Source organism: Citrobacter sp. Cf118 (assembly GCF_030334095.1).
GTDB lineage: Bacteria > Pseudomonadota > Gammaproteobacteria > Enterobacterales > Enterobacteriaceae > Citrobacter > Citrobacter freundii.
Window position 1 is genome coordinate 1 of record NZ_JAOWES010000056.1, and the last position, 115,343, is coordinate 115,343.

At 52.2% G+C, this 115,343-nt stretch carries 112 protein-coding genes, 1 tRNA gene and 1 other annotated feature (1 of these 114 running past the window's edge); of the genes, 72 read left to right on the forward strand and 41 right to left on the reverse strand.

Annotated elements, in window-relative coordinates:
* The first annotated feature begins 215 nt into the window (after positions 1 to 215).
* Both OGX67_RS02055 and mdtD read left to right on the forward strand, forming a co-directional pair.
* Complete coding sequence (locus OGX67_RS02055; RefSeq protein ID WP_003023753.1) at positions 216 to 920, forward strand: FadR/GntR family transcriptional regulator; 705 nt, start codon at positions 216 to 218, stop codon at positions 918 to 920.
* A 1-nt stretch (position 921) separates the two neighbouring features.
* Complete coding sequence (gene mdtD / locus OGX67_RS02060) at positions 922 to 2,349, forward strand: multidrug transporter subunit MdtD (RefSeq protein ID WP_003840564.1); 1,428 nt, start codon at positions 922 to 924, stop codon at positions 2,347 to 2,349.
* Here mdtD and rbsR read toward each other — a convergent pair.
* The 7 genes from rbsR to kup all read right to left on the reverse strand — a co-directional run bounded on the left by rbsR (position 2,315) and on the right by kup (position 10,261).
* Positions 2,315 to 3,307, reverse strand: a complete 993-nt coding sequence (gene rbsR / locus OGX67_RS02065; RefSeq protein ID WP_003023757.1) for a ribose operon transcriptional repressor RbsR — start codon at positions 3,305 to 3,307, stop codon at positions 2,315 to 2,317. The two genes, mdtD and rbsR, sit on opposite strands and share 35 nt — an antisense overlap.
* A gap of 3 nt (positions 3,308 to 3,310) precedes the next feature.
* Positions 3,311 to 4,240: a ribokinase gene (rbsK, locus tag OGX67_RS02070; protein ID WP_003023758.1), complete on the reverse strand. Its 930-nt coding sequence runs from the start codon at positions 4,238 to 4,240 to the stop codon at positions 3,311 to 3,313.
* Between the two features lie 141 nt (positions 4,241 to 4,381).
* Positions 4,382 to 5,272, reverse strand: coding sequence for a ribose ABC transporter substrate-binding protein RbsB (gene rbsB, locus OGX67_RS02075; RefSeq protein ID WP_003023760.1), 891 nt, complete (start codon positions 5,270 to 5,272; stop codon positions 4,382 to 4,384).
* Between the two features lie 24 nt (positions 5,273 to 5,296).
* Positions 5,297 to 6,262 carry a ribose ABC transporter permease gene (gene rbsC, locus OGX67_RS02080; protein WP_003023762.1) on the reverse strand — a complete coding sequence of 322 codons (966 nt, stop codon included), beginning with the start codon at positions 6,260 to 6,262 and terminating at the stop codon, positions 5,297 to 5,299.
* A 5-nt stretch (positions 6,263 to 6,267) separates the two neighbouring features.
* Positions 6,268 to 7,773 carry a ribose ABC transporter ATP-binding protein RbsA gene (rbsA, locus tag OGX67_RS02085; RefSeq protein WP_169330478.1) on the reverse strand — a complete coding sequence of 502 codons (1,506 nt, stop codon included), beginning with the start codon at positions 7,771 to 7,773 and terminating at the stop codon, positions 6,268 to 6,270.
* Between the two features lie 7 nt (positions 7,774 to 7,780).
* Complete coding sequence (rbsD, locus tag OGX67_RS02090) at positions 7,781 to 8,200, reverse strand: D-ribose pyranase (RefSeq protein WP_003023766.1); 420 nt, start codon at positions 8,198 to 8,200, stop codon at positions 7,781 to 7,783.
* A gap of 192 nt (positions 8,201 to 8,392) precedes the next feature.
* On the reverse strand, positions 8,393 to 10,261 hold the full coding sequence (kup, locus tag OGX67_RS02095; protein WP_003023768.1) for a low affinity potassium transporter Kup: 1,869 nt from the start codon (positions 10,259 to 10,261) through the stop codon (positions 8,393 to 8,395).
* A gap of 329 nt (positions 10,262 to 10,590) precedes the next feature.
* Here kup and ravA point away from each other — a divergent pair, with 329 nt between their 5' ends.
* A complete protein-coding gene (ravA, locus tag OGX67_RS02100; protein WP_048217015.1) occupies positions 10,591 to 12,087 on the forward strand; it encodes an ATPase RavA in 1,497 nt (498 codons plus the stop codon).
* Positions 12,081 to 13,532 (forward strand): ATPase RavA stimulator ViaA, encoded by a 1,452-nt coding sequence (viaA, locus tag OGX67_RS02105; RefSeq protein ID WP_003023773.1) that lies wholly within the window; start codon positions 12,081 to 12,083, stop codon positions 13,530 to 13,532. Before ravA ends, viaA begins: the two co-directional genes overlap by 7 nt.
* A gap of 3 nt (positions 13,533 to 13,535) precedes the next feature.
* On the opposite strand, the gene asnA is transcribed toward viaA, so the two are convergent.
* Positions 13,536 to 14,528 carry an aspartate--ammonia ligase gene (asnA, locus tag OGX67_RS02110; protein WP_003827009.1) on the reverse strand — a complete coding sequence of 331 codons (993 nt, stop codon included), beginning with the start codon at positions 14,526 to 14,528 and terminating at the stop codon, positions 13,536 to 13,538.
* Between the two features lie 151 nt (positions 14,529 to 14,679).
* Here asnA and asnC point away from each other — a divergent pair, with 151 nt between their 5' ends.
* The 20 genes from asnC to phoU all read left to right on the forward strand — a co-directional run bounded on the left by asnC (position 14,680) and on the right by phoU (position 35,165).
* Entirely contained in the window at positions 14,680 to 15,138 is a 459-nt protein-coding gene (gene asnC, locus OGX67_RS02115; protein WP_003023780.1) for a transcriptional regulator AsnC, read from the forward strand.
* Positions 15,139 to 15,226: 88 nt separating this feature from the next.
* On the forward strand, positions 15,227 to 15,676 hold the full coding sequence (mioC, locus tag OGX67_RS02120) for an FMN-binding protein MioC (protein WP_003023782.1): 450 nt from the start codon (positions 15,227 to 15,229) through the stop codon (positions 15,674 to 15,676).
* Between the two features lie 373 nt (positions 15,677 to 16,049).
* On the forward strand, positions 16,050 to 17,939 hold the full coding sequence (gene mnmG, locus OGX67_RS02125; RefSeq protein WP_003023784.1) for a tRNA uridine-5-carboxymethylaminomethyl(34) synthesis enzyme MnmG: 1,890 nt from the start codon (positions 16,050 to 16,052) through the stop codon (positions 17,937 to 17,939).
* A 101-nt stretch (positions 17,940 to 18,040) separates the two neighbouring features.
* Positions 18,041 to 18,664, forward strand: coding sequence for a 16S rRNA (guanine(527)-N(7))-methyltransferase RsmG (rsmG, locus tag OGX67_RS02130; protein WP_003023788.1), 624 nt, complete (start codon positions 18,041 to 18,043; stop codon positions 18,662 to 18,664).
* Positions 18,665 to 19,278: 614 nt separating this feature from the next.
* Positions 19,279 to 19,659 (forward strand): F0F1 ATP synthase subunit I, encoded by a 381-nt coding sequence (gene atpI, locus OGX67_RS02135; protein ID WP_003023790.1) that lies wholly within the window; start codon positions 19,279 to 19,281, stop codon positions 19,657 to 19,659.
* Between the two features lie 7 nt (positions 19,660 to 19,666).
* Complete coding sequence (gene atpB, locus OGX67_RS02140) at positions 19,667 to 20,482, forward strand: F0F1 ATP synthase subunit A (RefSeq protein WP_003023792.1); 816 nt, start codon at positions 19,667 to 19,669, stop codon at positions 20,480 to 20,482.
* Positions 20,483 to 20,528: 46 nt separating this feature from the next.
* Positions 20,529 to 20,768 (forward strand): F0F1 ATP synthase subunit C, encoded by a 240-nt coding sequence (atpE, locus tag OGX67_RS02145; protein ID WP_003023794.1) that lies wholly within the window; start codon positions 20,529 to 20,531, stop codon positions 20,766 to 20,768.
* 59 nt (positions 20,769 to 20,827) lie between these two features.
* Positions 20,828 to 21,298 (forward strand): F0F1 ATP synthase subunit B, encoded by a 471-nt coding sequence (gene atpF / locus OGX67_RS02150; RefSeq protein ID WP_003023796.1) that lies wholly within the window; start codon positions 20,828 to 20,830, stop codon positions 21,296 to 21,298.
* A gap of 14 nt (positions 21,299 to 21,312) precedes the next feature.
* Positions 21,313 to 21,846: a F0F1 ATP synthase subunit delta gene (atpH, locus tag OGX67_RS02155; protein ID WP_003023799.1), complete on the forward strand. Its 534-nt coding sequence runs from the start codon at positions 21,313 to 21,315 to the stop codon at positions 21,844 to 21,846.
* A gap of 12 nt (positions 21,847 to 21,858) precedes the next feature.
* Positions 21,859 to 23,400 (forward strand): F0F1 ATP synthase subunit alpha, encoded by a 1,542-nt coding sequence (gene atpA / locus OGX67_RS02160; protein ID WP_003023802.1) that lies wholly within the window; start codon positions 21,859 to 21,861, stop codon positions 23,398 to 23,400.
* Positions 23,401 to 23,450: 50 nt separating this feature from the next.
* Positions 23,451 to 24,314 (forward strand): F0F1 ATP synthase subunit gamma, encoded by an 864-nt coding sequence (atpG, locus tag OGX67_RS02165; protein WP_003023804.1) that lies wholly within the window; start codon positions 23,451 to 23,453, stop codon positions 24,312 to 24,314.
* A gap of 26 nt (positions 24,315 to 24,340) precedes the next feature.
* Complete coding sequence (gene atpD / locus OGX67_RS02170) at positions 24,341 to 25,723, forward strand: F0F1 ATP synthase subunit beta (protein ID WP_003023806.1); 1,383 nt, start codon at positions 24,341 to 24,343, stop codon at positions 25,721 to 25,723.
* Between the two features lie 20 nt (positions 25,724 to 25,743).
* Entirely contained in the window at positions 25,744 to 26,163 is a 420-nt protein-coding gene (locus OGX67_RS02175; RefSeq protein ID WP_003023809.1) for a F0F1 ATP synthase subunit epsilon, read from the forward strand.
* Positions 26,164 to 26,811: 648 nt separating this feature from the next.
* Positions 26,812 to 28,182 carry a bifunctional UDP-N-acetylglucosamine diphosphorylase/glucosamine-1-phosphate N-acetyltransferase GlmU gene (gene glmU / locus OGX67_RS02180; RefSeq protein WP_257651378.1) on the forward strand — a complete coding sequence of 457 codons (1,371 nt, stop codon included), beginning with the start codon at positions 26,812 to 26,814 and terminating at the stop codon, positions 28,180 to 28,182.
* Positions 28,183 to 28,406: 224 nt separating this feature from the next.
* On the forward strand, positions 28,407 to 30,236 hold the full coding sequence (gene glmS, locus OGX67_RS02185) for a glutamine--fructose-6-phosphate transaminase (isomerizing) (RefSeq protein ID WP_257651377.1): 1,830 nt from the start codon (positions 28,407 to 28,409) through the stop codon (positions 30,234 to 30,236).
* A gap of 334 nt (positions 30,237 to 30,570) precedes the next feature.
* On the forward strand, positions 30,571 to 31,611 hold the full coding sequence (pstS, locus tag OGX67_RS02190; protein WP_003023814.1) for a phosphate ABC transporter substrate-binding protein PstS: 1,041 nt from the start codon (positions 30,571 to 30,573) through the stop codon (positions 31,609 to 31,611).
* 144 nt (positions 31,612 to 31,755) lie between these two features.
* On the forward strand, positions 31,756 to 32,715 hold the full coding sequence (gene pstC, locus OGX67_RS02195) for a phosphate ABC transporter permease PstC (RefSeq protein WP_003023817.1): 960 nt from the start codon (positions 31,756 to 31,758) through the stop codon (positions 32,713 to 32,715).
* A complete protein-coding gene (gene pstA, locus OGX67_RS02200) occupies positions 32,715 to 33,605 on the forward strand; it encodes a phosphate ABC transporter permease PstA (RefSeq protein WP_003023819.1) in 891 nt (296 codons plus the stop codon). The genes pstC and pstA overlap by 1 nt, the downstream gene beginning before the upstream one ends.
* 46 nt (positions 33,606 to 33,651) lie before the next feature.
* Entirely contained in the window at positions 33,652 to 34,425 is a 774-nt protein-coding gene (gene pstB, locus OGX67_RS02205; protein WP_003023821.1) for a phosphate ABC transporter ATP-binding protein PstB, read from the forward strand.
* A 14-nt stretch (positions 34,426 to 34,439) separates the two neighbouring features.
* Complete coding sequence (phoU, locus tag OGX67_RS02210; RefSeq protein ID WP_003023824.1) at positions 34,440 to 35,165, forward strand: phosphate signaling complex protein PhoU; 726 nt, start codon at positions 34,440 to 34,442, stop codon at positions 35,163 to 35,165.
* Between the two features lie 84 nt (positions 35,166 to 35,249).
* Here the strand turns inward: phoU and yieH are convergent, their stop codons facing one another.
* Positions 35,250 to 35,915 (reverse strand): 6-phosphogluconate phosphatase, encoded by a 666-nt coding sequence (gene yieH / locus OGX67_RS02215; protein ID WP_032950596.1) that lies wholly within the window; start codon positions 35,913 to 35,915, stop codon positions 35,250 to 35,252.
* A gap of 167 nt (positions 35,916 to 36,082) precedes the next feature.
* Here yieH and adeP point away from each other — a divergent pair, with 167 nt between their 5' ends.
* Positions 36,083 to 37,420: an adenine permease AdeP gene (gene adeP, locus OGX67_RS02220; protein ID WP_003023830.1), complete on the forward strand. Its 1,338-nt coding sequence runs from the start codon at positions 36,083 to 36,085 to the stop codon at positions 37,418 to 37,420.
* A gap of 54 nt (positions 37,421 to 37,474) precedes the next feature.
* On the opposite strand, the gene OGX67_RS02225 is transcribed toward adeP, so the two are convergent.
* The 10 genes from OGX67_RS02225 to OGX67_RS26930 form a co-directional block, all read right to left on the reverse strand.
* A complete protein-coding gene (locus tag OGX67_RS02225) occupies positions 37,475 to 38,041 on the reverse strand; it encodes an NADPH-dependent FMN reductase (protein WP_003023832.1) in 567 nt (188 codons plus the stop codon).
* 30 nt (positions 38,042 to 38,071) lie between these two features.
* Entirely contained in the window at positions 38,072 to 38,818 is a 747-nt protein-coding gene (locus tag OGX67_RS02230; protein WP_071696244.1) for a 4'-phosphopantetheinyl transferase family protein, read from the reverse strand.
* Positions 38,819 to 38,998: 180 nt separating this feature from the next.
* Positions 38,999 to 39,958, reverse strand: a complete 960-nt coding sequence (gene yidZ, locus OGX67_RS02235) for an HTH-type transcriptional regulator YidZ (protein WP_003023837.1) — start codon at positions 39,956 to 39,958, stop codon at positions 38,999 to 39,001.
* Positions 39,927 to 41,108, reverse strand: a complete 1,182-nt coding sequence (locus tag OGX67_RS02240) for an MFS transporter (RefSeq protein WP_071696245.1) — start codon at positions 41,106 to 41,108, stop codon at positions 39,927 to 39,929. The genes yidZ and OGX67_RS02240 overlap by 32 nt, the downstream gene beginning before the upstream one ends.
* Before the next feature lie 182 nt (positions 41,109 to 41,290).
* Entirely contained in the window at positions 41,291 to 42,655 is a 1,365-nt protein-coding gene (gene mnmE / locus OGX67_RS02245) for a tRNA uridine-5-carboxymethylaminomethyl(34) synthesis GTPase MnmE (RefSeq protein ID WP_003844431.1), read from the reverse strand.
* A gap of 105 nt (positions 42,656 to 42,760) precedes the next feature.
* Positions 42,761 to 44,407, reverse strand: coding sequence for a membrane protein insertase YidC (gene yidC, locus OGX67_RS02250; protein WP_003023844.1), 1,647 nt, complete (start codon positions 44,405 to 44,407; stop codon positions 42,761 to 42,763).
* A gap of 2 nt (positions 44,408 to 44,409) precedes the next feature.
* A complete protein-coding gene (yidD, locus tag OGX67_RS02255; protein WP_003023846.1) occupies positions 44,410 to 44,667 on the reverse strand; it encodes a membrane protein insertion efficiency factor YidD in 258 nt (85 codons plus the stop codon).
* Positions 44,631 to 44,990, reverse strand: a complete 360-nt coding sequence (rnpA, locus tag OGX67_RS02260) for a ribonuclease P protein component (protein ID WP_003844432.1) — start codon at positions 44,988 to 44,990, stop codon at positions 44,631 to 44,633. Before rnpA ends, yidD begins: the two co-directional genes overlap by 37 nt.
* Positions 44,991 to 45,007: 17 nt before the next feature.
* Positions 45,008 to 45,148, reverse strand: a complete 141-nt coding sequence (gene rpmH, locus OGX67_RS02265; RefSeq protein ID WP_003023858.1) for a 50S ribosomal protein L34 — start codon at positions 45,146 to 45,148, stop codon at positions 45,008 to 45,010.
* A gap of 228 nt (positions 45,149 to 45,376) precedes the next feature.
* On the reverse strand, positions 45,377 to 45,532 hold the full coding sequence (locus OGX67_RS26930) for a hypothetical protein (protein ID WP_418219453.1): 156 nt from the start codon (positions 45,530 to 45,532) through the stop codon (positions 45,377 to 45,379).
* A 222-nt stretch (positions 45,533 to 45,754) separates the two neighbouring features.
* Between OGX67_RS26930 and dnaA the strand changes: the two genes are divergently transcribed.
* From dnaA to yidA, 5 genes are all read left to right on the forward strand, one after another.
* Positions 45,755 to 47,158 (forward strand): chromosomal replication initiator protein DnaA, encoded by a 1,404-nt coding sequence (gene dnaA / locus OGX67_RS02270; RefSeq protein WP_003023861.1) that lies wholly within the window; start codon positions 45,755 to 45,757, stop codon positions 47,156 to 47,158.
* Positions 47,159 to 47,162: 4 nt separating this feature from the next.
* Positions 47,163 to 48,263, forward strand: coding sequence for a DNA polymerase III subunit beta (gene dnaN / locus OGX67_RS02275; protein ID WP_003023863.1), 1,101 nt, complete (start codon positions 47,163 to 47,165; stop codon positions 48,261 to 48,263).
* The gene (gene recF, locus OGX67_RS02280) at positions 48,263 to 49,336 is read left to right on the forward strand and encodes a DNA replication/repair protein RecF (RefSeq protein ID WP_003023865.1); all 1,074 of its coding nucleotides are present in this window, start codon (positions 48,263 to 48,265) and stop codon (positions 49,334 to 49,336) included. Before dnaN ends, recF begins: the two co-directional genes overlap by 1 nt.
* 28 nt (positions 49,337 to 49,364) lie before the next feature.
* On the forward strand, positions 49,365 to 51,779 hold the full coding sequence (gene gyrB, locus OGX67_RS02285) for a DNA topoisomerase (ATP-hydrolyzing) subunit B (RefSeq protein ID WP_192464863.1): 2,415 nt from the start codon (positions 49,365 to 49,367) through the stop codon (positions 51,777 to 51,779).
* A 158-nt stretch (positions 51,780 to 51,937) separates the two neighbouring features.
* Positions 51,938 to 52,750 (forward strand): sugar-phosphatase, encoded by an 813-nt coding sequence (gene yidA, locus OGX67_RS02290; protein WP_003840602.1) that lies wholly within the window; start codon positions 51,938 to 51,940, stop codon positions 52,748 to 52,750.
* Positions 52,751 to 52,754: 4 nt separating this feature from the next.
* On the opposite strand, the gene cbrA is transcribed toward yidA, so the two are convergent.
* Positions 52,755 to 53,873, reverse strand: a complete 1,119-nt coding sequence (cbrA, locus tag OGX67_RS02295) for a colicin M resistance lipid reductase CbrA (RefSeq protein ID WP_286525789.1) — start codon at positions 53,871 to 53,873, stop codon at positions 52,755 to 52,757.
* Positions 53,874 to 53,972: 99 nt separating this feature from the next.
* On the opposite strand from cbrA, the gene OGX67_RS02300 reads away from it, so the two are divergent.
* Entirely contained in the window at positions 53,973 to 55,199 is a 1,227-nt protein-coding gene (locus tag OGX67_RS02300) for a YidR family protein (protein WP_257651375.1), read from the forward strand.
* A 1-nt stretch (position 55,200) separates the two neighbouring features.
* On the opposite strand, the gene OGX67_RS02305 is transcribed toward OGX67_RS02300, so the two are convergent.
* Positions 55,201 to 55,533, reverse strand: a complete 333-nt coding sequence (locus tag OGX67_RS02305) for a YceK/YidQ family lipoprotein (protein WP_003840607.1) — start codon at positions 55,531 to 55,533, stop codon at positions 55,201 to 55,203.
* A 238-nt stretch (positions 55,534 to 55,771) separates the two neighbouring features.
* Positions 55,772 to 55,844 (forward strand) — a sequence feature (ROSE (Repression Of Heat Shock gene Expression) occurs in the 5'-region of heat shock genes and acts as an RNA thermometer to modulate expression.).
* Between OGX67_RS02305 and ibpA the strand changes: the two genes are divergently transcribed.
* From ibpA to OGX67_RS02335, 6 genes are all read left to right on the forward strand, one after another.
* On the forward strand, positions 55,838 to 56,251 hold the full coding sequence (gene ibpA, locus OGX67_RS02310; protein ID WP_003023882.1) for a small heat shock chaperone IbpA: 414 nt from the start codon (positions 55,838 to 55,840) through the stop codon (positions 56,249 to 56,251). (Overlaps the previous feature by 7 nt.)
* Positions 56,252 to 56,343: 92 nt before the next feature.
* A complete protein-coding gene (gene ibpB / locus OGX67_RS02315; RefSeq protein WP_003840609.1) occupies positions 56,344 to 56,772 on the forward strand; it encodes a small heat shock chaperone IbpB in 429 nt (142 codons plus the stop codon).
* A 124-nt stretch (positions 56,773 to 56,896) separates the two neighbouring features.
* Positions 56,897 to 58,558: a putative transporter gene (locus tag OGX67_RS02320; RefSeq protein WP_003023886.1), complete on the forward strand. Its 1,662-nt coding sequence runs from the start codon at positions 56,897 to 56,899 to the stop codon at positions 58,556 to 58,558.
* A 185-nt stretch (positions 58,559 to 58,743) separates the two neighbouring features.
* Entirely contained in the window at positions 58,744 to 59,091 is a 348-nt protein-coding gene (locus OGX67_RS02325) for a YidH family protein (RefSeq protein WP_003023888.1), read from the forward strand.
* Positions 59,081 to 59,443: a DUF202 domain-containing protein gene (locus OGX67_RS02330; RefSeq protein ID WP_003023890.1), complete on the forward strand. Its 363-nt coding sequence runs from the start codon at positions 59,081 to 59,083 to the stop codon at positions 59,441 to 59,443. Before OGX67_RS02325 ends, OGX67_RS02330 begins: the two co-directional genes overlap by 11 nt.
* Positions 59,444 to 59,457: 14 nt before the next feature.
* Positions 59,458 to 59,970 carry a radical SAM protein gene (locus tag OGX67_RS02335; protein ID WP_050593568.1) on the forward strand — a complete coding sequence of 171 codons (513 nt, stop codon included), beginning with the start codon at positions 59,458 to 59,460 and terminating at the stop codon, positions 59,968 to 59,970.
* Positions 59,971 to 59,972: 2 nt separating this feature from the next.
* On the opposite strand, the gene dsdA is transcribed toward OGX67_RS02335, so the two are convergent.
* Both dsdA and dsdX read right to left on the reverse strand, forming a co-directional pair.
* Positions 59,973 to 61,295, reverse strand: coding sequence for a D-serine ammonia-lyase (dsdA, locus tag OGX67_RS02340; protein ID WP_257651374.1), 1,323 nt, complete (start codon positions 61,293 to 61,295; stop codon positions 59,973 to 59,975).
* Between the two features lie 17 nt (positions 61,296 to 61,312).
* Positions 61,313 to 62,650: a D-serine transporter DsdX gene (gene dsdX / locus OGX67_RS02345; protein WP_003844455.1), complete on the reverse strand. Its 1,338-nt coding sequence runs from the start codon at positions 62,648 to 62,650 to the stop codon at positions 61,313 to 61,315.
* 229 nt (positions 62,651 to 62,879) lie between these two features.
* On the opposite strand from dsdX, the gene dsdC reads away from it, so the two are divergent.
* Both dsdC and OGX67_RS02355 read left to right on the forward strand, forming a co-directional pair.
* The gene (gene dsdC, locus OGX67_RS02350) at positions 62,880 to 63,806 is read left to right on the forward strand and encodes a DNA-binding transcriptional regulator DsdC (RefSeq protein ID WP_003840637.1); all 927 of its coding nucleotides are present in this window, start codon (positions 62,880 to 62,882) and stop codon (positions 63,804 to 63,806) included.
* A 78-nt stretch (positions 63,807 to 63,884) separates the two neighbouring features.
* Positions 63,885 to 64,967, forward strand: coding sequence for a cellulase family glycosylhydrolase (locus tag OGX67_RS02355; protein WP_257651382.1), 1,083 nt, complete (start codon positions 63,885 to 63,887; stop codon positions 64,965 to 64,967).
* Here the strand turns inward: OGX67_RS02355 and emrD are convergent.
* The 3 genes from emrD to tisB all read right to left on the reverse strand — a co-directional run bounded on the left by emrD (position 64,894) and on the right by tisB (position 67,318).
* A complete protein-coding gene (emrD, locus tag OGX67_RS02360) occupies positions 64,894 to 66,078 on the reverse strand; it encodes a multidrug efflux MFS transporter EmrD (protein WP_003023905.1) in 1,185 nt (394 codons plus the stop codon). The genes OGX67_RS02355 and emrD overlap by 74 nt on opposite strands.
* Positions 66,079 to 66,271: 193 nt before the next feature.
* Entirely contained in the window at positions 66,272 to 67,105 is an 834-nt protein-coding gene (locus OGX67_RS02365; RefSeq protein WP_071696249.1) for an EamA family transporter, read from the reverse strand.
* A gap of 123 nt (positions 67,106 to 67,228) precedes the next feature.
* A complete protein-coding gene (gene tisB / locus OGX67_RS02370; RefSeq protein WP_003840643.1) occupies positions 67,229 to 67,318 on the reverse strand; it encodes a type I toxin-antitoxin system toxin TisB in 90 nt (29 codons plus the stop codon).
* A 521-nt stretch (positions 67,319 to 67,839) separates the two neighbouring features.
* On the opposite strand from tisB, the gene ivbL reads away from it, so the two are divergent.
* The 3 genes from ivbL to ilvN all read left to right on the forward strand — a co-directional run bounded on the left by ivbL (position 67,840) and on the right by ilvN (position 70,028).
* On the forward strand, positions 67,840 to 67,938 hold the full coding sequence (ivbL, locus tag OGX67_RS02375) for an ilvB operon leader peptide IvbL (RefSeq protein WP_071696250.1): 99 nt from the start codon (positions 67,840 to 67,842) through the stop codon (positions 67,936 to 67,938).
* A gap of 107 nt (positions 67,939 to 68,045) precedes the next feature.
* Positions 68,046 to 69,734, forward strand: a complete 1,689-nt coding sequence (gene ilvB, locus OGX67_RS02380) for an acetolactate synthase large subunit (protein ID WP_071696251.1) — start codon at positions 68,046 to 68,048, stop codon at positions 69,732 to 69,734.
* Positions 69,735 to 69,737: 3 nt separating this feature from the next.
* Positions 69,738 to 70,028, forward strand: coding sequence for an acetolactate synthase small subunit (ilvN, locus tag OGX67_RS02385; protein WP_048218864.1), 291 nt, complete (start codon positions 69,738 to 69,740; stop codon positions 70,026 to 70,028).
* 1 nt (position 70,029) lies between these two features.
* On the opposite strand, the gene OGX67_RS02390 is transcribed toward ilvN, so the two are convergent.
* Positions 70,030 to 70,815 carry a DeoR family transcriptional regulator gene (locus tag OGX67_RS02390; protein WP_003023916.1) on the reverse strand — a complete coding sequence of 262 codons (786 nt, stop codon included), beginning with the start codon at positions 70,813 to 70,815 and terminating at the stop codon, positions 70,030 to 70,032.
* A 323-nt stretch (positions 70,816 to 71,138) separates the two neighbouring features.
* Here OGX67_RS02390 and rbsK (OGX67_RS02395) point away from each other — a divergent pair, with 323 nt between their 5' ends.
* The 8 genes from rbsK (OGX67_RS02395) to OGX67_RS02430 all read left to right on the forward strand — a co-directional run bounded on the left by rbsK (OGX67_RS02395) (position 71,139) and on the right by OGX67_RS02430 (position 80,124).
* Complete coding sequence (gene rbsK / locus OGX67_RS02395; protein ID WP_003844463.1) at positions 71,139 to 72,059, forward strand: ribokinase; 921 nt, start codon at positions 71,139 to 71,141, stop codon at positions 72,057 to 72,059.
* A 27-nt stretch (positions 72,060 to 72,086) separates the two neighbouring features.
* Positions 72,087 to 73,403 carry an L-fucose:H+ symporter permease gene (gene fucP / locus OGX67_RS02400; protein WP_003023919.1) on the forward strand — a complete coding sequence of 439 codons (1,317 nt, stop codon included), beginning with the start codon at positions 72,087 to 72,089 and terminating at the stop codon, positions 73,401 to 73,403.
* A gap of 11 nt (positions 73,404 to 73,414) precedes the next feature.
* A complete protein-coding gene (locus OGX67_RS02405; RefSeq protein WP_192474432.1) occupies positions 73,415 to 74,428 on the forward strand; it encodes an aldose 1-epimerase family protein in 1,014 nt (337 codons plus the stop codon).
* 153 nt (positions 74,429 to 74,581) lie between these two features.
* Positions 74,582 to 75,175, forward strand: a complete 594-nt coding sequence (gene uhpA / locus OGX67_RS02410) for a response regulator transcription factor UhpA (RefSeq protein ID WP_003023923.1) — start codon at positions 74,582 to 74,584, stop codon at positions 75,173 to 75,175.
* A complete protein-coding gene (gene uhpB / locus OGX67_RS02415; protein WP_257651373.1) occupies positions 75,172 to 76,674 on the forward strand; it encodes a signal transduction histidine-protein kinase/phosphatase UhpB in 1,503 nt (500 codons plus the stop codon). The genes uhpA and uhpB overlap by 4 nt, the downstream gene beginning before the upstream one ends.
* A gap of 9 nt (positions 76,675 to 76,683) precedes the next feature.
* Positions 76,684 to 78,012 carry an MFS transporter gene (locus OGX67_RS02420; RefSeq protein WP_061549943.1) on the forward strand — a complete coding sequence of 443 codons (1,329 nt, stop codon included), beginning with the start codon at positions 76,684 to 76,686 and terminating at the stop codon, positions 78,010 to 78,012.
* A gap of 142 nt (positions 78,013 to 78,154) precedes the next feature.
* The gene (gene uhpT, locus OGX67_RS02425; protein ID WP_003023929.1) at positions 78,155 to 79,546 is read left to right on the forward strand and encodes a hexose-6-phosphate:phosphate antiporter UhpT; all 1,392 of its coding nucleotides are present in this window, start codon (positions 78,155 to 78,157) and stop codon (positions 79,544 to 79,546) included.
* Between the two features lie 125 nt (positions 79,547 to 79,671).
* Positions 79,672 to 80,124, forward strand: a complete 453-nt coding sequence (locus tag OGX67_RS02430; protein WP_172741851.1) for a DUF1198 family protein — start codon at positions 79,672 to 79,674, stop codon at positions 80,122 to 80,124.
* A gap of 66 nt (positions 80,125 to 80,190) precedes the next feature.
* On the opposite strand, the gene OGX67_RS02435 is transcribed toward OGX67_RS02430, so the two are convergent.
* Both OGX67_RS02435 and OGX67_RS02440 read right to left on the reverse strand, forming a co-directional pair.
* A complete protein-coding gene (locus OGX67_RS02435; RefSeq protein ID WP_003023937.1) occupies positions 80,191 to 80,514 on the reverse strand; it encodes a helix-turn-helix domain-containing protein in 324 nt (107 codons plus the stop codon).
* Positions 80,498 to 80,857, reverse strand: coding sequence for a type II toxin-antitoxin system RelE/ParE family toxin (locus tag OGX67_RS02440; protein WP_003023938.1), 360 nt, complete (start codon positions 80,855 to 80,857; stop codon positions 80,498 to 80,500). Before OGX67_RS02440 ends, OGX67_RS02435 begins: the two co-directional genes overlap by 17 nt.
* A gap of 214 nt (positions 80,858 to 81,071) precedes the next feature.
* Between OGX67_RS02440 and nepI the strand changes: the two genes are divergently transcribed.
* A complete protein-coding gene (gene nepI, locus OGX67_RS02445) occupies positions 81,072 to 82,265 on the forward strand; it encodes a purine ribonucleoside efflux pump NepI (protein WP_003840662.1) in 1,194 nt (397 codons plus the stop codon).
* A 49-nt stretch (positions 82,266 to 82,314) separates the two neighbouring features.
* Here the strand turns inward: nepI and gmuD are convergent, their stop codons facing one another.
* The gene (gene gmuD, locus OGX67_RS02450; protein ID WP_257651371.1) at positions 82,315 to 83,697 is read right to left on the reverse strand and encodes a 6-phospho-beta-glucosidase GmuD; all 1,383 of its coding nucleotides are present in this window, start codon (positions 83,695 to 83,697) and stop codon (positions 82,315 to 82,317) included.
* Positions 83,698 to 83,791: 94 nt separating this feature from the next.
* Complete coding sequence (locus OGX67_RS02455; protein ID WP_008323809.1) at positions 83,792 to 84,085, reverse strand: YicS family protein; 294 nt, start codon at positions 84,083 to 84,085, stop codon at positions 83,792 to 83,794.
* A 130-nt stretch (positions 84,086 to 84,215) separates the two neighbouring features.
* On the opposite strand from OGX67_RS02455, the gene OGX67_RS02460 reads away from it, so the two are divergent.
* The 10 genes from OGX67_RS02460 (at position 84,216) to nlpA (ending at position 94,107) form a co-directional block, all read left to right on the forward strand.
* Positions 84,216 to 84,632, forward strand: coding sequence for a GNAT family N-acetyltransferase (locus tag OGX67_RS02460; protein ID WP_003023951.1), 417 nt, complete (start codon positions 84,216 to 84,218; stop codon positions 84,630 to 84,632).
* Between the two features lie 90 nt (positions 84,633 to 84,722).
* Positions 84,723 to 87,521 (forward strand): transcriptional regulator DagR, encoded by a 2,799-nt coding sequence (gene dagR / locus OGX67_RS02465; protein WP_257651370.1) that lies wholly within the window; start codon positions 84,723 to 84,725, stop codon positions 87,519 to 87,521.
* 120 nt (positions 87,522 to 87,641) lie between these two features.
* Positions 87,642 to 88,067 (forward strand): PTS sugar transporter subunit IIA, encoded by a 426-nt coding sequence (locus tag OGX67_RS02470; protein ID WP_003023957.1) that lies wholly within the window; start codon positions 87,642 to 87,644, stop codon positions 88,065 to 88,067.
* A 12-nt stretch (positions 88,068 to 88,079) separates the two neighbouring features.
* Positions 88,080 to 88,565: a PTS sugar transporter subunit IIB gene (locus OGX67_RS02475; RefSeq protein WP_126317202.1), complete on the forward strand. Its 486-nt coding sequence runs from the start codon at positions 88,080 to 88,082 to the stop codon at positions 88,563 to 88,565.
* A gap of 25 nt (positions 88,566 to 88,590) precedes the next feature.
* Positions 88,591 to 89,340, forward strand: coding sequence for a PTS mannose/fructose/sorbose/N-acetylgalactosamine transporter subunit IIC (locus OGX67_RS02480; RefSeq protein ID WP_003023960.1), 750 nt, complete (start codon positions 88,591 to 88,593; stop codon positions 89,338 to 89,340).
* Positions 89,337 to 90,197: a PTS system mannose/fructose/sorbose family transporter subunit IID gene (locus OGX67_RS02485; protein WP_005121522.1), complete on the forward strand. Its 861-nt coding sequence runs from the start codon at positions 89,337 to 89,339 to the stop codon at positions 90,195 to 90,197. The genes OGX67_RS02480 and OGX67_RS02485 overlap by 4 nt, the downstream gene beginning before the upstream one ends.
* Positions 90,198 to 90,200: 3 nt before the next feature.
* Complete coding sequence (gene dgaE, locus OGX67_RS02490) at positions 90,201 to 91,310, forward strand: D-glucosaminate-6-phosphate ammonia lyase (protein ID WP_257651369.1); 1,110 nt, start codon at positions 90,201 to 90,203, stop codon at positions 91,308 to 91,310.
* Positions 91,297 to 92,040 carry a 2-dehydro-3-deoxy-phosphogluconate aldolase gene (gene dagF, locus OGX67_RS02495; RefSeq protein WP_057063287.1) on the forward strand — a complete coding sequence of 248 codons (744 nt, stop codon included), beginning with the start codon at positions 91,297 to 91,299 and terminating at the stop codon, positions 92,038 to 92,040. Before dgaE ends, dagF begins: the two co-directional genes overlap by 14 nt.
* A 210-nt stretch (positions 92,041 to 92,250) precedes the next feature.
* Positions 92,251 to 93,165 carry an Rpn family recombination-promoting nuclease/putative transposase gene (locus tag OGX67_RS02500; RefSeq protein ID WP_257651368.1) on the forward strand — a complete coding sequence of 305 codons (915 nt, stop codon included), beginning with the start codon at positions 92,251 to 92,253 and terminating at the stop codon, positions 93,163 to 93,165.
* A 123-nt stretch (positions 93,166 to 93,288) separates the two neighbouring features.
* Complete coding sequence (gene nlpA / locus OGX67_RS02505) at positions 93,289 to 94,107, forward strand: lipoprotein NlpA (RefSeq protein WP_257651367.1); 819 nt, start codon at positions 93,289 to 93,291, stop codon at positions 94,105 to 94,107.
* A gap of 28 nt (positions 94,108 to 94,135) precedes the next feature.
* Here the strand turns inward: nlpA and OGX67_RS02510 are convergent, their stop codons facing one another.
* The 3 genes from OGX67_RS02510 to OGX67_RS02520 form a co-directional block, all read right to left on the reverse strand.
* Complete coding sequence (locus tag OGX67_RS02510) at positions 94,136 to 95,038, reverse strand: carboxylate/amino acid/amine transporter (protein ID WP_003023973.1); 903 nt, start codon at positions 95,036 to 95,038, stop codon at positions 94,136 to 94,138.
* Between the two features lie 118 nt (positions 95,039 to 95,156).
* Positions 95,157 to 95,462 carry a putative quinol monooxygenase gene (locus OGX67_RS02515; protein ID WP_048218854.1) on the reverse strand — a complete coding sequence of 102 codons (306 nt, stop codon included), beginning with the start codon at positions 95,460 to 95,462 and terminating at the stop codon, positions 95,157 to 95,159.
* Position 95,463: 1 nt separating this feature from the next.
* Positions 95,464 to 96,471 (reverse strand): zinc-binding alcohol dehydrogenase family protein, encoded by a 1,008-nt coding sequence (locus tag OGX67_RS02520; RefSeq protein ID WP_032937145.1) that lies wholly within the window; start codon positions 96,469 to 96,471, stop codon positions 95,464 to 95,466.
* Positions 96,472 to 96,575: 104 nt separating this feature from the next.
* Here OGX67_RS02520 and OGX67_RS02525 point away from each other — a divergent pair, with 104 nt between their 5' ends.
* Positions 96,576 to 97,478, forward strand: a complete 903-nt coding sequence (locus OGX67_RS02525; RefSeq protein ID WP_071696259.1) for a LysR family transcriptional regulator — start codon at positions 96,576 to 96,578, stop codon at positions 97,476 to 97,478.
* 36 nt (positions 97,479 to 97,514) lie between these two features.
* Here the strand turns inward: OGX67_RS02525 and OGX67_RS02530 are convergent, their stop codons facing one another.
* From OGX67_RS02530 to OGX67_RS02540, 3 genes are all read right to left on the reverse strand, one after another.
* Entirely contained in the window at positions 97,515 to 99,011 is a 1,497-nt protein-coding gene (locus OGX67_RS02530) for a C69 family dipeptidase (RefSeq protein WP_204583167.1), read from the reverse strand.
* A gap of 342 nt (positions 99,012 to 99,353) precedes the next feature.
* A complete protein-coding gene (locus tag OGX67_RS02535; RefSeq protein WP_192464885.1) occupies positions 99,354 to 99,818 on the reverse strand; it encodes a hypothetical protein in 465 nt (154 codons plus the stop codon).
* The gene (locus tag OGX67_RS02540; RefSeq protein ID WP_164880749.1) at positions 99,818 to 100,588 is read right to left on the reverse strand and encodes a winged helix-turn-helix domain-containing protein; all 771 of its coding nucleotides are present in this window, start codon (positions 100,586 to 100,588) and stop codon (positions 99,818 to 99,820) included. Before OGX67_RS02540 ends, OGX67_RS02535 begins: the two co-directional genes overlap by 1 nt.
* Positions 100,589 to 101,164: 576 nt before the next feature.
* Between OGX67_RS02540 and OGX67_RS02545 the strand changes: the two genes are divergently transcribed.
* Positions 101,165 to 101,782 (forward strand): helix-turn-helix transcriptional regulator, encoded by a 618-nt coding sequence (locus OGX67_RS02545; protein ID WP_003023988.1) that lies wholly within the window; start codon positions 101,165 to 101,167, stop codon positions 101,780 to 101,782.
* A 74-nt stretch (positions 101,783 to 101,856) separates the two neighbouring features.
* Complete coding sequence (gene misL, locus OGX67_RS02550; RefSeq protein ID WP_257651364.1) at positions 101,857 to 104,667, forward strand: intestinal colonization autotransporter adhesin MisL; 2,811 nt, start codon at positions 101,857 to 101,859, stop codon at positions 104,665 to 104,667.
* Positions 104,668 to 104,782: 115 nt separating this feature from the next.
* On the opposite strand, the gene OGX67_RS02555 is transcribed toward misL, so the two are convergent.
* The 3 genes from OGX67_RS02555 to OGX67_RS02565 form a co-directional block, all read right to left on the reverse strand.
* Positions 104,783 to 105,157 (reverse strand): Rap1a/Tai family immunity protein, encoded by a 375-nt coding sequence (locus OGX67_RS02555; RefSeq protein WP_086504689.1) that lies wholly within the window; start codon positions 105,155 to 105,157, stop codon positions 104,783 to 104,785.
* A gap of 369 nt (positions 105,158 to 105,526) precedes the next feature.
* On the reverse strand, positions 105,527 to 105,739 hold the full coding sequence (locus tag OGX67_RS02560) for a prevent-host-death protein (RefSeq protein ID WP_257651363.1): 213 nt from the start codon (positions 105,737 to 105,739) through the stop codon (positions 105,527 to 105,529).
* 117 nt (positions 105,740 to 105,856) lie between these two features.
* The gene (locus tag OGX67_RS02565) at positions 105,857 to 106,147 is read right to left on the reverse strand and encodes a SymE family type I addiction module toxin (RefSeq protein ID WP_057064909.1); all 291 of its coding nucleotides are present in this window, start codon (positions 106,145 to 106,147) and stop codon (positions 105,857 to 105,859) included.
* A gap of 126 nt (positions 106,148 to 106,273) precedes the next feature.
* Between OGX67_RS02565 and OGX67_RS02570 the strand changes: the two genes are divergently transcribed.
* Both OGX67_RS02570 and OGX67_RS02575 read left to right on the forward strand, forming a co-directional pair.
* Entirely contained in the window at positions 106,274 to 106,465 is a 192-nt protein-coding gene (locus OGX67_RS02570) for a toxin-antitoxin system HicB family antitoxin (RefSeq protein ID WP_257651362.1), read from the forward strand.
* Between the two features lie 35 nt (positions 106,466 to 106,500).
* The gene (locus tag OGX67_RS02575; protein ID WP_257651361.1) at positions 106,501 to 107,709 is read left to right on the forward strand and encodes a DUF3644 domain-containing protein; all 1,209 of its coding nucleotides are present in this window, start codon (positions 106,501 to 106,503) and stop codon (positions 107,707 to 107,709) included.
* 6 nt (positions 107,710 to 107,715) lie between these two features.
* Here OGX67_RS02575 and OGX67_RS02580 read toward each other — a convergent pair.
* Positions 107,716 to 107,810: transfer RNA gene (locus OGX67_RS02580), tRNA-Sec, on the reverse strand.
* Between the two features lie 290 nt (positions 107,811 to 108,100).
* Between OGX67_RS02580 and OGX67_RS02585 the strand changes: the two genes are divergently transcribed.
* The 6 genes from OGX67_RS02585 to OGX67_RS02610 all read left to right on the forward strand — a co-directional run.
* Entirely contained in the window at positions 108,101 to 109,483 is a 1,383-nt protein-coding gene (locus OGX67_RS02585; RefSeq protein ID WP_016151182.1) for a glycoside-pentoside-hexuronide family transporter, read from the forward strand.
* A 10-nt stretch (positions 109,484 to 109,493) separates the two neighbouring features.
* Entirely contained in the window at positions 109,494 to 111,812 is a 2,319-nt protein-coding gene (gene yicI / locus OGX67_RS02590) for an alpha-xylosidase (RefSeq protein WP_257651381.1), read from the forward strand.
* Between the two features lie 322 nt (positions 111,813 to 112,134).
* Positions 112,135 to 113,688: a BglG family transcription antiterminator gene (locus tag OGX67_RS02595; protein WP_003024005.1), complete on the forward strand. Its 1,554-nt coding sequence runs from the start codon at positions 112,135 to 112,137 to the stop codon at positions 113,686 to 113,688.
* Positions 113,689 to 113,714: 26 nt separating this feature from the next.
* Positions 113,715 to 114,185: a PTS sugar transporter subunit IIA gene (locus OGX67_RS02600; protein WP_003024008.1), complete on the forward strand. Its 471-nt coding sequence runs from the start codon at positions 113,715 to 113,717 to the stop codon at positions 114,183 to 114,185.
* Between the two features lie 19 nt (positions 114,186 to 114,204).
* Positions 114,205 to 114,525, forward strand: a complete 321-nt coding sequence (locus OGX67_RS02605) for a PTS fructose transporter subunit IIB (RefSeq protein ID WP_003844521.1) — start codon at positions 114,205 to 114,207, stop codon at positions 114,523 to 114,525.
* Positions 114,526 to 114,551: 26 nt separating this feature from the next.
* On the forward strand, positions 114,552 to 115,343 hold the 5' portion of the coding sequence (locus OGX67_RS02610) for a PTS fructose transporter subunit IIC (protein WP_181509930.1). The gene runs 300 nt beyond the window's last position; only the first 792 of its 1,092 coding nucleotides appear in the window; its start codon is at positions 114,552 to 114,554; the stop codon falls past the right edge of the window.

A 115,343-nucleotide genomic window follows, 5' to 3' on the forward strand; every position in this document is an offset into this window, starting at 1 on the left:
GCTTGTAATCCGTTGTTCCGTGTCAGTGGAGGCGCATTATAGGGAGTTATTTCAGGCTGACAAGGGGAAATTTAAAATAACTTTCTGAGTGCGTGTTTTTTCACCAAAACAACCATTAACATGCCATAAAATAAGCAAATTGCCGTTTTTGCAGCCGCAATCACACTTCCAGGTGGCATACTAATGAATAAGAAAAAGAGTAAGGAAGAACATTCATGCCATTAAATGCCCAACAGCTAGCCGCACAGAAAAACTTGTCCTACGTTCTGGCCGAAAAGCTGGCTCAGCGAATATTAAAAGGTGAATACGCGCCGGGCGCTATATTGCCTGGCGAAATAGAGCTGGGCGATCAGTTTGGTGTGAGTCGCACCGCGGTAAGAGAGGCGGTAAAAACTTTAACGGCAAAAGGTATGGTATTACCACGCCCACGTATCGGCACACGCGTCATGCCGCAAGCAAACTGGAACTTCCTCGACCAGGAGCTGCTCACCTGGTGGATGACGGAAGATAATTTCCCGCAGGTCATTAAACATTTTCTGGTGATGCGTATCAGCCTGGAGCCTCAGGCGTGTTTACTGGCGGCGACTATTGGTACGGCTGAACAGAAAGCGCACCTCAACACGCTGATGGAAGAGATGGTCGAGCTGAAAAGAAACTTCAGACGCGAACGCTGGATTGAGGTTGATATCGCCTGGCATGAACACATCTATGAAATGAGTGCGAATCCGTTCCTTATTTCCTTTGCATCTCTGTTCCATTCGGTTTACCAGACCTACTTTACCTCTATTACCTATAACGATGTGGTGAAACTGGATTTGCACCAGGCCATTGTCGATGCAATAGATGATAACGATGGCGATCGCGCCTTTGCTGCTTGTCAGGCATTGCTGATAGCACCGAACGTGCTACCGGATAAATAATATGTCAGAAAAGAAATCACGCAGTATGGCCGGGCTACCGTGGATAGCAGCCATGGCCTTTTTTATGCAGGCACTAGACGCCACTATCCTCAATACCGCCCTACCAGCAATAGCACATAGTCTTAACCGCTCTCCGCTCGCCATGCAGTCGGCCATAATCAGCTATACCCTGACGGTCGCGATGCTGATCCCGGTAAGTGGTTGGTTGGCAGACCGATTTGGTACCCGACGCGTCTTTATGATTGCTGTTAGCCTGTTTACGTTGGGATCGCTGGCCTGTGCGCTGTCCAGCTCCCTAAGCGAGCTGGTGATTTTCCGTGTCATTCAGGGGATCGGTGGCGCCATGATGATGCCCGTTGCCCGTCTGGCGTTATTGCGTGCCTACCCTCGCAGTGAACTGCTTCCCGTGCTTAACTTCGTCACCATGCCTGGACTTGTGGGGCCGATTTTAGGTCCGGTATTGGGCGGTGTACTGGTTACATGGGCCAGTTGGCACTGGATCTTCCTGATTAATATTCCAATTGGCATTGCCGGTATCTTCTATGCTCGCAAATATATGCCGAACTTCACCACCCCACGCCGCGGTTTTGATATGACCGGTTTCTTTCTGTTTGGTTTGAGCCTGGTGTTGTTTTCCAGCGGCGTTGAATTGTTCGGTGAGAAGCTTGTCGCTACCTGGGTCGCACTCGGTATTATTCTTGCCAGTGTGTTGTTACTACTCGCCTATATTCGCCATGCTCGTCGTCACCCAACGCCACTTATATCTCTTCCAATATTTAAGACTCGAACCTTTTCTGTTGGGATCGCCGGCAACCTCGCCACTCGCCTGGGCACAGGCTGCGTGCCCTTCTTAATGCCGCTGATGTTGCAGGTAGGCTTTGGATATCCGGCTCTGATAGCCGGTTGTATGATGGCGCCAACGGCGTTGGGTTCAATTCTGGCAAAATCCATGGTGACGCAGGTTCTGCGCAAACTCGGCTACAGGACCACATTGGTGGGTGTTACGGTTTTTATCGGCCTGATGATTGCGCAGTTCGCTTTGCAATCTCCTGCCATGCCGGTCTGGATGCTGATCCTGCCGCTGTTCATTTTAGGTATGGCGATGTCCACCCAGTTTACCTCAATGAATACTATCACTCTGGCGGATCTGACCGATGAAAACGCCAGCAGCGGCAACAGCGTATTGGCCGTTACTCAGCAGTTATCAATCAGTTTAGGGGTTGCCATCAGCGCCGCCGTTCTGCGTATCTATGAAGGTATGGAAGGAACCAATACGGTCGAGCAGTTCCACTACACCTTTATGACGATGGGCGCTATCACGGTAATATCCGCGCTGATGTTCATGCTGCTAAAAGCCAAAGATGGACGTAACCTGATCAAAGATCGGCACAAACCTAAACCGACCCCCGCTCCATCAAAACAGGAGTAAGCTGCAAACGCTGTTGTTGTAATGCGGGCTGGGCCATCCGATGGATTAATACATCGATGGCCAGTTCGCCCAATTCATCTTTTGGTTGATGTATGGTCGTCAGCGGAGGCGTCATATAGCGCGCCAGCTCGATATCATCATAACCCACCACCGCCATATCCTGCGGAATGCGCAATCCCGACTGGTACAGAGCCTGATACGCGCCAACAGCCATTGCATCATTGCCGGTAAAAACGGCCTGCGGTCGCTGTTTATGCGACAGCAACGTTTGCATAGCTTCAAAGCCGCCACCAAACTCAAAGTCACCGGTAATCTCGTAGCCTTCCGGGACAGGCAAGCCCGCCCGCTTCATTGCCGCTCGATATCCTTCCAGACGCAAACGCGCCGGGGTTTTATCCAGCGGCCCGGTGATGCAGGCAATGCGCGTAAAACCTTTTTCGATAAGATGTTGCGTGGCTAAATCCCCGCCCAGCAGGGAGTTATCCTGAATCAGATCGCTTTCACCATCAAAGGGCGACCAGTCCATCATCACGGTCGGTATAGAAGGGTAACGCTGCATTATCTCTCTGGAAGGCTGATGTGTTTCCGTGCAGAGCAGCAGCAAACCATCCACGCGTTTTTGCATTAGCGTTTCCAGATTACGGTTCATGCGCTGTTCATCGCCTTCGGTATTGCACAGCACCAGGCTGTAGCCGCGCTCAAAACAGCTACGTTCAACGCCGCGCACCAGCTCAGAATAGAAGGGATTGGTACTGGCAGTGATTAACATGCCAATCGTGCGGGTCTGGTTTAACTTGAGGCTACGCGCCAGCGCGGAGGGAGCGTAGTTAAGCGCTTTAATCGCAGCTTCTACTTTGTCAGTGACAGACTCACTGACAAAGCGATCTTTATTAATGACGTGAGAAACCGTCGACGTGGAAACACCCGCCAGGCGGGCGACGTCCTTCATTGTAGCCAAGCGTTACCTCTGTTGACTTAAAAACGCTTCTATTTCTTCGCGCCACGGAACGGAAGGCTGTGCGCCTTTACGGGTAACCGCAATCGCCGCAGCGGCATGCGCAAAACGGATCGCTTCAGGCAGTGGAGTCTCTTCCAGTAACGCTGTAATTAACGCGCCATTAAAGGTGTCTCCGGCGGCAATAGTATCAACGGCTTCCACTTTAAAACCGGGTACTCGCTGACCTTCGCCATTCACGCTGGCCCACACACCGCGACTCCCTAAGGTAATCAGTACAGTATGGATTCCTTTAGCATGCAATGCCTGCGCCGCTTTGGCCGCGTCTTCATCATTTTCAACCCGGATCCCCGTCAGCTTTTCAGCCTCGGTTTCATTCGGGGTAATAATATCTACCAGCGCCAACAGCTCGTCAGAAAGTTCACGTGCCGGAGCCGGATTTAGGGCGACCATGGTCTTATTTTGATGTGCAATCTTTGCCGCAGCCAGAACGCTTTCGATCGGCGACTCTAGCTGCATCAGTAAAGCGGACGCCTGCGCAATACGCTCATGCTGTGCTTCCACCAGCGCTGGCGAAAGAGCTGCGTTAGCTCCAGCATGAATGCCGATAACGTTCTCACCTTCACCATTCACAAAAATCAACGCAACACCGGTCGATTCCCCCGAAATTACGCTAATCGGCGCAATATCAATGTTGTCTTTGGCTAACTGTTTACGCACACTTTCGCCAATATCATCATCGCCCGTACAGGCAATGAATGCGATATTCGCGCCACTACGACCCGCAGCAACAGCCTGATTCGCGCCTTTACCGCCAAATGCGACCTGATAATGACTACCGGTTACGGTTTCACCAGGTGTCGGGAAAGAGTTAAGGTTAAGGATGTGATCGGCATTGATACTGCCAAGAACAACGAGGTTGCCTGCGGTTTTCATATTTGGTGTTCCAAGTCAAAGTGCGCCACCGGGTTAGGGTGGCGCGTGCCCTGCTTTTCTTTTTACGCTTTCATCCCCAAAACCAGATACGGGGATGGCGTATTTATGTCTCCATCAGGCCGCGAGCGACCTGAATCGGTATTACTGCTTGATGACCAGCTTCAGGTCAACCGGATATTTAGCCTGAACCTTCTCGCCTTTCAGGACTTTATCCGCAGTCTCAACGCCTTTCGCGCCGATCTGATCCGGCAACTGAGCAATGGTCGCAGCCAGTTTGCCATCATTTACTGCTTTTTCGCCATCTGGAGTGCCGTCAAATCCAACCACCATCACATCAGATTTACCCGCGGTTTGCAGTGCGCGCAGCGCACCCAGCGCCATTTCATCGTTCTGAGCAAATACGGCCTGCACATCAGGATGCGCAGTCAGCAGGTTCTGCATGACGTTCAAACCTTTAGTGCGGTCGAAGTCTGCCGGCTGGCTGGCCAGTACGTTAAATTTGTGTGCCGCAACGGCCTGCTGGAAACCTTCGCCACGCTCACGCGCCGCTGAAGTTCCGGCAATCCCCTGCAGTTCGATAACTTTTGCGCCTTCACCAGCTTTCTTCGCGATGTAATCACCCGCAATTTTGCCGCCCAACACGTTATCAGACGCAATGTGGCTTACCACTTCGCCTTTGGAGGCAACACGGTCAAGGGTAATAACCGGAATTTTTGCCTGGTTAGCCATCTTCACAGCATTACCAACGGCATCAGAGTCGGTTGGGTTGATCAGCAGAATTTTAGTTCCACGAACCGTTAAGTCCTGAACGTTAGCCAGCTCTTTCGCCGGGTTGTTCTGCGAGTCCAGAATCACCAGGTTGTAACCCAGCTTATCCGCCTCTTTTTGCGCCCCATCCTTCAGAGAAACAAAGAACGGGTTATTGAGGGTGGAGACCACCAGCGCAATGGTATCTTTCGCCATCGCATTCGCACTCACGGTGGCGCTCAGCGCAACAGCAGAAACTAGGGTAGCCAGTTTTTTCATGTTCATATTTAAGATGTCCTGTAATCGTTGTTACTGCTTTTTGTTGTCTACCAGTACCGCCAGCAAAATCACCACCGCTTTGACGATCATCTGGTAATAGGAGGATACACCTAACAAATTCAACCCATTATTGAGGAAACCAAGAATCAATGCGCCGATCAGCGTCCCAACAATTCGTCCTTTACCACCCGCCAGGCTAGTTCCGCCTAATACCACCGCAGCGATAGCATCCAACTCATAGCCAGTACCTGCCGTCGGTTGCGCAGAGGAGAGGCGCGCAACTTCAATGATGCCCGCCAGTGATGCCAGCAGGCCGCACAGTGAGTAAACGATAATTTTGATTTTACTGACGCTGATACCGGACAGACGCGTTGCCGCTTCGTTACCGCCCAGCGCATAGATATAACGCCCCAGACGCGTGTGGTGCAGCATGTACCACGCCGCGAGGAAGACAATCCCCATGATCCACACCGGCGTAGGGACGCCTAACGGACGACCAATCCCGAACCAGCCAAACAGATCGGCATTGTCAGTAAACCCGGTGTTTACCGGACTGCCGTTGGTGTAGACCATGGTCACACCGCGCAGCAGCAGCATCATAACCAGAGTCGCGATAAACGCCTGCACGCGACCTTTCGCTACAATCACCCCGGTTACCGCGCCAATGGCAGCGCCGAGCGCCAGGGCCGCAGCAACAGCCACCAGCGCATTGACTTCAATCCCTACAATCGAAGCCGCAACCGCACCGGTCAGCGCCAGCAAGGAACCGACGGACAGATCGATACCCGACGTCAGGATAACCAGCGTCATGCCAACCGCCATGATGGCGTTCACCGACGTTTGCTGAAGAATGTTGAACAGGTTATTAACGGTAAAAAAGTTAGGGCTCATGGTGGAAACAATCGCGATCAGCACTAACAGAGCGATGAGCGACTTTTGCTCCAGAAGCCATGCTTTAGTGAAATAACGGCGACCAGAAACAGCCTGGGTAGTCATCTTTTTTACTCCTGATTCACGCGATTAAGCTTGCCCACAGCGGCAGCCATTAATACTTCCTGAGTGGCCTGCTCGCGAGTGAATTCACCGCCGAGATGCCCTTCATGCATAACGATAATTCGATCGCTCATGCCCAATACTTCTGGCATCTCAGAAGAGACCAGAATGATACTCAGCCCATCGGACTTAAACTGGTTGATAAGCTGATAGATTTCTTTCTTGGCCCCAACGTCAACGCCGCGCGTTGGTTCATCAAGGATCAGCACTTTTGGCCGGGTCATCAGACCGCGCGCAATCGCCACTTTCTGCTGGTTACCACCGGAAAGAAGGCCGATAGCCTGTTCCATCGATGGGGTTTTAACATTGAACAGACGAATAAAATCACCCACCGCCTGCTGCTCATCTTTATGTTTAAGGCTTCCACCTGCACGGCTGAAATAGCGCAGCGCGGTCAGTGACATATTCTCTTTCACCGACATGCCGAGCACTAAACCATCGCGTTTACGGTCTTCAGAAATATAGACGATGCCGTTAGCCAGTCCATCCTGCGGCGAACGGGTAACCACTTCATGGCCATCAAGCGTGACGTAGCCGCTGGTGCGTGGCAATGCGCCGTACAACACTTTCATCAGCTCGGTACGTCCGGCCCCCATCAGCCCCGATACGCCAAGGATCTCGCCTTTACGCAGCGTGAATGACACATCGTTTACGCCAGGACCGCACAGATTATCGACCTTCAGACGAATATCACCCGGCGCTTTTTCCAGGCGCGGGTACTGATCTTCCAGCTTACGTCCCACCATCATTTCAATCAGCGAGTCTTCGGTAAGCGATGCGACTTCACGCTCGGCAATAAACTGCCCATCGCGGAAGACGGTTACGTCGTCGCAAATCTCGAAGATCTCTTTCATGCGGTGAGAAATATAGACAATGCCGCGTCCCTGGGATTTCAGTTCGCGAATGACGCGGAACAGGGATTCGGTTTCAGTATCGGTGAGGGCATCCGTCGGTTCATCCATAATGATGACCTTCGATTCAAAGCTCAGCACTTTAGCAATTTCGACCATCTGCTGATCGCCAATCGACAACTCACCGACCAGCCTGTCGCTTTTAAAGCGCAGATTGAGTTTGGCGAGCAGCAGATCGGCTTCGGCGTACATCTTCTTCCAGTCAATTTTGCCAAAGCGATTCACAAACTCACGACCGAGAAAAATGTTTTCAGCGATAGTGAGTTGCGGGATCAGGTTCAGCTCCTGGTGGATGATACCGATTCCGGCTTCCTGGGAGGATTTCGGGCCGTTAAAGGTGGTCTCTTTCCCCAGCCACAATAAGGAACCGGCATCACGGGTGTAGATTCCGGTCAGCACCTTCATCATGGTGGATTTACCCGCGCCGTTTTCGCCCACCAGCGCCATTACGCGGCCTGGGTAGACATTCAGCGCGGCGCCGGATAGCGCTTTTACGCCCGGGAACGCTTTATCGATCCCTTTGAGTTGCAGTAATGCGTTCATGATGGCCTCAGAACGTGACGCCAGCACAGAGAATAATATTCGCATACGGAGAACACTCTCCGCTGCGAATTACCGCCTGACTGTCTGCGGTTTGTTTTTTGAATTGTTCATGCGTGGTGTAACGAATTTCTATGGTGTTTCCCTGGTGTTGTTGCAGTTGCTCAATGTGGCTGAGCAACGTTTCGTGGAGTTGCGGATTATGTTGTTTAATTTCCGACGCGAGAATGGCCGCCTCGACCTGCATTTCACGTGTGACCACATCCAGTACCTGCATAAAAGAAGGTACGCCCTGGGTTAATGCCATATCGATACGCGTTGTGCTGTTCGGGATGGGTAAACCTGCATCACACACCACCAGCGTATCGGTATGCCCCAGACGGGAGATCACCGATGAAATTTCAGAGTTGAGAACCGTGCCTTTCTTCATTTTCTTTCCCCACTAGCGAAACGTTTCGCTGGAGATAAGTGTAGTGCGAAGAGTGGACAGAAAACCACCGCGACGTTACGAAAATGTGATCGCCATCGAAACGTTTCGCAAGGATTATCATTAGATGAAATGAAAACTGGGAGGGGCAAAACAAAACGCCCCCTTTCACGATGAAAGAGGGCGTCGATGAGATTAAATCTCGACCTGAGTACCGAGCTCAATAACCCGGTTCGGTGGGATTTCAAACTGGTCCGGCGCACGCAGCGCATTGCGCTGTAACAGCAGATACAGCTTACCGCGCAGACGCAAGTACCATGGTCGTTTGCCGACAATCAGCGACTCGTGCGACATGAAGAAGGAGGTTTCCATCATCCGGCAGCTTAAGCCTTCCAGACCGCAGCGATGGAACACTTCCTCCACGTTCGGCGTTTCGCGCCAACCGTAGCTGGCAACCACGCGCCAGAAGGTGGGCGATAACTGCTCAATCTGCACCCTACGCACGTTGTGAACATAGGGCGCATCTTCCGTGCGCAGCGTCAGCAGAATAACGCGCTCATGCAGCACCTTGTTATGTTTGAGGTTATGCAGAAGCGCAAACGGGATGACGTTCAGTGCGCGGGACATATATACAGCCGTTCCCGGCACGCGTACCGGTGGCGATTTCTCCAGAGAAGCAATCATCGCCTCCAGAGAGTTACCGTGCTCATGCATGCGACGCAGCAGACGGAAGCGCTCACTTTTCCAGGTGGTCATGATGGTGAACATCACCAGACCCAGCGTCAGAGGCAGCCAACCGCCGGAAATCAGTTTATCGAGGTTCGCGGAGAACAGCGGAACATCGACGCACAAGAATGCCACCAGGATCAGGAAGACGAAGTATTTATTCCAGTGCCAGTTTTTGCGCGCCACGGTGGTCGACAAAATAGAGGTCAGCACCATCGTCCCCGTTACCGCAATCCCGTACGCCGCGGCCAGATTACTGGAGTGTTCAAAACTCACAATCACGATAACCACCGCAAAATAGAGCATCCAGTTAACGAAAGGAATGTAGATCTGGCCCGACTCCATTTCCGAGGTATGGATAATGCGCATTGGCGATAAATATCCCAAACGCACGGCCTGACGCGTCAGCGAGAAGACACCGGAGATAACCGCCTGCGAAGCGATTACCGTCGCCAGCGCGGCGAGGATCAGTAGCGGGATCAACGCCCAGTCTGGCGCCAACAGGAAGAACGGGTTTTTGATCGCTTCAGGATGCTTTAACAGTAGCGCCCCCTGACCAAAATAGTTCAGTACCAGTGAAGGCAACACCACAGAGAACCATGCCAGGCGAATCGGCAACTTACCGAAGTGGCCCATATCCGCATACAGCGCTTCAACACCGGTAATCGACAGCACCACCGCACCCAGCGCAATAAAAGACAACGTTTTGAATTCGAGGAAGAAATGCACCGCCCAATACGGATTTAGCGCCTGCAGTACTTCCGGATTGCCAATAATACTGCGCACGCCTAAAACCGCCAGCGTCAGGAACCACAGCAGCATAATCGGCGCAAACAGCTTACCGACCATGCCGGTACCGTGTTTTTGAATCAAAAACAGCAGGGTCAGTACGATTATCGAGAGCGGAACAATCCAGGTATCCAGTTGCGGGGCAATAATCTCCAGACCTTCAATCGCAGACATCACCGAAATGGCTGGCGTAATCACCACTTCACCATAGAAGAAGCTGCCGCCTATCAATCCCATAATGACCAGCATGGAGGTTGTTCGCGCCGAGGTATTGCGCCCGGCCAATGACATCAGCGTCAGGATCCCGCCTTCTCCGGCGTTATCTGCGCGCATGACAAACGTCAGGTATTTAATGGAGACAACAAAGATCAGCAGCCAGAAAATCAGCGAGAGAAAACCAAATACGGCATCACGTTCAACGCCAAAACCAAACTGGCCGGACAAACATTCACGAAGCGTATAAAGTGGGCTGGTACCAATATCACCGTAGACAACCCCAATGGCTGCAAGGGTAATCGCAGACAATGATTGTTTATTATCAGTGCTCATAGACTCGTCTTTCGTTTATACACATCATCTTTCAAGCCACTCCGTGTGGGCTGCATTCGTTATTCCCCCCATCCCAGGAGAAAACTCCATTGCCGCCTTGGTGCAGCTTGATTGATTTGGTGTATATATAAGAAATGTGTGCGTCGTCCCTTGGCCCACAAAAAGGCGCACAGTATGCACGATTAATCACAAAATCGTACCCCTAAATGAGACCAGATTAATCTGGCTCAAAGAAAAATAAGCGCACCTTCAGTCTATTACTGCAATGGTGTGAAGCATCTATACTCGCAGTTTATGCAGTACATTTGGCGAAAGGACGCCACTTCATTATGGCTCACCCACATTTATTAGCGGAAAGAATTTCCCGTCTGAGCAATGCGCTGGAAAAGGGACTTTTTGAACGTAGCCACGCCATTCGTCTGTGTCTGCTGGCAGCACTCAGCGGCGAGAGCGTTTTCTTATTAGGGCCCCCGGGGATCGCAAAGAGCTTAATTGCCCGCCGACTGAAGTTTGCCTTCCAAAATGCACGCGCTTTTGAATACCTGATGACGCGCTTCTCTACGCCGGAAGAAGTTTTCGGCCCGCTGTCCATTCAGGCCCTTAAAGACGAAGGTCGCTATGAACGCTTAACGGCGGGCTATCTTCCTGAAGCTGAAATCGTTTTTCTCGATGAAATCTGGAAAGCAGGCCCGGCAATTCTTAACACCCTGCTGACCGCCATTAACGAACGTCACTTTCGCAACGGCGCGTATGAAGAAAAAATTCCGATGCGTCTGCTGGTGGCCGCTTCCAACGAACTGCCTGAAGCCGACAGCAGCCTGGAAGCGCTGTACGACCGTATGCTGATTCGTCTGTGGCTGGATAAAGTTCAGGACAAGGCCAATTTCCGCTCCATGCTGCTAAGTCAGCAGGATGAAAGCGACAACCCGGTCCCCGCATCATTGCAGGTGACGGATGAAGAGTATCACCAGTGGCAAAAAGACATTGGCGCCATCAAGCTTCCCGATCGCGTGTTTGAGCTTATTTTCACCCTACGCCAGCAGTTGGACACGCTACCGAATGCCCCCTACGTGTCCGATCGTCGCTGGAAAAAAGCGATCCGCTTACTCCAGGCCAGCGCTTTCTTTAGCGGACGTGATGCGGTAGTACCTATCGACCTGATCCTGCTGAAAGATTGTCTGTGGTACGACGCGCAAAGCCTGAATCTGATGCAACAGCAGCTTGAAATATTGATGACCGGACACGCCTGGCAGCAGCAAGCCATGCTGACGCGCCTGGGCAGTATTGTGCAGCGCCGCATTCAACTCCAGCAGCAACAAAGCGACAAAACGGCGTTCACGGTAATCCGTCAGGGTGGCATGTTCAGTCGTCGTCCTCATTATGATTTACCACCGGAAGCTACGTCCTCAGTCGTGACATTACTGCTACAAAAGCCATTAAAGCTGCATGATATGGAAGTTATCCATATTGCTTTCGAACGCAGTGCGCTGGAACTGTGGCTAACAAAAGGCGGTGAAATCCGCGGAAAATTAAACGGGATCGGCTTTGCCCAAACGCTGAATATGGAAGTCGATAGTGCACAGCATCTGGTTGTGCGCGATGTCAGTTTACAGGGTTCTCGCCTGGCGATGCCGGGGGCTTCGCAAGAGAGTATGCCCGCAGAGATAAAACAGGAGCTTGAAGCCCTCGATAACGAGTGGCATCAGCAGCACAGCGCATTCAGCGAACAGCAAAAATGCCTGTTTATTCATAGCGACTGGTTAGGCCGCATTGAGGCCAGCCTGCAGGATGTCGGGGCGCAAATCCGCCAGGCGCAACAATGCTGACCCTTGATACACTCAACATAATGCTGGCAGTCAGCGAAGAGGCGATGATCGAAGAGATGATCGTCGCCCTGTTGGCTTCCCCAAAGATGGTGGTATTTTTTAAAAAATTTCCTCGCCTTAAAAAAGCGATCACTGACGATATTCCCCGCTGGCGCGAATCTTTGCGTAGCCGCCTCAAAGATACCCATGTGCCGCCAGAGTTGGCAGAAGAGGTCATTTGTTATCAACAAAGCCAGCTCCTCTCTCATGCGCAGTTTATCGTTCAACTACCGCAAATATTATCGCTATTGCACCGACTCCATTCGCCCTGGGCTGGGCAAGCGCAGCAACTGGTCAATGACAACAGCACCTTTACGCCCGCCCTGCATACGCTTTTTCTCCAGCGCTGGCGCCTGAGCCTGGTGGTGCAAACCACAACGCTGAATCAGCAACTGCTGGAAGAAGAGCGCGAGCATTTGCTCAGTGAAGTACAGGAACGGATGACCCTTAGCGGACAACTGGAACCCGTTCTGGCGGAAAATGACAACGCTGCAGGCCGGTTGTGGGATATGAGCGCGGGCCAAATCAAGCGAGGTGATTATCAGTTGATGGTGAAATACGGTGAATTTCTGACGCAACAACCCGAACTCCAGCGCCTGGCCGAGCAGTTAGGTCGTTCCAGAGAGGCGAAATCCGTGCCGCGTAAAGATGCGCCAATGGAAACCTTCCGTACCCTGGTGCGCGAACCGGCAACCGTCCCGGAGCAGGTGGATGGCATCCAGCAAAGTGACGATATCCTGCGCCTGCTACCGCCAGAACTGGCCACGTTGGGCATTACCGAACTGGAATACGAGTTCTACCGACGGCTGGTGGAAAAGCAACTGCTGACCTACCGCCTGCACGGCGAAGCATGGCGTGAGAAAGTAACAGAACGTCCGGTGGTGCATCAGGATTTTGACGAGCAGCCGCGCGGACCTTTTATCGTCTGCGTTGATACATCAGGATCGATGGGCGGGTTTAATGAGCAGTGTGCGAAAGCCTTTTGCCTGGCGCTAATGCGCGTCGCCCTTGCCGATAACCGGCGTTGTTTCATTATGCTGTTTTCAACAGAAGTGGTGCGCTATGAGCTTTCCGGCCCGGAGGGCATCGAACAGGCGATCCGCTTTTTAAGTCAGCGCTTTCGTGGCGGCACTGATATTGCCAGCTGTTTTCGCGCCATTATTGAACGCATGCAGGGTCGGGAATGGTTTGATGCCGATGCGGTGGTTATCTCAGATTTTATCGCTCAGCGATTACCCGATGAAGTCGTCAGCAAAGTGGGGGAATTACAGCGGGTGCACCAGCACCGTTTTCATGCGGTAGCGATGTCAGCACATGGCAAACCCGGCATCATGCGCATTTTCGATCATATCTGGCGCTTTGATACCGGGATGCGAAGCCGCCTGCTCAGACGCTGGCGGCGTTAATTGTTACAGCAGAGAAGCGACGCTTTCACGTACCTGGGCCGGCCATACGCCACACTGAACCTGGCCAATGTGCGGTAATTGCAGCAACAGCATGGTCAGACGCGACTGCCCAATCCCCCCACCAATCGTCTGCGGCATTTCACCACGCAGCAGCGCCTGGTGCCATTCCAGACTCAGGCGATCTTCATCACCGGTCAAAGACAGCTGGTGTTTCAGAGCGTCAGCATCCACACGGATCCCCATAGAAGACAGCTCAAACGCATCTTCCAGAACCGGGTTCCAGACCAGAATATCACCGTTCAGACCGGCATGACCCAGCTCAGACGCTGAACTCCAGTCATCATAATCCGGCGCGCGTACATCATGACGGTGACCGTCACTGAGTTTACCGCCGATCCCCACCAGGAATACCGCGCCCAGCTCTTTAGCAATCGCACGTTCACGACCTTTTGCGTCAAGATCCGGATAACGAGATAACAGCTCCTGGCTATGAACAAAGTGGATCTGCTCTGGCAGGAACGGTGCCAGACCAAACTCTTTGCTAACCGCAGCTTCGGTGGCCTTAATTCCCGCCCAGATAGCCTCTACCGTGCTTTTCAGAGTGGAGAATTGACGCTCACCGTCGCCCATCACGCGCTCCCAGTCCCACTGGTCAACGTACACTGAGTGCAGCGGGGAGAGGCGATCTTCATCGGGACGCAGGGCTTTCATATGCGTGTACAGCCCCTCGCCTGCGCTAAAGTCGTGTTGTCCTAACGTTTGACGCTTCCACTTCGCCAGTGAATGAACCACTTCGAATTGAGCGTCTGGCAATGCTTTAACCTTCACCTGCACCGCTTTTTCACAGCCCGACAAGTTATCCTGCGTGCCATCTCCAACGCGGCTGAGGATCGGAGCCTGAACTTCGATCAGACCTAAACGCTCTTCCAGCTGGCGAGAAAAATGAGATTTTACGAAGCTAATTTGACGTTGTTTGGCAATGTAAGCGGTTTTCATTATGTGTACTCCTGTGTCCTGTTGCCTATGATTAAGCAACAGAATGGAGGTAATATTCAATAATCAACAAACAAAAAGCCGACTTCGATTTTGATTCGTTAAAATTAACGTCTAAAATAGAGGGAATCATTAATCTACATAAGAAAAACCTATGGAAAATTATCAGATCGACAATCTGGACCGCGGCATTCTTGATGCCCTGATGGAAAATGCCCGTACTGCCTACGCAGAATTAGCCAAACAGTTCGGCGTCAGCCCAGGAACAATTCACGTTCGCGTAGAAAAGATGAAGCAGGCCGGGATTATTACTGGCGCGCGGATTGATGTTAGTCCCAAACAATTGGGTTACGACGTCGGCTGCTTTATCGGCATCATTCTGAAAAGCGCGAAAGACTATCCGTCAGCACTTGCAAGACTGGAAAGCCTCGATGAAGTGACCGAAGCGTATTACACCACCGGGCACTACAGCATCTTTATTAAGGTAATGTGCAAATCGATCGACGCGTTGCAGCAGGTACTTATCAACAAGATCCAAACAATTGACGAAATTCAGTCCACTGAAACCCTGATCGTCTTGCAGAACCCGATTATGCGTACCATCAAGCCATGATCGGTTTTTTTAATCCCCTATTTTTCCACAGGTAGATCCCAGCTCGCACACAGCGTACAATACGCCCTCTTTATAAAGGTGGGCGATCATGGCAGACATCACTCTTATCAGCGGTAGTACGCTTGGCAGTGCGGAATATGTAGCAGAGCATCTGGCTGAAAAGCTGGACGACGCCGGTTTTTCCAGCGAAATACTGCATGGACCAATGCTTGAAGAGGTTCCGACTGACGGGATCTGGCTGATTATCAGCTCCACACACGGAGCAGGAGACATTCCTGACAACCTGCAGCCTTTATATGATGCCTTACGCGAGCAGAAACCGAACCTGTCACAAGTGCACTTTGGTGCAATCGGGATCGGCAGTCGTGAATATGACACCTTTTGCGGCGCAATCGACAAGCTGGAAGCCGAATTGAAGGCCTGTGGGGCAAAACAGATCGGCGAAACACTCAGGATCAACGTACTGGAACATGAAATTCCGGAAGATCCGGCTGAAATTTGGCTGGGATCGTGGCATCCGTTGCTCAGAGATTTGTAAAGATCGTACTTTTTTATGTGGATAACTCTGGTTAAAAGCTTGGATCAACCGGTAGTTATCCCAAGAACAACCGTTGTTCAGTTTTTGAGTTGTGTATAACCCTTCATTCTGATCCCAGCTTATACGGACCAGGATCACCGATCATTCACAGCTAATGATCCTCAACAACCTGTTGATCTTACTTAAAGGATCGCCCTTATCCACAGAAAGGTGCGATCCTAATAAGAGATCACAATAAAACAGATCTCTAAATAAAAAGATCTTCTTTTTAATACCCAGGATCCCAGGTCTTTCTCCATCGACTAAAGTTGAGTAGAATCCACGGCCCGGGCTTCAATCCATTTTCAAACCGCTTTACGCGAGGCAAACCACCATGTTTTATCAGGATCCTTTTGACGTCATCATCATTGGCGGGGGTCATGCAGGCACTGAGGCCGCGATGGCCGCAGCGCGAATGGGTCAACAGACTCTGCTTTTGACACACAATATCGACACGTTGGGGCAGATGAGCTGCAACCCGGCGATTGGCGGTATTGGGAAGGGACACCTGGTAAAAGAAGTGGATGCGCTTGGTGGGTTGATGGCAAAAGCGATCGACCATGCGGGTATCCAGTTTAGGATACTAAACGCCAGCAAAGGGCCTGCCGTTCGTGCTACTCGCGCTCAGGCCGATCGTGTGCTCTATCGCCAGGCGGTACGTACCGCACTGGAGAATCAACCCAACCTGATGATCTTCCAACAGGCGGTTGAAGATCTGATTGTTGAAAACGATCGTGTCGTAGGCGCGGTAACCCAAATGGGACTGAAGTTCCGTGCCAAAGCGGTCGTGTTAACCGTGGGGACTTTCCTCGACGGCAAAATTCATATTGGTCTGGACAACTACAGCGGTGGCCGCGCTGGCGATCCGCCGTCTATTCCGCTGTCACGTCGTCTGCGTGAACTGCCGCTGCGCGTCAGTCGCCTGAAAACCGGTACACCGCCGCGAATCGATGCGCGCACGATTGATTTCAGCGTGCTCGGCCAGCAAAACAGCGATAACCCGATGCCGGTCTTCTCATTCCTGGGCGATGCTTCTCAACATCCGCGCCAGATGCCGTGTTACATCACGCATACCAATGAAAAAACCCATGATGTGATCCGTAATAACCTCGATCGTAGCCCGATGTACGCAGGCGTGATCGAAGGTATCGGCCCACGCTATTGCCCGTCGATCGAAGACAAAGTGATGCGCTTTGCCGATCGTAACCAGCATCAGATCTTCCTCGAACCGGAAGGACTGACGTCTAACGAAATTTACCCGAATGGCATCTCCACCAGCCTGCCGTTCGATGTGCAGATGCAAATTGTCCGTTCCATGCAGGGGATGGAAAATGCCAGAATCGTCCGTCCTGGCTACGCGATTGAGTACGATTTCTTCGATCCGCGCGACCTGAAACCTACTCTGGAAAGCAAATTCATCCAGGGTCTGTTCTTTGCTGGTCAGATCAACGGTACGACCGGTTATGAAGAAGCTGCCGCGCAAGGGATGCTGGCTGGTCTGAACGCCGCACGCTTGTCTGCTGACAAAGACGGCTGGGCGCCGCGCCGCGATCAGGCTTATCTTGGTGTGCTGGTGGACGATCTGTGTACGCTGGGCACCAAAGAACCGTACCGCATGTTCACCTCACGCGCGGAATACCGTTTGATGCTGCGCGAAGATAACGCCGACCTGCGTCTGACCGAAATTGGCCGTGAGCTGGGACTGGTGGACGATGAGCGTTGGGCTCGCTTCAACGAGAAGCTGGAGCGTATTGAACAAGAACGCCAGCGTCTCAAATCAACCTGGGTGAATCCGTTAGCGGAGTCCGCTGCAGAAGTGAATGCTCACCTGGCGACACCTCTGTCACGTGAAGCGAGCGGTGAAGATCTGCTGCGTCGCCCGGATATGACCTATGCTCAGTTGACCTCTTTATCTGCGTTTGCACCTGCGCTTGATGATGCTCAGGCCGCGGAACAGGTTGAAATTCAGGTGAAATACGAAGGATATATCGCCCGTCAGCAGGAAGAGATCGAGAGACAACAGCGTAATGAGAACACCTTGTTGCCTGCAACGCTGGATTATCGTCAGGTCTCCGGCTTGTCGAATGAGGTCATTGCCAAACTGAACGATCACAAACCGGTATCGATCGGCCAGGCATCGCGTATTTCCGGCGTAACACCTGCCGCCATCTCCATTCTGCTGGTATGGCTGAAAAAACAAGGTATGCTGCGTCGCAGCGCTTGATATCACTTTTTGGCGGGAGTGCTTCGTTTGCCCGCCCTACAAATTTGTCGGCCCGATAAGCGACAGCGCGTCGGGCAATAGATTATTTACAGGTAACGACCGTGCTCAACAAACTCTCTCGTCTGCTGGCAGATGCCGGTATTTCTCTTACCGATCACCAGAAAAATCAGCTGATTGCGTATGTCGATATGCTGCATAAATGGAACAAAGCGTACAACCTGACGTCGGTGCGTGATCCCAACGAAATGCTGGTGCGCCATATTCTGGACAGCATTGTCGTCGCGCCGTACCTGAAGGGCGAGCGTTTTATCGATGTCGGCACTGGTCCGGGCCTGCCGGGAATCCCTCTCTCCATCGTACGTCCTGAAGCGCATTTCACACTGCTGGATAGCCTGGGAAAACGCGTTCGTTTCTTGCGCCAGGTGCAGCATGAGCTTGCGCTTACTAACATCACTCCAGTGCAAAGTCGCGTTGAAGAATTCCCTTCAGAGCCGCCGTTTGATGGGGTGATTAGCCGTGCTTTCGCGTCACTCAATGATATGGTGAGCTGGTGCCATCATTTGCCTGGTCAGGAAGGGCGCTTTTATGCGCTAAAAGGGCAGTTGCCTGAAGATGAAATTGCCTCGTTGCCTGCAGAATTCAGCGTCGAGTCGGTCGAAAAATTACGCGTTCCGCAACTGGATGGTGAACGTCATCTGGTGGTTATTAAGCCAAACAAAATTTAATTTTTATCAAAAAAAATAGAAAAAAAACGGTTCTTTGGGTGTTAAAAGTCATAAGGAATAGTGTGGTTAAATGTCGTTACATTTCACTAATGCCTTACGGTTTTGCATCATAACTATAACGTACCGTTTTTTGTTAAAAGTGAAACAAGTCAGCTGTGAAAATATCAGCCTGCTAAAAATAGAATCAAAGAATCACCGCTCGTGTTAATTTTTTATTATAAATGTCAATGGGTGGTTTTTTTGTTGTTATTCGCTATTTTTAAAACAGTAACGAATTTTAGGCTTAAATATCAAAAAGTTGAAATGGCATCATTTGCCAAGTAAATAAATAGTGCTGGGGCGAATATGCTTAATATGTGATCTGGTGCACGCTTTGCAGCCAGTGTTTACGCGGCTTTTGCAGTTTTGCATGATCGTTCACAGTTTGCATAAAAGTGATAAATGTGGCGTAGCGAAAAATATTTAAACATTTATTCACTTTTTAGCTACTTATTGTTTGAAATCGAGAAGGCGCACCGTATAATTTGACCGCTTTTTGATGCTTGACTCTAAGCCATAAAGAACGTTTTATACGACACGCGGCATACCTCGAAGGGAGCAGGAGTAAAAACGTGATGTCTATGTCGCTCTTGAGTCGAAACGTTGCTCGTAAGCTTTTGCTCACACAGTTTCTGGCGGTAATAGCAAGTGGACTGCTATTTAGCCTCAAAGACCCTTTCTGGGGCATCTCCGCATTGTGCGGTGGATTGGCAGTGTTACTGCCTAATGTGTTGTTTATGATATTTGCCTGGCGTCACCAGGCACATACACCAGCTAAAGGCCGAGTAGCCTGGACGTTCGCTTTCGGCGAAGCCTTCAAGGTATTAGCTATGCTGGTGTTGTTGGTGGTGGCGTTGGCTGTTTTGAAAGCGGTATTCATGCCGCTGATCGTTACGTGGGTTTTGGTGCTGGTGGTTCAGATACTGGCGCCGGCTGTAATTAACAACAAAGGGTAAAGGCATCATGGCTTCAGAAAATATGACGCCGCAGGATTACATAGGACACCATCTGAATAACCTTCAGTTGGACCTACGTACATTCTCGCTGGTGGATCCGCACAACCCCCCAGCCACCTTCTGGACGCTCAATATTGACTCCATTTTCTTCTCGGTGGTTCTGGGTCTGTTGTTCCTGCTTATGTTCCGTAGCGTAGCCAAAAAGGCGACCAGCGGCGTACCAGGTAAATTTCAGACTGCGATTGAGCTGGTAATCGGCTTTGTGCATGGTAGCGTGAAAGACATGTACCATGGCAAAAGCAAGCTGATTGCTCCGCTGGCCCTGACGATTTTCGTCTGGGTATTCCTGATGAACTTGATGGATTTGCTGCCTATCGACCTGCTGCCGTACATCGGTGAGCATATCTTTGGCCTACCGGCTCTGCGTGTGGTTCCGTCTGCTGACGTGAACATCACCCTGTCGATGGCGCTGGGCGTATTTATCCTCATTCTGTTCTACAGCATCAAAATGAAAGGCATCGGTGGCTTCGCGAAAGAGTTGACGCTGCAGCCGTTCAATCACTGGGCGTTCATCCCTGTCAACTTAATCCTTGAAGGGGTAAGCCTGCTGTCCAAACCAATCTCACTTGGTCTGCGACTGTTCGGTAACATGTACGCTGGTGAGCTGATTTTCATTCTGATTGCTGGTCTGTTGCCGTGGTGGTCACAGTGGATCCTGAATGTGCCGTGGGCCATTTTCCACATACTGATTATCACGCTGCAAGCCTTCATATTTATGGTTCTGACGATTGTCTATCTGTCGATGGCATCTGAAGAGCATTAATTTACCAACACTACTACGTTTTAACTGAAACAAACTGGAGACTGTCATGGAAAACCTGAATATGGATCTGCTGTACATTGCTGCCGCTGTGATGATGGGTCTGGCGGCAATCGGTGCTGCGATCGGTATCGGCATCCTCGGGGGTAAATTCCTGGAAGGCGCAGCGCGTCAACCGGATCTGATTCCTCTGCTGCGTACTCAGTTCTTTATCGTTATGGGTCTGGTGGATGCAATCCCAATGATCGCTGTAGGTCTGGGTCTGTACGTGATGTTTGCTGTCGCGTAGTAAGCGTTGCTTGAATTAAGAGCAATATCAGAACGTTAACTAGATAGAGGCATTGTGCTGTGAATCTTAACGCAACAATCCTCGGCCAGGCCATCGCGTTTGTCCTGTTCGTTCTGTTCTGCATGAAGTACGTATGGCCGCCTTTAATGGCTGCCATCGAAAAACGTCAAAAAGAAATTGCTGACGGCCTTGCTTCTGCAGAACGAGCACATAAGGATCTTGACCTTGCAAAGGCCAGCGCGACCGACCAGCTGAAAAAAGCGAAGGCGGAAGCTCAGGTAATCATCGAGCAGGCGAACAAACGCCGTGCTCAGATCCTGGACGAAGCTAAAACTGAAGCAGAGCAGGAACGTACTAAAATCGTGGCACAGGCGCAGGCGGAAATTGAAGCCGAGCGTAAACGTGCTCGCGAAGAGCTGCGTAAGCAAGTTGCTATCCTGGCTGTTGCTGGCGCCGAGAAGATCATCGAACGTTCCGTGGATGAAGCTGCTAATAGCGACATCGTGGACAAACTTGTCGCTGAACTGTAAGGAGGGAGGGGCTGATGTCTGAATTTGTTACGGTAGCTCGCCCCTACGCCAAAGCAGCTTTTGACTTTGCCGTTGAGCACCAAAGCGTTGACCGTTGGCAGGATATGCTGATGTTTGCCGCTGAGGTGACAAAAAACGAACAAATGGCAGAGCTTCTCTCTGGCGCGCTGGCGCCGGAAACGCTCGCTGAGTCGTTTATCGCCGTATGCGGTGAGCAACTGGACGAAAGCGGCCAAAACCTGATTCGGGTAATGGCTGAAAATAACCGTCTGAATGCGCTCCCGGATGTTCTTGAGCAGTTTATTCACCTGCGTGCAGCCAGTGAGGCTATCTCTGAGGTAGAAGTTACTTCTGCCAATGCACTGAGTGATGAACAGCTTAAGAAGATTAGCGCAGCGATGGAAAAACGTCTGTCACGCAAAGTTAAGCTGAATTGCAAAATCGATAAGTCTGTAATGGCAGGCGTAATCATCCGAGCGGGTGATATGGTCATTGATGGCAGCGTACGCGGCCGTCTTGAACGCCTTGCAGACGTCTTGCAGTCTTAAGGGGACTGGAGCATGCAACTGAATTCCACCGAAATCAGCGAACTGATCAAGCAGCGCATTGCTCAGTTCAATGTTGTGAGCGAAGCTCACAACGAAGGTACTATTGTTTCTGTAAGTGACGGTGTTATCCGCATTCACGGCCTGGCCGATTGTATGCAGGGTGAGATGATTTCCCTGCCGGGTAACCGTTACGCTATCGCACTGAACCTGGAGCGCGACTCCGTAGGTGCAGTTGTGATGGGTCCATACGCTGACCTCGCCGAAGGCATGAAGGTTAAGTGTACGGGTCGTATTCTGGAAGTTCCGGTTGGCCGTGGCCTGCTGGGTCGTGTGGTGAACACTCTGGGTTCCCCGATTGACGGTAAAGGTCCGGTTGATAACGATGGCTTCTCGCCAATCGAAGTTATCGCACCAGGCGTAATCGAACGTCAGTCCGTCGACCAGCCAGTACAGACCGGTTATAAATCTGTTGATGCCATGATCCCAATCGGTCGTGGCCAGCGTGAGCTGATCATCGGTGACCGTCAGACAGGTAAAACCGCGATGGCAATCGATGCCATCATCAACCAGCGTGATTCCGGCATCAAATGTGTGTACGTGGCTATCGGCCAGAAAGCGTCCACCATTTCTAACGTGGTTCGTAAACTGGAAGAACACGGCGCACTGTCCAACACCATCGTTGTTGTGGCGACCGCGTCTGAATCTGCTGCACTGCAATACCTGGCGCCATATGCCGGTTGCGCAATGGGCGAATACTTCCGTGACCGCGGTGAAGATGCACTGATCGTTTACGATGACCTGTCTAAACAGGCTGTTGCTTACCGTCAGGTTTCCCTGCTGCTGCGTCGTCCACCAGGACGTGAAGCATTCCCGGGCGACGTATTTTACCTCCACTCCCGTCTGCTGGAACGCGCATCCCGCGTAAACGCGGAATACGTTGAGAAGTTCACCAATGGTGAAGTTAAAGGTAAAACTGGCTCCCTGACCGCTCTGCCGATTATCGAAACCCAGGCGGGTGACGTTTCTGCGTTCGTTCCGACCAACGTAATTTCTATTACCGATGGTCAGATCTTCCTGGAAACCAACCTGTTTAACTCCGGTATTCGTCCGGCAGTTAACCCGGGTATCTCCGTATCTCGTGTTGGTGGTGCAGCGCAGACCAAGATCATCAAGAAACTGTCCGGTGGTATTCGTACCGCACTGGCGCAGTATCGTGAACTGGCAGCGTTTTCTCAGTTCGCTTCCGACCTGGATGAAGCTACTCGTAAGCAGCTGAGCCACGGTCAGAAAGTAACTGAACTGCTGAAGCAGAAACAGTATGCGCCAATGTCTGTTGCACAGCAGGGTGTGGTGCTGTTCGCGGCTGAACGCGGTTACCTCGAAGATGTGGAACTGGCGAAAATCGGTAGCTTCGAAGCCGCTCTGCTGGCTTACGTTGACCGTGACCACGCTCCGCTGATGCAAGAGATCAACCAGTCCGGTGGCTATAACGATGAAATCGAAGGCAAGCTGAAAGCTATCCTCGATTCCTTCAAGGCAACCCAGTCCTGGTAACGTCTGGCGGTCTGCTTTAGGGTGGACCGCAAGGCATTGAGGAGAAGCTCATGGCCGGCGCAAAAGAGATACGTAGTAAGATCGCAAGCGTCCAGAACACGCAGAAGATCACTAAAGCGATGGAGATGGTCGCCGCTTCCAAAATGCGTAAATCGCAGGATCGCATGGCGGCCAGCCGTCCTTATGCAGAGACCATGCGCAAAGTGATTGGTCACCTTGCGAATGGTAATCTGGAATATAAGCACCCTTACCTGGAAGAACGCGACGTTAAACGCGTGGGCTACCTGGTGGTGTCGACCGACCGTGGTCTGTGCGGTGGCTTGAACATTAACCTGTTCAAAAAGCTGCTGGCGGATATGAAAACATGGTCCGATAAAGGCGTTCAGTGCGATATCGCAATGATCGGCTCTAAGGGCGTGTCTTTCTTTAACTCCGTTGGCGGTAATGTGATTGCTCAGGTAACCGGTATGGGGGATAACCCTTCCCTGTCCGAACTGATCGGTCCGGTTAAAGTGATGCTGCAGGCCTACGATGAAGGTCGCCTGGACAGACTGTACGTTGTCAGCAACAAATTTATTAACACCATGTCTCAGACGCCAACCATCACCCAACTGCTGCCTCTGCCGGCATCAGATGATGATGAATTGAAGCGTAAATCCTGGGATTACCTATATGAGCCAGACCCGAAAGCGCTGCTGGATACCCTGCTGCGTCGTTATGTCGAGTCTCAGGTTTATCAGGGCGTGGTAGAAAACCTGGCCAGCGAGCAGGCCGCACGTATGGTGGCGATGAAAGCCGCGACCGACAATGGCGGCAGCCTGATTAAAGAGCTGCAGTTGGTATACAACAAAGCTCGTCAGGCCAGCATTACTCAGGAACTCACCGAAATCGTCGGTGGTGCATCCGCGGTATAACCAGGTTAATTCGTAGAGGATTCAAGATGGCTACTGGAAAAATTGTCCAGGTAATCGGCGCCGTGGTTGACGTCGAATTCCCTCAGGATGCCGTACCGCGCGTGTACGATGCTCTTGAGGTTATGAATGGTAAAGAGAGCCTGGTGCTGGAAGTTCAGCAGCAGCTCGGCGGCGGTATCGTACGTACCATCGCCATGGGTTCTTCTGACGGTCTGCGTCGTGGTCTGGAAGTTAAAGACCTCGAGCACCCGATCGAAGTCCCGGTAGGTAAAGCAACGCTGGGTCGTATCATGAACGTCCTGGGTCACCCGATCGACATGAAAGGCGATATCGGTGAAGAAGAGCGTTGGGCGATCCACCGTGCAGCACCTTCCTACGAAGAGCTGTCAAGCTCTCAGGAACTGCTGGAAACTGGTATCAAAGTTATCGACCTGATGTGTCCGTTCGCTAAGGGCGGTAAAGTTGGTCTGTTCGGTGGTGCGGGTGTAGGTAAAACCGTAAACATGATGGAGCTGATCCGTAACATCGCGATCGAACACTCCGGTTACTCCGTGTTTGCGGGCGTAGGTGAACGTACTCGTGAGGGTAACGACTTCTACCACGAAATGACCGACTCCAACGTTCTGGACAAAGTATCCCTGGTATATGGCCAGATGAACGAGCCGCCGGGAAACCGTCTGCGTGTTGCGCTGACCGGTCTGACCATGGCTGAGAAGTTCCGTGACGAAGGTCGTGACGTTCTGCTGTTCGTTGATAACATCTATCGTTACACCCTGGCCGGTACAGAAGTATCTGCACTGCTGGGTCGTATGCCATCAGCGGTAGGCTACCAGCCGACCCTGGCGGAAGAGATGGGTGTTCTGCAGGAACGTATCACCTCCACCAAAACCGGTTCTATCACCTCCGTTCAGGCGGTATACGTACCAGCGGATGACTTGACTGACCCATCCCCAGCAACCACCTTTGCTCACTTGGATGCAACCGTGGTACTGAGCCGTCAGATCGCATCTCTGGGTATCTACCCGGCAGTTGACCCGCTGGACTCCACCAGCCGTCAGCTGGATCCGCTGGTTGTTGGTCAGGAACACTACGACACCGCGCGTGGCGTACAGTCCCTGCTGCAGCGTTATCAGGAACTGAAAGACATCATCGCCATCCTGGGTATGGATGAACTGTCTGAAGAAGATAAACTGGTGGTAGCACGCGCACGTAAGATTCAGCGCTTCCTGTCCCAGCCGTTCTTCGTTGCGGAAGTATTCACCGGTTCTCCGGGCAAATACGTTTCCCTGAAAGACACCATCCGTGGCTTTAAAGGCATCATGGAAGGCGAATACGACCACCTGCCAGAACAGGCGTTCTACATGGTTGGTTCTATCGACGAAGCCGTGGAAAAAGCCAAAAAACTTTAACGCCTTAATCGGAGGGTGATATGGCAATGACTTACCACCTGGACGTCGTCAGCGCAGAGCAACAAATGTTCTCTGGTCTGGTCGAGAAAATCCAGGTAACGGGTAGTGAAGGTGAACTGGGTATTTTCCCGGGTCACGCACCGCTGCTCACCGCCATTAAGCCTGGTATGATCCGCATCGTTAAACAGTTCGGTCATGAAGAGTTTATCTACCTGTCCGGCGGCATTCTCGAAGTGCAGCCTGGCAGCGTGACCGTTCTGGCTGATACCGCGATTCGCGGACAGGATCTCGATGAAGCGAGAGCCCTGGAAGCGAAGCGTAAGGCTGAAGAGCACATCAAGAGCTCTCATGGTGACGTGGATTACGCTCAGGCATCTGCGGAACTGGCCAAAGCGATCGCGAAACTGCGCGTAATCGAGTTGACCAAAAAAGCGATGTAACACCGGCTTGAAAAGCACAAAGGCCAGTCTGGTTTCCAGGCTGGCTTTTTTTGCTTTTGCTGCAAGAACATTTAAATTGAAAGCTGTTTTGTGATTTAGATCATAAAAATATTGATTGGCTAAAAAATGCGGCGTAGACTCTTTTTATGTGATGTATGTCACATAATAAAATCAGATAAAAAGAGATGCCAACATGAAATTACTCAATAAAATCATCGCCATGTTCAGCAATATGAGCTTTTAGACTTTACCTGCCTGTCCTGTGGCGCGATGCTTGATATGGTTTATCAGTCAGCGCCACTTGTTGTTATAAATCCCCTCCCCCTACTCTTCTCCCTCAACTTTTTATTTCGCGTACGCATTTTCGGTTTCTCACTGAATCACATAAATAAAATCGGGCTTTGCATGTGTAACTCTTTATTCATGCGGTGAAAAAATAGCAAAAACATTAACCTAAGGCTTTAATAAGAGCAGCCCCCAGGTTTTTGGCAGACAAAAGACACTGATTTAGACGAAAATAGTGAGTTATCAGATGGGGAATTACCCCTGTTGAACGTTTTATCTTCGGTCCATTTCACGATGAAAAAAATGTAGTATTTTCAATGTGAAACGGTATAAATTCGTTCTCAAATTACAGTCAGGACGTGTATGTTGAATAAAGCTATGAGCGTCGTGATCCTTGCCGCAGGCAAAGGCACGCGTATGTATTCCGATCTCCCTAAAGTGCTGCATACCCTCGCAGGAAAACCGATGGTTCAGCATGTCATTGATGCTGCTAATGAATTAGGTGCGACTCACGTACATCTGGTCTACGGGCACGGTGGTGATTTGCTCAAGCAGACGCTGAAAGATGGCAATCTGAACTGGGTTCTGCAGGCGGAACAGTTGGGTACCGGCCATGCAATGCAGCAGGCGGCGCCATTCTTTGGTGATGATGAAGACATTTTAATGCTCTATGGCGATGTGCCGCTGATCTCTACCGATACCTTACGTCGCCTGCGTGAAGCCAAACCGCAGGGCGGCATTGGCTTGCTAACGGTAAAACTTGATGACCCAACCGGTTATGGCCGAATTACCCGCGATAACGGCAATGTCACGGGTATCGTTGAGCATAAAGATGCCACCGACGAGCAGCGTCAAATCCAGGAAATAAACACTGGTATCCTGATTGCCAACGGCGCTGACATGAAGCGTTGGCTGTCTAAACTGACCAACAACAACGTGCAGGGTGAATACTACATCACCGATATCATCGCGATGGCGTATAAGGAAGGACGTGAAATTGCTGCAGTACATCCGGCACGCATTAGCGAAACTGAAGGGGTGAATAACCGTCTTCAGCTATCCCGTCTGGAACGTGTTTATCAGTCCGAGCAGGCAGAAAAACTGCTGCTGGCAGGCGTGATGCTGCGCGATCCGGCACGTTTTGATCTTCGCGGTACGCTTATTCACGGGCGCGATGTTGAAATTGATACTAACGTTATCATTGAAGGTAACGTAACCGTTGGGGATCGCGTCAAGATTGGCGCCGGTTGCATCATCAAAAACAGCGTGATTGGTGAGGGTTGCGAGCTTAGTCCATACAGTGTGGTGGAAGATGCGCATCTGGAAGCCGCTTGCACCATTGGTCCATTCGCACGTCTGCGCCCGGGTGCTGAGCTGCAGGAAGGCGCGCACGTGGGTAACTTTGTCGAAATGAAAAAAGCGCGTCTGGGTAAAGGCTCCAAAGCCGGTCATTTGACCTACCTGGGTGATGCGGAAATTGGCGATAACGTGAATATCGGCGCGGGTACGATTACCTGCAACTACGATGGCGCCAATAAGTTTAAAACCATTATTGGTGATGATGTGTTTGTGGGTTCTGATACTCAGCTGGTGGCGCCTGTCACCGTGGGTAAAGGTGCAACGATCGCCGCCGGAACCACCGTAACGCGTAATGTCGCCGATAATGAACTGGTATTAAGCCGTGTACCTCAAGTCCATAAACAGGGCTGGCAGCGTCCGGTGAAGAAGAAGTAAGTGATTTTTGCCAGATGGCGGCCTACGTGCGGTGACGTTCTGTAGGCCTGATAAGCGTAAGCGCCATCAGGCAGACAAGAGATGAGGGGATAACATAATCCTCCGCTCAACAAGCAATACCATAAAAATAACCCCACTCTCTACAAGGCTCGGGGCGCCCGAAATGGGCAAATACAGGTCAGCGACAACGACAGGCATAATGCCTAAATTCGGAATCAAAAAATATGTGTGGAATTGTTGGCGCTATCGCGCAGCGTGATGTAGCTGAAATCCTTCTCGAAGGTTTACGTCGTCTGGAATATCGTGGTTATGACTCTGCTGGTCTGGCCGTCGTCGATGCTGAAGGTAACATGACCCGTCTGCGTCGTCTGGGTAAAGTGCAGATGCTGACTGCTGCTGCGGAAGAACATCCGTTGCATGGTGGTACAGGTATCGCTCACACCCGCTGGGCTACACACGGTGAACCTTCAGAAGCGAACGCGCATCCCCATGTTTCTGAACACATTGTTGTGGTGCATAACGGCATCATTGAAAACCATGAACCACTGCGTGAGCTGTTGAAAACGCGTGGCTATACCTTTGTTTCTGAAACCGACACCGAAGTGATTGCTCACCTGGTGCACTGGGAACTGGAACAGGGTGGAACGCTGCGTGAAGCCGTGCTGCGTACTATTCCGCAGCTGCGCGGTGCCTACGGCACGGTGATCATGGATACCCGTAATCCGGAAACCCTGCTGGCGGCCCGTTCTGGTAGCCCGCTGGTGATTGGTCTGGGTATGGGCGAAAACTTCATCGCTTCCGATCAGCTGGCGCTGCTGCCGGTAACCCGTCGCTTCATCTTCCTGGAAGAGGGTGACATCGCGGAAGTGACTCGTCGTTCTGTCTCTATTTTCGACAAGTCTGGCGCAGAAGTTAAACGTCAGGATATCGAATCGAATCTGCAGTATGACGCGGGCGAAAAAGGTATTTATCGCCACTACATGCAGAAAGAGATCTACGAACAGCCGAACGCGATTAAAAATACGCTGACCGGGCGCATTAGCCACGGTGAAGTGGATTTAAGCGAGCTGGGGTCGCGTGCCAACGAGCTGCTGTCTCAAGTTGAGCATATCCAGATTATCGCCTGCGGTACGTCGTACAACTCCGGTATGGTGTCCCGTTACTGGTTTGAATCGCTGGCGGGTATTCCTTGTGATGTCGAAATCGCTTCCGAATTCCGCTATCGCAAATCTGCCGTGCGTCGTAACAGCCTGATGATTACCCTTTCTCAGTCTGGTGAAACGGCGGATACTCTGGCGGGGCTGCGCTTATCCAAAGAGTTGGGCTATCTGGGCTCGCTGGCTATCTGTAACGTACCGGGATCTTCTCTGGTGCGCGAATCCGACCTGGCGATGATGACCAATGCCGGTACCGAAATCGGCGTGGCCTCCACGAAAGCATTTACCACTCAGCTGACCGTTCTGCTGATGCTGGTGGCGAAACTGTCCCGTCTGAAAGGCCTTGATGCGTCTATTGAGCAGGAGATCGTTCACGGTCTGCTGGCGCTGCCGAGCCGTATTGAGCAGATGCTGTCTCAGGACAAACGCATTGCCGCTCTGGCTGAAGGTTTCTCTGACAAACACCATGCGCTGTTCCTTGGCCGTGGCGATCAGTATCCGATTGCGCTGGAAGGCGCGCTGAAGCTGAAAGAGATCTCGTATATTCACGCTGAAGCTTATGCCGCAGGTGAACTGAAACACGGTCCGCTGGCCCTGATTGATGCCGATATGCCGGTTATCGTGGTTGCGCCGAACAACGAATTGTTGGAAAAACTGAAATCCAACATTGAAGAAGTTCGCGCCCGTGGCGGTCAGCTGTACGTCTTTGCTGACCAGGATGCTGGCTTTACCAGCAGCGAAAACATGCACATCATCGAGATGCCGCATGTGGAAGAGGTGATTGCACCGATCTTCTACACCGTTCCGCTGCAGCTGCTGGCGTATCATGTGGCGCTGATTAAAGGCACCGACGTCGATCAGCCGCGTAACCTGGCGAAATCGGTTACCGTAGAATAATCCGTGCTTAACTGAACTGGAAATGCCCTGCTACAAGCGGGGCATTTTTTTAAATTTGTTCTGTTTTTAATCAATTATCCAGCCTGTTTTATGTGACAAACCGTCATCTTCAACTACTGTTTTCAGTGTCATAAAAAGAAAATTTTAACGAAATGTTATTGTCATGATGTCGACTAACTTTTTGTTTTAAATGTATTTTTATATAAAAAACTTCCCGTATTTTTCGTTGTCATAAAACTGTCATATTTCGTACATTTAACTGTCACCTGTTTGTCCTATTTTGCTCACAGTAGCAACTCAAACAACGATTTACGAAAACCGTGCAGGAGACATTATGAAAGTTATGCGTACCACTGTCGCAACTGTTGTCGCCGCGACCTTATCCATGAGCGCGTTCTCTGCGTTTGCAGCAGCGAGCCTGACAGGTGCAGGTGCAACCTTCCCTGCGCCAGTGTATGCCAAATGGGCAGATACCTATCAGAAAGAGACCGGTAGCAAAGTAAACTACCAGGGTATCGGCTCCTCCGGTGGTGTAAAACAAATTACGGCCAATACCGTTGATTTCGGCGCTTCTGATGCACCGCTGTCTGACGAAAAACTGGCGCAAGAAGGTCTGTTCCAGTTCCCGACCGTGATCGGTGGCGTAGTGCTGGCTGTGAATATCCCGGGCCTGAAATCCGGCGAGCTGGTGCTGGACGGTAAAACGCTGGGTGACATCTACCTCGGTAAAATTAAGAAGTGGGATGATGAAGCCATTACCAAACTGAACCCGGGTCTGAAGCTGCCTTCACAGAATATCGCCGTTGTGCGTCGCGCTGACGGTTCCGGTACTTCCTTCGTTTTCACCAGCTACCTGGCAAAAGTAAACGAAGAGTGGAAATCTAAAATTGGTTCCGGCTCTACTGTGAACTGGCCGACCGGTCTGGGCGGTAAAGGTAACGACGGTATCGCTGCGTTCGTACAGCGTCTGCCGGGTTCTATCGGTTACGTTGAGTACGCTTACGCTAAGCAGAACAACCTGGCGTACACCAAGCTGGTCTCTGCTGATGGCAAACCGGTAAGCCCGACAGAAGAGAGCTTTGCTAACGCCGCAAAAGGCGCTGACTGGAGCAAAACTTTCGCTCAGGATCTGACTAACCAGAAAGGTGACGACGCGTGGCCAATCACTTCCACCACCTTCATCCTGGTCCATAAAGAGTCGAAGAAACCAGAGCAGAGCGCAGAAGTGCTGAAGTTCTTCGACTGGGCGTACAAAAATGGCGGCAAACAGGCTAACGACCTGGATTACGCCAGCCTGCCGGACAGCGTGGTTGAGCAGGTTCGTGCTGCATGGAAGACCAACGTGAAAGACAGCAGCGGTAAAGCGCTGTACTAATAGAATATCTTTAACGAGTTGGCGGATGGCGCTACGCTTATCCGCCCTACGGTTTCGACTGTAGGCCCGCTTTGTAGGCCGGATAAGCGTAGCGCCATCCGGCATGGGCAACTTCGTAAACGCGTTTAACTTAAAGAGTGATTTATGGCTGCAACCAAGCCTGCTTTTAACCCACCGGGTAAAAAGGGTGACATGATCTTCAGCGCGCTGGTAAGACTGGCTGCGCTGATTGTGCTATTGATGTTGGGTGGCATTATTGTCTCTCTGGTTATCTCCTCCTGGCCAAGCATTCAGAAATTTGGTTTCTCCTTTCTGTGGACCAAAGACTGGGATGCGCCGAACGATATCTACGGTGCTTTAGTACCGATTTACGGTACGCTGGTTACCTCACTTATTGCACTGTTGATTGCCGTTCCGGTGAGTTTCGGCATTGCGCTGTTCCTGACTGAACTTGCACCTGGCTGGCTGCGTCGCCCGCTGGGCATCGCTATTGAACTGCTGGCGGCAATTCCGAGTATCGTGTACGGCATGTGGGGGCTGTTTATCTTTGCCCCGCTGTTTGCGACTTATTTCCAGGAGCCAGTCGGAAACATCCTTTCCAACATTCCGTTTGTTGGCGCACTGTTCTCCGGCCCAGCTTTTGGTATCGGTATTCTGGCGGCTGGCGTGATCCTCGCCATCATGATCATCCCGTACATTGCGGCGGTTATGCGTGATGTGTTCGAACAAACGCCGGTACTTATGAAAGAGTCGGCCTACGGCATCGGCTGTACCACCTGGGAAGTTATCTGGCGTATCGTCCTGCCGTTCACTAAAAATGGTGTAATTGGCGGCGTGATGCTGGGTCTGGGGCGTGCGCTGGGTGAAACCATGGCGGTGACCTTTATCATCGGTAACACCTACCAGCTCGATAGCGCCTCGCTGTACATGCCGGGCAACAGTATTACCTCTGCGCTGGCGAATGAATTTGCCGAAGCGGAATCTGGGCTGCACGTTGCAGCGTTGATGGAGCTGGGTCTGATTCTGTTTGTGATCACCTTCATCGTGCTGGCTGCGTCTAAGTTCATGATCATGCGCCTTGCGAAGAACGAGGGGGCACGCTAATGGCTACGCTTGAAATGCAAAACACCGCTCAGCTTGCGGAATCCCGCCGTAAAATGCAGGCGCGTCGTCGTCTGAAAAACCGCATCGCGCTGACGCTCTCTATGGCGACCATGGCGTTCGGTCTGTTCTGGCTCATTTGGATCCTGATGTCCACGATCACCCGCGGTATTGACGGTATGTCGCTGGCGCTGTTCACCGAAATGACGCCGCCGCCGAATACGGCGGGTGGTGGTCTGGCGAACGCCCTGGCCGGTAGCGGTCTGTTGATTCTGTGGGCGACCGTGTTTGGTACCCCGCTCGGCATTATGGCGGGTATCTACCTGGCGGAGTATGGGCGTAAGTCCTGGCTGGCTGAGGTCATCCGCTTTATCAATGACATCCTGCTTTCTGCGCCATCCATCGTGGTCGGTCTGTTCGTTTACACCATCGTGGTAGCAAAAATGGAGCATTTCTCCGGCTGGGCGGGCGTGATCGCGCTGGCGCTGCTGCAGGTGCCTATTGTTATTCGTACCACAGAGAACATGCTCAAGCTGGTGCCAGATAGCCTGCGTGAAGCCGCCTATGCACTGGGTACGCCGAAATGGAAGATGATTTCTGCGATCACCCTGAAGGCATCTGTCTCGGGCATCATTACAGGTGTTCTGTTAGCAATTGCTCGTATCGCAGGTGAAACGGCTCCGCTGCTGTTTACGTCGCTCTCCAACCAGTTCTGGAGCACTGACATGATGCAGCCTATCGCCAACCTGCCGGTCACTATCTTTAAGTTTGCGATGAGCCCGTTTGCTGAGTGGCAGCAACTGGCCTGGGCCGGGGTACTGATTATTACCCTGTGCGTACTGCTGCTGAACATTCTGGCGCGCGTCATTTTCGCGAAGAAGAAACACGGTTAATTTTTACGGCGTGGCTGATGCGGCGCCGGATGAGGAAAAGATTGAAATGAGTATGGTTGATACTGCCCCAGGTAAGATTCAGGTTCGTGATTTGAACTTCTACTATGGCAAATTCCATGCCCTGAAGAACATCAACCTGGATATTGCTAAAAACCAGGTAACGGCGTTTATCGGGCCTTCTGGCTGTGGTAAATCGACGCTGCTGCGTACGTTCAACAAAATGTTTGAACTGTACCCGGAGCAACGTGCGGAAGGTGAAATTCTGCTGGATGGCGACAATATTCTCACCAATACCCAGGATATCGCTCTGCTGCGTGCCAAAGTGGGCATGGTATTCCAGAAGCCCACGCCGTTCCCGATGTCCATCTACGACAACATCGCTTTTGGCGTACGTCTGTTTGAGAAACTCTCGCGTGCGGATATGGACGAACGCGTGCAGTGGGCATTGACCAAGGCCGCATTGTGGAATGAAACCAAAGATAAATTACACCAGAGCGGGTACTCTCTCTCGGGTGGTCAGCAGCAGCGACTGTGTATTGCGCGTGGCATCGCCATTCGCCCGGAAGTGCTTCTGCTTGATGAGCCATGTTCAGCGCTCGACCCTATTTCTACCGGGCGTATCGAAGAGCTGATCACTGAGCTGAAAGAGGATTACACCGTCGTTATCGTTACCCACAACATGCAGCAGGCTGCGCGTTGTTCCGATCACACGGCATTTATGTACCTGGGCGAGTTGATTGAGTTCAGTAACACGGACGATCTGTTCACCAAGCCCGCGAAGAAACAAACTGAAGATTACATCACCGGTCGTTACGGCTGATTCAGGAGCTTGTTGTGGATAACCTTAACCTTAATAAACATATTTCCGGCCAGTTCAATGCAGAGCTGGAAAGCATCCGTACCCAGGTGATGACCATGGGCGGCATGGTCGAGCAGCAGCTTTCTGATGCAATCACGGCGATGCACAACCAGGACAGCGAGCTGGCGAAGCGCGTCATTGAAGGCGATAAGAACGTCAACATGATGGAGGTGGCGATCGACGAAGCCTGCGTGCGTATCATCGCCAAGCGTCAACCGACAGCGAGCGACCTGCGTCTGGTGATGGCGATTATCAAAACCATCGCTGAGCTGGAACGTATTGGCGACGTGGCAGATAAAATTTGCCGCACCGCGCTGGAGAAGTTCTCGCAACAGCACCAGCCGCTGCTGGTAAGTCTGGAGTCGCTGGGTCGTCACACCGTGCAGATGCTGCACGACGTGTTGGATGCGTTTGCGCGTATGGATCTCGACGAAGCGGTACGTATTTATCGCGAAGATAAGAAAGTCGACCAGGAGTATGAAGGCATCGTGCGTCAGCTGATGACTTATATGATGGAAGACCCACGTACCATTCCAAGCGTGCTGACCGCGCTGTTCTGCGCACGTTCCATCGAACGTATCGGTGACCGCTGCCAGAATATCTGCGAATACATCTTCTATTTCGTGAAGGGACAAGACTTCCGTCACGTGGGCGGCGATGAGCTGGATAAGCTGCTGGCGGGCAAAGATCCTAAAGAGTGATAAAAACGTAGAAAGTAGGCCGGATAAGCGTTAGCGCCATCCGGCAATTGCCCGGTGGCGCAAGCTTACCGGGCCTACAAAAAATTACCGGGTAATATCCCAACCCCGCGCCTTCCACAATTCCGGCAACTGTGCCAGATCGGTAAAGGTCGTGACTTTTGGATGATCGATAGGTTTGTTATGCGGATCGGCGCAGAAGTAGAACACTTCCATCCCCGCCGCAATCCCCGCCTGTGCGCCTGCGCTGGAATCATCAACCAGAATGCAGTTCTCAACATTAACGTCCATTGCTTTTGCCGCATGGAACATTAGGGCCGGATCGGGCTTCCAGCGTTGGATATCGTAGCCGCTGAACAGTAAATCAGGAAAATGGTGCAACATGCCCAGCTTACCCAGCGAATGCTGCATTTTGCTGACCGGACCGTTAGACACCACGCACATTGGCACAGCCATGCTGTCCAGCAGCGTGTTCGCACCAGCAATGACTTCCAGCTCGGTATCGAACAGACGTGCGACCTCAGCGCGGTAAACCGGTTCTAAATCGGCTTTTGCCAGTTCGACACCGTGCTCTTCGTTGATAATGTCGATGATCTCGTACAGCTTTACCCCCTTGAAGCGTTTGAAAATTTCTTCAAGATCGAGCGTAATGCCAAACGCCTGGAACATGCTGACATACGCGCGAGAACAAATCACTTCACTGTCGACAAGGGTACCGTCACAGTCAAAAAATACGGCTTCTATCTGGGACATGTCATTTCCGTTTTAACAAGTTTAACGTTTTCGTAATGCATTATTGGGCGACGCAATCGTTGCCGTATAAGCAAAATCAATGAAAAAAGTTGCTCATAACCCAACCCTATTGTCGCATTTTGGTATAGGATAGCGACGAATTTTCCCTCCTTGTTCGGAAATTGATAATGAGTCAACAACACACAACCCAGGCTTCTGGCCAGGGGATGCTGGAACGCGTGTTCAAACTGCGCGAACATGGCACGACGGCACGGACCGAAGTGATCGCCGGTTTAACCACCTTCCTGACGATGGTGTATATCGTTTTTGTTAACCCGCAAATTCTTGGCGTGGCTGGCATGGATACCAGCGCCGTCTTTGTTACCACCTGCCTTATTGCTGCCTTTGGTAGCATCCTGATGGGGCTATTTGCTAACCTGCCGGTCGCACTTGCGCCTGCTATGGGCCTGAACGCATTTTTCGCTTTCGTGGTCGTCGGCGCGATGGGCCTGTCATGGCAGATCGGTATGGGTGCTATCTTCTGGGGCGCGGTAGGTCTGCTGCTGCTGACCATTTTCCGCGTACGTTACTGGATGATTGCTAATATCCCAGTTAGTCTGCGAGTGGGGATCACCAGCGGTATCGGTCTGTTCATCGGCATGATGGGGCTGAAAAACGCAGGTGTTATCGTCGCCAACAAAGACACGCTGGTGTCTATCGGTAACCTGACGTCCCACAGCGTACTGCTCGGTATTCTGGGCTTCTTTATCATCGCGATTCTGGCGTCACGTAACATTCATGCGGCGGTGCTGATTTCCATCATTGTAACCACGCTGCTGGGCTGGATGCTGGGCGATGTCCATTACAACGGTATCGTTTCTGCACCGCCGAGCGTGATGTCCGTTATCGGACATGTCGATCTGGCCGGTTCGTTTAACATTGGCCTGGCGGGTGTGATTTTCTCGTTCATGCTGGTCAACCTGTTTGACTCCTCCGGTACGCTGATTGGCGTGACGGATAAAGCCGGTCTGGCGGACGCGAAGGGCAAGTTCCCACGCATGAAGCAGGCGCTGTATGTGGATAGCGTGTCGTCGGTTACCGGGGCGTTTATCGGGACCTCTTCCGTTACCGCCTATATTGAATCCTCTTCCGGGGTGTCGGTTGGTGGCCGTACCGGCCTGACGGCAGTCGTCGTTGGCCTGCTGTTCCTGCTGGTTATCTTCCTGTCGCCGCTGGCGGGTATGGTACCGGGCTATGCAGCAGCAGGTGCGCTGATTTATGTTGGCGTGCTGATGACATCAAGCCTGTCACGCGTGAAGTGGGATGATCTGACTGAAGCGGTTCCGGCGTTTATTACCGCTGTGATGATGCCGTTTAGCTTCTCAATTACCGAAGGTATTGCGCTGGGCTTTATCTCTTACTGCGTGATGAAAATCGGTACTGGACGTTTCCGCGATCTCAGCCCGTGCGTCATCGTTGTCGCGCTGCTGTTTGTGCTGAAGATTGTGTTTATCGACGCGCACTAAAATATCGGTCTGGACAACTGCCCGCCAGGCATCGTTGCTGGCGGGCTTTTTCTTTTAGGCTTTCACGCGTTGGATGTAGTCGCCAAATGCGGTCAACTGGCCGGTCAGATGGTCCAGCGTGCTTTGGTCAATCACTTCACCCGTCTGCGGATCCACCTTGTTTTGAATGACCCCGCCCATAAATTCCGGCTTGTTCATTACCATGGCGTCGAGGAACACCAGGATTTGACGCAGATGGTACTGGCAGCGCGCGCCGCCAATGGCACCCATGGAGCTGGTCTGGATCAGCACCGGTTTGCCGGATAATGGCTGATCGGGCAGGCGAGACAGCCAGTCGATGGCGTTCTTCAGTCCGCCCGGAACAGAATAGTTATATTCAGGTGTGACGATGACGACACCGTCAGCCTTTCTGATTTGCTCAGCCAGTGCTTCTACGCTGGCCGGAAAACCCTCTTCCTGCTGGAGATCGGCATCGTACAGTGGGATATCACCAATCGACGGTAACGCGCTCACTTCCATTCCTGCGGGAGCAATCTTGGGCAGTGTACGGGCAACCATTCCATTAAACGAACCTTTGCGCAGACTTCCCAGTAACGTAACAACATTCAATGTTTCAGACATGGTGACTCCTGTTTCATCATGAAGGTTAAATTAAAGCGTATGGCTTTTCGCTGCGCATAATTGAGAGAACCGGATCAGACGGCCCGTTGGCTCATTGGCGCGAGTCTGGATATCAGGCAAACTTTTCCAGTCCTGCTGACCATCAAACTCCCAAACCTTGAGTTTTTCAATGGTTGGCGTAACCGCAACCGACCACACCAGCACATCTTCCGCGTCGCAAATGGCTTCAATCTGCGCAACATGGGCACATTTCAGGCGTCCTGCGCCGGGTAAAAGCTGGAGTTCGCGCGGATCGTCATTGCATACATCGCCAGTGAGTTTGAGTACGCTCTGGCGCAATGTAATGAGCTGCGCGCGCGCTTCATTGGGGTCGTTTTGATTATTGATCCACAGGTTTTCGTTATTGGAGAAGCGCCACGTTTCCGCTGAATTTGGATTGTTAAACCCGCGGGTTGCCCGCTGAAGTTCCATATCCAGGCCGCACGTTCCTTCAGTCGTTAGCACAACGCCGACGATATTCCCGGCATAAGAAATCGAAAATCCCGGTAGATTCTTATCGCGAAAAACGGGCTTACCTTTCGCCTCAGTAACAATCTCAGGCAACGTGCTGGTGCCGTAAAGCATGAACATCAGTTCGGCGAGAAGACTTCGGGAGGCCAGGAAGCGTGTTCGGCGGTGGGCGGGTAGATCTCTTGCTTCAATGTGACATGGAGTAGGGAGACGAACTGAAACCAGGTGTCCCTCCGTAAGAATCCCTCTGGCAAAATGTGTCGCCATTTTTCGCTCCGTGATTAATGGTCCGTGATTAATGGTCCGTGATTATCACCAGAGTAACATTTACACGGCTTCCGGGCAGGCTTTGCTGCCCAAAAAATAAGCGGAAATGGGATACATTACGCGATATTTACATTTCTGTTGCCAGAATGGTCGATTTAGAAACACCAAAATGACGGATCGTCAGGATATATCGCGATAAAGCGCCTTGATCGTGTCTTTTAGCCAGACGATCTTAGGATTGTGGCTGTTGCGTTTATGCCAAAGAAGAGTAAACGGTACGCGCATTTTTTCCAGTTGCGCCGTATCAAATGGCATCGGCCGCGCAACGAGTGGAAGCTGGTGGAGTTGGTTATAACGCTGGCAATAAACCGGTGCGGTGGCAATCAGCGCGTGATCTGGCTGCGCAGCCATAAACAGCGATTGCTCAAAACCAGGCAGACATAACGCGATATTGCGTGCGCGCCCCATTTCTTGCAGGACTTCATCCAGCGCCCATGTATCGCTTTGCTCCCAGCTAATGCTGATGTGCGGATAGCGCAGAAAGGTGTCCAGATTCCACTCTTCCTGCAGTGCGGGATGATCTTCACGTAGCCAGACGCAGGGCAGATCGGAAAACAGCACTTCATGGTCGATCGACAATGGCAACAAACTCAGCAGTTCTCGCGAACGCGGATGACTTTCGCGTCCGGTAAAGCCAATATCCACTTCACCGCGAATAATGGCATCCAGCGAATCATAGTCCCAGTTGCGTATTTTGATCGTCGCCTGAGGATAGCGCTGGTAAATCTGCCGGGAGAGCGCGTTGAACATGATCATCACCAGCGGCGTTTCGGCCACCAGATCAAACTTCAGCCCGCGCGGCGATTCATGGTGCGGCTTATCGAGCAGCTGATTGCCCATCTGCATCCATTCAGCCAGGCTCTGCTCCATGCTGACCATCAGCGGCGTCGGCGATAGCCCCAGCGGGGTGTTCACAAACAAGGGATCGTCAAACCAGGCCCGCAGCTTCGACAGCGACTTACTGACCGCCGACGGTGTGACGTTCATCCGTTTAGCGGTTTTAGTGACGCTGCGTTCCTGCATCAACAGCTGCAGGCAGAGCAATAAATTAAGATCGAGACTGCTGAGGGATTTCTTCATGAGTTGGCGCGGACCGGTTAGGTGCAACAGTGATAATCAGCATGATACTCACTATGCTACAGCCAATCAGAATCCCGATCAGCATATTCAGCGCATCAAGGCCAAGAACAGCCGCCAGCCAAATCCACAGCGAGGAACCGCAAACCTGTGCAATACCTAATGCCGAGCTGGCGACGCCCGCGCGCAGCGAGAACGGTCCCAGCGCCTGGCTCATCGCAACACCGAAACCGACCGAGAATCCGGCGCAGATTAGGGTTAACCCGAACAACGTTACCGCGTGTGAAGTAGCAAGGGTTAACACCACGCCTGCACACAGAAACAGCACCTGCGAGGTCAGCATCATAATGCGAGGCTTAAACACGCTCAGAGCAAATGGCGTAGAGAAAGAGACCGCCATACTGATGCCAGCGGTCATGGCCATGGTAGTGGCGTACTCGCCGCGGTCGAAGCCCATCACTTCCATCAGCAGCACCGGAGACGTATTCACAAAGGTCAGGATCACCGATACGCTGAGGGTGGTAATGGCCAGACGGCTTAAGAAAAAGCGGTTTACCAGTGATTCGGTTGTGTGGTTCTTTTCCATCGTCGCCATAAGCGTTGCTGGGCGCGATTCTCGCAGGACAAACACCGACAGCAGGCAAACAGCCACACCCATTCCCATCATCGTGTAGAACAGGCTCTGCCACGGGTATTTGAGCATGATCAGATGCCCCATCACCGGAGCCAGCACCGGCACGATACAGGTAATACCGTTCAACAACGACAGTACCTTCGCCCGGCGACGATCGTCGAGCGTATCGCGCAGAATAGCGAAAGCCACCACATAACAGCAGCCGGCGCCCACACCCTGAATAAAGCGGCCTACCAGGAACGGCGTACCGCTCTCGGCAAATGAACACAGCGCAGAGGCGAAAATAAAGATGAGTGCACCGACAATAGCGACTGGTTTACGTCCTGACTGGTCGGCAACTTTTCCGGCGAAAAGCATCGCCGTCGCCATTCCTGCCAGATAAACCGAAAACGCGATATGCAGTTGCGCCTCGCTGGCCTGTAGATCGGCCGCAATACGGGGCAGCCCCACCAGATACATATCAATACCGGCAGGATAAAGAAGAACCAGGGCGAAACTGCAGATTAGAAAGCGTGTCATAGCGACCTCATGAGAAATGTGGCGCTAAGCATACGGTCAGAGAGTCAACTGCACGAGTTGCCATTTGGACAACAGTGATTTCCGCATGGGAAATTGTTGTTGCCGGATGGCGGTGTAAACGCCTTATCCGGCCTACAGGGCCTGTAGGCCCGGCAAGCATCGCGCCACCGGGCAACACAACGTTACTTACCAATACAGAAACTGGAGAAAATTCGTCCCAGCAGATCGTCGGAGGTAAATTCCCCGGTGATCTCACTGAGGTTCTGCTGCGCCAGACGTAGCTCCTCTGCCAGCAATTCTCCGGCCCATGCTCCGAGCAGTTGGGCTTTACCCTGCTCGAGATGCTCCGCCGCTTCTGCCAGTGCCTGCAGGTGACGACGACGCGCCAGGAAGCCACCTTCCATATTGGTTTCAAAGCCCATGCTCTGTTTGAGATGGTTACGCAGTACGTCAACACCTTCACCGGTACGTGCGGAGAGACGAACCAGTGAGTGGCCATTTACTTCGCTAAGGCCCAGCGTCTCACCGGTAATATCCGCTTTGTTACGCACCACGGTAATCGGCAGTTTGGCTGGCAGACGGGCAATAAAGTCTGGCCAGATGTCAGCCGGGTCCACGGCGTCGGTGGTAGTGCCATCCACCATAAACAGCACACGGTCGGCTTGTTCGATTTCCTGCCACGCACGTTCGATACCAATGCGTTCAACTTCGTCGCTGGCATCGCGCAAACCGGCGGTGTCGATGATGTGCAGCGGCATACCGTCGATATGAATATGCTCACGCAGTACGTCGCGAGTTGTCCCCGCAATGTCGGTCACTATAGCCGCCTCACGGCCTGCCAGCGCGTTCAGCAGGCTCGATTTCCCGGCGTTAGGGCGACCGGCAATGACTACCTTCATCCCTTCGCGCAGCAGGCTACCCTGACGCGCTTCGGCACGTACGGCATCAAGATCGCTGATAACGCTATTGAGCTGCGCTTCAATCTTGCCGTCAGACAGGAAGTCGATTTCTTCATCCGGGAAGTCGATCGCCGCTTCGACATAGATGCGCAGGTGAGTGAGTGCTTCCACAAGATGATTTACCCGTGCGGAAAATGCACCCTGCAACGAGTTCAGCGCCGAACGTGCGGCTTGCTCCGAGCTGGCATCGATCAGGTCGGCAATCGCCTCGGCCTGGGCTAAATCGAGCTTATCATTGAGAAACGCGCGTTCGGAGAATTCACCCGGTCTGGCAATGCGCAGCCCGGGAATGGTCAGAATACGTTTGAGCAGCAGGTCAAGAATCACCGGACCTCCGTGGCCCTGAAGCTCTAAAACGTCTTCGCCGGTAAAGGAGTTCGGGCCGGGGAACCACAGGGCAATCCCCTGATCCAGCGTGCTGCCATCCGCGTCTTTAAACGGCAGATAATCGGCATAACGCGGTTTGGGTAGTTTCCCCAGTACGGTTTCTGCGACCTCACGCGCCTTCAGGCCGGAGATACGCAGGATACCCACGCCACCACGTCCCGGTGGGGTGGCCTGAGCGACGATGGTGTCGTTATGGCTCATGGTTTGTCTCTTCTTAATGCAATAAAAAAGGCGGTCTAATGACCGCCCTTTACTTTATGTTCCGTTTGCCGGATGGCGGCTTCGCCTAATCCGGCCTACACCGAATCAGGAGTTTTTCTTCTCGCGGCTATGCAGGCCACGCTTCTCCAGACCACGGTAAATCAGCTGCTGCTGAATAATGGTTACCAGGTTGCTGACGATATAGTACAGCACCAGACCTGACGGGAACCACAGGAAGAACACGGTGAAGATGACCGGCATAAAGGTCATGATCTTCTGCTGCATCGGGTCGGTTACGGTGGTCGGAGACATCTTCTGAATGAAGAACATCGTCACGCCCATCAGAATCGGCAGAATGTAGTACGGGTCCTGTGCAGACAAGTCATGGATCCACAGAGCGAACGGTGCATGACGCAGTTCAATGGAGCCCATCAGCATGTAGTACAACGCCAGGAAGATTGGCATCTGGATGATCAGCGGGAAGCAGCCGCCCAGCGGGTTAACCTTCTCAGCTTTGTACAGGGCCATCATTTCCTGGCTCTGACGCTGTTTGTCATCGCCCAGACGCTCACGCATTGCCTGAATCTTCGGCTGCAGCATACGCATCTTCGCCATGGAGGTGTACTGCGCTTTGGTCAGCGGGTACATGATGCCACGAACGATAAAGGTGATAACGATGATGGAGAAGCCCCAGTTACCCAGGAAGCTATGGATCCACTTCAGCAGTTTAAACAGCGGCTGAGAAATGAACCACAACCAGCCGTAATCCACGGTCAGATCCAGGTGCGGTGCAACGGCCGCCATTTTATCCTGAATTTCCGGGCCGACCCACAGGGTACTGGTCATCGCGCCAGTCTGGCCAGGCTGTACCAGTACCGGCTGTGACTTATAGCCGATAGCAGCAATGCCGTTACCCAGGTTAGCGGTATAGAAGTTGTTGGTGCCGTCGTTACGCGGAACCCATGCCGTTGCGAAATACTGTTGCAGCATTGCGACCCAGCCGTCTTTAGCATTGACGTTCAGGTTTTCGTTTTCAGCAATGGTGTCGAATTTGTATTTCTCATACTTCTCATCCGGCGTGGAGTACGCCGCGCCGCGGAAGGTGTGCAGCGCAAAGTTGCTGCTTCCGGTATCGCGATGAGATGGCAGATTGATGGATTGCTTCAGCTGACCAAAGGTGGAGACTTCCAGCGGTTTTTCGCCGGCGTTCTGCACGCTGTAGTTAACGTTGACAGCATATTCACCACGCTTGAGTACAAACGTTTTAGTGAATGTGTTACCCGCTGCGTCAGTATAGGTCATCGGGATCTGCAGTTCGTTCTGACCGTCAGCCAGTACAAACGCGTCTTTTTCGACGTTGTACAGCGGACGCGGGCCGTTAGCCGGGTTATCCGGGCCGTCACGACCTGTCAGGCCACTCTGAGCCTGGTAGATGAACTGTGGCGTGGTTTCCAGTAACTGGAACGGTTCGGTAGAACCGAGTTCTTTCGGGTAAGCTGGCAGTGAAGCCTGTTCCACATCACCACCACGGGTGTTGATGGTCAGATCAAGCACGTCAGTTTTAACCGTAATCAGTTTCCCCTGGCCACTGGCCGGTACGCCCTGGTCTGCGGCGCTACCCGCTGCGGTGGTCGTTGTCTGCGTGGTCTGTTGGGCCTGAGGTTGCGGGTTTTTATCCTGCTCCCAGGCTTGCCAGATCATGAAAGACACGAACAGCAAAGCGATGACTAAAAGATTGCGTTGCGAATCCATCGTTAGTGTTCTCTGGTATCAAATGGTCCGGGCGGGACGGGATCGTCACCACCAGGGTGTAAAGGGTGGCATTTTAATACGCGTTTCACCGTCAACCAACTGCCTTTTATCACTCCAAACCTGCGCAATGCCTCAATTCCGTAGCTCGAACAGGTTGGAGTGAAACGGCAATGCGGCCCAAGCAGCGGACTGATCAGGCGTTGATAGACCCGAATGAGGGCTATCAGGACCCGCGAGCCAGGCGACAATGGCGACGCCATAATTTTTCCAACGCTTCCGAGAGAGCACGGTTATCGAGGTCAGCAACCCCTTTTTTCGCCACCACCACGAAATCCATTGCTGGAAGCTCGTGCTGACGTAAACGGAAGCTTTCACGCGTCAGACGTTTAATCCGATTGCGTTCATGCGCACGTTTAACATTTTTCTTGGCGACTGTAAGACCGATACGGGGATGCCCCAGCGAATTCAGGCGGCCGAGGATGGTGATTTGCGGCGTGCCAGCCCGTTGTGGCTGCTGGAAGACGAATGTGAAATGAGTGGGAGTTAACAAACGTAACTCCCTGGGAAATGCGAGCTTAACCACTCAGGGGCTAGCTTTTATTACTTAGAAACGGTCAGACGAGAACGGCCTTTAGCACGACGACGTGCCAGAACCTGACGACCATTTTTATTAGCCATACGAGCACGGAAGCCGTGAGAACGGTTGCGCTTCAGTACAGACGGTTGAAAAGTGCGTTTCATGGCGATTTCTACCTAAACTTGAATAAATTCACTGACTTTTGCGTATACCCGAACGAATTTCGAACGACTTACGCCACAGTGTGGGTGATTAAAGAGGCCGGATTGTAATAATTGTACACTCCGGAGTCAATTCTCTTTCCTTATTTCCCGCTTTTTTCCGCATGGTTTCGCGTAAAAAACAGGCAGCGTTGACGCCGTAAGGCGACCGTTACTCGCTGGGGGTAAGAATTATACGGGCTGGTGGATAAAGCGCAAGGATCGCTCGGGATCTTTATTAGATCGTTTAAGCAGTAAAGCATCTTTACTCATTAATTTTTTCAATATGCGCGCTAAAACCTGCAGCACTTCTCCAGGATCGTTTACACTTAGCCGATTCTGGATCATCCTGTGGATAAATCGGGAAGAATCTGTGAGAAACAGAAGATCTCTTTCTCAGTTTACGCTATGATCCGCGGTCCTGATCGTTTCAATGGATCCTGATCGGGTAAAAATTGCAGATAGCAATTCGCACGTCACCCTTTGCATAGGGTCTTGTCGGTGTGCGTCAACAATCATGAATGTTTCAGCCTTTGTCATTTATCGACTTTTGTTCGAGTGGAGTCCGCCGTGTCACTTTCGCTTTGGCAGCAGTGTCTTGCCCGATTGCAGGATGAGTTACCAGCCACAGAGTTCAGTATGTGGATACGCCCGTTGCAGGCGGAACTGAGCGATAACACGCTGGCTTTGTACGCGCCAAACCGTTTCGTGCTCGATTGGGTAAGGGATAAATACCTTAATAATATTAATGGATTACTCAATAATTTCTGTGGAGCGGATGCCCCACAGCTGCGCTTTGAAGTCGGTACTAAACCCGTCACGCAAACGCTGAAAACGCCGGTCAACAACGTTGTTGCGCCCGCCCACGTGACTCAGCAAGTGCAACCACAACGTGCTGCTCCGGCGGCGCGTCCAGGCTGGGATAACGTCCCGGCTCCGGCAGAACCTACCTATCGTTCTAACGTCAACGTCAAACACACGTTTGATAACTTCGTTGAAGGTAAATCTAACCAACTGGCGCGCGCGGCGGCACGTCAGGTGGCGGACAATCCTGGCGGCGCCTACAATCCGTTATTCCTTTATGGCGGTACGGGTCTGGGTAAAACCCACCTGCTGCACGCTGTCGGTAACGGCATTATGGCGCGTAAGCCAAACGCCAAAGTGGTGTATATGCACTCCGAGCGTTTTGTGCAGGACATGGTCAAAGCCCTGCAAAACAATGCGATCGAAGAGTTTAAACGCTACTACCGTTCCGTTGACGCGCTGCTGATTGACGATATCCAATTCTTCGCGAATAAAGAGCGATCGCAGGAAGAGTTTTTCCACACCTTTAACGCCCTGCTGGAAGGCAATCAGCAGATCATCCTGACCTCGGATCGCTATCCGAAGGAGATCAACGGCGTTGAAGATCGTCTGAAATCCCGTTTTGGCTGGGGACTGACTGTCGCGATCGAACCGCCTGAACTGGAAACGCGTGTTGCGATCCTGATGAAAAAAGCCGACGAAAACGACATTCGTCTGCCGGGTGAAGTAGCGTTCTTTATTGCCAAGCGTCTACGCTCTAACGTACGTGAGCTGGAAGGCGCACTGAACCGCGTGATCGCCAACGCCAATTTTACCGGCCGGGCGATTACTATCGATTTCGTGCGTGAAGCGCTGCGCGATCTGCTGGCTTTGCAGGAAAAGCTGGTCACCATCGACAATATCCAGAAGACGGTGGCGGAGTATTACAAAATCAAAATTGCGGATCTGCTTTCTAAGCGTCGATCTCGCTCGGTAGCTCGTCCGCGCCAGATGGCGATGGCGCTGGCAAAAGAGCTCACTAACCACAGTCTGCCGGAAATTGGCGACGCGTTTGGTGGGCGTGACCATACTACCGTGCTTCATGCCTGCCGCAAGATTGAGCAGTTGCGTGAAGAAAGCCATGATATTAAAGAAGATTTCTCCAATTTAATCAGAACATTATCTTCGTGACGCTATGAAATTTACCGTTGAACGTGAACATTTATTAAAACCGCTTCAGCAGGTCAGCGGCCCGCTGGGTGGACGTCCTACACTGCCGATCCTCGGAAACCTGCTGCTGCAGGTTGCTGACGGCACCCTTTCGCTTACCGGTACCGATCTCGAAATGGAGATGGTGGCGCGCGTGGCGCTGATCCAGCCTCATGAACCTGGTGCGACCACCGTACCGGCGCGTAAATTCTTCGATATTTGCCGTGGATTACCAGAAGGGGCGGAAATTGCCGTTCAACTGGAAGGCGACCGTATGCTGGTGCGTTCTGGCCGCAGCCGTTTCTCGCTGTCTACGCTGCCTGCCGCCGACTTCCCGAATCTGGACGACTGGCAGAGCGAAGTCGAATTCACCCTGCCACAGGCGACAATGAAGCGCCTGATTGAAGCCACGCAGTTTTCGATGGCGCATCAGGACGTGCGTTACTACTTAAACGGCATGCTGTTTGAAACCGAAGGGGAAGAGTTGCGTACCGTGGCGACCGACGGTCACCGCCTGGCGGTCTGTTCAATGCCTGTCGGTCAGCCGTTGCCTAGCCATTCGGTGATCGTACCGCGTAAAGGTGTGATTGAACTGATGCGTATGCTCGACGGCGGCGATAACCCGCTGCGCGTGCAGATTGGCAGCAACAATATTCGTGCGCACGTTGGTGACTTCATCTTTACTTCCAAGCTGGTTGACGGTCGTTTCCCGGATTATCGCCGCGTATTGCCGAAGAATCCGGACAAACATCTGGAAGCCGGTTGCGATATCCTCAAACAGGCGTTTGCGCGTGCGGCGATTCTCTCCAACGAGAAATTCCGTGGCGTGCGTCTGTATGTCAGCGAAAACCAGCTCAAAATCACTGCCAACAACCCGGAGCAGGAAGAAGCAGAAGAAATTCTGGATGTTTCCTATCCTGGTACTGAATTGGAAATCGGCTTTAACGTTAGCTACGTACTGGACGTTCTGAACGCGCTGAAGTGCGAAAACGTGCGTATTCTGCTGACCGATTCCGTCTCCAGTGTACAAATTGAAGATGCAGCCAGCCAGAGCGCGGCTTACGTTGTTATGCCAATGAGACTGTAATGTCGCTGACCCGCCTGTTGATCCGCGATTTTCGCAATATCGAAAATGCGGATCTCGCTTTATCTCCCGGCTTTAACTTTCTGGTAGGCGCTAACGGCAGCGGCAAAACCAGCGTGCTGGAAGCTATCTATACGCTCGGCCATGGTCGGGCGTTTCGCAGTTTGCAGATTGGCCGCGTGATTCGCCACGAGCAGGAGTCGTTTGTTTTACACGGGCGTTTGCAGGGTGAAGAACGTGAGACGTCGATTGGCCTGACGAAAGACAAACTGGGTGACAGCAAAGTGCGCATTGACGGCACTGACGGGCACAAGGTCGCGGAACTGGCGCACCTGATGCCGATGCAGTTGATCACGCCTGAGGGGTTTACTTTACTCAATGGCGGCCCCAAATACAGAAGAGCATTCCTTGACTGGGGATGCTTTCACAATGAAGCCGGATTTTTCACCGCCTGGAGTAACCTGAAGCGACTGCTCAAGCAGCGCAATGCAGCGCTGCGCCAGGTGAGTCGTTATGAGCAACTGCGCCCGTGGGATAAAGAACTGATCCCACTGGCGGAACAAATCAGCACCTGGCGCGCGGAGTACAGCGCCGGTATCGCGCAGGATATGGCGGATACCTGCCAGCAGTTTCTTCCCGAGTTTTCTCTCTCCTTCTCTTTCCAGCGCGGCTGGGAGAAAGAGACAGATTACGCCGAAGTGCTGGAACGTAGTTTTGAACGCGATCGCATGTTGACCTACACCGCGCACGGTCCGCATAAGGCGGATTTCCGCATTCGCGCCGACGGTGCGCCGGTGGAAGATACGTTGTCGCGTGGGCAGCTCAAGCTGCTGATGTGCGCCTTACGTCTGGCGCAAGGGGAGTTCCTGACCCGCGAAAGCGGACGGCGCTGCCTGTACCTGATAGATGATTTTGCCTCTGAACTGGATGACGCGCGTCGCGGGCTGCTGGCCAGCCGCTTAAAAGCCACGCAATCTCAGGTCTTTGTCAGCGCAATTAGCGCTGAACACGTTATAGACATGTCCGATGAAAATTCGAAGATGTTTACCGTGGAAAAGGGTAAAATAACGGATTAACCCAAGATAAAATGAGCGAGAAACGTTGATGTCGAATTCTTATGACTCCTCCAGTATCAAAGTCCTGAAAGGACTGGATGCGGTGCGTAAGCGCCCGGGTATGTATATCGGCGACACGGATGACGGCACCGGTCTGCACCACATGGTATTCGAGGTGGTAGATAACGCTATCGACGAAGCGCTCGCGGGTCACTGTAAAGATATCGTGGTAACGATTCACGCTGATAACTCCGTGTCCGTTACCGATGATGGCCGTGGTATCCCAACCGGTATTCACCCGGAAGAGGGCGTTTCGGCGGCGGAAGTTATCATGACCGTTCTGCACGCAGGCGGTAAATTCGATGATAACTCCTATAAAGTTTCCGGCGGTCTGCACGGTGTGGGTGTTTCCGTCGTTAACGCCCTGTCACAGAAGCTGGAACTGGTGATTCGTCGTGAAGGCAAAGTGCATCAGCAAACTTACGTGCACGGTGTGCCGCAGGCGCCGCTGGCAGTAACTGGCGAAACAGAAATGACGGGGACTCAGGTCCGTTTCTGGCCAAGCCACGAAACCTTTACCAACGTCGTTGAGTTCGAATACGACATTCTGGCGAAGCGTCTGCGTGAGCTGTCATTCCTGAACTCCGGCGTCTCTATTCGTCTGCGCGACAAGCGCGACGGCAAAGAAGACCATTTCCACTACGAAGGTGGCATCAAGGCGTTTGTTGAATACCTCAATAAAAACAAAACGCCGATCCACCCGAATATCTTCTACTTCTCCACTGAAAAAGACGGTATCGGCGTTGAAGTTGCGCTGCAGTGGAACGATGGTTTCCAGGAAAACATCTACTGCTTCACCAACAACATTCCGCAGCGTGACGGCGGTACTCACCTTGCAGGTTTCCGTGCGGCGATGACCCGTACCCTGAACGCCTACATGGACAAAGAAGGCTACAGCAAAAAAGCCAAAGTCAGTGCCACCGGTGACGATGCCCGTGAAGGCCTGATTGCCGTTGTTTCCGTGAAGGTACCGGATCCGAAGTTCTCCTCACAGACCAAAGACAAGCTGGTCTCCTCTGAGGTGAAATCGGCGGTAGAACAGCAGATGAACGAACTGCTGAGCGAATACCTGCTGGAAAACCCGTCTGACGCGAAAATCGTTGTCGGCAAAATCATTGATGCTGCGCGTGCTCGTGAAGCTGCACGTCGCGCGCGTGAAATGACCCGTCGTAAAGGCGCGCTGGACTTAGCGGGTCTGCCGGGCAAGCTGGCGGACTGTCAGGAACGCGACCCGGCGTTGTCCGAACTGTACCTGGTGGAAGGGGACTCCGCGGGCGGTTCTGCGAAGCAGGGCCGTAACCGTAAAAACCAGGCGATTCTGCCGCTGAAGGGTAAAATCCTCAACGTCGAGAAGGCGCGCTTCGACAAGATGCTCTCCTCTCAGGAAGTCGCGACGTTGATCACTGCGCTGGGCTGCGGCATCGGTCGCGACGAGTACAACCCGGACAAACTGCGTTATCACAGCATCATCATCATGACCGATGCGGACGTCGATGGCTCGCACATTCGTACGCTGCTGTTGACCTTCTTCTATCGTCAGATGCCGGAAATCGTTGAACGCGGCCACGTTTACATTGCACAGCCACCGCTGTACAAAGTGAAAAAAGGCAAGCAGGAACAGTACATTAAAGATGACGAAGCGATGGATCAGTACCAGATTTCTATCGCTCTGGATGGCGCCACGCTGCACACCAACGCCAGCGCACCAGCCCTTTCAGGTGAGTCGTTAGAGAAACTGGTTTCTGAATACAACGCGACGCAGAAAATGATTGGCCGTATGGAACGTCGTTTCCCGAAAGCGCTGCTGAAAGAACTGGTTTATCAACCGACGCTGCCGGAAGCTGATTTGGCAAACGAACAGAACGTTACCCGCTGGGTTAATGCGCTGATTACCGAGCTGAACGAAAAAGAACAGCACGGTAGCCTGTGGAAGTTTGATATCCACCACAACGCAGAGCAGAACCTGTTTGAACCGATTGTGCGCGTCCGTACTCACGGTGTGGATACCGACTACGTTCTGGACCACGAGTTTGTGACTGGTGGCGAATACCGTCGTATTTGTACGCTTGGCGAGAAGCTGCGTGGACTGATCGAAGACGATGCGTTTATCGAACGTGGCGAGCGTCGCCAGCCGGTTGCCAGCTTCGAGCAGGCGCTGGAATGGCTGCAGAAAGAGTCACGTCGCGGCCTCGCTATCCAGCGTTATAAAGGTCTGGGCGAGATGAACCCGGAACAGCTGTGGGAAACCACCATGGATCCGGAAAGCCGTCGTATGCTGCGCGTTACCGTGAAGGATGCGATTGCTGCCGACCAGCTGTTCACCACGCTGATGGGCGACGCCGTTGAACCGCGTCGCGCGTTTATCGAAGAGAATGCCCTGAAAGCGGCGAACATCGATATCTAATCGTGCGTTGTTAAACATACCCGGTTGTTTGCGCAACCGGGTATTTTTTTGCCCAAAAAAGAGGAATCTCGATTCCCCTTTCTATCCCCCTTTTCGTAGCTGTTTTTTGAGCGGAATCGCGTTAGCATGAGGACGGACTCATTTAATCCGGGGAACTCATGGCTATCAAACTTATTGCTATCGACATGGATGGCACACTTCTGCTGCCCGATCACACCATTTCACCTGCGGTCAAAACGGCGATTGCCGCGGCGCGCGCGCGTGGCGTGAATGTGGTGCTGACCACAGGACGCCCGTATGCCGGCGTTCACAGTTATCTGAAAGAACTGCATATGGAACAACCCGGTGACTACTGCATTACCTACAACGGTGCGCTGGTGCAGAAAGCTGGCGATGGCAGTACCGTTGCGCAAACCGCGCTGAGCTATGATGATTATCGCTACCTGGAGCAGCTTTCCCGGGAAGTTGGCTCACATTTCCACGCGCTCGATCGCAACACGTTGTATACCGCGAACCGTGACATCAGCTACTACACGGTGCACGAATCGTTTGTCGCGACCATCCCGCTGGTGTTCTGTGAAGCCGAGAAAATGGATCCAGAAACCCAGTTCCTGAAAGTGATGATGATTGATGAACCGGAGATCCTCGATAAAGCCATCTCGCGCATCCCAGCAGAAGTAAAAGAGAAGTACACCGTATTGAAAAGTGCGCCGTATTTCCTCGAAATCCTCGATAAACGCGTCAATAAAGGGACGGGCGTAAAATCGCTGGCCGATGCGTTAGGTATTAAAGCCGAAGAGGTGATGGCGATAGGCGATCAGGAAAACGACATCGCGATGATTGAATACGCAGGCGTGGGCGTTGCTATGGACAACGCTATTCCATCAGTCAAAGAAATCGCCAACTTCGTGACCAAATCCAACCTCGAAGATGGCGTCGCGTATGCCATTGAGAAATTTGCGCTGAATTAAGAAATTATGGGCAAGTGCCTTGTTTCATTTGCCCTGTTTCAGCCATGATTTGTGGTGCTGAATGGTCTCCCTGGGGAATATGCGCCACGCCGCTGCGCATTATCCATTTCCGCGAAAATGCTGATGTGAGTGCCCGGCTTTTCAGGATTTTGCCATACAGTTTGAGACGTATTTTACGGGTAGCTTTACGGTAAGCGTGATTCATATCTGGCGTATCCCGCAGCAGTACCGATTTGAGGATCTCCGCGCTGTCCAGCGCATAGCTAATCCCTTCCAGCGAGCTGGCGCTGATAAAACCGGCCGCTTCACCAATCAAAAATGCGTTGTCCTCTCCGCAGACAAAGTCTTTCCAGCGTGAGGGGAACAGAACCGTACATTTTTCACTTTTCACCGGTTTGCCGAACTGGAAATGGAACGCTTTCAGCTTCTCCTTCAGCGCGTCAAAGCGTGCCTGTCCGTCCTTCATGGGGTAGGCGCCACCAAAGATAAAATAGCCATCTTTGCTGATACTCCATGAATAACAATCAGTTGCATCGTTATCAAAAATACAGGAATAGAACGGCACAGGATGTTTCTCCGCAAACCATTGTTGAATAGCGACATATTTACGGATTTGGTGCTGGGGATAGAGATGACGGCGCACCAGTGAATTCGCACCGTCTGCCCCCACCAGATAACGCGCGGTGATCTGCTGCTCCCAACCGTCGGTGCGGAAAATAACATGCCATTTATCGCCCTCGCGCCAGATTTTCCGACACAGGCTGTCGTGGTACACCTGCACATCATCAGGGATGAGAGATTTAAGCCATAAATCAAAAGCATGGCGGTTGATATTAATGTAGCTGCGCTGGTAGTTACGCGTCAAAGAAGCGGCAACATCAACCGTTTTAACGCTAAAAATCTGCGGGTTGGCGATGACATCAACGGGTAAGGTTATACCATCGCGGATAAACGAACGCTGGGCGTCCGGGGCCAGCAGACCGCCGCAGGGTTTAGTGAAACCTTCGTTGCCGCACTGGCGTTTTTTATCCAACGCAATCACGCGCATTTTTCCGCTCAACTGCCGCGCCAGCCCTGCGCCTGCCGGACCTAATCCGATAATCGCCACGTCAAAATGTTCCATCTTTCTGTCCGCAAAAATGAAGATGGCGATACGCTAAAGCCTGAAAGTGAAGTGCTTGTGAAGTATGATTGCTTTAATCGTCTTGTATCAGGGCATCTCATGAAGCAAATCACCTTTACGCTGCGTAATCATCAGCTTACCAATATTAACACCTGGACACCGGACAGCCAGTGGCTGGTCTTTGATGTGCGTCCTTCTGGTACCTCCTTTACCGGTGAAACAATTGAGCGCGTCAATATCCATACTGGCGAACTGGAGGTGATTTACCGGGCTACTCAGGGAGCGCACGTTGGCGTGGTGACCGTTCATCCAAAGTCGGAAAAATATGTATTCATTCATGGGCCTGAAAATCCTGATGAAACATGGCATTACGACTTCCATCATCGTCGTGGGGTGATTGTTACGCAGGCTGGGGTGGAGAATCTGGATGCGATGGATATTACCGCGCCGTACACGCCAGGCGCGCTGCGTGGCGGGAGTCATGTGCATGTCTTTAGCCCAAACGGTGAGTTTGTCAGTTTCACCTATAACGACCATGTTTTGCATGAGCGCTCGGCGGCGCTGGATTTACGCAACGTCGGCGTGGCTGCACCGTATGGGCCGGTGAAGGTCTCCGCGCAGCATCCGCGTGAATACAGTGGCAGCCATTGGTGCGTGCTGGTGAGCCAGACGACACCAACGCCAAAACCGGGTAGCGATGAGATTAACCGTGCCTATGAAGAGGGCTGGGTAGGAGAAAACAGGCTGGCGTTTATCGGCGATACGTTGTCAGTGAATGGCGAAAAAGTACCGGAATTGTTTATTGTCGATTTGCCACTGGATGAAAACGGCTGGAAACAGCCGGGGGACGCGCCTCTGGAGGGGACTGACATGACCATGCCTGCGCCGCCATCCGGTATTTGCCAACGTCGCCTGACGTTTACCCATGAGCGCGTCTTCCCGGGGCTGGTGAATCAACCTCGCCATTGGGTACGCAGTAATCCAAAGGCGTCTGAGATTGCGTTTTTAATGCGTGATGACAGCGGTATTGTGCAGCTATGGCTGATTTCCCCACTGGGGGGAGCACCGCGTCAGCTTACCCAATGCACTACGAATATTCAGTCAGCCTTTAACTGGCACCCATCGGGGAAATGGCTGGGATTTGTACTGGAGAACAGAATTGCTTGTTGTGATGTTCAAACGGGCGAGATTGATTTTTTAACGGAACGTCATGGTAACCCGCCGTCGGCCGATGCGATCGTCTTCTCCCCTGATGGTCGACAGGTTGCGTGGATGGAAGACGTCGAGGGTTTCCGCCAGCTGTGGGTGACTGAAACCGGGCGTTAACTTATGGAGCGGACATTTCTGCCGGGGGAATAACGGCGTTCGTGGCCTGGGTTCTCTCCTCGCTCTTTTCTACGCGGGATCTCACCGAGTTGTCTTTGCGAAAGAGATCCCACGGTAGCAATACCGTATCGAGCACCGCGGTGAAAGGCATATCCAGAATCGCCAGTGACTTGGTTCCCCAGTTCGTATCACTTTCGCTAATCATTGTGGCACTGGCTCGCGTGCCAGGATATGTCCCTTCTTTGCCACCGGTATGCGACATGATGCTGGAACAGCCGCTTACAAACGCTATCCCACTACACATCGTCAGTGTTACCAACATTTTTTTAATCATCATTTATTCATCTGTATTTATCGTGTTTGCATGGTGAGTTAAAGCGATCCGTTGCGAAAATAACATCACCATTTCGTCGCACTGTGGCGGCCATCGCGATTTAACGAGAACAACTGCTCCCCCCAGTGTATGCAATAGACAACAAACTGCAAAAAAAGTCAGATGAATACGCTTGAAAAGTTTGTATTAAGACCCATTTTTAGAGTGTAGACAAATGAAGGGCATGCCTGATGGGTGTCCTGGCTACCTGACCTGTCCATGATGGAAGGTCAATTATTCTCGCTGATTTCAGGAGCTATTAATTATGCGTAACTTTGATTTATCCCCGCTGTACCGTTCTGCTATTGGTTTTGACCGTCTGTTTAACCTGCTGGAAAATAATCAGGGCCAAAGCAATGGCGGCTACCCTCCGTACAACGTTGAGCTGGTAGACGAAAACCATTACCGCATTGCAATTGCCGTTGCCGGTTTTGCTGAAAGCGAACTGGAAATTACTGCCCAGGATAATCTGCTGGTGGTGAAAGGCGCCCATGCGGACGATCAAAAAGAACGTACTTACCTGTATCAGGGTATTGCCGAGCGCAACTTCGAGCGTAAGTTCCAGTTAGCGGAGAACATTCATGTTCGCGGCGCAAACCTGGTAAATGGTCTGCTGTATATCGATCTTGAGCGCGTGATTCCTGAAGCGAATAAGCCGCGCCGCATCGAAATCAACTAATTCTATAGGCCGCTTCAGGCGGCCTTGCTAAGTCATCGGCTTGCCGTCAGGGAGCCGAAAGGTACCTACTCGCTTCTTAGAAGGAGATTATTATGCGTAACTACGATTTATCCCCACTGCTGCGTCAATGGATCGGTTTTGACAAACTGGCCAATGCTTTGCAAAACACCGGTGAAAGCCAGAGCTTCCCGCCTTATAACATCGAAAAGAGCGATGATAACCACTACCGCATTACCCTTGCGTTAGCCGGTTTCCGCCAGGAAGATTTGGATATTCAACTGGAAGGTACGCGCCTGACCGTGAAAGGTACGCCGCAGCAGCCGGAAAAAGAGACCAAATGGTTGCACCAGGGGCTGGTCATTCAGCCGTTCAGCCTGAGCTTTACGCTGGCTGAAAATATGGAGGTCTCCGGCGCAAGCTTCACTAACGGCTTGCTGCATATCGATTTGACCCGGAATGAACCTGAAGCCATTGCTCCACAACGTATCGCTATCAGCGAACGTCCCGCATTAAATAGTTAAATAGCTCCATGCCTTTGCCCCGCCAGAAATGACGGGGCTTTTTTGTGCTTTACCACCCATACATTGCGACTGTACTCTGCGAGAATCCATTTACTTAATGATGTTATTCACAGGGAACAAGATAATGAGTGATATAGCATTGACGGTCAGTGTTCTGGCATTAGTGGCAGTTGTCGGATTATGGATCGGCAACATAAAAATACGTGGTGTTGGTTTTGGCATCGGAGGCGTGCTGTTCGGCGGTATTATTGTCGGGCATTTTGTCGATCAGGCAGGGATGACCCTGAGCGGCGACATGCTGCATTTCATTCAGGAATTTGGCCTGATCCTGTTCGTCTACACCATCGGTATCCAGGTCGGACCGGGCTTTTTTGCGTCATTGCGCGTTTCGGGCCTGCGGCTGAATCTGTTTGCCGTGCTGATTGTCATCATGGGTGGCCTGGTCACCGCGATTCTGCATAAACTTTTTGCCATTCCTCTTCCCGTGGTACTGGGTATATTCTCCGGGGCGGTCACCAATACCCCAGCGTTGGGAGCCGGGCAGCAAATTCTGCGTGATCTGGGTACCCCTGGCGATGTGGTTGACCAGATGGGGATGAGCTATGCCATGGCTTATCCTTTCGGCATTTGCGGAATTTTACTCACCATGTGGCTGATGCGCCTTATTTTCCGCGTTAACGTCGATGCTGAAGCCCAGCAGCATGAATCCACGCTAACCAACGGGCACGCACTGATTCAGACGATGAACATCCGTGTGGAAAACCCAAACATCAACAATATGGCAATTCAGGATGTCCCGATTCTGAACAGCGACAAAATCATCTGCTCGCGTCTGAAACGTGACGAGACATTGATGGTACCGTCGCCAGGGACAGTTATCCAGATGGGCGACCTGTTACACCTGGTCGGGCAGCCAGCTGATCTGCACAACGCGCAGGTGGTGATTGGTCAGGAGGTGGACACATCGTTGTCGACGCGCGGGACTGATTTACGCGTTGAGCGCGTGGTGGTGACCAACGAACAAGTGCTGGGTAAACGTATCCGCGATCTGCACTTTAAAGAACGTTACGACGTGGTGATCTCCCGCCTGAACCGTGCGGGGGTTGAGCTGGTAGCCAGCAGCGACGCCAGCCTGCAATTCGGGGACATCCTCAATCTGGTTGGGCGCCCTTCGTCGATTGACGCCGTTGCTAATGTTGTTGGTAACGCGCAGCAAAAACTGCAGCAGGTGCAGATGCTGCCGGTATTTATCGGTATCGGACTGGGTGTTCTGTTGGGGTCAATCCCGCTGTTTATCCCGGGCTTCCCGGTGGCGTTGAAGCTGGGGCTGGCTGGTGGGCCGCTGATTATGGCTTTGATTCTTGGACGTATTGGCAGCATCGGTAAGCTGTACTGGTTTATGCCTCCCAGCGCTAACCTGGCGCTGCGAGAGTTGGGTATCGTACTGTTTCTAGCGGTGGTTGGTCTGAAGTCAGGCGGTGATTTTGTTCATACCCTGACGCAGGGCGATGGTCTGAGCTGGGTGGGCTACGGTATTTTCATTACCGCGATTCCGCTCATTACCGTGGGCTTGCTGGCGCGGATCTTCGCCAAAATGAACTATCTGACGCTGTGCGGCATGCTGGCCGGCTCAATGACCGATCCTCCTGCGCTGGCGTTTGCTAACAACCTGCATGCCACCAGCGGGGCGGCTGCGCTCTCCTACGCGACCGTTTATCCGCTGGTCATGTTCCTGAGGATTATCACCCCGCAATTGCTGGCGGTGCTCTTCTGGGGATTAGGTTAAAACTGACTTATCCGGCCTGCATCTCCTGTAGGCCGGATAAAACGCAACTCGCCATCCGGCATTACAAACACCCTCTCTCTTTTCCATTGTCTCATCACCAGACTCGCCCTTTCGTTTGAGAATCAGGTTCATACTCCTTAACTGTTCCGGTATAACGATCAGATAACAATATTTAAGGAGCTGTCATGAAGATTTCTCGCCTTGGGGAAGCACCGGACTATCGCTTCTCGCTGGCAAATGAACGTACCTTTCTGGCGTGGATCCGCACCGCGCTCGGATTTCTGGCGGCGGGAGTTGGCCTTGATCAACTGGCCCCGGATTTTGCCACGCCGGTCATCCGTGAGGCGCTTGCCTTGTTGCTGTGTCTGTTTGCCGGCGGTCTGGCGATCTACGGCTACCTGCGCTGGCTACGTAACGAAAAGGCGATGCGACTGAAAGAGGACTTGCCCTACACCCACAGCCTGCTGATTATCAGCGTTATGCTGACTATTGTGGCAGTGATTGTCATGACGCTGGTGCTGTATGCCGGATAGCCGCAAATCGCGACGTATCGCCGACCCGGGGTTACAACCGGAGCGAACATCGCTGGCCTGGTTTCGTACCCTGCTGGGTTATGGTGCGTTAATGGCGCTGGCGCTGAAGCACAACTGGCATCAGGCGGGCTTCCTGTTTTGGGTTTCAATTGTGGTGCTGGCGATGGTGGGAATCGTACTTTGGCGCTATACCCGCAGCCGTAATCTGATGGATGTTACACATAGCGATTTTTCTGAATCTCGTGCGGTGCGTGACAAATTTATGATCTCCCTCGCGGTGTTATCCCTCGCAATACTGTTTGCTGTAACGCATGTTCGCCAACTTATCGTATTTATCGGGAATTTTGCATGACAGGATGTGAGAACATGGATGTTAGTGATGATGTTTTAAACGTGGTGATTGACCACCAGAAGTGTTTACAACCAGTCGAAGTGTACCGTGGTTTGCAACAAGGAAATGTTCGCCTGGTACAGTTTATTCCGCTGGTTAAGCACGATGGCTCAGGTCATCTGACAGACGAATCGGTTACGTCTGAGGCGTGGGGCCGATTTTTAATTACGATATTTGATATCTGGGTACGTGAAGATATTAATCAGATATCTATCCAGCTTTTCGACAAAACGCTCCGCCAGTGGTGTGGTCTGGCAGCACAGATTGAACGACAGACCATGTCATCAATAAATACGCGTTGCCAGACATGCTCATTGTTTCAATATTACCATGGTGATTGTCCTGCGTACTGCGAGGAAAATGGAAAGGGCGTACTGTGTGCAGGATATCAGGCTTTCTTCAATCATACCGCACCGCATATGCGCGTGATGCGTGACCTGCTTAAGCAGCATCGCTCACCGATGGAGCTGATGGCGATGCTGCGCTGAGATTAGCGCCCTTTCGCCAGGTATTGCGCCATCTCGGTTTCCGGCACCATGCCGCCGCCGGTCGCCCACACCAGGTGCGTGGCGTTATTGAGCTGATCCGCGCTGAAGCCATGCATCTGCTGGTAAGCCCTGGAGGCACAAACGTGCTGAGGGCCAGCCATGCCTGCCAGCGCCGACGGCTCAAGACGAATGCCTTCTTCCTGCGCCAGCCAGCCCAGCATGTCGTACATTGTCTGATCGTCCAGGGTGTACAGACCGTCGAGCAGACGTTCCATCGCCCGGCCGACAAAGCCCGAGGCGCGACCGACCGCCAGCCCATCCGCCGCCGTCAGGTTATCGATGCCGATATCCTGCACAGAAAGGGTATCGTGTAGCCCGGTGTAAATCCCCAGCAGCATGCACGGTGAATGAGTCGGTTCAGCGAAGAAGCAGTGCACATTATCGCCAAACGCCAGCTTAAGGCCAAACGCCACGCCGCCAGGGCCGCCACCGACGCCGCAAGGCAGGTAGACAAACAGAGGATGATCGGCATCCACCACGCGCCCCTGCTGGGCAAACTGCGCTTTCAGACGCTGACCGGCGACCGCATAGCCTAAGAACAGCGTGCGGGAATTTTCATCATCGATAAAGAAGCAGTTCGGATCGGACTCTGCCGCCTTACGACCTTGTTCAACCGCCACGCCGTAATCTTCTTCGTACTCCACTACCGTCACGCCGTGGCTGCGCAGCTTGGCTTTTTTCCACGCGCGGGCGTCGGCAGACATATGCACCGTAACGTTAAAGCCGATGCGGGCACTCATGATACCAATCGACATCCCCAGGTTGCCGGTGGAGCCAACCGCGATGCTGTACTGGCTGAAAAACTGTTTGAACTCCGGCGAAAGCAGAACGCGGTAATCGTCTTTGGTGGTCAGCAGACCGGCTTCCAGCGCCAGTTTTTCCGCATGGGTCAGTACTTCATAAATGCCGCCACGCGCTTTAATCGAGCCTGAAATCGGCAAATGACTGTCTTTCTTCAGCAGGACTTCGCCGTTAATGTGTTGCCCGAACTCTTTTTCCAACCGTTTTTGCATGGCAGGGATTGCGGCCAGCTCAGATTCGATAATGCCCCCGGTGGCGGCGGTTTCCGGGAAGGCCTGCGCCAGATACGGTGCGAAGCGCGTCAGACGCGCGTGGGCATCCTCAACGTCGTGTGCTGTCAGGCCAACATACGGTAAACCTTCCGCAAGAGAGGTGGTGCCAGGGTTAAACCAGGTTGTCTCTTTCAGAGCCACCAGATCTTCCACTAAAGGATGCTGGGCGATAAGTGTTTGAATGTTTTCCATAGTCAGTCTCTTCGCGCTTAGATAATAAAGGAAAGCAGGAATGTGCAAGCCAGTGCAATAACGGACGCGATAAATGTCGCGGTCGTATAGTATTTGAACGTTTCATTCAGGGTGGCGCCGCAATACTGCTTCACCAGCCAGAACAGGGAATCGGTGACGATCGTGCAGCCAATAGCGCCGGAACCGATGGCAATGGCGATGATCTCCGGGCTAACGTTGGGATACAGCGGTAGCATCGGGGCAACGATTGCCGTTGCGCCCATCATCGCCACCGTGGCAGAGCCTACCGCCGCATGCAGAATCAGAGCGACCAGCCATGCCAGTAGAATCGGGTGCATATGCATGTTTGAGAGGATCAGCGCCAGAGTATCCGCCAGCCCGCTACTCTTGAGAATAGCGTTGAATGCGCCGCCTGCGCCGATAATCAGCAAAATGTTAGCAATCGAGCCAAAACCGTTTTCGGTGTGGGTCAGCAGCGCACCCATACCGATGTGCTGACGCAGACCGAGAATGTAATAGGCTACGAAAACGGCGATAAACATCGCGGTGATCGGGTTACCAATAAACTCCAACAGCGTATACAGCGTACTGCCTTTCGCCATGTTCAGCTCAGCGACGGTTTTGACCAGCATCAGGCCAATCGGCAGAAGTACAGTAAACAGCGTCGCACCCAGCGATGGCAGCGTACTTTCGTCGCGCACTTTCAGGTCGGAAAACTCAGCCGGTACCGGTTTAAATGGCAGACGGTTACCGAGGAATTTCAGGTACAGCGGCCCGCCGACAAGCGAGGCCATTAAACCCACCAGTAAGCCGTAGACAATCACGGTGCCAATGTCTGCGCCCAGCTTATTCGCCACGAACAGGGCGGCCGGATGCGGAGGTACGACGCAGTGTACCGCCATCAGCGCCGTACACAGCGGAATCGCCAGCTTCAGTAATGAGGTATTGGTTTTTTTAGCAATCGAAAAGGCCAGTGGAATCAACAGCACCACGCCGACCTCAACGAACAGCGTGATCCCGCAAATCAGCCCGACCAGCACCATAATGACGTCGGCGGAAAGCCAGCGGCAGCGCTGCAGCGTCAGACCGATGCGTTCGGCCGCGCCGGACACTTCCATCATTTTGCCCAGAATGGTCCCAAGGCCAATAACCGCCGCGAGGAAGCCCAGCGTACCGCCGATGCCGCTCTCAATGGCATTGACCATATCCAGCGGCCCCATCCCCATCATCGTACCCACGAAGAAACTGGCTAACAGCAGCGCCAGAAACGGGTGGAATTTGAACTTCACGATGGTCAAAACGATTAACACGATGCTTATCAGCAGCGTGCTCACAACCCAGATTTGAGAGTGCATAGCTCACCTTGCCCTGTGATTAATATAAGGTTATTGGACAAAAATAAGGCACCGTCTGACAAACGATATAAATCTCCTTTCACATGAGCTAGATTGCATCAAGTGAGTGATTTATGTCTAATTACGCTATGTTTATGCGATATGGTTCACCTTGATTCATCTTTATGCTGATTTTTGCAGCGAAGTTTTTTACACTCCGGCGAATGAATCAGGAGGACAGGAGGTGAGTTTGGATCCCCTACGCGAGGTCAGAAACCGGCTGCTCAATGGCTGGCAGCTGTCAAAGCTGTATACTTTTGAAGTGGCGGCCCGGCATCAGTCGTTTGCGCTGGCGGCAGATGAGCTGTCGTTAAGCCCCAGCGCCGTCAGCCATCGCATTAATCAACTGGAAGATGAACTGGGCATTCAGCTGTTTGTCCGTTCGCACCGTAAAGTGGAACTCACCCACGAGGGTAAGCGGGTATTCTGGGCGCTGAAATCGTCGCTGGATACGCTGAATCAGGAAATCCTCGATATTAAAAACCAGGAGCTGTCCGGGACGCTCACCGTCTACTCTCGACCTTCTATCGCCCAGTGCTGGCTGGTTCCGGCGCTCGGTGACTTTACCCGTCGCTACCCGTCAATTTCACTGACCATCCTGACTGGGAATGACAACGTCAATTTACAGCGTGCCGGGGTCGATTTGGCTATCTATTTTGACGATGCGCCCTCCGCGCAGCTTACGCACCACTTCCTGATGGATGAAGAGATCCTACCGGTATGCAGCCCGGATTACGCTCGCCGCCATGACCTTACCGGTTCGTTAGTGAATTTGCCGCACTGCACCTTGCTGCACGACAGACAGGCATGGAGTAACGACTCAGGAACCGATGAATGGCACAGCTGGGCGCAGCATTTTACGGCGAATTTGCCGACATCATCGGGGATTGGTTTCGATCGTTCTGATTTAGCGGTAATTGCCGCCATGAACCATATCGGCGTGGCGATGGGCCGAAAGCGGCTGGTGCAAAAACGTCTCGACAGCGGAGAACTGGTCGCGCCTTTTGGCGATATGGCGCTGAAATGCCATCAGCATTACTACATCACCACGCTGCCCGGCAGGCAGTGGCCGAAAATCGAGGCGTTTATTAGCTGGCTTCAGGAACAGGTAAAATAAGCGGACCGCGAATATTTTTTACGCTTTCTCTCTACACGGAAAGTGAAAAAGCGTGCTAAATACGTGATATCACTCCTGATGATTTGCGTAAGGACGACCGTGTTAAAGCCGATTGTTTCCCTTTTACTGTTGGCCTGCGCCACCGTATGTGCCGCGCAACCTGCGCTGACGGCGGCGCAGTATGCACAGCAGCTTGGCGTTGGGATGGACGTAGATTGGGCGCGCACCGATCGGGGTATCCGTGAATTCGATCCGCTGGTAGTGCGGGACTACAAGGCGAAAGGGTTGGCCCACGTACGCATTCGCGTAGCGGGAGAGCCTACGGAGGCGCGGCTGATTCATCTGCGCAAGCTGGTGGAAGCCTGCGAGCAGTATGGCGTGATCCCGATCATTGCCTATCAGGCAGACGAATATAAAAAAGACCCCAGCGCCGGGAACGAAAAAGAGGTGGTTAACTGGTGGGTGGCGGTGGCGCATTACTTTGGTCAACGCTCGCCGTTGCTGGGGTTCGACCTGATCTACGACCCCTCTGATAAGCTCAACCATAATCAGTCGTCGCTCAATCGCGTGTATGACAAAGCCATTCGAATCATCCATGCCATCGATCCACAGCGAATGATTTTTATCGCGCCGAAACTGCATGCCGCTCCGGAAGATTTGGCCAACCTAAAGCTGCCGCCGCAAAGTCAGAATACGGTGCTGGCCCAATGGCATATTTTTCCGTGGGGACCGCTGAAAAATAACGGCAAATATCCGTGGACCTCAGGGACTGCGGCAGAAAAGGCCGCCATTCGCGCCCGTATCAATACCGCCATTCATTGGCAGCAGAAAACCGGGCATGTCAGTTGGGTAGGGGGCTGGTCGCCGGGAGAAACCGTCAAAAACGCGCCTTCTGCCTCGCAAATGGCGTTTGCCCGCTTTATGGCGTGCGAGCTGAAAAAAGCGAAAATTCCCTATGCTATCAATGCGGATACGCAGTTCTATGATGGTGAGGAGGGGGCCTGGCGTCCGGCGCTGGAGCCGTTACTGACGACGATTATCGCGCCAGAATGCGAAAAGCCCGGCGATAAGCCGGGCCATCATACGCTTAAACCGCCTGTCCCTGATGCGACACGCGTGACGCCAGCGGAAGCCAGCAAACAAAAATCAACAGCCCCATAAGGGTCATCAGCAGGCCCAGACTGGCTTGCCCGGTCTGCGGCAGCATGGCAGAGAACCACGCCAGCACGCCGGAACCAATGTTCTGTAATCCCCCAACCAGCGCGCCGGCAGTGCCTGCCAGGAACGGGAAAGGCTCCATTGCACCGCTGGTTGCCAGCGGAAACAACATTCCGGCGCCGAAGAAAAATAGTGCGGCAGGAACCAGCAGCGTCCAGACGTTCATCACGTCAAACAGCCCTGGGATCCACATCATTAAACCCGCTACCAGACAGCAGGTTACCGACTGCCACATTAGCGTCGAGAAACGTTTATTCGGGCGACCGGCGAACCATGCGCCGAAAAACGCCGCCGGGATGGGCAGGATAAACAGGATACTGACCACCATGCTGCTTAGACCGAGACGTGCGCCCAATAATACTCCGGAGCAGGCCTCAAAGACCGCAACGCCCGCCAGACCACCGATCAACATCAGCACGTAACAGGTGAAAGCGCTATTACCAAACAGGGTTTTGTAGCTGGCGATCAGCCGTGGACGCGGCGCACCTGCAGGGCGCGTTTCCGGCATCCAGCGTGCCATGCTAAACGTCACGCCCGCACACAGAATCAACAGAAAAATATAGCAGGCACGCCAGTTCCACACTGTATCCAGCACACCGCCAATCAGCGGAGCTAACAGCGGACTGACCAGAATCCCCATGTTTAACAGACTATTGGCGTGGCGCAGCTGTGTGCCTTCGTACAGATCGCGCGGTAACGTTCGCGCCATCACACCGCCGACGCCCGTTCCCATCCCCTGGATGGCACTGGCGATAATCAGTACCGTCAGGCTATGCGTGGTAATCGCGACCAGCGTGGCCAGCATAAAAATAGACATCCCGGCGAGGATAACCGGGCGGCGGCCAACGCGGTCTGAAAGGGGACCGTAGACCAGTTGTGATAGACCATAGGTCAACAGATAGGCGGCCATTACGCTTTGCACCGCCCCTTCGCGAACGTTCAGTTCACGCGCCATATCAGCAATCGCGGGGATATAAATGGTTTGCGCCATCTGACCTACCGCCACCAGTAATACCAACATCAACAACAAATTGACGCTTCTATGCCTTTTCATTTCGCTGATTACTTTTAAAAAAGAGAAAAAAGAAGAATAAGGTGCTGCACTTTCCCGTAAATGCGCGTGGAATCTACCACAACAGAAAAAGAAGGCCAGATAGTGGGCTGGAATGTTTATGTGATGGACGGCAGGAAATGTAAACAAAAAGCGGCAACAAATGTTGCCGGATTGCATCGGGTTTACAACGCGATCATGATAAGCGTAGTAAAACTGCGCCTACGGCAATACCTGCAGCCGCGACAAGACGTATTCCGGCAACCTTCTCTTTCAGTAGCAGCCACGCGAGCAGCGCGCCAAACAGGATTGAGGTTTCACGCAGCGCCGCCACTACCGCCAACGGAGCCTGGGTCATGGCCCACAGCGCCAGGCCGTAAGAACCCATTGTGCCAATGCCGCCAAGAATACCTTTCTTCCACTGCTGTACCAGATAGCGCGACGCTTCCCGGCGTCTGGCGATCATCGCCCAGCCCAGCAGGCAGGAGCCGTTCAGAAAGAAGGTCCACAGTGTATAACCCAGCGCGGTTTCTGATAAACGTACGCCGGTGCCATCAACCAGCGTATAACCGGCGATAAAGCAGGCGTTAATGAGCGCCAGGATAATCCCGCGTTGCGAACCGCTGCGTCCGTTAAATGCCATCCCGAGAATAGCCAGACAGATGGTGGCAATCCCCACCCAGGCGAGTAGCGAAAGGCTATCGCCAAGAAACAGGACGCTGATAATCGCGACCAGCAGTGGCGCTGTGCCGCGCATCAGAGGATAGGTCTGGCTCATATCCGAAACCTGATAGGTTTTAGCGACCAGGACGGTATAGACCACCTGTAATGCGGTTGAGACAGCTAAAAACGGCAGGCTGGAGGCAGAGGGTTGCGGCGCAAAGGGTAAACAAATCAGCGCCATAATTGCAGCGGTTCCGCTGACGCTGATCGCCGAGTACAGCTTGTCGTTTCCCGCTTTTACGATGGCATTCCAGCTGGCATGCAGCAGTGCGGCGAACAGCAAAATGCAGAAAACAGAAAGCGTCATGGCGGAATTCTTCCCTGAGGATGTCATAAAAACGTAACATATTGACGCGATACAAGCACCAGGGAGAAGGTGAAAGGGGAGCGGAGTGTTATCCGCCCCCCTTAGGTGCGACTTGAATCTGAATTACTTAATGTATTTCAGAACGGCATCAAGGAGTTGCAGTGCTGCAACAATGAGTTTGAGGATAAGAATAGCGATATCCACGAGGCTCATACGCTCTCCTTTTGGTACAAGGAGCACGGTGCTGACGTACCTCGCCGCTGCCTGTTGCCAGCACCTTTGTTGACATAACACAGTGTGCTCACACGGGGGTTAAGGCGCTGACGGCACCACCCGTTTCAGCCAGGACTTTGATGCGCCGGTTTACGATGCGGCCCCCGCATAACACATTGCGTACCGAGACATTATAGATAAACACTGTATAAATTAACAGTATTTTATGGACATTACACTATTCATGTTCCATACTCAAAAACATCAAAATTCGTGCCGAAATTGCGTGTTCTTCGTAGAACGCGTATACTTTTTTCGTTGACATAACACAGTGTGTTCGGCGGCTACCAACCGCACAACGCTGAAAAAACCTCGCTCCGGCGGGGTTTTTTGTTTTTGCACGACATACAATGAAATGTGATCGTTGAGGCATTTTTGTGCAGATGAAAATTTTTCCATTGTCACGCTGAAAAACCTGTGTTTGTATAAATCCAGTTAATCAACAAACAGACAGGTCCCTAATGAACCCTTCCACGCTGACTGCGACCCTACTAAAAACTGCGCCATCTCGCGCAGCGGTCGTCGTGCGTGTGGTGGTGGTCGTCGGCAATGCGCCGTAGGGTCCGAATCAACACACGATTCCAAAACCCCGCCGGCGCAAACCGGGCGGGGTTTTTCGTTTCAGAGACCTGCCCGGAGCAAAGGCCCAGAATAAAAGGACTGGAGCATGGCAAGTTCGGGCATAACATCCAAGCGTACGCGTTTTACGGGCGCAGAATTCATCGTTCATTTCCTGGAACGTCAGGGGATTCAGGTCGTCACCGGTATTCCAGGCGGCTCGATTCTTCCCGTCTATGACGCCTTAAGCCAAAGCACACAAATCCGTCATATCCTGGCGCGCCACGAGCAGGGCGCGGGGTTTATCGCGCAGGGAATGGCGAGGACCGATGGCAAACCCGCCGTCTGTATGGCCTGTAGCGGACCTGGCGCAACCAACCTGGTAACCGCCATTGCCGATGCGCGTCTGGATTCCATCCCGCTGGTGTGTATCACCGGGCAGGTTCCGGCCTCAATGATCGGCACCGACGCTTTCCAGGAAGTCGACACCTACGGCATCTCTATCCCCATCACTAAGCATAACTATCTGGTCCGCCATATCAGTGAATTACCGCAGGTCATGAGCGATGCGTTCCGCATCGCGCAGTCCGGACGTCCAGGCCCGGTGTGGATAGACATTCCTAAGGATATTCAAACCGCCGTTTTTGACATTGAAGAGATGCCGGAACCCGCGCAGAAAATGGCGGCACCAGCGTTCGGCCAGGACAGCATTCGCGATGCTGCAGCTATGATTAACGCCGCCAAACGCCCGGTGCTGTATCTCGGCGGCGGCGTAATTAACGCGCCGGAACGTGTTCGTGAGCTGGCCGAAAAAGCAAAACTGCCGACCACTATGACCTTGATGGCGCTCGGCATGCTGCCAAAAGCGCATCCGCTGTCGTTAGGCATGCTGGGCATGCACGGCGCGCGCAGCACCAACTTTATTCTGCAAGAAGCGGATTTACTGATTGTTCTGGGCGCACGTTTTGATGACCGGGCGATTGGTAAAACCGAACAGTTCTGCCCGAATGCCAAAATCATCCACGTGGATATTGACCGCGCGGAGCTGGGTAAAATCAAACAGCCGCACGTGGCGATCCAGGCAGATGTCGATGAGGTTCTGGCACAATTGATCCCGCAGATTGAAGCGCAGCCGCGTGAAGAGTGGCATCAACTGGTGTCTGACCTGCAGCAAGAATTTCCGTGCACGATCCCCCAGGAAAAAAATCCGCTCAGCCACTATGGATTGATCAACGCCGTGGCTGCCTGCGTAGACGACAGCGCCATTATCACCACCGACGTAGGCCAGCATCAGATGTGGGCGGCACAGGCTTACCCGCTGAACCGTCCGCGCCAGTGGCTGACCTCCGGCGGTCTGGGAACCATGGGCTTTGGCCTGCCTGCGGCGATTGGTGCGGCCCTGGCCAACCCAGACAAAAAAGTGCTGTGCTTCTCCGGCGATGGCAGCCTGATGATGAATATTCAGGAAATGGCGACCGCCAGCGAAAATCAGCTGGATATTAAAATCATTCTGATGAATAACGAAGCGTTAGGTCTTGTATATCAGCAGCAGAGTCTGTTTTATAAGCAGGGCGTTTTTGCCGCGACCTATCCGGGGATGATTAACTTTATGCAGATAGCTGCCGGGTTTGGTCTCGAAACCTGCGATCTGAATAATGAAGCGGACCCACAGGCAGCGTTGCAGGAGATTATTAATCGCCCTGGACCTGCGCTAATCCACGTGCGCATCGATGCCGAAGAAAAAGTGTACCCGATGGTGCCGCCGGGTGCGGCAAACACAGAAATGGTGGGGGAATAAGCCATGCAACAGCAGACTCATGACAACGTAATCCTGGAACTCACCGTACGCAACCATCCGGGCGTAATGACTCACGTTTGCGGGCTGTTTGCCCGCCGCGCATTCAACGTGGAAGGCATTCTCTGTCTACCGATTCAGGACAGCGATAAGAGCCGCATCTGGCTACTGGTCAACGACGATCAACGTCTTGAGCAGATGATAAGCCAGATCGACAAGCTTGAAGATGTGGAGAAAGTGGCCCGCAATCAGTCCGATCCGTCGATGTTTAACAAAATCACCGTGTTCTTTGAGTGAGTTAGTCGCCGTCTGAATCTGGGGTGATCACTTTGACAGAGCCGTTCCGGCAGTGGGTTGCGTAATCTGCTGGTAACGGACGGTCGCTTATCAGTACGTCAAAGGTGGAGAGTGGACCAATGCTGGCGGGGGCGACCTCATCGAACAGGGCGTGGCGCGTCAGCAGAATTTTGCGTAATCCGCGTTCCATCGCTTTGCGTTTTGTGGCTAGATCGTCCGGATTGAACCAGCTAACGCCGAAATGCTCATGGACGCCGCTAGCGGAGATGAATACTTTTCGTGGGTTGAGCGCATCCAGCGGAGAGGGGGTGCTGGTATCGTAAAAGGCGTCACTTTTCGCCCGATAGGTGCCTCCGCAAAGAATCACCGTGGCGTTGGGTTTTTCATTTAGCGCCACGAATACCCGGTGCGAGTAGCAAATCCCGGTAAAGGAAATATCATCCGGGATCATGCTGACCACCAACGGCATTTCCGCACCATTATCAAAAAAGACCAGATCATTTTCACTTACCAGTCCCGCGGCCAGAATGGCAACCGGTAAATCGTCGCGGTGATACTGTTTTTGCGCAGGCACTGGGGCATTAACGATGGCGGCGGGCTTGTTCACCATCACAATGTAACCACCGAGCAGCGTAAGCGGTAACGGCTCGTCATCCTGACTGAGATCCCGACGAATAGTCATCACGGAAACTTCCAGCATTCGTGCCGCCTCTTTCAGATGGATTCGGTCGGTCTTCTTCAACAATTCCATCAGACGTCGAATACGTTCTTTTTGCTTAGTTTCCATGTGCTTCTCCACGAATCATGTTCCCATGTTCCTTCAGTAACATTTTTGTGTTTCTGAGAACATGGCATTGCCGCATTACTATACGTCTGACTATTCGGAAATAAAAGCGTGTTTTTTCACGTTTTATTGATTATATCCATTAACTTTCAGTCAATTGTAAGCAACTTCATTATTTGTAGTGTGATGGGGGCGCAACATTTAGCGTAATAAATAAACAATAAAATGATCTTCCAATCGCGATCCTAGTCACAAATGATACGAAAGTAACATGATAATGTTATTTTAATATCATTGTAGTGTGATTGTTTCTGAGAGGTAGTAAAATGGATATCGCGGTTATTGGCTCCAACATGGTGGATCTCATCACCTACATCAACCAGATGCCCAAAGAAGGGGAAACGCTGGAAGCGCCGGCGTTCAAAATTGGCTGCGGGGGCAAAGGCGCAAATCAGGCCGTTGCGGCTGCTAAGCTCAATTCCAAAGTACTGATGCTGACAAAAGTCGGTGATGATATTTTTGCGGATAACACTATTCGCAATCTCGAATCCTGGGGGATTAATACCACCTATGTCGAAAAGGTACCCTGCACCAGCAGCGGTGTCGCACCGATCTTTGTTAATGCGAACTCCAGCAACAGTATTCTGATTATTAAAGGAGCGAACAAATTTCTCTCCCCGGAAGATATCGATCGTGCGGCGGAAGATCTGAAAAAATGTCAGCTTATTGTCCTGCAACTGGAAGTGCAGCTGGAAACCGTTTATCACGCGATTGAATTTGGCAAAAAACACGGTATCGAAGTGTTACTAAATCCCGCCCCTGCATTACGGGAATTAGATATGTCTTATGCCTGTAAATGTGATTTTTTTGTGCCGAACGAAACCGAGCTGGAAATATTAACCGGTATGCCAGTGGATACTTATGACCATATTCGCGCAGCGGCACGTTCTCTGGTTGATAAAGGTCTGAACAATATTATCGTCACCATGGGTGAGAAAGGTGCGTTGTGGATGACGCGTGACCAGGAAGTCCATGTTCCGGCGTTTAAAGTGAACGCTGTCGATACCAGTGGCGCAGGCGACGCTTTCATCGGTTGTTTTGCCCATTATTACGTTCAAAGCGGTGATGTCGAAGCCGCCATGAAAAAAGCCGTTCTCTTCGCTGCATTTAGCGTTACCGGGAAAGGCACTCAATCATCTTATCCAAGCATCGAACAATTTAATGAGTTTCTTACCTTAAACGAATAATACTCCTGCATTGTAAAAGGTAGCACTATGAACGATAAAAACATCATTCAGATGCCCGACGGCTATCTGAATAAGACGCCTCTGTTCCAGTTTATTTTGTTATCCTGTTTATTCCCATTATGGGGATGCGCAGCCGCATTAAATGATATTCTGATTACGCAATTCAAAAGCGTATTTTCACTCAGCAACTTTGCTTCGGCATTAGTGCAGAGTGCCTTTTATGGCGGTTATTTTTTAATTGCGATTCCAGCATCATTGGTGATTAAAAAGACCAGCTATAAAATCGCCATCTTAATGGGACTGACGCTTTATATTGTTGGCTGTACGCTCTTTTTCCCGGCATCGCACATGGCCACCTACACCATGTTCCTCGCGGCAATTTTTGCGATTGCGATTGGCCTGAGCTTCCTGGAAACGGCAGCTAATACCTACAGCTCCATGATCGGCCCAAAAGCGTATGCCACTTTACGCCTGAACATCAGCCAGACCTTTTACCCCATTGGCGCAGCTGCCGGTATTCTGCTGGGCAAATATCTGGTCTTCTCTGAAGGCGAGAGTCTGGAAAAACAGATGGCTGGGATGAACGCGGAACAGATCCACAACTTTAAAGTGTTGATGCTGGAAAATACCCTTGAGCCTTACAAGTACATGATCATGGTACTGGTTGTGGTGATGGTGTTGTTCCTGCTGACCCGCTTCCCGACCTGCAAAGTCGCGCAAACGGCGAGTCATAAGCGTCCGTCAGCGATGGACACGCTGCGTTATCTGGCCAGCAATGCCCGTTTCCGTCGTGGAATTGTGGCGCAGTTCCTGTACGTGGGGATGCAGGTCGCGGTATGGTCATTCACCATCCGTCTGGCGCTGGAATTAGGTGATATCAACGAGCGTGACGCCTCAACCTTCATGGTCTATAGCTTTGCCTGCTTCTTTATCGGCAAGTTTATCGCCAACATATTGATGACGCGCTTCAATCCGGAAAAAGTGCTGATCCTATACTCCATTATTGGCGCGCTGTTCCTCGTCTATGTTGCGCTGGCGCCAAGCTTCAGTGCCGTGTACGTCGCCGTGCTGGTGAGCGTCCTGTTTGGACCCTGCTGGGCGACAATCTACGCCGGTACGCTGGATACTGTGGATAACGAGCATACTGAAATGGCGGGAGCTGTCATTGTCATGGCGATTGTCGGTGCTGCGGTAGTTCCGGCAATTCAGGGCTATGTGGCTGATATGTTCCACTCGCTGCAACTTTCGTTCCTGGTCTCCATGCTGTGCTTCGTGTACGTCGGTATCTACTTCTGGCGTGAAAGCAAAGTACGCAACAATCTGGCTGAAGCGACGGTTTCCTGAGGAGAACGATCATGACAACACGTATCACTCTGTGGCGGGAACTCTTTGCAGAGCATCCGCGAATCTTACTGAAAAATAGCGATTTCATGGTTACCGCGTTTCGTTATGCCAGCGGTGTGGAAGGGCTGAAGATAGAAAACAGTCGTGGACATCTGGTTATTCTGCCCTGGATGGGGCAGATGATCTGGGATGCGCAGTTTGACGGGCATGATCTGACCATGCGCAACATGTTCAGTCAGCCAAAACCGGCTGCAGAAGTGGTCGCGACCTACGGCTGCTTTGCTTTCCACTCGGGGCTATTGGCTAATGGCTGCCCGTCGCCGGAAGATTCTCACCCGCTGCATGGTGAAATGGCCTGTGCTGCGATGGATGAGGCCTGGCTGGAGCTGGAAGGCGAGAATTTGCGCGTGAGCGGACGCTACGAGTATGTGATGGGGTTCGGTCATCATTATCAGGCGTATCCTGCGGTGGTCATGCGCAAGGCGAGCGCGCTGTTTGATATTCAGATGTCGGTCACTAACCTCGCTTCAGTGGCAATGCCTTTGCAGTACATGTGCCATATGAACTATGCCTACGTCCCGGAAGCGACCTTCAGCCAGAATATCCCGGATGAAGCCATAACGCTGCGTGAATCGGTACCCGCACATGTTAAGCCTACCGAGCAGTGGCTGGCGTTTAATCAGCGGATTATTCAGGGTGAGGCTTCGCTGATGCGCCTTAATGAACCCGATTTTTACGATCCGGAAATCGTTTTCTTCGCTGACCAACTGGATAGATACACAGATAAGCCTGAATTTAGCATGATCGCACCTGATGGCACCACGTTCGTGACGCGTTTCTCCAGCGCGGAGCTGAATTATGTCACCCGTTGGATCCTCTATAACGGCGATCAGCAGGTGGCAGCCTTCGCCCTACCCGCGACTTGTCGCCCTGAAGGCTTCCTGGCAGCGGAGCGAAACGGGACGTTGATTCAGATAGAACCGAAACACACCCGCACATTTACCGTCACAACGGGCATAGCATGATCGCTCAAGGCTTGAACACCAAAGCACTTATCGTTAAGGTAAGCGCTTTTGCTGGATGGCGGTATTAATGCCTTATCCGGCCTACAACGGCACCTGCCCGTAGGCCTGATAAGCGCAGCGCCATCAGGCATGTCTTAGCGCCAGGATGAACCCATGATTACCGTTGCCCTTATTGACGACCACCTTATCGTCCGCTCCGGCTTTGCCCAACTGCTGGGGCTGGAACCTGATTTGCAGGTGGTGGCTGAGTTTGGCTCAGGCAGTGAGGCGCTGGCGGGATTACCGGGGCGCGGCGTGCAGGTCTGTATCTGTGATATCTCGATGCCAGATATCTCCGGTCTTGAACTGTTAAGCCAGTTGCCAAAAGGAATGGCGATTATCATGCTCTCCGTCCACGACAGCCCGGCGCTGGTGGAGCAGGCGCTCAACGCGGGCGCGCGTGGTTTCCTTTCTAAACGCTGTAGCCCGGATGAGCTGATCGCAGCGGTGCATACCGTTGCGACCGGCGGCTGTTACCTGACGCCGGACATCGCCGTCAAACTGGCGGCTGGTCGTCAGGATCCGCTCACCAAACGCGAACGTCAGGTAGCGGAAAAACTGGCACAAGGTATGGCGGTCAAAGAGATTGCTGCTGAACTGGGCCTGTCGCCGAAAACGGTGCACGTGCATCGCGCCAACCTGATGGAAAAGCTGGGCGTCAGCAACGACGTCGAGCTGGCCCGCCGGATGTTTGACGGCTGGCAATGAACACGCTCTGTTCCCGGTTAATCACCGTTGTTGCCTGCTTCTTTATCTTCTCTGCCGCGTGGTTTTGCCTGTGGAGCATCAGCCTGCATCTGGTTGAGCGCCCGGAGCTGGCAGTACTGCTGTTTCCGTTTGGCCTGCGTCTGGGGCTGATGCTGCAATGTCCACGTTGCTATTGGCCGGTGTTGTTGGGCGCGGAATGGCTGCTTCTTTTCTGGTTGGCTCAGGAAGTGGTGCTGGCCCATTTGCCACTTTTGATGATCGGCAGCTTCCTCACGTTACTCCCGGTGATGCTGATATCGCGATACCGCCATCAGCGTGACTGGCGTACGCTGCTGTTGCAGGGCGCGGCGCTTACGGCGGCGGCATTGCTGCAATCGCTGCCCTGGCTTGGGCAGGGTGAAGAGGCATGGAACGCGCTGCTGCTGACGCTCACCGGCGGATTAACGCTGGCGCCGATCTGTCTGGTGTTCTGGCACTATCTGACCAGCACCACCTGGCTGCCGCTGGGCCCTGCGGTGGTGTCGCAGCCAGTAAACTGGCGTGGGCGGCATCTGGTCTGGTACCTGCTGCTGTTTAGCGTCAGCCTGTGGCTACAGCTCGGTTTACCCGCCGAGCTTTCGCGCTTCACACCGTTTTGCCTCGCGTTGCCGATCATTGCGCTGGCCTGGCACTACGGCTGGCAGGGGGCGCTGATTGCGACGCTGATGAACGCCATCGCGCTGATTGCCAGCCAGACCTGGCACGATCATCCCGTCGACCTGTTGCTCTCGCTGCTGGTGCAAAGCCTGACCGGGCTGCTGCTCGGCGCGGGCATTCAGCGTCTGCGTGAGCTTAACCAGTCGCTGCAAAACGAATTAGCGCGCAACCATCGTCTGGCTGAACGCCTGCTGGAGACCGAAGAGAGCGTGCGCCGGGACGTGGCGCGCGAACTGCATGATGATATCGGCCAAACCATCACCGCCATTCGTACCCAGGCGGGTATTGTCCAGCGCCTGGCGCCGGGAAACGCAGGGGTGAAGCGTAGCGGAGCACACATCGAACAACTTTCTCTCGGCGTGTACGATTCGGTGCGTCGCCTGTTAGGCCGCCTGCGACCACGCCAGTTGGACGATCTCACGCTGGAACAGGCCATCCGCTCATTGATGCGCGAAATGGAACTGGAAAGCCGCGGCATCGTCAGCCATCTCGACTGGCGAATTGACGAATCTGCACTCAGCGAAAGCCAGCGGGTGACACTGTTTCGCGTCTGTCAGGAAGGACTGAACAACATCGTCAAGCACGCTAACGCCAGCGCGGTGACGCTTCAGGGCTGGCAACAGGATGAACGACTGATGCTGGTGATTGAGGACGACGGCAGCGGCCTGCCGCCAGGGTCGAATCAGCATGGATTTGGCCTCACCGGGATGCGTGAACGGATTAGCGCCCTCGGAGGATCGCTGTCGATTTCTTGTACGCACGGCACGCGGGTCAGCGTATCACTGCCTCAACGTTATGTGTAAGGAGCGGCCATGTTTGCGTTTTTAAAAGCCCCGGCCAATGCGCCGCTCATCACCGACAAGCAGGAAGTGGATGCCCGCTATCGCTATTGGCGGCGGCATATCCTGACCACCATTTGGCTCGGCTACGCGCTGTTCTATTTCACACGCAAAAGCTTCAATGCCGCCGTACCGGATATCCTCACCAGCGGCGTGCTGACCCGCAGTGATATTGGGCTACTGGCGACGCTGTTTTACATCACCTACGGCCTGTCGAAGTTTGTTTCCGGTATCGTCAGCGACCGCTCCAACGCCCGCTATTTTATGGGCATCGGGCTGATCGCCACCGGCGTGGTGAACATTTTGTTTGGATTCTCTACCTCACTGTGGGCCTTTGCGGTGCTGTGGGCGCTGAACGCCTTTTTCCAGGGCTGGGGGTCGCCGGTCTGCGCGCGTTTATTGACCGCGTGGTATTCGCGTACCGAGCGCGGCGGCTGGTGGGCGCTGTGGAATACCGCGCACAACGTCGGCGGGGCGCTGATCCCTATCGTGATGGCGGCGACAGCGCTGCACTACGGCTGGCGCGCCGGGATGATGATCGCTGGGCTGCTGGCGATTGTGGTGGGGGTTTTCCTCTGCTGGCGGCTGCGCGACAGACCGCAGGCGATTGGTCTGCCGCCGATTGGCGACTGGCGGCATGATGAGCTAGAAATTGCTCAGCAGCAGGAAGGTGCAGGGCTGAGCCGCAAAGAGATCCTCACCCGCTATGTGCTGCTGAATCCTTATATCTGGCTGCTGTCACTGTGTTATGTGCTGGTGTACGTGGTCCGCGCCGCGATCAACGACTGGGGCAATCTGTACATGTCTGAGACGCTCGGCGTGGATCTGGTGACTGCAAATACCGCCGTGACCATGTTCGAACTGGGGGGATTTGTCGGTGCGCTGGTGGCGGGGTGGGGCTCGGACAAGCTGTTTAACGGCAACCGCGGTCCAATGAACCTGATTTTTGCCGCCGGAATTTTGCTCTCCGTTGGTTCGCTGTGGCTGATGCCGTTCGCCAGCTACGTGATGCAGGCAGCGTGCTTTTTCACCACCGGATTCTTCGTCTTCGGCCCGCAGATGCTGATCGGTATGGCGGCTGCAGAGTGTTCGCACAAAGAGGCGGCAGGTGCAGCAACCGGTTTTGTTGGGCTGTTTGCCTATCTGGGGGCATCGCTCTCCGGCTGGCCGTTGGCGAAGGTGATGGAGGCCTGGCACTGGACCGGGTTTTTTGTGGTGATCGCCATTGCGGCGGGGATTTCCGCGCTGCTGCTGCTGCCGTTTTTAAACGCCCAGGCTCCGCGCGATCTCAACGAAGCGTGATGCACCTCACCTTTTTGCCCTGAGTGGGGCAAAACTAAGAAATTTTCCCGGTTTCACCTGGACGCTGTCTCAGGCACGTCTCCCGGCTGATTTTTACAATGCCTGCTATTCGCAGGTATAAAAATTAGCTCGGGAGTGTCAAATGCTGGCCTTTCTCAACCAGGTGCGCAAGCCGACCCTGGATCTGCCGCTCGATGTGCGGCGCAAAATGTGGTTCAAACCGTTCATGCAGTCCTATCTGGTGGTCTTTATCGGCTACCTGACCATGTACCTGATCCGCAAAAACTTCAACATCGCGCAGAACGACATGATCTCCACCTACGGGCTGAGCATGACGCAATTGGGGATGATTGGCCTGGGCTTCTCCATCACCTACGGCGTGGGAAAAACGCTGGTTTCCTACTACGCGGACGGCAAAAACACCAAGCAGTTCCTGCCGTTTATGCTGATCCTCTCTGCCATCTGTATGCTCGGCTTCAGCGCCAGCATGGGCGCGGGTTCAACCAGCCTGTTTCTGATGATCGCCTTCTATGCGCTGAGTGGTTTCTTCCAGAGTACCGGCGGCTCGTGTAGCTATTCCACCATCACCAAATGGACGCCGCGTCGCAAGCGGGGTTCTTACCTCGGTATGTGGAACATCTCCCACAACCTCGGCGGTGCGGGTGCGGCAGGCGTGGCGCTGTTTGGCGCTAACTATCTGTTCGACGGTCACGTCATCGGGATGTTTATCTTCCCGTCGATTATCGCGCTGATTGTTGGTTTTATCGGCCTGCGCTACGGCAGTGACTCCCCGGAATCTTATGGTCTTGGTAAAGCTGAAGAGTTGTTTGGTGAGGAGATCAGCGAAGAAGACAAAGAGACCGAAGAAAACGAGATGACGAAATGGCAGATTTTTGTTGAGTACGTGCTGAAAAACAAAGTGATCTGGCTGTTATGTTTCTCGAACATCTTCCTGTACGTGGTGCGTATCGGTATTGACCAGTGGTCCACTGTCTACGCTTTCCAGGAGCTAAAGCTCTCCAAAGAAGTGGCGATTCAGGGCTTTACCCTGTTTGAAGTGGGCGCGCTGGTCGGCACGCTGCTGTGGGGTTGGCTCTCTGACCTGGCGAATGGTCGCCGTGCGCTGGTGGCCTGCGTGGCGCTGGCGTTGATTATCGCCACCCTGGGCGTTTATCAGCACGCCAGCAACCAGTACGTTTATCTGGCTTCGCTGTTTGCACTGGGCTTCCTGGTATTTGGTCCGCAGTTGTTAATCGGCGTTGCGGCAGTCGGATTTGTACCGAAAAAAGCGATCGGCGCAGCCGATGGGATTAAAGGTACCTTTGCTTATCTGATTGGTGACAGCTTCGCCAAGCTTGGTCTGGGGATGATTGCCGACGGCACGCCGATTTTCGGCCTCACCGGCTGGGCAGGAACCTTCGCCGCGCTGGACACCGCCGCCATCGGTTGTATCTGTCTGATGGCCATCGTGGCCGTGTTTGAAGAACGTAAAATTCGCCGCGAGAAAAAGATTCAACAACTGAAAGTCGCTTAAGTTAAGTGTGCATTGGTAACTTTTGCCCGCCTTAATGGCGGGCTTTTTTATGCCGTGGCGTTCATCCATCGACAGCGATAAATTTGCCGCTATGATGGACATCCTGTCTGGTAATGGATGTGCGCATGATTTGGATAATGTTGGCCACCCTGGTGGTTGTTTTTGTGGTGGGATTTCGGGTGCTAACGTCCGGGTCGCGGCGGGCAATTCGCCGTCTGAGCGAGCGACTGAACATTGATGTCGTGCCAGTAGAATCGATGATCGATCAGATGGGAAAAGTACAGGGTGAGGCTTTTTTACAGTACCTCCACCGCCCTGATGAATCACATCTGCAAAATGCCGCCCAGGTGCTGTTGATCTGGCAAATCGTGATTGTCGACGGCAGTGAGCCGAATCTGCTGCAGTGGCACCGTTGGCTGCAAAAAGCTCGGCTGGCCGTGCCGATTACCGACGCGCAGGTGCGTCTGGCGCTCGGTTTTTTGCGCGAAATGGAGCCGGACATGCAGGAGCTTAATGCGTTTCAAATGCGCTATAACGCCTTTTTCCAGCCCGAAGATGGCGTGCATTGGTTGCATTGATAGTCATGCCTGATGGCGTTACGGTTCTCAGGTCGACAAAACGTGTCGCTATCTGGCAGTGGCTAATTACATCAGAACGTCCAGGCCATGTTTTTGCACGATGCTGAGTAGTTTTAATGACATCCCACCAGGTCGTTTAGCTCCGCTCTCCCATTTTTGCACTGTCGATACGCTGGTGTTCAGATAACGGGCAAAAACGGGTTGGCTTACATTTAGCTTTTCACGCAATGCTTTAATCTCAGTCGGTTGAAGATCTTCCACGTGACTAAGACTGGCTTTGTCAAAATCGCGCATCGTTTCCTGTGGAATTGCACCAACGCTAAATAATCCAGAAGCTGCGCTATGGATGGCTTCAAAGGCAGGGCTTTTGAATTTATTCTTTGCTGTCATGACAGACCTCTACCAGTTCTTTACTCTGAATCAGTGCTGCTATTTTCATATCACCGAGGCTTGCATAATGCTTCGCCAGTTCACGAAAGCCGCTTAACTCGCTACTGTTAATATTTGCTATGTTCTGCTTGGCGTACAAGAATGTATAAAACCAATGCTCTCCGCCTTTCGCAAGGATGATGGCGCGATCGCGATTTTGATTAAGCCGCTTTTTATAAACTCCTCCGCCGAGATTGTCTGCTCTTCCCTGAAGAGTGGCGGCTATTGCTTTACATAATTCATTGTCATTAATCGCATGAGATTTCGCTTCCCTGGTAAACCATTTGGTTTTGAACACTCGCATCGGGTTGACATCCTGTAACCATAAATATAGCACCTGGTGATATACTATGCATTTAGTTAGCTGTAAAAAGGGGAAAAATCAGCCACGTTCGGAATGTGCGAGCCTCTACGCAAGTGACAATGCAAAACGGTAGAGTTGCTGAAACGTTAAATACGTCACAAATTTAATGTTACACTGCGTAACTTTTCTACAATAACCCCACGCAGGTAACAAAATGAGTGAAGCTGTTGAACAAAAATCCCGCGCTGAGGCAAATTCCCGACCTAACTGGTCGGCGGTATTTGCCGTGGCGTTCTGTGTTGCCTGCCTGATAACCGTTGAGTTTCTGCCCGTTAGCCTGTTAACGCCGATGGCGCAGGATCTGGGGATTTCTGAAGGTGTGGCGGGGCAATCGGTGACCGTGACGGCATTTGTCGCCATGTTCGCCAGCCTGTTTGTGACGCAAATTATTCAGGCGACCGATCGTCGCTATGTGGTGATCCTGTTTTCGGTGCTGCTAACGCTCTCCTGCCTGCTGGTTTCCTTTGCCAACTCTTTTTCGCTGCTGCTCGTTGGCCGCGCCTGTCTCGGTCTGGCGCTTGGTGGCTTCTGGGCTATGTCGGCGTCGCTGACCATGCGTCTGGTTCCAGCTCGTACGGTGCCGAAAGCGCTGTCGGTTATTTTTGGCGCAGTCTCCATCGCGCTGGTGATTGCCGCGCCGCTGGGGAGCTTTTTAGGCGGCATTATTGGCTGGCGTAATGTGTTTAATGCGGCGGCGGTGATGGGCGTGCTGTGCACAATTTGGGTGGTGAGAGCGTTGCCTTCGCTGCCTGGCGAGCCTTCGCATCAGAAACAAAACATGTTCAGCCTGTTGCAGCGGCCGGGGGTGATGGCCGGGATGATTGCCATCTTCATGTCCTTTGCCGGGCAGTTCGCCTTCTTTACCTATATTCGCCCGATCTATATGAATCTGGCGGGCTTTGACGTTGATGGCCTGACGCTGGTGCTGCTGAGCTTCGGTATTGCCAGCTTTGTTGGTACGTCGCTTTCGTCGATGATTTTGAAGCGTTCGGTCAAACTGGCTTTAGCCGGTGCGCCACTGGTGCTGGCGCTCAGTGCACTGGTCCTGATTCTGTGGGGCAGTGACAAAGTGGTGGCGGCGGGTATTGCGATTATCTGGGGACTGCTGTTTGCGCTGGTACCGGTCGGCTGGTCGACGTGGATCACGCGCTCGCTTGCCGATCAGGCAGAAAAAGCCGGATCGGTGCAGGTCGCCGTGATCCAGCTTGCCAATACCTGTGGGGCTGCGGTGGGAGGCTATGCGCTCGATACTCTCGGACTGCTGTCACCCCTGATGCTTTCCGGCAGTCTGATGCTGCTGACGGCGCTTCTGGTGGCAGCAAAAGTTCGCATAAAGGGTATGCAATAAACTAAAGCTCGGTATGCCGGATCGCTATCCGGCATCCTGGTTATTTTTTTTAATTAAAACCATTGTTTCCGGCAGTATGGGCAAACCATTCGCCGCTCTTTTTCACCGTACGTTTTTGCGTGTCTAAATCTAACTGGACAAAACCGTAGCGGTTTTTATATCCGTTGAGCCAGGACCAGTTATCAATAAAAGTCCACATATGGTAGCCAAGACAATTACAACCTTCGCTGATGCCTTTATGTAGCCATTTAAGATGCTCAGAAACAAATTCAATGCGGTAGCTGTCGTTGATCTGATCATGCTCAACGAAACGCTGCTCATTTTCCACACCCATACCGTTTTCAGAAATAAAGCAGCGCGGGTTGCCGTAATTATCACGAAGATTAGTAATAATATCGTAAATACCAGGCTCATAAATTTCCCAGCCACGGTAAGGGTTCATTTTACGCCCCGGCATTTCGTAATAATCAAACAGCCACTCCGGCATAAACGGCGCATTTGGATTGACGGCAGTATCACGACATTTCACGCGACGCGGCTGATAATAATTGATACCGAGCAGGTCGATTTTCCCTTCGGCGATGAGCTGATTGTCGCCTGGCTGACAGGTTGGTAGCTGATCGTACTCTTTCAGCAATTCGACCAGATCCGCCGGATATTCCCCTTTTAGTACCGGGTCAAGGAAGCTGCGGTTAAACAGCAGATCCGCATGGTGCGCGGCTTTCACATCCGCCGGGTGCTGAGAGCGTGGATAAGAGGGCGTCAGATTTAGGATCACACCGATCTCACCGCCGTAGTTTCCGGCGCGATACGCCCGTACCGCTGTGGAATGCGCCAGTACAGTGTGATACGCCACGGTGGCCGCGCGTTTGAAATCCACCACGTTAGGGTAATGGAAGTCATACAGATAGCCGCCTTCCACCGGGACAATCGGCTCGTTAAAGGTGAACCAGTGCTTAACCCGGTTACCGAATAAGTTAAAACAGGTCTGCGCGTAGCGGCCAAACGCCTCAACCACCTCACGGTTTTCCCAGCCGCCTTTCTCCTGCATCACCATCGGCATGTCGAAGTGAAACAGGGTGATAAATGGCGTAATGCCTTGCGCCAGCAGCTCGTCGATGACGTTGTTATAGAAATCGACGGCCTCAGGATTCACCTCGCCAGTACCGTCCGGGATCAGGCGTGACCAGCTCAGAGACGTACGGAAGCTGTTGTGCTTCAGCTGCTTGAGCAGTGCGATATCCTGTTTCCAGTGCTGATAAAACGTTGAGGTGTCCGCCGGACCAACCCCCTGATGGAAACGACCTGGCTGGCGGTCGAACCACACGTCCCACGTGGTCTGGCTTTTGCCGCCGTTCAGGCTATCCCCTTCGGTTTGCAGTGCCGAGCAGGCACTGCCCCACCAGAAGTTTTCTGGAAAACGGTATCGCATTGTTATTGCTCCATTGCTATTTATACGTTCTGGCAACAATACGTTTTTTTGCGACACAGAAACCGGTTACAGTACTCATTTTACAACAAGATGTTTATAAATCCGGGCATTCAACTTTGCCAAGTGCTTCCCAGTAGTTGTTCTGGTTATTTCTTTGTATTGCCAGAATAGCCTCGCGGATATGCTGCTGATTACGTGTATCAGACATAATCGTTTTTTCCCACACGTCATCGGAGGGTGATCCCTGTGGGGTACAAATCTTGCGTAAGTCCTTCAATACAGTATTTTTTTCATGAACGGACTGTAGAGAGCCGTAAGCCGAATCGGCCTGCGCTAAACCCGACAGCGTGAAAAGAATGGCAATAAGCGGTAAAGCGGCTCGTTTCATGATAATAATCCTTGTTGTCGATGCGCATCATCTCAAGAGTAAGTGTAGACGGCATGCGCCTCACTCATCAGCCTGTGTTAATTTCTAAACAAATAATCAGCCAGAAGTTGTAGTTTTTCAGGAGGATAGGATGCAAATACAGATTACAGATACCATTACTGAAGACGATCAAAATGCCCTGCTTGCCGGATTGCGCGCCTACAACCGCCAGTTCCTGAGAACCACCAATTTTGGCGACCTGGCGGTGTACTGGCGCGATGAAAGCAATGAAATTCTGGGCGGGCTGATTGGCAAAATCAAAGGCGAATGGCTGTGTATTGATTTCCTGTGGATGCATGATTCGCTGCGCAAAGGCGGTTACGGCACAAAATTGATGCAGGCTGCCGAGCAGACAGCGCGTGAGAGAGGATGCCTGCATGCGCTGGTGGATACCATGAGTTTCCAGGCACTGCCGTTTTATCAGAAAAATGGCTATCAGCTGCAAATGACCCTCGATAACTTTCCGGAAACCGGCTCCGCGCGGCATTATTTGTCGAAAACGTTTTGATGACCGAAAGGTCTGGACGCCGCCTCACTTTCTTGCGCAGCAGAATAGTGTATGTTCTGAACAATCATTTATTTCTTAAGCGGTAAAGAGATGAGACGGATTGAGATAATACTGGGGGAGCTGGAACGGCTGACGCGAGGACTGAATCTTGCTCATCTGGCGCAGGAAACGGCGTTCACAGCAGAAGCTATCGGCTTTAACCTCGGACTGGCGCGCAACTCGGTCAGTAAAGATCTCAATCAGCTCTGGAACGACGGCCTGGCGATTAAAAGCCGCGGACGCCCGGTATTCTTTCTGCATCGTCAGACGATTGAAACGCTGCTGGGGCGCAAACTGGATGAGTCCGAGCGTGAAGTGCAAACCGTTGCCGACCTGTTACCTGTTCAGGAAAACCAGGCGACAGACGATCCCTTTTCTGGCCTGATTGGTTACGATCGCAGCCTGCGCGACGCGGTAGAAAAAGGCCGCGCGGCGGTGCTTTATCCCCACGGGCTGCACGTTCTGCTGACCGGTCCCTCCGGCGTCGGCAAAACCTTTTTTGCCGAACTGATGCATCGTTTCGCCTGCGAACGCGCAGTGGGAGCGTCGCCGCCGCTGGTTTACTTTAACTGCGCGGAATACGCCCATAACCCGGAGTTGCTTTCTTCGCACCTGTTTGGTCATCGACAGGGGGCATTTACCGGCGCAAATGAAAATAAACCCGGTCTGGTCGAGCAAGCCGACGGCGGCTATCTGCTGCTCGACGAAGTGCATCGTCTGCCGTATGAAGGTCAGGAAAAGCTATTTTCTATTCTCGACAAAGGCGAATACCGGCCGCTGGGTTCCAGCGCCGTGGCGCGGTCAATCTCGGTTCGTCTGATATGTGCGACCACCGAACCGGTAAGTTCGGCGTTGCTGCGCACTTTCCAGCGACGTATTCAGGTATGTATCGATCTCCCCGGCATCCGCCAGCGTTCGGTGGAAGAGCAGGTTGAACTGATCGTTGGCTTCTTACAGCGTGAGAGCCGCAAAATCGAGCGTACGATAAGCATCGACCGTACCTTGCTGCTCTGGCTGTTGAACAAGCCGCTGGAAGGCAACATTGGTCAGCTTAAGAGCGACATTCAGTTTCTCTGCGCCCAGGCCTGGGCCTCAGGGATGACCGAGCACAGCGACACGCTACAGCTGGATAAACGTCTGACCGAGATCCCCTTTAACGCCACGCCGGAACAACGTCTGTTGGTTGGAGCGCTGTTCGAAGGCAAAGAACACCTGAGCATCGATGCCCGCACGCTGCCTGCGCTGAAAAATTCGCTGGCCACCGGAGCCGAAATTGAAGAGAGCGATCTTTTCTACAGCTTCCTGACCCGTGAATATATCAACCTGCGTAACAGCAACGTGCCGCCAGCCGAAACGCTGGCAATCCTCAAAAACAAGCTCAGTTCGATATTTGAATATGGTCTCTACAGCCGCGACAGCGTGGCGCATCCTCCGCGCTATGGCGATCAGATTGAAGAGCGAGTCACGCTGTTGATCGGCTGTGTTGAGCAGGTGCTTGGTTTTACGCTGCCGGAAAATCTGGTTAACCCGCTGCGCAAACACTTCCTGGCGCTGATTGGCTATGTGCAGCGCGGCCTTATTCCGCAACTTTATTCTTCCAGCCTGATCCTCGATCGCTGCAAAGATGAATACGAAAACGCTACGCTGTTATGCCGAAAAATCAATGAACTGCTGCATATTCAGTGTCCGGCGACGGAGGTGGTCTGGCTGTGCCTGTTCCTCAAAGAGTGTCGCCATTACCGCCAACGGATTGACGCCAGTCCTGACTGCGGGGTGATTTTGATTGCCCACGGTGCGACGACCGCCACAAGTCAGGCGCAGTACGTGAATCGCGTGCTGGAGCGCGAGGTGTTCAGCGCTATCGATATGCCTTTCGAGCAGTCGGTGCACGACACGCTGGAAGCCCTTACGCACATGATCCAGACCCGGCAATATCGCCGATTGATCCTGATGGTGGATATTGGCTCGCTGGTCCATTTTGGCAGCACGATCAGTAAGTTATTCCAGATAGACGTACTGCTAATGCCCAATATCACGCTCACCAGCCTGCTGGAGATTGGGCTGGATTTAAGCTACGAAACCAGCGACTTGCCGCAGCTGGCGGCGTTGATGCAGAGCAAAAATATTCCCTGTCAGCTGTGTACTCCGCAGCAGGAAAACAGCGGTAAAGTGCTGGTTATCTCCTGCATCACCGGGATGGGAACGGCAGAAAAAATCAAAAAGGTGCTGGAAGAGAGCTTCGGTGAGTTAATGTCGCAGGATACGCGGATGGTGATCCTCGATTATAACGAAGTTCGCAGCCTGGAGCGCGTGCAGCAGGCGATTAACGCCAGTGAACGCCTGGCGGGAATAGTGGGCACTTTCCAGCCAGGACTGCCGGATATTCCGTTTATCTCGCTCGAGGAGCTGTTCTCTGAGCAAGGCCCCGAGCTGGTACTCAGCCTGCTGACGCCAGATCTCTCCAGCAGCGAACGCCGTCTGGAGATGGAGCGCAGCGCGATGCGCTTTATCAGCGCGTTGACTATGGAGAGCATCATTAACCATATTTCGGTGCTCAACCCGCAGCGTATTCTCAAAGAGATGGAAGGCGTGCTGAATCATCTGACCACCGCGCTTTCGCTCAAACCGAGCCGTCAGGTGACACTGCGCTTCCTGATCCACTGCTGCTGTATGGTCGAGCGTATCGTGATTAACCGCAAACCGTTACAGATGGCGCTGGAGAACAAGCCGGATCTGGATAATCGCGCGTTTAGTGTCATTAAATCCGCTTTCCTGCCGATCGAAGAGGCCTATGCCATTCGCTTATCGGACGCGGAATATTTTTATATCTACGAACTGCTGTATAGCTAATCCCTTTACTGGCGCGGCTTTCTGCCTCGCCAGCGCTCCTCTCTTCCCCGCGTGACACAAATTCTGGCACAGCCTTTGCTCTGTTTACCTATGTCTATGTAATCGAGCCAGGAGGCCATTTTGACTACCACTGAATCCTTGCCCCAGATCCTGCTGCTGACCCATGGCGGCTGGGGGCAACAGCTTTGCAACAGCCTGCGCATGGTGATGGGTGAAATCAAAGGCGTGACGGAAATTGCGCTGATGCCCGTTGATACGCTCGGCGAGTTTTATCAGCGCGTTGAAGCCGTAGTGAAAACCATGCCGGAAGGCTCACTGATCCTGACTGATTTTATTGGCGGCACCACCTCCAACGTGGCGGCGCGGCTGAGCGCCGATTACCCGGTGGCTGTTATTTCCGGGCTCAACGCCTCTTTGCTGTTGGAGGCGCTCGACAAACGCGAGCATGGCCAGTTGACCACCTGCGTGGCTGAACTGGTCGACGCCGGGCGTAGCAGTTGCCTGGACGTTGTCGCCCACGTGCGTCAATTACAACAATCACAATAAGGAATAAACATCATGGCAAACATCGTCTTATGTCGTATCGATAGCCGTCTGATTCATGGACAAGTGGTGACCAAGTGGGTTGGGCAATCTCAGGCCAACCGGATTGCGGTGGTTAGCGATGAGCTGGATGCCGATCCGTTTATGAAAAACATCTACCTGATGGCCGCGCCGCCAAACATCAAAGTGGATTGTTTCGGTAACCAAAGTTTTGCGGCAGCCTGGAAAGAAAACCAGCTTGGTGACGGCAAAGTGCTGGTGCTGTTCCCTTCTCTGGCGGCGATTCAGGAAGCGGTTCAGTTGGGGTTTGACGTCACTACCATTCAGGTCGGTGGGCTGGGCGGTGGGCCAAACCGCAAAGCGGTATTCCAGAACATTACGCTGGATGAAAAAGACGTCGGCATTCTGAGCGACCTGAAAAATCGTGGGATTCAGGTGTTCTTCCAGACTATCCCGGAAGATAAGCCTCAGTCGCTGGACGATATCCTGAAAAAATTCTAATTCTTTGATAACAGGGTACTTAACTATGGATACTTTAGTCTTTGCAAGCCTGATGGGGTTGTATTACTGGTTTGCCCGTTTACGCCTTGGCTACACCTTCTCCGCTATGCTGCTGCAACCGGTCGTGATTGCCGTATTCGTTGGCCTGCTGTTAGGCAACATGGAAACGGCGATGATCATCGGTGCCGGTATGCAGCTGGTTTATCTCGGCGTGACCTCTACGCCAGGCGGTAACGTCCCGTCGGATCCGGCGCTGGCCGCCTGTATTTCAATTCCTATCGCTGTGAAGGCCGGAATGGACCCGAACCTGGCTATCGCGCTGGCGATCCCGTTTGGCGTCATCGGCGTGTTCCTCGACCAGCTGCGCCGCACGTTAAACGCGGCATGGGTGCATATGGCCGACAAACATGCGGAAACGGCCAACATGGCGGGCATCATGCGCTGTGCATTCCTCTACCCGGCGTTGCTTGGCCTTGTACTGCGTTTCCCGGTGGTTTTCGCCGCCAACTATTTTGGTCAGGACGTGGTGGAAAGCTTCCTCAAGCTGATGCCGCACTGGCTGACGCACTCCTTTGAAATTATGGGCGGCATTCTGCCAGCGCTGGGCTTCGCCATCACCATTATGGTGATCGGTAAAAAGAGCCTGCTGCCGTGGTTTATCGGCGGATTCTTCGCAGTGCTGTACCTGAAGGTGGACATCATGGCGATGGCAATCTTTGGTACCTGCGTGGCTTTCCTGATTAAAGGTCTGGCGAAAAATGAAGGAGCAGCATGATGAGCAGCGACGTAATGCAACATGAACTGGTGGAGCGTGCGCGTGAAAGCGGCACGCTGACCAAAGCAGACATCACCAAAGCCTGGTTTATTTACTGGCTGGGCGCGGAAGTTTCCAGCTCCTATGAGCGTTTGCAGAGCCTGATTTTCTGCGCCTCGATGACGCCGATCATCAAAAAGCTCTACCCGCAAAAAGAGGAACAGGTAGAAGCGCTGAAACGCCATCTGAACTTCTTCAACTCAGAGCAGACGTTCGGGGCGGTGATTCAGGGGATCTCCATTGCGATGGAGGAACAGAAAACCCGCGGCGAGCCGATCAGCGATGCCTCAATTACCGGGATTAAAACCGGGCTAATGGGACCGCTGGCCGGGATGGGGGACTCCATCATCTGGGCAGCCGTGATGCCGCTGTTAATTGCCATTTTTATCCCGTTCGCCGCCAATGGCAGCGCGATGGGCGGAATTGTACCGTTAATCCTCTACCCGGCCATTACGTTGGCAATCAGCTACGGTATGGTGCACAAAGGCTATACGCTGGGACGTGACTCGATTATCGGTCTGCTGCAGGGAGGGCGAATTAAGGAACTGATCTACGGCGCGAACGTGCTGGGCCTGATCATGATGGGCGCGCTTTCTGCGAGCTACGTCAAGATCACCACGCCGTTAAAACTCAGCGCCCTGAAAGGCTCTGAAGTGGTGGTTCAGCAAATCCTCGACTCTATTGCCCCCGGTCTGTTGCCGCTGGCGGCGGTGTTCGCCATTTATTTCTATCTGGTGAAGAAAGGGCCGCGTTACACCACGATTTTGCTGTCGATTGTCGCACTCAGCGTGGTCTGCTCACTGCTGGGAGTGCTGTAAGCCATGACACAGAATATCTACCAACAATTGGGGCTAAAACAGGTCATTAACGCCTGCGGCAAGATGACGATTCTGGGCGTTTCCAGCGTCGCGCCGGAGGTGATGCAAGCCACCGCGCGGGCAGCTTCGGCCTTTGTTGAAATTGACCGGCTGGTGGACCGTACCGGTGAATTGGTTTCCCGCTACACCGGCGCGGAGGACAGCTATGTTACTTCGTGCGCCTCGGCGGGTATTGCGATTGCCGTTGCCGCCGCCATTACCCGCGGTGACCAGGCTAGTGTCACGCTGATGCCGGACAGCGCGGGTATGGCCAATGAAGTGGTCATGCTGCGCGGGCATAACGTTGACTACGGTGCGCCCATCACCAGCGCGATCCGCTTAGGCGGCGGACGCATGGTGGAGGTTGGCTCAAGTAATCTGGCGGCCCGCTGGCAGCTGGAGAGCGCGATTACCGATAACACCGCCGCGCTGCTGTACGTGAAATCGCACCACTGCGTGCAGAAAGGCATGTTGAGCATTGCAGACTTCGTACAGGTTGCGCAGGTTCATAACCTGCCGCTGATTGTCGATGCCGCCGCCGAGGAAGACTTACACGCCTGGGTGGCGAGCGGGGCGGATATGGTGGTCTACAGCGGAGCAAAAGCCTTTAACGCGCCGACCTCCGGGTTTATCACCGGGAAGAAACAGTGGATTGCCGCGTGTAAAGCGCAGCACCACGGAATTGCCCGGGCGATGAAGATCGGCAAAGAGAATATGGTTGGGCTGGTGTATGCCCTGGAAAACTATCATCAGGGGCAAACCGTGGTCACCGCCGAAGAGCTTCGCCCCGTGGCGCAGGCGATTTCAGCGATTCGCGGACTGGATGCGGATATTGAGCAGGACGAAGCCGGGCGCGCCATCTGGCGGATTCGTATTCGGGTTAATGCACAAGAGCTGGGGATGGATGCTTACGCCGTAGAAGCGCAGCTGCGAGAGGGTGATATCGCGATTTACGCTCGCCGTTACAACCTTCATCAGGGCGTCTTTAGTCTTGACCCGCGTACGGTCGCAGAAGGGGAAATGGCACTGATCGTGGCCCGACTAAAGGAGATTGCAGACCATGCAGCACATTAATTTTTATCGCAATAAAGTGGCTATTAACGTGCTGGCGAAGGATATCGCCAACGCCCGGGAAATCTATGATGCTGCCGAAGGTCACGCGGTGATCGGCATTCTTTCGGCGCAGTTCTCCTCGGTTGAGGAAGGGGTTAAGGAAGTAAAACGCTGGATGGTCGACGTGCCGTCGATTTCCGTGGGGCTGGGGGCGGGCGACCCGGCGCAGTATTACAAAGCGGCAATGATTGCCTCACAGGTCCATCCGGCACACGTCAACCAGACCTTTACCGGTTGTGGTTTTGCGGCAGGCGCGCTGGCGGCAACGGGCGGTGAACAGACCCATATCAACGCGTTAGTCAGTCCTACGGGCACGCCGGGGGAAGTGTTGATCTCCACTGGCGTCAGCAGCAGCCAGGGCACGCCAGCCCACGTTTCCTGTGATGCAGCGGTACGTATGATGCTGGACTCTGGCGCGCATGCGGCGAAGTTCTTCCCAATGGGCGGTGAGCAGTCCCTGCCTGAGTTGTACGCACTGGCGACGACAGCGGCACGCAACGGCATGACGTTGATTGAGCCGACCGGCGGTATCGATCTCGATAACTTCGGCATTATCCTGCAATCCTGTCTGGAAGCAGGAGTACCGCGCGTCATGCCACATGTTTACAGCTCGATTATCGACCCACAGACCGGTAATACCCGGCCTGCAGATATCATCAGGTTGATGGAGATAGTCAAAGCCCTGGTGTGATGTTGCCATCGTTGGAGAGCGAAAAGAGAATGCCCGGAGGTGCTCACGCCTACCGGGTATTTTTGCGAACATCATTCATGGAAAATGAATGCATTGCAGCAGCATCTATTTATCCTCGAAAGCGCCTCGCAAAGGGGTAATTTCCCTGATGTGGTCTGTGCCACTGGCGAGTAATGTCCCGTCATCTTGTTCTTCTGGTGACGGATCGCCATGCAAAAACCAACAACCTCTACGCCGCATGATGCCGTATTTAAAAAATTCTTAAGCCATCCAGAAACGGCACGGGATTTTCTTGATACCTATCTCCCCGCACCATTACGTGAACTTTGCGATCTGAATACACTGAAGCTGGAATCCGGGAGTTTTATTGAGGAAGACCTGCGTGCCAGTTATTCCGATATTCTGTGGTCGCTAAAAACGAGAACCGGTAAAGGCTATATCTACGCGTTGATTGAACACCAGAGTTCACCGGATGCTCATATGGCATTCCGGATGATGCGTTATGCCATTGCTGCGATGCAGAAACACCTTGATGCAGGACACAAAACGCTGCCGCTGGTGGTGCCGATACTTTTTTATCATGGCGTCGATAGCCCGTATCCGTACTCGCTGTGTTGGCTGGATGAATTTGACGATCCAGAAACTGCGCGGCAGCTTTATGGTGCGGTCTTCCCGCTGGTAGACATCACGGTGGTGTCTGATGATGAGGTTATGCAGCATCGGCGGATGGCGCTACTGGAGCTTGTCCAGAAGCATATACGCGAGCGCGATTTGATGGTGCTGGTGGATAACCTGGTTGCTCTGCTGGTTAAGGGATACGCTAATGACAGCCAGGTAGAAACGCTATTTAATTATCTGATGCAGTCTGGCAGCGCCCCGCGTTTCGAGGCGTTTATTCGCGAGGTGGCTTTACGCGTTCCCCAACACAAGGAGAGATTAATGACGATTGCAGAATGTTTACGTGAGTCGGGGCGAAGAACGGGGTTGCTAGAAGGCAAACGCGAAGGCAAACAAGACGAAGCGTTGCGGATAGCCCATGCCATGCTTGAGAAGGGGCTCGATCGTGAACTGGTGCTGATTATTACCGGGCTCTCCATTGATGAATTAACAACAGATTCCGACTAATTTTACTTTTTCCCATTATGCTTTTTTCTTCTTGCTGATGCTTTTTCGTTTTTTAAACCGCAGCGGCCTTGCCGCTATAGTCATTTCATTACTCATCAGGCGGTTATTGCAAAAGGATAAAACGTGAAACTGAAAATACCTTATTTCGGGGCTGGGGCGGCGGTATTACTGGCGGGATTATTGCTGGCAGGATGCGATCAGCAGAGCAGTGATGCAAAGCATATTAAAGTGGGTGTGATTAACGGTGCCGAGCAGGATGTGGCGGAGGTCGCGAAGAAAGTCGCGAAAGAAAAATATGGCCTTGAGGTGGAGCTGGTGGGTTTTAGCGGTTCTCTGCTGCCCAACGATGCCACCAATCATGGTGAGCTGGATGCCAACGTCTTCCAGCATCGTCCGTTCCTCGAACAAGATAATAAAGCACACGACTATAAGCTGGTTGCGGTGGGCAATACCTTTGTGTTCCCGATGGCCGGTTATTCGAAAAAGATTAAAACAGTCGATCAACTGCAAGACGGTGCGACGATAGCGATACCTAACGATCCAACCAACCTCGGGCGGGCGCTGTTGCTGCTGCAAAAAGAGAAGTTAATTACGCTGAAAGCGGATACCGGCCTGCTGCCAACAGCGTTGGATATCACTGAAAATCCGCGGCATCTGAAAATTATGGAACTGGAAGGCGCGCAGTTGCCGCGCGTATTGGACGATCAGAAAGTGGATGTAGCGATTATCAGTACCACCTACATCCAGCAAACCGGTCTTTCCCCGGTACATGACAGCGTATTTATCGAAGACAAAAACTCACCGTACGTGAACATCCTGGTGGCGCGAGAAGACAACAAAGATGCCGAGAATGTGAAAGAATTCCTGCAATCTTATCAGTCACCGGAAGTGGCAAAGGCGGCAGAAACTATCTTTAACGGCGGCGCGGTTCCGGGTTGGTAATCGTGACCCGTTGTCGCGCCGGTTGGGGTTAAACCGCTCTGGCGCGGCGACGTGAGTCCATTGAGATCAGTACTACCGATGAGAGGATTAAAAGCGTGCCCAGCCAGTCTGGCAGGGTAAACGTAATACCTAACAACAGTAGTGATAGCAACGCGCTGCTCAACGGTTCTGCGCAGCTTAAAATGCTCGCTTTCGGTCCGCCAATCATCTGCGCGCCTTTCAGGTACAGGCTAAACGTCAGCGACGTGCCGATGACCACCAGATAGAAAAACGCCAGAATCAAACTGCCATTCACCACGAAATTAGTGCCCTGTCCGGCATAAAACGGCAGCAGGATCATGCCGCCGATTAACATACTCCAGCCGACGACCGGCAGCGTGCCGTAGCGCGCGATAAGCGTTGAGGGGTAGGTGGTGTAGAACGCGGCGGCAAACGCCGAGGCAATTCCCCAGAACAGCGCGGCAGGTGAGATAGACAGCGACGTCGGGTTACCGTGGGTGACCAGTAAGAAGGTACCGATGAGCGAGGTGAAGATTGCAGTCAGCACTAAAATCCCCGGTCGAGCTTTGCGCACCACGGAAAACCACGCCACGATAATGGTCGGTGACAAAAATTGCAGCACCGTCGCGGTGGCGGCGTTGGATTTTTCAATGGTCAGCAGAAAGGTGAGCTGTACGGTGAGCGCTCCAACTACGGAAAAAATCAGCAGGCTGATGGCGTCTTTGCGGTTTTTGATAATGGAGAACACTTTGTCGCCGTGAACGAAAGAGAGCATCAGCAGAATCAGCCCGGCGAAAATCAGACGTGTCATGGTCAGAAACTGCGACGACATCTGACTTTGCTCCATGATGTACTGCGCGCAAACGCCTGAACTTCCCCACAATACGGCGGCAATCAGGACGTTCATCATCCCTCTTCTGGTGGAACTCATCTTTCCCTCGGCATGTTGTTTTGTTTTATTTGTGTGCAGGCATCATAGCAGAGATAGCGAAGCGAGTGAGACATGACTGGTGTAGCCCCCCACGCGGCAGGGGGCTTCGGTAGTTATTTTATGGCGCAATCGGCGTCAGATAATCCAGCCGTAGCGGTTCGGCTAGCAGATCGTTCATTTGTAGAATGAACGCCTGGAAATGTGGCAGAGCGATATGTTCGTCCAGACCGGCCTGTCCGCGCCAGGATTCGCGCACGTAAAACACATCCGGCGTGTCGCGTAACTGGAACAGGGCATATTCAATATTGCCCGGCTCCCGGCGAGTAGGCAGTAACAGAGCCTGCAGTGCCTGTTTCAGTGCATCGATTTTCCCTGGTTTGGCTTTCAGTATCGCAATAATTGAAATCACTTCTGAATCGGACATGTTAAAACCCCTCCAGCACAATCTTGCCGACCGAACGACCGGTTTCAATTTGCGCGTGGGCTTTTTGCAGATTTGCCGCGGTGATCGCGCCAAAATGTTCGCCCAGCGTGGTGCGGAGGGTGTTGCTGTCGATCAGCTGTGCCACGCGGGTCAGTAACTGATGCTGCGCAATGATGTCGTGGGTGGTAAACATCGAACGGGTAAACATAAACTCCCAGTGCAGCGAAATGCTTTTGGCCTTCAGCGGACGCGCATCGAGAGTGTGCGGATCGTCAATCAACGCCAGTTTGCCCTGCGGTGCCAGGGCGGCAATAATTTGCGAATAGTGCTGCTCGGTATTGTTCAGGCTGGCAACGTGCGTCACCTCTTTAATGCCTATCCGTGCCAGCTCTTCCGTCAAAGGCTTGCTGTGGTCAATCACATGATGAGCGCCCGCTTCACGAACCCATTTCTGGCTCTGCGGACGTGATGCCGTACCGATGACGGTCATTTTGGTCAGCTTACTGGCCAGTTGCGTCAGAATAGAACCGACGCCGCCAGCCGCGCCAACGATCAATAACACATCATCTTCATTGCTATTCTCCTCAACGCCCAGACGGTCGAACAGCATTTCCCAGGCGGTGATGGCGGTCAGCGGCAGCGCCGCAGCAGAAGCATTATCCAGTGTTTTTGGCTTCAGCGCGGTAATACGTTCATCAACCAGCTGAAATTCACTGTTACTGCCAGCGCGGCCCAGCGCTCCGGCGTACCAGACTTCATCGCCAGGTGTGAACAGGGTGACGGCTTCACCCACGGACTTCACCACGCCAACGGCGTCCCAGCCCAGAACGCGCGGCACATCGGCGTTAAAACCTTCGCGAACCTTGGTATCAACGGGATTGACGGAAATGGCTTTCACTTCAACCAGCAGATCGTGCCCGGTAGCGACTGGCATGGGCAGGTCAATCTCTTGTAAAAATTCAATGTTATTGCCGTCGGTCGCGGCGCGGGTAATAGCGATGGCTTTCATGGTCTCTCCGGTCACAGGAATCAGTTGAATAATTCGATGGTAAACCGGTAGCAGAACGGGAAAAATAGCCCTACGGCGACAGGACTTATACTCGGGGAGTGAAAATGTTCCGGCTTGAAGATCTCACGTTGTTTGTCCGCGCCGCGGCGCTGAATAGTTTTAGCGATGCCGCGCGAGAAGTCGGCGTTCAGCCTGCTCAGGTCAGTTCAGCTATCAAACGCCTGGAGTCTACGTTGGCTATCCGCTTGTTCGCCCGCTCCACGCGCAGCCTACGCCTGACGCCGGAGGGCGAGGTCTGGCTACCCTATGCCCGCCAGATGCTGGACGTGATGCATGCCGGGCTGCAAAAAATTCAGACCCCAGAAGATGAAGTTTCTGGCACGCTGCAAATCGCCGTGCCTTCCGATCTTGGCCGTAACCTGCTGCTGCCGGTCTTTCAGTCGTTTCGACGCCGCTATCCTGCGCTGCGCCTGCGGATTTTTTTCTCCGATCAGGTGACGGATGTCTTTAAAGACCCCGTCGATGTTGCGTTTCGCTATGGCAATACCGAAGACGCGTCTTACATTGCGCTGCCCGTTGCACCGAGTAACCGACGTGTGCTGGTGGCATCACCGGAATGGGTTACACAAAACGGCGCGCCGCAAACCCCGGATGATTTAACACAGCTCAACGCCATGACCTTCGTATTACGCGGCCGCCTGCACGATCGCTGGACGTTTACGCGCAACGGCGAGGTCAGTAGTGTGCAGGTTAACGGCACCATTATGAGCGACGATGCGGAAGTGATCCGACGGCTGGCAATTGCCGGGGAAGGTGTGGCGTACAAGTCGTGGCTGGATGTCAGCGAAGATGTGCGTGACGGTCGATTACAACTGCTGATGCCGGATTATCAGGGGGAGAAAGTCCCGCTGAATATGATTTGCCCGCATCGGAAGCAGCTTTCAACGGCGGTCCGTCTGCTGCACGACGCAGTGAAGGCGCGGTGTGAAATGCTGGCGCAGAGCTAATTTACGCTTTGCGCCAGATGATTATCGTGCGGTGACTCAGTCTTTTTTCGCAGCGTTTGCAAAGAAGATATCAGACTGAATATCTTTGGTGCGGATGGTAAATAGCTGATTAGTCAGATCTTCCGTCAGCTTCTCGGCGTCGGCCATGATGCGCAGGTTGAAGTCATTCAGCATCTTATCGGCGGCTGGTTTATCAGTTTTCGCCATCTTCAGATACTCTGCTTCAACCTCTTTTTGCTCCTTGGCCACTTTGTCTTCCCACGCTTTGTAGGCTTTTTTGACGATTGGCGCGAGCTTCGGATAATCGGTCATCGTCAGCGTTTGTAATTTACGATATTTCCAGTAGATAGACTGATCGTCCGCTTTATCGGTACCCATCGTATAGTTAGCCGGATACGCTTTCAGGCCGCTGTAGTACGGAACAAAGGCGGTGAGATCGGCCATGCCCAGACCAATATAGGTCGTTTCACCGATCTCTTTTGGCAACCACGGACGGACCTGCATAACATGCGCTTCATAGGTGCGGAAGACGCTGACCGGACGCCATGGCTCTTTGCCGTTCAGACCGTTGGTGTAGGGGTCATGGCTGGTGCCTTCATAATGGTTACGCAGTACGGCCTTCACATCGTCCAGCGTCATTTTCTTCTCTGGCGTCATGAAGACCGGGAATTCACGTCCTTTGGCCATATCCTGGTTTACGGAAGGATTGAACTCTTTCTGGATGGTCCAAACGCGAGGGTCGTTATACGTGCGGTCACGTTCGTCATCACGGGTATAGGCTTTGGAGAAGTTGAATTTACCGTCTTTTGCCGGTTCGTACAGACCCTTTTCGGTCGCAAATTGAATCAGGTTTTTTGACGCCATCATGTCCGGGTTTTTCGGATCGTAATCCTGTAAGCGGCCCTGGTTACCGGTGGCAAAATACTGGTTATTTGGCAGACGCTGCGCCATCCACTGATGACCGCTGCCGGTTTCCAGATACCAGATATCGTTATCGTCGACGACGGCAACGCCAAAGCCTTCGCCTGCGCCGACGGTCTCAACGATATGGCCCAGCAGCGCCACGGCTTCACGCGCGGTTTTACTCTGCGACAGCAGAATATCCGGAATATCGTCTTCGGTGATCCCTTTATCCTCAACGTAAGGGTCGGCGGCCAGCGCTTTTGGTGAGGCAAAAATAGATTCTGTGCCGCTCACGCCAACGCCCAGTTCGTTAAATCCGGTCGCGCCGTGCAACTGGGTTTTCCAGTTTGGAACCGTGGTATAGCGAAGAGAGTTTTTGGGGAGCGGCCAGGTAAAGTCATTCGCACCGTTATGTGCTTTGGTGCTGTATACCCCGGTCTGATTCTGTTTTGCCGGGTGAATGACAAAATGTTGCGCTTTCAGGGCATCGCTGTCAGCGCTACGGGCAACCAGCATCGAGCCGTCCGCTGATGCTTCGTTACCGACCAGCAGGGTCGTACAAGCAAAACCTGATGAAACAACGGCCAAATTTATAGAAAGTGCAATCAGGCACTTTTTAAAAGTAAACATTACGTATCCCTCATATGTACGCCAAAAATACACCGGAAACATACCGTTTCCTGAAATGCGATAACGTCTGAACCCTCAGACATTGCTCGCGAGAGAGATAAACGCCCCTGCCCACGCCTTCTCCGAATATCCATCCGTAGATTGAAGTCTTCTGGGCAAAATAAAACGCCCATTTCGCTTAATTATTACGCAATAGATATCGTGATATTCAGGATGTTTCCTGATTCGGGATGAAGAATAGCAATGGGTTATTAGAGGATTCAGTGACCCATGTCGCGTAAGTCGATGATGGCAAATATGAATTCCATTGAGGGGGCGCGATTTTTGTTTCCGGATATGACGTTACCTCTTGCGGCAATACAGCGAGGGTACATTGGAGCTGGCAAAGATCCATGCGCCCTTATACTCTTCCATGACCAGACTCAGGGTTTGTCCGCTTTGGCGGTAAAAACCGGGTAAGGTGTTGTTAATATCCGTTTCATCGGCGCTGTCTGCGAAGGTTTTGACCACCTGCATCGCCTGTAGCACCCGGGCTTCGTGCTGTCTGGTGTAGTTGAAATAAATGTTCCTGCTGATGTCTGAGGTATTACGTCCGTACAGTTTTCCGGTAATGGTGGCCAAACCTGCATTATCGTACATCCGAAATGCTAACGTACCGGCAAAGCGATTGCTGCCAATATTCCATTCCATGTTGCCGATGCAACTCAGCGGCTTTTCGGCAAAGCGTGAATACCATAGCCACCCGCCTGAACCGAGCAACGTCGCCAGACCGATTACCAGCAAAATAAGATGATGTATTTTTTTCATTACCCGCGCATCCAGTAATAGTGGGTAGTACAAAACGCGTTAGCATCTATCCGCGCATCTTTATCACAGACAAACGCCACGATCCTCTCCGCTTTGCGGTAGCCGGAAAGGAAGACGTGCTTGTTGTTTTCGCAGAGATAGGGATGCAGTTGCATCAGATTGAAATAATTCTCCTGGTCGTGCTCATTCGGTGAGTAATAAATTTTACAGTTTTGCCGAGAGGGAACTTGCATAGAAACAGACACGAATTTACTAAACGGCATAACAGGACGCGTCTGATACCACACCAGCCAGATAAGCAGGGTGGCAATAACGATGCCCGTACTAAATATAATGTACCACCAGGGTCCCCGCGTCGTTTGTTGAGGCGCGGGAGCAATTATCTTTGGGGGCGCGTAATCCTCTATAACCGGTGGCTGGTAAACTTCACTTTGAGGATGTGTTATCGCCTCAATCTGCGTATTTTCATTTAATGCAAGCCCGCGCCGGGAAATTGTTTTCACCGTATCTCTCGGCAGACCCACATCCGCCAGAGCATTACGTAGCGTCAGAATAGCCTGGTAAAATGTGTTGGTGGTGGTCACATTATTTCTCTCACCCCAGCCCACTTTAATCAACGTGTTCTGAGAAACAATGTCACTTGCGTGAGTAATTAAATAGAGAAAACAGAGCGAGGCTGGGAGCTGAAGTTGTATTGCTCTCCCTGTCTGTCGATTGACCAGGCTTTTGTTATCAGGATTAAATTCGACCAACTGATTGATAAGGTACAATTGCCCAGCCCTCAGTAACCAAAACGTATCACCGCATGTGCCAACACTTACCTTAAATTTTACATCCAAATCGATAATATGCCTCACTCTTTGTACGTGATCGCAGATAAGAATTTCATTTAAGAGTTAAATGTTCTTTACATACAAAGTGTTAGCTGAGTAAGTTCTTAGGTAAAATTAACTAATGTTAAATAATGAGAATTCATTACAGGTTTATCTGAATTATCATTATATTTATCCACAGCACTTCAAGGGTGATTGAGTTATCAGTATTGTGTAATTAATGAGTATCGTTTACATCGTTTGTTTTTTTAGCAAATAGTGCTTTTTTGGGATTTATCCTATGGTTTTAATTTATGCATAAAATTCCTAATGCCCAGGCTGTTATTCTGAGATAAGGCACAAAAAAGCTTAGCGCAATCGTATTAATCACAGTCCATACTTATTAGCACATCAGGAGTTTATTACATTTTATTAGCGCCACTGTTATTAACTGACAAGGAATGTCGTACGTGTCGGATTGACACATTTATTTACCAATGAAATATTTATGGAAAAATAACAGGAGTCATTTTGATGAAGAGATCACCATCACAGAGTGTTCGTTGCATAAGCTGTGAATTATCCTGTCAATTATTTCCGGATGCTGCGGTTCGCGCCAGTTACTGTCACCGTGCCGCTTTTGCTATCTGGCCTGAGGGAAATGGCTTTCTGCAAAAAGGAATTATTGAAAAACTTCTGCTTAATAATCAAAATCATTTGTCGCGCGGGTTTATTTTTGTGGACTTCTCTTTCCCGAACCTGCGCCTGTTTGCCGACCCGCAATGGGTTGATCGTCTGGCTTATAGCGGCATGCATATTGTTTTGATAGCGGACCGGAACCTGGCGCCGTTAGCCAACTACTGGCTGTCGAAAAGCAATAAAATACAAGGGATTATATATTCTGATGATGATGATGACGTACAGCATCAGAAAATGAGACGATTATTTACCGGTCATCTCGCTAACAGTAAACGTGGGCGCACACTCAACTATACAGAAATGATATTACTGAAGCGATTTGTCTCAGGGAAAAGTATTCAGCAAATTACCCAAATAGATAATATTGATATTAAGAAAATATATGTCTATAAGCTCCGGCTTGAAGATAAGTTGGGCCATAGTATTCATAAAATACTATCGAATATTTTATAACGCATTTCTGATTTTTGTTATTTCACATCCTTGCGATGTGGTGGACGCTCTACGCCTAATAGCAGGAGGCTAATATGCCAAATCCCAAATCTTACTCTCGTATTGCCATCGCGGTTTCAGCCGCATTAACTTCTATGGTATTTTCGGCCCATGCAGCCTGGATTGATGTTGATAGTCTTCCTTCCAGCGGTCTGGTTAGTAGTCTGCCCCCGGAGTTGCAGGCTTTATTTCCTGCACAGGCGAATGCCAGTTTCGCTAAAACCAGCGCTACGCCGAATTATGTTTATCAGTGGAGTGCCGGCACCATTCCCGTTTATGGTCATGGATTAACGCTCAATGGGCCAGGGGCAGAAGCCTTCGAACACACCATTACCGTTATTCAGAACAGTGCGACGGGTAGCCCGGGTGTTATTTTTGGTGATGACCTGACGATCCGCACACAGTCGAAGAATGCTGCCAACAATGGTAAAGATGTTGACGGTATTCGCACGCACGGGGCTAATACGCCGGATAACCCGGTCTTTATCATCACCGGAGATCGCACCAGCATTTATGTGGACGGTCAGGATGGTGACGGTATTAACGCCGGTTACAACTCCTATAGCCAGGGTTGGAAAGGTTCAGCCAACATATATGTCGGCGACGATCTGTATATTCAAACCACCGGTTATCAGGGGCGTGGTATCACTGCAAACGCAATGAAAGACGCCACTCAGGCTAAAAATACGATTGTCGTCGGCGACCGGGCACACATTGTGACGATCGGTGACAGTTCAGAAGGTCTTCGCACCGGGCAGAGTGGTTCCTCGATCCGCCTTGGTGATGACGCCACTATCGAGACATCGGGCGCTTCCTCGACAGGGATCTATGCCGCCTCATCTTCCAAAACGGAACTGGGCAACAATGCCACGATTACGGTCAACGGCGTCAGCGCACATGCGGTTTATTCCACCAATGCGACCGTGAATCTCGGCGAAAACGCGACGATCAACGTAAACAATTCGGCGAAAGCGGCGTCATACAGCAAGGCCCCACGCGGCCTATATGCGACTTCACGCGGGGCAATAAACCTGGCTGGCGGTGCCGCCATTACCATGGCGGGCAATCACAGCAATGAAAGTTATGCCATCAGTACCGAAACGGGCGGCTCCGTAGATGGCTCTGCTGGCGGGCGCTTCCTCATCGATGGCGATCTTCATGCCGCTGGCGCGACTGCTGCAACCAGCAGCCTGCCACAGCAAAACAGTACCATTACGCTCAACATGACCGACAACTCGCTGTGGAGTGGGGCGTCATACATCACCAGCGTCACGGCCGGAACGGGGGTTATCTCGCTGCAAATGAGCGATGCGACCTGGAACATGACCAACAGCTCAACGCTCACCGACCTGACGCTGAACGGCGGGTCAGTGGTGAATTTTGGGCATACTGACGGCGAACCGTGGCAGACGCTTACCATTAATGAAGATTTCACCGGCAACGGCGGCAAACTGGTTTTCAATACCGTCCTGAATGACGACACCTCCGAAACCGACAAGCTGAAAGTGCTCGGCAACACCGCGGGTAATGCGTTTGTGGCGGTGAACAACATTGGCGGAACCGGGGCGCAGACCGTTGAAGGTATTGAGATCATCGAAGTAGCCGGTAATTCTGACGGTACTTTTGAGAAAGCAGGTCGTATTGTTGCCGGTGCGTACGACTATAACGTGGTGCAAAAGGGCAGCAACTGGTATCTGACCAGCTTTATTCCTGCTCCGCCGGATCCGGAAGAACCGGACCCGGTAGATCCCATCGACCCAGACCCCGTTGACCCGGATCCGGTTGACCCTATTGACCCAGGTCCTGTCGATCCAGACCCGGTCGATCCGATAATCCCTGAGCCGGAAATACCTGTCGCACCTCCGGTCACCGAGCAGCAATACCGTCCGGAAGCAGGCAGTTATCTGGCGAACAACTATGCCGCTAACACGCTGTTTATGACCCGACTGCACGATCGTCTGGGAGAGACGCAGTACATCGACATGCTGACGGGCGAGAAAAAAGTCACCAGTATGTGGATGCGTAACGTCGGGGCGCATACCCGCTTCAAAGACGGTAGCGGGCAGTTGAAAACCCAAAGCAACAGCTATGTGTTGCAGCTGGGCGGTGATCTGGCGCAGTGGAGTAGCGACGGCCTAGACCGCTGGCACATCGGCGCAATGGCAGGTTACGCCAACAGCCAGAACCGCACGCAGTCCAGCCTGACCGGCTACCATTCACGTGGTCAGGTCACCGGTTACAGCGTAGGGTTGTACGGCACATGGTATGCCAATGACGCAGACAAAACAGGCACTTACGTAGACACCTGGATGCTGTACAACTGGTTTGATAACAAAGTGATGGGCCAGGAGCAGGCGACAGAGAAATACAAATCCAGCGGGATCACTGCTTCGGTAGAAGCCGGTTACAGCTTCAAACTGGGTGAAAACGAGCGCAACAGCTACTGGCTGCAACCGAAAGCGCAGGTGGTATGGATGGACGTGCAGGCCGACAGCCACCGCGAAGCGAACGGTACCCGCGTGAAAGACAACACCGATGGCAACCTGATGACCCGCCTGGGCGTGAAGGCCTTTATCAACGGTCACAACGCCATCGACGACGGTAAATCACGCGAGTTCCAGCCGTTTGTCGAAGCCAACTGGATCCACAACACGCAGACGACCAGCGTGAAGATGGATGATGTGAGCAACGACATGCGCGGCACGAAGAACATTGGTGAGCTGAAAGTCGGTGTTGAAGGGCAAATCACTCCGCGCCTCAACGTGTGGAGCAACGTGGCCCAACAGATCGGCGACAAAGGCTACAGCGATACCCGCGGTATGCTGGGCGTGAAATACAATTTCTGACGGGATTGTAAGTAACAGAAAAGCCGCTGATTAATGGGTCAGCGGCTTTATTTTTTGGGGAAGCGGTAGATCGGATAAGCGTTAGCGCCATCCAGTAAATAAGCTGCGTACAGCGCTAGCTATTACTATTTTTGTTACAAGCAAGTTCTTTGCCCAAAGCAATCATGGCCAATTCAGAAGGACTGTATTTTGTTCGTTCTTTAGGATGGGTCTGGAGGTAATTACCAACAATATCAGCTTCCTGTCCAATGGTTATGCTTTCATTACAGATGATATTTTCTTTTGATAGTGTCCCCGCTACACCGGCAACAAAAGACATATACATCACTGCTGTCTGTTCATCCCGAACATTCAAATAATCAAAACCTTTCTCATACAACTGATAACCGTGATAAAGCGAGTTGCCGTCGATATTCAATGTCGATTTTGCCAGTACAGGCGTTGAAAAACAGAGCAATAACACGACAGGAATGGCAATTTTACTGATCATACGAGCACCAGCCGCCCTTATGGTGTGAGCCAGTACCGCCGTGCGGGTGTTCTCCTTTCGGGCATGCGAAAACAGTAGATGATGCGGTGATAGTGACGAGAGCGATAACCATTGCCATGAATACGTTTTTCATATGTAACCCAATAATCTAATTTATTAGAAACGAGGCTGTCCCTTCCTGATTAAAGAAAAAGGATGCCTGTGTATTTTTAGCGGGATTATAATATGGTGTTTATTGTGCTGTCATGTTTATCGTTTGGCATAGGCTATCAGGATAGTATTTTTATTATGATTTTTAGTGTAGTGATTGAATGATTTCTAATGCGTTTCTGATTCATGGATAATGAGTCGCTGCTTCAAATATCATAATTATTGATTATTGTCCGTAAGTTTATAATGCTTTTTTAATTTATTAGGCTCCATTAATTCATCAAAGAAATTATCGCCGTTAACAATATTATCAGAATGAATATCAAATTGTGCACATTGAATCTTGGCTTTCAGTAACTGAATTTTTATTTCTTCGACTTTTTCATCGTCGTCAATCGAAAAGATGGTGTCTGGTTTTTCGTGGTGATTCATTTGTTTGGGTTCCCGTTACACTTTGGCTTCATTTTCCAGGAGAGTAGGCCGGATAAGCGCAAGCGCCATCCGGCACCAAGTGAACCTGTAAGTACTGCTTGCATGTTCAGCCGCACTTCACTGGAGAGTCGCCAGCGTGCTCTCAATTCTTTTTAACTTCTGATTTGCCTCTTGCAGCTCATCCTGCAATCGTTGCTCCTGTTCTCCATATACCATCAGGACGATACAACCGTTCATCACTTTTACGCTAATCTGTTGCCCGGTATCAAACCCCGCTGCGCGTAGCCACTTGCCTGAAAGGATAATTTTGGGCGTGGATTTGTCGAAAACATTCGGGCGATATCCCACAATTACCGAACGTTCGGTTCCTGATTGGTCGGTGTCTGGGGTAGAATGCGAATCAGCCATAATCAACTCCTTGATAGTTGGTGAGGTTAGACGCTCCGGCTGTGTTCCCGCACAACGGGGCGTTGCTAGTGTAGAAGGCTTTTAGGTGGCCTCCTATATAGTGAGAGTAATTGGATAGGTGGCCCCATGTCAATCATATCGCGCGAAAAAAAACCAAAAGGCGGCGGTCAGTCACCGCAGTTCAAAATGCGTATTGATCCGGCATTGAAGGAGCAGTTGGATGCAGTAGCTACTGAAGAAGGGGTAAGTCTCGCCAGTTGGTTGAAGGAACTGGCGAGGGAGGCGTTGCGGAGGAAAGGTATTAAACCCAATGGGTAAGTTCATAGGCATTATTATTTGAGAGGGAATTTGAAATGGCTAGAACAGCTAACCAATTGAAGTTATTGGATGTGCTAAGAAGATTTGAAAAGTCTAGAAAGTTATTCACGATTACTGAGTTAGCTACTGAAACTGGTTATACTGAAAACAGTATAAGAAAATATATAAATGAGAAGTTGAATGGAATATATTTAAATAGTTTGAATGGTAAGCTATGGAAGTGTGAAGGAATACAGACGATATCAAATGACGATTTTATTTGTTTGATGTCTCAATCTTTAAGAGCAAAAAATCTTACACCAGAAACAAAAATTTATAAATCTCTCCTGAAAAGAAGTTTGGATGCATTTGTTTTGTCATTGGAGGTATATAATAGGCCAACACTAGATAATAGAGTTGAAGCATTTTGTATACTATCAGTCAATGCTTGGGAGCTATTGTTAAAAGCAGAATTACTTAAGTATTTAGGCATGGATGCAGTTTTTAAGAAAAATGGATATTCTGTAAGTATAACTGATGCAATTAATAAAAGGTTGCAGCAAAATGATCCTGTTAAGAAAAATCTAGATACTTTAATTGAACTTAGAGATGGGGCTATACATTTATTATTACCTGAGTTACAACCGGAGCTTTCTCGTCTTTTTCAGGCTAATGTTTTAAATTATCAACAGCGTTATTTGAAAGAAACAGGTATGTCACCATTAGCTGGACAGAGCGTTGGAATGTTAAGCTTAGTTGTAGATGGCCCTAAAAGTGATATATCCACTATTAAAGAAAACTATGGTGAGATGACTGCAAATGTTGCACGTGAGTTTCTGACAAGATTTCATAAAGCTTCTAAAGAACAAAACTCAAATGAATTTAGTATATCAATTGACTATAAGCTTACACTTACTAAATGTGAGAAAGATAGTGATTTATCATTGGGTTTAGGAAACCAAGATAGTAATGCAATAATTATTCGAGAAACTAGAGATCCTGATATAACTCATCCTTATTATCAAGGTTCAGCAATTGAGAAAATAAATAGCCAACAGAAGAATGTTGTACTCACGAAATTTTCTTTCACCGCAATAATTAAGAAGCATAATATACAGAAAGCAAAACGATCTGATATGCATTATACCATTGATAATAGACATCGTTATTCTGAGAAATTCATACAATGGGTTATTAAAAACTTAGAACAACCTGGATGGCTAGAAGAGTCAACAACCCATTACAAAAAAATCATCAAAAAATAGGAATTTTGGCGGAAGATCACAGGAGTCGAACCTGCCCGGGAACGCTGGCGCCCCCAACTGGATTTGAAGTCCAGCCACCTCACCGGAGATGACGATCTTCCGCGCCTCGATTGCTACATGGAGGCGGGGCGCATTATAGCTACTTCCTACGGTTTCCACACCCCCTCACTCACTTTTTTAACTTCCCTTTTGTCTTGCCATGATCGGTTTCATATAAATCCTCAATAAATCCGGTAGTTACATTTCATCACATTTTTCGACGCAACTCTGATCACAGAAAACAAGAATCGTAATTTGATAACGAGATATCGGAATACCCGCGCTCACAGGGATGGTTTACAAGAACTGTAACCGGTATCAGTGCGTGTGAAAGTGCTAACAAGGATGCGTAATGAAAAGTGAGATTTTGTCCGTTAAAGAGAAGATTGGCTACGGAATGGGCGATGCGGCGAGCCACATTATCTTCGATAACGTCATGTTATATATGATGTTCTTCTATACCGATATTTTTGGTATTCCGGCCGGATTTGTCGGCACCATGTTCCTGCTGGCCCGCGCGCTGGATGCTATCTCAGACCCTTGCATGGGACTGCTCGCCGACCGCACCCGGTCGCGCTGGGGGAAATTCCGCCCGTGGGTACTGTTTGGCGCACTGCCGTTTGGCCTGGTTTGCGTGCTGGCCTACAGTACGCCAGATCTCAGTCTAAACGGCAAAATGATCTATGCCGCCATCACTTACACCCTGCTGACCCTGCTCTACACCGTAGTGAACATCCCCTACTGTGCGTTGGGCGGTGTCATCACCAATGACCCCACGCAGCGTATCTCCCTGCAGTCCTGGCGCTTCGTGCTGGCGACGGCGGGCGGCATGCTCTCCACCGTGCTGATGATGCCGCTGGTAAATCTGATTGGCGGCGAGGATAAAGCGTTCGGCTTTCAGGGCGGGATTGCCGTGCTCTCGGTTGTGGCGTTCCTGATGCTGGCATTTTGCTTTTTCACCACCAAAGAACGCGTGGAAGCGCCGCCGAGCAGCAACTCAATGCGTGAAGACCTGCGCGACATCTGGCAGAACGATCAATGGCGCATCGTCGGCCTGCTGACCATTCTCAACATCCTTGCTGTCTGCGTACGCGGCGGGGCGATGATGTATTACGTCACCTGGATTCTGGGCACGCCAGAAGTGTTTGTCGCCTTCCTTACCACCTATTGCGTCGGCAACCTGATCGGCTCTGCGCTGGCGAAGCCGCTGACTGACTGGAAATGCAAAGTCAGCGTCTTCTGGTGGACCAACGCCGCGCTGGCGGTCGTCAGTCTGGCGATGTTCTTCGTACCGATGCACGCCAACATCACTATGTTCGTCTTCATCTTCGTGATTGGCGTACTGCATCAGCTCGTGACGCCAATTCAGTGGGTAATGATGTCCGACACCGTGGATTACGGCGAGTGGTGCAACGGAAAACGTCTGACGGGGATCAGCTTTGCGGGCACGCTGTTCGTGCTCAAGCTGGGTCTGGCGCTCGGCGGGGCGCTGATTGGCTGGATGCTGGCAGGTGGGGGCTACGACGCCGCAGCGAAAACCCAGAACGGCGCCACCATTAGCATCATCATCGCGCTGTTCACCATAGTCCCGGCTATTTGCTACCTGCTGAGTGCCGTGATCGCCAAACGCTTCTACACCCTAAAAACCCCGTATCTGACTGAAATCATGAGCCAACTGGCGCAGGGCGCGCGCCGCAATCAGCAGGATTTCACGACGAAAGAATTACAGAATTAAGGAACCGATGATGAAAATTAGCGATGGAAACTGGCTGATTCAGCCCGGTCTGAACGTGATTAACCCGATTCAGGTGTTCGAGGTTGAACAGCAGGGCAATGAGATGATTGTCTACGTTGCGCCGCGCGACGTGCGTGAACGTACCTGGCAACTGGATACCCCATTGTTTACCCTGCGCTTCTTCTCGCCGCAGGAAGGCGTGGTCGGTGTGCGTCTGGAGCACTTCCAGGGGGCGCTGGATACCGGTCCGCATTACCCGCTCAATGTGCTGCAGGATGTGAAGGTCGAGATGCGCAACACCGCTGAGATTGCCGAACTGAAGAGCGGTAACCTGAGCGTGCGCGTAACCAAAGGGGAATTCTGGTCGCTGGATTTCCTGCGTAACGGCGAACGTATTACCGGCAGCCAGCTGAAAAACAACGGCTACGTGCAGGATACCAACAGCGGGCGCAACTATATGTTTGAGCGCCTGGATCTGGGTGTTGGGGAAACGGTATACGGACTGGGCGAACGCTTCACCGCGCTGGTGCGTAACGGGCAAACGGTAGAAACCTGGAACCGTGACGGCGGCACCAGCACCGAGCAATCTTACAAGAACATCCCGTTCTATATCACCAACCGCGGTTACGGCGTACTGGTGAACCATCCGCAGTGCGTGTCGTTTGAAATCGGCTCTGAGAAAGTGTCGAAAGTGCAGTTCAGCGTGGAAAGCGAGTATCTGGAATATTTCGTCATCGACGGCCCAACGCCGAAGGACGTGTTGAACCGTTATACCCAATTCACTGGCCGTCCCGCGCTGCCGCCTGCCTGGTCGTTCGGCCTGTGGCTGACCACGTCGTTCACCACCAATTATGACGAAGCGACGGTCAACAGTTTTATTGACGGCATGGCCGAGCGCAACTTGCCGCTGCACGTTTTCCACTTTGACTGCTTCTGGATGAAAGCCTTCCAGTGGTGCGACTTTGAGTGGGATCCGCTGACCTTCCCGGATCCGGAAGGCATGATCCGCCGCCTGAAAGAAAAAGGGCTGAAGGTCTGCGTGTGGATTAACCCGTATATTGGCCAGAAATCGCCAATATTCAAAGAGCTGAAAGAGAAAGGCTATCTGCTCAAGCGGCCGGATGGTTCCCTGTGGCAATGGGATAAATGGCAGCCGGGCCTGGCGATTTATGACTTCACTAATCCGCAAGCCTGTGAGTGGTACGCCAACAAGCTGAAAGGTCTGGTGGATATCGGCGTGGATTGCTTCAAAACCGACTTTGGCGAACGCATTCCTACTGACGTTCAGTGGTTTGACGGTGCCGATCCGCAGAAAATGCATAACCATTATGCGTACATCTACAACGAACTGGTGTGGAACGTGCTGAAAGAGACTGTCGGTGAAGAAGAGGCGGTGCTGTTTGCCCGTTCAGCTTCGGTCGGCGCGCAGCAGTTTCCGGTGCATTGGGGCGGCGATTGCTATGCCAACTATGAATCGATGGCCGAAAGCCTGCGCGGCGGGTTGTCCATTGGTCTGTCCGGCTTTGGCTTCTGGAGTCACGATATTGGCGGATTTGAGAATACCGCCCCGGCGCACGTCTACAAGCGCTGGTGTGCGTTCGGGCTGCTCTCCAGCCACAGCCGTCTGCACGGTAGCAAATCCTACCGTGTACCGTGGGCGTACGATGACGAATCCTGCGATGTGGTGCGCTACTTCACCGAGCAGAAATGCCGCATGATGCCGTATCTGTATCGCGAAGCGGCGCGCGCCAATGAGCAAGGCACGCCGATGATGCGCGCAATGATGCTGGAGTTCCCGGACGATCCGGCGTGCGATTACCTCGACCGCCAGTACATGCTGGGCGATAGCGTGATGGTTGCGCCGGTGTTTAGCGAGGCGGGCGATGTGCAGTTTTACCTGCCGGAAGGACGCTGGACGCATCTGTGGCGTAACGACGAGGTGTCTGGCAGTCGCTGGCATAAACAGCAGCATGGCTTCCTGAGTCTGCCAGTCTACGTGCGCGAGAACACTCTGCTGGCGCTGGGCAGCAATAACCAGAAGCCGGACTACGCCTGGCATGAAGGAACCGCGTTCCAGCTGTTCCATCTGCAGGAGGGCCGGGAAGCGGTGTGTGAAGTGCCTGCGATGGACGGCTCGGTTATCTTCACGCTGAAGGCGACGCGTGTAGGTAATACCATCACTGTGAAAGGGAACGGTGAGGCACGTAACTGGACGCTGTGCCTGCGAAATATTCAGGAAATTGGCGGCATTAAATGCGGGTCGCATATGGACAGTGAGCTGGGTGTAGTTATTACTCCACAGGACAGTGAGCTGACGATTACCTTGTAAGCATGTGTCGAGGTGGTGCCGGATGCGTTTTATCCGGCCCACGCTGCGAGCAGCATTCCAGATCTGAAAATCCAAAACATCCTGAATTAAATTTTTATCTCTGCATATTTGCGAGCGGTATCACTCTGATTCCCGCGAAAAATGTGATCTGCGCCGTAAATATCTCACTATTTCCTCTTTTTGTCTTATTTCTGTCCGGATTACTGGACACGATTTAGTATTGTTGACGCATCGTAGTCCTCTTATATTTATCATCACGGATTACACGTGGAGCATAAGCGCTTCTTTAGCTATTTAATCTGGTGTGTGATAAGGGTAAATAATGCAAATGATTACCTCGCGACAAAACAGATTATTAAAGTTTCTTCTGTCTAAGAAGGAATATGTCACGCTGCTGAAAATTGCCGAGTATTTATCTGTTTCAGAGAAAACTGTGCAGCGCGATCTGCGCTTACTGGAACCATGGTTATCAGAATGGAAAATAACCATCGATAAACGTGCTGGTGCTGGGGTGATATTAAGTTCCGATAATATTACCGACCTTTTATATATGGATCAGTTATTAGGATCGGAAGGTGATGATACTGACGGCATGATGAATAATTCACGGCGAGTCAAGATAGCCTCACAGTTATTAAGCGAAACGCCGCATGAAACGTCGATCAGTAAATTATCCGAACGTTATTTCATTAGTAGCGCATCGATTGTTAATGATCTGAAAGTAATTGAATCCTGGATTACCCCACTGGGCCTGTCGTTGATTCGCAGTCAGAGCGGCACGCATATCGAAGGCAGCGAGAGCGGTGTACGCCAGGCGATGGCGTCGCTGATTAACGGCGTGATTAACCATAATGAACCTGGTAACGTGGTTTATTCACGCCTTGACCCGGGCAGTTATAAAGCCTTAGTGCATTACTTTGGCGAAGAAGATGTTTTATTTGTCCAGACGTTATTGCAGGAAATGGAGAACGACCTGTGCTGGTCTCTGGGCGAGCCTTATTACGTCAATATCTTTACCCATATTTTGATCATGATGTACCGCATCACGCGGGGCAATGCGCTGCCGAGAAAAGATGAAAATATCACCTCATGTGACGAGAATATTTTTTCCATTGCCAGCCGGATGATTCAACATATTGAAAAACGCATTGCCCACCCGCTACCGGAAGACGAAGTCTGGTTTATTTATCAATACATTATCTCTTCCGGCGTGGTAATTGAAGAGCATAACGACGTGAGCGTGATTGGCCATATGCACTCTAGCGACGAAGCGCGTTTGATTACCCATCGGTTGATTGCCTCCTTTGCCGAGATGGTCGACAGCGATCTTAGCCAGGACACGGCGCTGTATGACGGATTGCTGATCCACATTAAGCCGCTGATTAACCGCCTGAACTACCAGATCCGCATTCGTAATCCGCTGCTGGAGGATATTAAAGGCGAGTTGCAGGACGTGTGGCGTCTGACCCAGTGCGCGGTGAATCGGGTGTTTAGCGGTTGGGGCGAGCGGCCCGTGTCGGAAGATGAGGTGGGATATTTAACCGTGCATTTTCAAGCCGCAATGGAGCGGCAGATAGCGCGTAAGCGTGTGCTGCTGGTCTGCTCAACCGGTATTGGCACCTCTCACTTACTCAAAAGCCGTATTCTGCGCGCCTTTCCGGACTGGACTATCGTCGGCGTGGTATCGGCAGGCAGCCTGCCCTCCGTACTGACTGACGATATTGAACTGGTGGTATCGACGATAAATTTACCTGCTGTTGCTATGCCGGTCGTGTATGTCACCGCCTTTTTCAATGATGCAGATATTAAGCGGGTAACAGAAACGGTTATTACGGAAAAATTACATCGGGCGACGTCGCTGGTCGTCGAAAATTAATGTCTGAACTCCATGAGGTATGATTGATGGACATCACGAAAATACTCAATACAAATCGCGTTATTTTGGACATGAAGGCCACAAACAAAACGGAGGCTATTGAGGAACTGACGGATATTCTGCAGAAAGATGGGGCAATTAGCTGTCGGGAAACGTTTATTCAGGATGTCTGGCAGCGTGAATCAGAAGGCTCGACCGGCTTCGAAAATCATATTGCGATCCCGCACGGGAAATCCTCGGCGGTGGTCAATACCACGCTGGCAATTGGGCGTACCCGCCAGGATATTCCCTGGGAAACCCTGGATGGCAGCAACGTGCGCTGCATCATTCTGTTTGCCGTACGTCTTGAAGATCAAAACACTACACATATTCGTCTGCTTTCGCAGGTTGCCGGCGCGTTGGCGGATGACGACATTATTGAACAACTGTTAGTCGAAAGCAGTCCACAGAAAATTATTGAGCTTTTTAGCCAATATGCTGAATCCAATGTCTGCTAAATAAAAAGTGGAGCATGTTATGAATATTGTTTGTGTTGCCGCCTGTACGGCGGGTATTGCGCACACCTATATTGCCCGTGAGAAGCTAATTAAAGGTGCTAAAGCGCTTGGTCATAATATAAGAGTTGAAACCCAGGGAACTATCGGCACGGAGAACGAACTGCTGACAGAGGATATTTCTGCAGCTGATGTCGTAATTCTTGCTGTCGATGTCAAAATAAAAGGGGAGGAACGATTTTCAAATAAACGCATCGTGCGAGTGAAAACCGAAATCGTCATAAAATCGCCCATTCAGTTTCTTGAAAAGGTTGAAAAATCATTAGTTAATAATAACCAGTAGCGATCCTCATTTTGGAGGGATTTCACATGAGTGAAAATAAAATTCCGCTATCTCAGGAAATAAAAAGACATTTATTAACGGGGATTTCGTGGATGATCCCGTTAATTGTCGCCGCCGGGATCTGTATTGCTCTCGGGCAAATACTTGGCGGCACTAACGTAGGTGAAAAAACAGGAACCATACCCTGGATGCTCAACCAGATTGGCGGCTGGGGGATGGGGTTAATCGTACCGCTGATCAGTGCGGCGATTGCGTACTCCATTGCCGATCGTCCCGGATTTGCGCCGGGCCTGATTGTCGGCTTTGTTTGCGGCGAAATTCATACCGGTTTTATCGGCGGGATGCTGGGCGGATTTCTGGTCGGTTATACCGTCCTGCTGCTCAAGCGCTATATCCGTTTACCGCAGTCGATGCAGGGGCTGATGCCCATCATGGTGCTGCCGGTACTGAGCACTGTCATTGGCGGCCTGTTGATGATGACGCTGATTGGCAAGCCGATAGCCTGGCTGCAGGACGCGTTGATTCATCTGCTGGAGTCCATGCAGGGCGGGTCCCGCTTCCTGATGGGCGCTATCCTCGGCGCAATGGCGACATTCGACTTCGGCGGGCCGGTGAATAAAACCATGTCGCTGTTCGCGGACGGCATGCTGGTTAGCGGCGTGTATGGCCCGGAAGCGGTGAAGTTTGTTGGTTCGATGATCCCGCCATTTGGCATCACGCTCTCCTTCCTGCTGACGCGTCACAAGTACACCCGTGCGGAGCGCGAGGCGCTGAAAGCGGCATTCCCGATGGGGATCTGCATGATTACCGAAGGGGTC

Coding starts and splice junctions, on each gene's coding strand:
- OGX67_RS02055 (WP_003023753.1), top strand. CDS start 216: ATGCCATTAAATGCCCAACAGCTAGCCGCACAGAAAAACTTGTCCTAC.
- mdtD (WP_003840564.1), top strand. CDS start 922: ATGTCAGAAAAGAAATCACGCAGTATGGCCGGGCTACCGTGGATAGCA.
- rbsK (WP_003023758.1), bottom strand. CDS start 4,240: ATGAAAACCGCAGGCAACCTCGTTGTTCTTGGCAGTATCAATGCCGAT.
- rbsB (WP_003023760.1), bottom strand. CDS start 5,272: ATGAACATGAAAAAACTGGCTACCCTAGTTTCTGCTGTTGCGCTGAGC.
- rbsC (WP_003023762.1), bottom strand. CDS start 6,262: ATGACTACCCAGGCTGTTTCTGGTCGCCGTTATTTCACTAAAGCATGG.
- rbsA (WP_169330478.1), bottom strand. CDS start 7,773: ATGAACGCATTACTGCAACTCAAAGGGATCGATAAAGCGTTCCCGGGC.
- rbsD (WP_003023766.1), bottom strand. CDS start 8,200: ATGAAGAAAGGCACGGTTCTCAACTCTGAAATTTCATCGGTGATCTCC.
- kup (WP_003023768.1), bottom strand. CDS start 10,261: ATGAGCACTGATAATAAACAATCATTGTCTGCGATTACCCTTGCAGCC.
- ravA (WP_048217015.1), top strand. CDS start 10,591: ATGGCTCACCCACATTTATTAGCGGAAAGAATTTCCCGTCTGAGCAAT.
- viaA (WP_003023773.1), top strand. CDS start 12,081: ATGCTGACCCTTGATACACTCAACATAATGCTGGCAGTCAGCGAAGAG.
- asnA (WP_003827009.1), bottom strand. CDS start 14,528: ATGAAAACCGCTTACATTGCCAAACAACGTCAAATTAGCTTCGTAAAA.
- asnC (WP_003023780.1), top strand. CDS start 14,680: ATGGAAAATTATCAGATCGACAATCTGGACCGCGGCATTCTTGATGCC.
- mioC (WP_003023782.1), top strand. CDS start 15,227: ATGGCAGACATCACTCTTATCAGCGGTAGTACGCTTGGCAGTGCGGAA.
- mnmG (WP_003023784.1), top strand. CDS start 16,050: ATGTTTTATCAGGATCCTTTTGACGTCATCATCATTGGCGGGGGTCAT.
- atpI (WP_003023790.1), top strand. CDS start 19,279: ATGTCTATGTCGCTCTTGAGTCGAAACGTTGCTCGTAAGCTTTTGCTC.
- atpB (WP_003023792.1), top strand. CDS start 19,667: ATGGCTTCAGAAAATATGACGCCGCAGGATTACATAGGACACCATCTG.
- atpE (WP_003023794.1), top strand. CDS start 20,529: ATGGAAAACCTGAATATGGATCTGCTGTACATTGCTGCCGCTGTGATG.
- atpH (WP_003023799.1), top strand. CDS start 21,313: ATGTCTGAATTTGTTACGGTAGCTCGCCCCTACGCCAAAGCAGCTTTT.
- atpA (WP_003023802.1), top strand. CDS start 21,859: ATGCAACTGAATTCCACCGAAATCAGCGAACTGATCAAGCAGCGCATT.
- atpG (WP_003023804.1), top strand. CDS start 23,451: ATGGCCGGCGCAAAAGAGATACGTAGTAAGATCGCAAGCGTCCAGAAC.
- atpD (WP_003023806.1), top strand. CDS start 24,341: ATGGCTACTGGAAAAATTGTCCAGGTAATCGGCGCCGTGGTTGACGTC.
- OGX67_RS02175 (WP_003023809.1), top strand. CDS start 25,744: ATGGCAATGACTTACCACCTGGACGTCGTCAGCGCAGAGCAACAAATG.
- glmU (WP_257651378.1), top strand. CDS start 26,812: ATGTTGAATAAAGCTATGAGCGTCGTGATCCTTGCCGCAGGCAAAGGC.
- glmS (WP_257651377.1), top strand. CDS start 28,407: ATGTGTGGAATTGTTGGCGCTATCGCGCAGCGTGATGTAGCTGAAATC.
- pstS (WP_003023814.1), top strand. CDS start 30,571: ATGAAAGTTATGCGTACCACTGTCGCAACTGTTGTCGCCGCGACCTTA.
- pstC (WP_003023817.1), top strand. CDS start 31,756: ATGGCTGCAACCAAGCCTGCTTTTAACCCACCGGGTAAAAAGGGTGAC.
- pstA (WP_003023819.1), top strand. CDS start 32,715: ATGGCTACGCTTGAAATGCAAAACACCGCTCAGCTTGCGGAATCCCGC.
- pstB (WP_003023821.1), top strand. CDS start 33,652: ATGAGTATGGTTGATACTGCCCCAGGTAAGATTCAGGTTCGTGATTTG.
- yieH (WP_032950596.1), bottom strand. CDS start 35,915: ATGTCCCAGATAGAAGCCGTATTTTTTGACTGTGACGGTACCCTTGTC.
- adeP (WP_003023830.1), top strand. CDS start 36,083: ATGAGTCAACAACACACAACCCAGGCTTCTGGCCAGGGGATGCTGGAA.
- OGX67_RS02225 (WP_003023832.1), bottom strand. CDS start 38,041: ATGTCTGAAACATTGAATGTTGTTACGTTACTGGGAAGTCTGCGCAAA.
- OGX67_RS02230 (WP_071696244.1), bottom strand. CDS start 38,818: ATGGCGACACATTTTGCCAGAGGGATTCTTACGGAGGGACACCTGGTT.
- yidZ (WP_003023837.1), bottom strand. CDS start 39,958: ATGAAGAAATCCCTCAGCAGTCTCGATCTTAATTTATTGCTCTGCCTG.
- OGX67_RS02240 (WP_071696245.1), bottom strand. CDS start 41,108: ATGACACGCTTTCTAATCTGCAGTTTCGCCCTGGTTCTTCTTTATCCT.
- mnmE (WP_003844431.1), bottom strand. CDS start 42,655: ATGAGCCATAACGACACCATCGTCGCTCAGGCCACCCCACCGGGACGT.
- yidC (WP_003023844.1), bottom strand. CDS start 44,407: ATGGATTCGCAACGCAATCTTTTAGTCATCGCTTTGCTGTTCGTGTCT.
- yidD (WP_003023846.1), bottom strand. CDS start 44,667: ATGGCGTCGCCATTGTCGCCTGGCTCGCGGGTCCTGATAGCCCTCATT.
- rpmH (WP_003023858.1), bottom strand. CDS start 45,148: ATGAAACGCACTTTTCAACCGTCTGTACTGAAGCGCAACCGTTCTCAC.
- OGX67_RS26930 (WP_418219453.1), bottom strand. CDS start 45,532: ATGATCCAGAATCGGCTAAGTGTAAACGATCCTGGAGAAGTGCTGCAG.
- dnaN (WP_003023863.1), top strand. CDS start 47,163: ATGAAATTTACCGTTGAACGTGAACATTTATTAAAACCGCTTCAGCAG.
- recF (WP_003023865.1), top strand. CDS start 48,263: ATGTCGCTGACCCGCCTGTTGATCCGCGATTTTCGCAATATCGAAAAT.
- gyrB (WP_192464863.1), top strand. CDS start 49,365: ATGTCGAATTCTTATGACTCCTCCAGTATCAAAGTCCTGAAAGGACTG.
- yidA (WP_003840602.1), top strand. CDS start 51,938: ATGGCTATCAAACTTATTGCTATCGACATGGATGGCACACTTCTGCTG.
- cbrA (WP_286525789.1), bottom strand. CDS start 53,873: ATGGAACATTTTGACGTGGCGATTATCGGATTAGGTCCGGCAGGCGCA.
- OGX67_RS02300 (WP_257651375.1), top strand. CDS start 53,973: ATGAAGCAAATCACCTTTACGCTGCGTAATCATCAGCTTACCAATATT.
- OGX67_RS02305 (WP_003840607.1), bottom strand. CDS start 55,533: ATGATTAAAAAAATGTTGGTAACACTGACGATGTGTAGTGGGATAGCG.
- ibpA (WP_003023882.1), top strand. CDS start 55,838: ATGCGTAACTTTGATTTATCCCCGCTGTACCGTTCTGCTATTGGTTTT.
- ibpB (WP_003840609.1), top strand. CDS start 56,344: ATGCGTAACTACGATTTATCCCCACTGCTGCGTCAATGGATCGGTTTT.
- OGX67_RS02320 (WP_003023886.1), top strand. CDS start 56,897: ATGAGTGATATAGCATTGACGGTCAGTGTTCTGGCATTAGTGGCAGTT.
- OGX67_RS02325 (WP_003023888.1), top strand. CDS start 58,744: ATGAAGATTTCTCGCCTTGGGGAAGCACCGGACTATCGCTTCTCGCTG.
- OGX67_RS02330 (WP_003023890.1), top strand. CDS start 59,081: ATGCCGGATAGCCGCAAATCGCGACGTATCGCCGACCCGGGGTTACAA.
- OGX67_RS02335 (WP_050593568.1), top strand. CDS start 59,458: ATGGATGTTAGTGATGATGTTTTAAACGTGGTGATTGACCACCAGAAG.
- dsdA (WP_257651374.1), bottom strand. CDS start 61,295: ATGGAAAACATTCAAACACTTATCGCCCAGCATCCTTTAGTGGAAGAT.
- dsdX (WP_003844455.1), bottom strand. CDS start 62,650: ATGCACTCTCAAATCTGGGTTGTGAGCACGCTGCTGATAAGCATCGTG.
- OGX67_RS02355 (WP_257651382.1), top strand. CDS start 63,885: ATGATTTGCGTAAGGACGACCGTGTTAAAGCCGATTGTTTCCCTTTTA.
- emrD (WP_003023905.1), bottom strand. CDS start 66,078: ATGAAAAGGCATAGAAGCGTCAATTTGTTGTTGATGTTGGTATTACTG.
- OGX67_RS02365 (WP_071696249.1), bottom strand. CDS start 67,105: ATGACGCTTTCTGTTTTCTGCATTTTGCTGTTCGCCGCACTGCTGCAT.
- tisB (WP_003840643.1), bottom strand. CDS start 67,318: ATGAGCCTCGTGGATATCGCTATTCTTATCCTCAAACTCATTGTTGCA.
- ivbL (WP_071696250.1), top strand. CDS start 67,840: ATGAACCCTTCCACGCTGACTGCGACCCTACTAAAAACTGCGCCATCT.
- ilvB (WP_071696251.1), top strand. CDS start 68,046: ATGGCAAGTTCGGGCATAACATCCAAGCGTACGCGTTTTACGGGCGCA.
- ilvN (WP_048218864.1), top strand. CDS start 69,738: ATGCAACAGCAGACTCATGACAACGTAATCCTGGAACTCACCGTACGC.
- OGX67_RS02390 (WP_003023916.1), bottom strand. CDS start 70,815: ATGGAAACTAAGCAAAAAGAACGTATTCGACGTCTGATGGAATTGTTG.
- rbsK (WP_003844463.1), top strand. CDS start 71,139: ATGGATATCGCGGTTATTGGCTCCAACATGGTGGATCTCATCACCTAC.
- fucP (WP_003023919.1), top strand. CDS start 72,087: ATGAACGATAAAAACATCATTCAGATGCCCGACGGCTATCTGAATAAG.
- OGX67_RS02405 (WP_192474432.1), top strand. CDS start 73,415: ATGACAACACGTATCACTCTGTGGCGGGAACTCTTTGCAGAGCATCCG.
- uhpA (WP_003023923.1), top strand. CDS start 74,582: ATGATTACCGTTGCCCTTATTGACGACCACCTTATCGTCCGCTCCGGC.
- uhpB (WP_257651373.1), top strand. CDS start 75,172: ATGAACACGCTCTGTTCCCGGTTAATCACCGTTGTTGCCTGCTTCTTT.
- OGX67_RS02420 (WP_061549943.1), top strand. CDS start 76,684: ATGTTTGCGTTTTTAAAAGCCCCGGCCAATGCGCCGCTCATCACCGAC.
- uhpT (WP_003023929.1), top strand. CDS start 78,155: ATGCTGGCCTTTCTCAACCAGGTGCGCAAGCCGACCCTGGATCTGCCG.
- OGX67_RS02430 (WP_172741851.1), top strand. CDS start 79,672: ATGATTTGGATAATGTTGGCCACCCTGGTGGTTGTTTTTGTGGTGGGA.
- OGX67_RS02435 (WP_003023937.1), bottom strand. CDS start 80,514: ATGACAGCAAAGAATAAATTCAAAAGCCCTGCCTTTGAAGCCATCCAT.
- OGX67_RS02440 (WP_003023938.1), bottom strand. CDS start 80,857: ATGCGAGTGTTCAAAACCAAATGGTTTACCAGGGAAGCGAAATCTCAT.
- nepI (WP_003840662.1), top strand. CDS start 81,072: ATGAGTGAAGCTGTTGAACAAAAATCCCGCGCTGAGGCAAATTCCCGA.
- gmuD (WP_257651371.1), bottom strand. CDS start 83,697: ATGCGATACCGTTTTCCAGAAAACTTCTGGTGGGGCAGTGCCTGCTCG.
- OGX67_RS02455 (WP_008323809.1), bottom strand. CDS start 84,085: ATGAAACGAGCCGCTTTACCGCTTATTGCCATTCTTTTCACGCTGTCG.
- OGX67_RS02460 (WP_003023951.1), top strand. CDS start 84,216: ATGCAAATACAGATTACAGATACCATTACTGAAGACGATCAAAATGCC.
- dagR (WP_257651370.1), top strand. CDS start 84,723: ATGAGACGGATTGAGATAATACTGGGGGAGCTGGAACGGCTGACGCGA.
- OGX67_RS02475 (WP_126317202.1), top strand. CDS start 88,080: ATGGCAAACATCGTCTTATGTCGTATCGATAGCCGTCTGATTCATGGA.
- OGX67_RS02480 (WP_003023960.1), top strand. CDS start 88,591: ATGGATACTTTAGTCTTTGCAAGCCTGATGGGGTTGTATTACTGGTTT.
- OGX67_RS02485 (WP_005121522.1), top strand. CDS start 89,337: ATGATGAGCAGCGACGTAATGCAACATGAACTGGTGGAGCGTGCGCGT.
- dgaE (WP_257651369.1), top strand. CDS start 90,201: ATGACACAGAATATCTACCAACAATTGGGGCTAAAACAGGTCATTAAC.
- dagF (WP_057063287.1), top strand. CDS start 91,297: ATGCAGCACATTAATTTTTATCGCAATAAAGTGGCTATTAACGTGCTG.
- OGX67_RS02500 (WP_257651368.1), top strand. CDS start 92,251: ATGCAAAAACCAACAACCTCTACGCCGCATGATGCCGTATTTAAAAAA.
- OGX67_RS02510 (WP_003023973.1), bottom strand. CDS start 95,038: ATGAGTTCCACCAGAAGAGGGATGATGAACGTCCTGATTGCCGCCGTA.
- OGX67_RS02515 (WP_048218854.1), bottom strand. CDS start 95,462: ATGTCCGATTCAGAAGTGATTTCAATTATTGCGATACTGAAAGCCAAA.
- OGX67_RS02520 (WP_032937145.1), bottom strand. CDS start 96,471: ATGAAAGCCATCGCTATTACCCGCGCCGCGACCGACGGCAATAACATT.
- OGX67_RS02525 (WP_071696259.1), top strand. CDS start 96,576: ATGTTCCGGCTTGAAGATCTCACGTTGTTTGTCCGCGCCGCGGCGCTG.
- OGX67_RS02530 (WP_204583167.1), bottom strand. CDS start 99,011: ATGTTTACTTTTAAAAAGTGCCTGATTGCACTTTCTATAAATTTGGCC.
- OGX67_RS02535 (WP_192464885.1), bottom strand. CDS start 99,818: ATGAAAAAAATACATCATCTTATTTTGCTGGTAATCGGTCTGGCGACG.
- OGX67_RS02545 (WP_003023988.1), top strand. CDS start 101,165: ATGAAGAGATCACCATCACAGAGTGTTCGTTGCATAAGCTGTGAATTA.
- misL (WP_257651364.1), top strand. CDS start 101,857: ATGCCAAATCCCAAATCTTACTCTCGTATTGCCATCGCGGTTTCAGCC.
- OGX67_RS02555 (WP_086504689.1), bottom strand. CDS start 105,157: ATGATCAGTAAAATTGCCATTCCTGTCGTGTTATTGCTCTGTTTTTCA.
- OGX67_RS02560 (WP_257651363.1), bottom strand. CDS start 105,739: ATGAATCACCACGAAAAACCAGACACCATCTTTTCGATTGACGACGAT.
- OGX67_RS02565 (WP_057064909.1), bottom strand. CDS start 106,147: ATGGCTGATTCGCATTCTACCCCAGACACCGACCAATCAGGAACCGAA.
- OGX67_RS02570 (WP_257651362.1), top strand. CDS start 106,274: ATGTCAATCATATCGCGCGAAAAAAAACCAAAAGGCGGCGGTCAGTCA.
- OGX67_RS02575 (WP_257651361.1), top strand. CDS start 106,501: ATGGCTAGAACAGCTAACCAATTGAAGTTATTGGATGTGCTAAGAAGA.
- OGX67_RS02585 (WP_016151182.1), top strand. CDS start 108,101: ATGAAAAGTGAGATTTTGTCCGTTAAAGAGAAGATTGGCTACGGAATG.
- yicI (WP_257651381.1), top strand. CDS start 109,494: ATGAAAATTAGCGATGGAAACTGGCTGATTCAGCCCGGTCTGAACGTG.
- OGX67_RS02595 (WP_003024005.1), top strand. CDS start 112,135: ATGCAAATGATTACCTCGCGACAAAACAGATTATTAAAGTTTCTTCTG.
- OGX67_RS02600 (WP_003024008.1), top strand. CDS start 113,715: ATGGACATCACGAAAATACTCAATACAAATCGCGTTATTTTGGACATG.
- OGX67_RS02605 (WP_003844521.1), top strand. CDS start 114,205: ATGAATATTGTTTGTGTTGCCGCCTGTACGGCGGGTATTGCGCACACC.